This is a genomic window from Pseudomonadota bacterium, assembly GCA_039193195.1.
Lineage (GTDB): Bacteria > Pseudomonadota > Gammaproteobacteria > Steroidobacterales > JBCBZW01 > JBCBZW01.
Genome location: JBCCWS010000010.1, coordinates 57,011 through 148,933, shown reverse-complemented (window position 1 = coordinate 148,933; position 91,923 = coordinate 57,011). Strand labels below are relative to the sequence as shown.

General features: G+C 63.9%; 72 protein-coding genes and 1 pseudogene (1 of these 73 running past the window's edge). 47 read left to right on the top strand and 26 right to left on the bottom strand.

Going from position 1 to position 91,923, the window contains the following annotated elements; genetic code table 11:
* Positions 1 to 162: 162 nt before the first annotated feature.
* Positions 163 to 1,647 carry a LytTR family DNA-binding domain-containing protein gene (locus AAGA68_11345; GenBank protein ID MEM9385647.1) on the bottom strand — a complete coding sequence of 495 codons (1,485 nt, stop codon included), beginning with the start codon at positions 1,645 to 1,647 and terminating at the stop codon, positions 163 to 165.
* A gap of 101 nt (positions 1,648 to 1,748) precedes the next feature.
* Between AAGA68_11345 and AAGA68_11340 the strand changes: the two genes are divergently transcribed.
* From AAGA68_11340 to AAGA68_11290, 11 genes are all read left to right on the top strand, one after another.
* Entirely contained in the window at positions 1,749 to 3,050 is a 1,302-nt protein-coding gene (locus AAGA68_11340) for a serine hydrolase domain-containing protein (GenBank protein ID MEM9385646.1), read from the top strand.
* Positions 3,051 to 3,145: 95 nt separating this feature from the next.
* Positions 3,146 to 3,397: a hypothetical protein gene (locus AAGA68_11335; protein MEM9385645.1), complete on the top strand. Its 252-nt coding sequence runs from the start codon at positions 3,146 to 3,148 to the stop codon at positions 3,395 to 3,397.
* Entirely contained in the window at positions 3,394 to 3,786 is a 393-nt protein-coding gene (locus AAGA68_11330) for a hypothetical protein (GenBank protein MEM9385644.1), read from the top strand. Before AAGA68_11335 ends, AAGA68_11330 begins: the two co-directional genes overlap by 4 nt.
* A 53-nt stretch (positions 3,787 to 3,839) precedes the next feature.
* Entirely contained in the window at positions 3,840 to 4,298 is a 459-nt protein-coding gene (locus AAGA68_11325) for a hypothetical protein (protein ID MEM9385643.1), read from the top strand.
* A 94-nt stretch (positions 4,299 to 4,392) separates the two neighbouring features.
* The gene (locus AAGA68_11320) at positions 4,393 to 6,597 is read left to right on the top strand and encodes a TonB-dependent receptor (protein MEM9385642.1); all 2,205 of its coding nucleotides are present in this window, start codon (positions 4,393 to 4,395) and stop codon (positions 6,595 to 6,597) included.
* A 10-nt stretch (positions 6,598 to 6,607) separates the two neighbouring features.
* Entirely contained in the window at positions 6,608 to 6,889 is a 282-nt protein-coding gene (locus AAGA68_11315) for a DUF427 domain-containing protein (protein MEM9385641.1), read from the top strand.
* Positions 6,890 to 6,978: 89 nt separating this feature from the next.
* A complete protein-coding gene (locus AAGA68_11310; protein MEM9385640.1) occupies positions 6,979 to 7,803 on the top strand; it encodes a hypothetical protein in 825 nt (274 codons plus the stop codon).
* 484 nt (positions 7,804 to 8,287) lie between these two features.
* The gene (locus tag AAGA68_11305) at positions 8,288 to 10,030 is read left to right on the top strand and encodes a vanadium-dependent haloperoxidase (protein MEM9385639.1); all 1,743 of its coding nucleotides are present in this window, start codon (positions 8,288 to 8,290) and stop codon (positions 10,028 to 10,030) included.
* 175 nt (positions 10,031 to 10,205) lie between these two features.
* Positions 10,206 to 10,625 carry a secondary thiamine-phosphate synthase enzyme YjbQ gene (locus tag AAGA68_11300; protein MEM9385638.1) on the top strand — a complete coding sequence of 140 codons (420 nt, stop codon included), beginning with the start codon at positions 10,206 to 10,208 and terminating at the stop codon, positions 10,623 to 10,625.
* Between the two features lie 198 nt (positions 10,626 to 10,823).
* On the top strand, positions 10,824 to 11,297 hold the full coding sequence (locus AAGA68_11295) for a pilin (protein ID MEM9385637.1): 474 nt from the start codon (positions 10,824 to 10,826) through the stop codon (positions 11,295 to 11,297).
* 110 nt (positions 11,298 to 11,407) lie between these two features.
* A complete protein-coding gene (locus tag AAGA68_11290) occupies positions 11,408 to 12,448 on the top strand; it encodes a DnaJ domain-containing protein (GenBank protein MEM9385636.1) in 1,041 nt (346 codons plus the stop codon).
* A gap of 75 nt (positions 12,449 to 12,523) precedes the next feature.
* On the opposite strand, the gene AAGA68_11285 is transcribed toward AAGA68_11290, so the two are convergent.
* On the bottom strand, positions 12,524 to 13,987 hold the full coding sequence (locus AAGA68_11285) for an MFS transporter (GenBank protein ID MEM9385635.1): 1,464 nt from the start codon (positions 13,985 to 13,987) through the stop codon (positions 12,524 to 12,526).
* Between the two features lie 291 nt (positions 13,988 to 14,278).
* Here AAGA68_11285 and AAGA68_11280 point away from each other — a divergent pair, with 291 nt between their 5' ends.
* From AAGA68_11280 to AAGA68_11245, 8 genes are all read left to right on the top strand, one after another.
* Positions 14,279 to 16,495 carry a glycoside hydrolase family 3 N-terminal domain-containing protein gene (locus AAGA68_11280; protein MEM9385634.1) on the top strand — a complete coding sequence of 739 codons (2,217 nt, stop codon included), beginning with the start codon at positions 14,279 to 14,281 and terminating at the stop codon, positions 16,493 to 16,495.
* Positions 16,496 to 16,992: 497 nt separating this feature from the next.
* Entirely contained in the window at positions 16,993 to 17,949 is a 957-nt protein-coding gene (locus tag AAGA68_11275; GenBank protein MEM9385633.1) for a glycoside hydrolase family 16 protein, read from the top strand.
* Between the two features lie 157 nt (positions 17,950 to 18,106).
* A complete protein-coding gene (locus tag AAGA68_11270; GenBank protein MEM9385632.1) occupies positions 18,107 to 26,431 on the top strand; it encodes a hypothetical protein in 8,325 nt (2,774 codons plus the stop codon).
* A gap of 83 nt (positions 26,432 to 26,514) precedes the next feature.
* Entirely contained in the window at positions 26,515 to 29,715 is a 3,201-nt protein-coding gene (locus tag AAGA68_11265; protein ID MEM9385631.1) for a hypothetical protein, read from the top strand.
* Between the two features lie 33 nt (positions 29,716 to 29,748).
* Entirely contained in the window at positions 29,749 to 30,480 is a 732-nt protein-coding gene (locus AAGA68_11260; protein ID MEM9385630.1) for a hypothetical protein, read from the top strand.
* 40 nt (positions 30,481 to 30,520) lie between these two features.
* On the top strand, positions 30,521 to 32,305 hold the full coding sequence (locus AAGA68_11255) for a glycoside hydrolase family 2 TIM barrel-domain containing protein (protein MEM9385629.1): 1,785 nt from the start codon (positions 30,521 to 30,523) through the stop codon (positions 32,303 to 32,305).
* A 138-nt stretch (positions 32,306 to 32,443) separates the two neighbouring features.
* Positions 32,444 to 34,357: a S8 family peptidase gene (locus AAGA68_11250; protein ID MEM9385628.1), complete on the top strand. Its 1,914-nt coding sequence runs from the start codon at positions 32,444 to 32,446 to the stop codon at positions 34,355 to 34,357.
* Between the two features lie 497 nt (positions 34,358 to 34,854).
* Positions 34,855 to 35,235: a VOC family protein gene (locus AAGA68_11245; GenBank protein MEM9385627.1), complete on the top strand. Its 381-nt coding sequence runs from the start codon at positions 34,855 to 34,857 to the stop codon at positions 35,233 to 35,235.
* A 2-nt stretch (positions 35,236 to 35,237) separates the two neighbouring features.
* Here AAGA68_11245 and AAGA68_11240 read toward each other — a convergent pair whose 3' ends face one another.
* Positions 35,238 to 35,717 (bottom strand): four-helix bundle copper-binding protein, encoded by a 480-nt coding sequence (locus AAGA68_11240; GenBank protein MEM9385626.1) that lies wholly within the window; start codon positions 35,715 to 35,717, stop codon positions 35,238 to 35,240.
* Positions 35,718 to 35,793: 76 nt separating this feature from the next.
* Positions 35,794 to 36,561: a hypothetical protein gene (locus AAGA68_11235; GenBank protein ID MEM9385625.1), complete on the bottom strand. Its 768-nt coding sequence runs from the start codon at positions 36,559 to 36,561 to the stop codon at positions 35,794 to 35,796.
* Positions 36,562 to 36,639: 78 nt separating this feature from the next.
* Between AAGA68_11235 and AAGA68_11230 the strand changes: the two genes are divergently transcribed.
* The gene (locus AAGA68_11230; protein MEM9385624.1) at positions 36,640 to 37,206 is read left to right on the top strand and encodes a DUF2239 family protein; all 567 of its coding nucleotides are present in this window, start codon (positions 36,640 to 36,642) and stop codon (positions 37,204 to 37,206) included.
* A 22-nt stretch (positions 37,207 to 37,228) separates the two neighbouring features.
* Here AAGA68_11230 and AAGA68_11225 read toward each other — a convergent pair whose 3' ends face one another.
* Genes AAGA68_11225 through AAGA68_11210 form a run of 4 tightly spaced genes read right to left on the bottom strand, consistent with a single transcriptional unit; the run spans position 37,229 to position 44,129 of the window.
* Positions 37,229 to 38,731, bottom strand: coding sequence for an amidohydrolase family protein (locus AAGA68_11225; GenBank protein ID MEM9385623.1), 1,503 nt, complete (start codon positions 38,729 to 38,731; stop codon positions 37,229 to 37,231).
* A 54-nt stretch (positions 38,732 to 38,785) separates the two neighbouring features.
* Positions 38,786 to 39,742 carry a glycosyl hydrolase gene (locus tag AAGA68_11220; protein MEM9385622.1) on the bottom strand — a complete coding sequence of 319 codons (957 nt, stop codon included), beginning with the start codon at positions 39,740 to 39,742 and terminating at the stop codon, positions 38,786 to 38,788.
* Positions 39,735 to 40,625: a glycosyl hydrolase family 17 protein gene (locus tag AAGA68_11215; protein MEM9385621.1), complete on the bottom strand. Its 891-nt coding sequence runs from the start codon at positions 40,623 to 40,625 to the stop codon at positions 39,735 to 39,737. Before AAGA68_11215 ends, AAGA68_11220 begins: the two co-directional genes overlap by 8 nt.
* A gap of 24 nt (positions 40,626 to 40,649) precedes the next feature.
* A complete protein-coding gene (locus AAGA68_11210; GenBank protein MEM9385620.1) occupies positions 40,650 to 44,129 on the bottom strand; it encodes a hypothetical protein in 3,480 nt (1,159 codons plus the stop codon).
* Positions 44,130 to 44,273: 144 nt separating this feature from the next.
* Between AAGA68_11210 and AAGA68_11205 the strand changes: the two genes are divergently transcribed.
* The gene (locus AAGA68_11205) at positions 44,274 to 45,584 is read left to right on the top strand and encodes a family 16 glycosylhydrolase (protein MEM9385619.1); all 1,311 of its coding nucleotides are present in this window, start codon (positions 44,274 to 44,276) and stop codon (positions 45,582 to 45,584) included.
* 21 nt (positions 45,585 to 45,605) lie between these two features.
* Here the strand turns inward: AAGA68_11205 and AAGA68_11200 are convergent, their stop codons facing one another.
* Positions 45,606 to 46,091 (bottom strand): SHOCT domain-containing protein, encoded by a 486-nt coding sequence (locus tag AAGA68_11200; protein ID MEM9385618.1) that lies wholly within the window; start codon positions 46,089 to 46,091, stop codon positions 45,606 to 45,608.
* 158 nt (positions 46,092 to 46,249) lie between these two features.
* Here AAGA68_11200 and AAGA68_11195 point away from each other — a divergent pair, with 158 nt between their 5' ends.
* Positions 46,250 to 47,512, top strand: a complete 1,263-nt coding sequence (locus AAGA68_11195; GenBank protein MEM9385617.1) for a VCBS repeat-containing protein — start codon at positions 46,250 to 46,252, stop codon at positions 47,510 to 47,512.
* Positions 47,513 to 47,688: 176 nt separating this feature from the next.
* Here the strand turns inward: AAGA68_11195 and AAGA68_11190 are convergent, their stop codons facing one another.
* The 5 genes from AAGA68_11190 to AAGA68_11170 form a co-directional block, all read right to left on the bottom strand.
* Positions 47,689 to 48,771: a LacI family DNA-binding transcriptional regulator gene (locus AAGA68_11190; protein ID MEM9385616.1), complete on the bottom strand. Its 1,083-nt coding sequence runs from the start codon at positions 48,769 to 48,771 to the stop codon at positions 47,689 to 47,691.
* A 116-nt stretch (positions 48,772 to 48,887) separates the two neighbouring features.
* Entirely contained in the window at positions 48,888 to 49,625 is a 738-nt protein-coding gene (locus AAGA68_11185; protein ID MEM9385615.1) for a pseudouridine synthase, read from the bottom strand.
* A 19-nt stretch (positions 49,626 to 49,644) separates the two neighbouring features.
* Entirely contained in the window at positions 49,645 to 49,992 is a 348-nt protein-coding gene (locus tag AAGA68_11180; GenBank protein MEM9385614.1) for an ArsC/Spx/MgsR family protein, read from the bottom strand.
* Positions 49,989 to 51,083 (bottom strand): hypothetical protein, encoded by a 1,095-nt coding sequence (locus tag AAGA68_11175; GenBank protein ID MEM9385613.1) that lies wholly within the window; start codon positions 51,081 to 51,083, stop codon positions 49,989 to 49,991. Before AAGA68_11175 ends, AAGA68_11180 begins: the two co-directional genes overlap by 4 nt.
* A gap of 56 nt (positions 51,084 to 51,139) precedes the next feature.
* The gene (locus AAGA68_11170) at positions 51,140 to 54,409 is read right to left on the bottom strand and encodes a glycosyl hydrolase (protein MEM9385612.1); all 3,270 of its coding nucleotides are present in this window, start codon (positions 54,407 to 54,409) and stop codon (positions 51,140 to 51,142) included.
* 227 nt (positions 54,410 to 54,636) lie between these two features.
* Between AAGA68_11170 and AAGA68_11165 the strand changes: the two genes are divergently transcribed.
* Entirely contained in the window at positions 54,637 to 55,554 is a 918-nt protein-coding gene (locus AAGA68_11165; GenBank protein ID MEM9385611.1) for a methyltransferase, read from the top strand.
* Positions 55,555 to 55,633: 79 nt separating this feature from the next.
* On the opposite strand, the gene AAGA68_11160 is transcribed toward AAGA68_11165, so the two are convergent.
* The gene (locus AAGA68_11160) at positions 55,634 to 55,798 is read right to left on the bottom strand and encodes a hypothetical protein (protein MEM9385610.1); all 165 of its coding nucleotides are present in this window, start codon (positions 55,796 to 55,798) and stop codon (positions 55,634 to 55,636) included.
* Between the two features lie 125 nt (positions 55,799 to 55,923).
* On the opposite strand from AAGA68_11160, the gene AAGA68_11155 reads away from it, so the two are divergent.
* The 5 genes from AAGA68_11155 (at position 55,924) to AAGA68_11135 (ending at position 59,931) form a co-directional block, all read left to right on the top strand.
* A complete protein-coding gene (locus tag AAGA68_11155; GenBank protein MEM9385609.1) occupies positions 55,924 to 56,250 on the top strand; it encodes a winged helix-turn-helix domain-containing protein in 327 nt (108 codons plus the stop codon).
* A gap of 22 nt (positions 56,251 to 56,272) precedes the next feature.
* Positions 56,273 to 56,719 carry a VOC family protein gene (locus tag AAGA68_11150; GenBank protein MEM9385608.1) on the top strand — a complete coding sequence of 149 codons (447 nt, stop codon included), beginning with the start codon at positions 56,273 to 56,275 and terminating at the stop codon, positions 56,717 to 56,719.
* A 72-nt stretch (positions 56,720 to 56,791) separates the two neighbouring features.
* Positions 56,792 to 57,160 (top strand): DUF952 domain-containing protein, encoded by a 369-nt coding sequence (locus AAGA68_11145; protein ID MEM9385607.1) that lies wholly within the window; start codon positions 56,792 to 56,794, stop codon positions 57,158 to 57,160.
* The gene (locus AAGA68_11140) at positions 57,157 to 58,197 is read left to right on the top strand and encodes a quinone-dependent dihydroorotate dehydrogenase (GenBank protein MEM9385606.1); all 1,041 of its coding nucleotides are present in this window, start codon (positions 57,157 to 57,159) and stop codon (positions 58,195 to 58,197) included. Before AAGA68_11145 ends, AAGA68_11140 begins: the two co-directional genes overlap by 4 nt.
* Positions 58,198 to 58,755: 558 nt before the next feature.
* Positions 58,756 to 59,931 (top strand): alpha/beta hydrolase, encoded by a 1,176-nt coding sequence (locus AAGA68_11135; GenBank protein ID MEM9385605.1) that lies wholly within the window; start codon positions 58,756 to 58,758, stop codon positions 59,929 to 59,931.
* 24 nt (positions 59,932 to 59,955) lie between these two features.
* Here AAGA68_11135 and AAGA68_11130 read toward each other — a convergent pair whose 3' ends face one another.
* Entirely contained in the window at positions 59,956 to 60,159 is a 204-nt protein-coding gene (locus AAGA68_11130; protein MEM9385604.1) for a cold-shock protein, read from the bottom strand.
* A 412-nt stretch (positions 60,160 to 60,571) separates the two neighbouring features.
* On the opposite strand from AAGA68_11130, the gene AAGA68_11125 reads away from it, so the two are divergent.
* Complete coding sequence (locus AAGA68_11125) at positions 60,572 to 61,138, top strand: sigma-70 family RNA polymerase sigma factor (GenBank protein ID MEM9385603.1); 567 nt, start codon at positions 60,572 to 60,574, stop codon at positions 61,136 to 61,138.
* 7 nt (positions 61,139 to 61,145) lie between these two features.
* On the opposite strand, the gene AAGA68_11120 is transcribed toward AAGA68_11125, so the two are convergent.
* On the bottom strand, positions 61,146 to 61,754 hold the full coding sequence (locus AAGA68_11120; GenBank protein ID MEM9385602.1) for a hypothetical protein: 609 nt from the start codon (positions 61,752 to 61,754) through the stop codon (positions 61,146 to 61,148).
* A gap of 232 nt (positions 61,755 to 61,986) precedes the next feature.
* On the opposite strand from AAGA68_11120, the gene AAGA68_11115 reads away from it, so the two are divergent.
* From AAGA68_11115 to AAGA68_11105, 3 genes are all read left to right on the top strand, one after another.
* Positions 61,987 to 63,240, top strand: coding sequence for an alginate export family protein (locus AAGA68_11115; GenBank protein MEM9385601.1), 1,254 nt, complete (start codon positions 61,987 to 61,989; stop codon positions 63,238 to 63,240).
* A 75-nt stretch (positions 63,241 to 63,315) separates the two neighbouring features.
* The gene (locus AAGA68_11110; protein ID MEM9385600.1) at positions 63,316 to 64,503 is read left to right on the top strand and encodes a S8 family serine peptidase; all 1,188 of its coding nucleotides are present in this window, start codon (positions 63,316 to 63,318) and stop codon (positions 64,501 to 64,503) included.
* A 150-nt stretch (positions 64,504 to 64,653) separates the two neighbouring features.
* Positions 64,654 to 65,814, top strand: a complete 1,161-nt coding sequence (locus tag AAGA68_11105) for a spondin domain-containing protein (protein ID MEM9385599.1) — start codon at positions 64,654 to 64,656, stop codon at positions 65,812 to 65,814.
* A 74-nt stretch (positions 65,815 to 65,888) separates the two neighbouring features.
* Here the strand turns inward: AAGA68_11105 and AAGA68_11100 are convergent, their stop codons facing one another.
* The 4 genes from AAGA68_11100 to AAGA68_11085 form a co-directional block, all read right to left on the bottom strand.
* Entirely contained in the window at positions 65,889 to 66,431 is a 543-nt protein-coding gene (locus AAGA68_11100) for a peroxidase-related enzyme (protein ID MEM9385598.1), read from the bottom strand.
* A gap of 191 nt (positions 66,432 to 66,622) precedes the next feature.
* Complete coding sequence (locus AAGA68_11095; GenBank protein MEM9385597.1) at positions 66,623 to 67,873, bottom strand: amidohydrolase family protein; 1,251 nt, start codon at positions 67,871 to 67,873, stop codon at positions 66,623 to 66,625.
* A 90-nt stretch (positions 67,874 to 67,963) separates the two neighbouring features.
* Positions 67,964 to 68,740: an alpha/beta hydrolase gene (locus tag AAGA68_11090; protein ID MEM9385596.1), complete on the bottom strand. Its 777-nt coding sequence runs from the start codon at positions 68,738 to 68,740 to the stop codon at positions 67,964 to 67,966.
* Between the two features lie 65 nt (positions 68,741 to 68,805).
* Positions 68,806 to 69,687 carry a fumarylacetoacetate hydrolase family protein gene (locus AAGA68_11085; protein ID MEM9385595.1) on the bottom strand — a complete coding sequence of 294 codons (882 nt, stop codon included), beginning with the start codon at positions 69,685 to 69,687 and terminating at the stop codon, positions 68,806 to 68,808.
* 204 nt (positions 69,688 to 69,891) lie between these two features.
* On the opposite strand from AAGA68_11085, the gene AAGA68_11080 reads away from it, so the two are divergent.
* From AAGA68_11080 to AAGA68_11070, 3 genes are all read left to right on the top strand, one after another.
* Positions 69,892 to 70,602: an FCD domain-containing protein gene (locus AAGA68_11080; protein ID MEM9385594.1), complete on the top strand. Its 711-nt coding sequence runs from the start codon at positions 69,892 to 69,894 to the stop codon at positions 70,600 to 70,602.
* Positions 70,603 to 70,899: 297 nt separating this feature from the next.
* The gene (locus AAGA68_11075; protein ID MEM9385593.1) at positions 70,900 to 73,236 is read left to right on the top strand and encodes a TonB-dependent receptor; all 2,337 of its coding nucleotides are present in this window, start codon (positions 70,900 to 70,902) and stop codon (positions 73,234 to 73,236) included.
* A gap of 66 nt (positions 73,237 to 73,302) precedes the next feature.
* On the top strand, positions 73,303 to 74,622 hold the full coding sequence (locus tag AAGA68_11070; GenBank protein MEM9385592.1) for a TAXI family TRAP transporter solute-binding subunit: 1,320 nt from the start codon (positions 73,303 to 73,305) through the stop codon (positions 74,620 to 74,622).
* Positions 74,623 to 74,768: 146 nt separating this feature from the next.
* Here the strand turns inward: AAGA68_11070 and AAGA68_11065 are convergent, their stop codons facing one another.
* Complete coding sequence (locus tag AAGA68_11065) at positions 74,769 to 75,386, bottom strand: DUF3667 domain-containing protein (GenBank protein ID MEM9385591.1); 618 nt, start codon at positions 75,384 to 75,386, stop codon at positions 74,769 to 74,771.
* Positions 75,387 to 75,711: 325 nt separating this feature from the next.
* Here AAGA68_11065 and AAGA68_11060 point away from each other — a divergent pair, with 325 nt between their 5' ends.
* Complete coding sequence (locus AAGA68_11060) at positions 75,712 to 76,560, top strand: MipA/OmpV family protein (protein ID MEM9385590.1); 849 nt, start codon at positions 75,712 to 75,714, stop codon at positions 76,558 to 76,560.
* A gap of 13 nt (positions 76,561 to 76,573) precedes the next feature.
* Here the strand turns inward: AAGA68_11060 and AAGA68_11055 are convergent, their stop codons facing one another.
* Together AAGA68_11055 and AAGA68_11050 are read right to left on the bottom strand one after the other, a co-directional pair.
* Positions 76,574 to 77,743: a methyl-accepting chemotaxis protein gene (locus AAGA68_11055; GenBank protein MEM9385589.1), complete on the bottom strand. Its 1,170-nt coding sequence runs from the start codon at positions 77,741 to 77,743 to the stop codon at positions 76,574 to 76,576.
* Positions 77,744 to 77,853: 110 nt separating this feature from the next.
* Positions 77,854 to 79,332: a PLP-dependent aminotransferase family protein gene (locus tag AAGA68_11050; GenBank protein ID MEM9385588.1), complete on the bottom strand. Its 1,479-nt coding sequence runs from the start codon at positions 79,330 to 79,332 to the stop codon at positions 77,854 to 77,856.
* Positions 79,333 to 79,474: 142 nt separating this feature from the next.
* Between AAGA68_11050 and AAGA68_11045 the strand changes: the two genes are divergently transcribed.
* The 11 genes and pseudogenes from AAGA68_11045 to AAGA68_10995 all read left to right on the top strand — a co-directional run bounded on the left by AAGA68_11045 (position 79,475) and on the right by AAGA68_10995 (position 91,111).
* Positions 79,475 to 80,176 carry a DinB family protein gene (locus tag AAGA68_11045; GenBank protein MEM9385587.1) on the top strand — a complete coding sequence of 234 codons (702 nt, stop codon included), beginning with the start codon at positions 79,475 to 79,477 and terminating at the stop codon, positions 80,174 to 80,176.
* A 3-nt stretch (positions 80,177 to 80,179) separates the two neighbouring features.
* Positions 80,180 to 80,647: a hypothetical protein gene (locus AAGA68_11040; protein MEM9385586.1), complete on the top strand. Its 468-nt coding sequence runs from the start codon at positions 80,180 to 80,182 to the stop codon at positions 80,645 to 80,647.
* The gene (locus AAGA68_11035) at positions 80,634 to 81,143 is read left to right on the top strand and encodes a GNAT family N-acetyltransferase (GenBank protein MEM9385585.1); all 510 of its coding nucleotides are present in this window, start codon (positions 80,634 to 80,636) and stop codon (positions 81,141 to 81,143) included. The genes AAGA68_11040 and AAGA68_11035 overlap by 14 nt, the downstream gene beginning before the upstream one ends.
* A gap of 295 nt (positions 81,144 to 81,438) precedes the next feature.
* On the top strand, positions 81,439 to 82,338 hold the full coding sequence (locus tag AAGA68_11030; GenBank protein MEM9385584.1) for a LysR family transcriptional regulator: 900 nt from the start codon (positions 81,439 to 81,441) through the stop codon (positions 82,336 to 82,338).
* Positions 82,339 to 82,591: 253 nt separating this feature from the next.
* Entirely contained in the window at positions 82,592 to 83,116 is a 525-nt protein-coding gene (locus AAGA68_11025) for a formate dehydrogenase subunit gamma (GenBank protein MEM9385583.1), read from the top strand.
* Positions 83,113 to 84,684, top strand: coding sequence for an NADH-ubiquinone oxidoreductase-F iron-sulfur binding region domain-containing protein (locus AAGA68_11020; GenBank protein ID MEM9385582.1), 1,572 nt, complete (start codon positions 83,113 to 83,115; stop codon positions 84,682 to 84,684). Before AAGA68_11025 ends, AAGA68_11020 begins: the two co-directional genes overlap by 4 nt.
* Positions 84,674 to 87,530, top strand: a pseudogene (gene fdhF / locus AAGA68_11015) (formate dehydrogenase subunit alpha). The gene AAGA68_11020 and the pseudogene fdhF overlap by 11 nt, the downstream one beginning before the upstream one ends.
* Positions 87,530 to 87,844, top strand: coding sequence for a formate dehydrogenase subunit delta (locus tag AAGA68_11010; GenBank protein ID MEM9385581.1), 315 nt, complete (start codon positions 87,530 to 87,532; stop codon positions 87,842 to 87,844). Before fdhF ends, AAGA68_11010 begins: the two are co-directional and overlap by 1 nt.
* Before the next feature lie 529 nt (positions 87,845 to 88,373).
* Entirely contained in the window at positions 88,374 to 88,940 is a 567-nt protein-coding gene (locus tag AAGA68_11005; protein MEM9385580.1) for an SRPBCC family protein, read from the top strand.
* 89 nt (positions 88,941 to 89,029) lie between these two features.
* The gene (locus AAGA68_11000; GenBank protein MEM9385579.1) at positions 89,030 to 89,950 is read left to right on the top strand and encodes a YncE family protein; all 921 of its coding nucleotides are present in this window, start codon (positions 89,030 to 89,032) and stop codon (positions 89,948 to 89,950) included.
* Positions 89,951 to 90,085: 135 nt separating this feature from the next.
* A complete protein-coding gene (locus tag AAGA68_10995) occupies positions 90,086 to 91,111 on the top strand; it encodes a LysR family transcriptional regulator (GenBank protein MEM9385578.1) in 1,026 nt (341 codons plus the stop codon).
* A gap of 87 nt (positions 91,112 to 91,198) precedes the next feature.
* Here AAGA68_10995 and ccoS read toward each other — a convergent pair whose 3' ends face one another.
* Complete coding sequence (gene ccoS, locus AAGA68_10990) at positions 91,199 to 91,372, bottom strand: cbb3-type cytochrome oxidase assembly protein CcoS (protein ID MEM9385577.1); 174 nt, start codon at positions 91,370 to 91,372, stop codon at positions 91,199 to 91,201.
* Positions 91,369 to 91,923: the 3' portion of a cation-translocating P-type ATPase gene (locus AAGA68_10985; GenBank protein MEM9385576.1), read on the bottom strand. It continues 1,758 nt past the right edge of the window; the window shows 555 of its 2,313 coding nt (coding positions 1,759–2,313); the start codon falls outside the window, past its right edge — the gene reads right to left on this strand; the stop codon is at positions 91,369 to 91,371. The genes ccoS and AAGA68_10985 overlap by 4 nt, the downstream gene beginning before the upstream one ends.

The following is a 91,923-nucleotide window of genomic DNA, read 5'->3' as shown; positions in this document are numbered from 1 at the left end:
CTGTGTTGAACAGTGCACCCTGCGCTGTGGTAACGTCGTCCATTGGAAGGTCTTTTTTGTGTCCGAAAGTGCTGTGTCGTAACACCTTTCTAACACATCGAGGGCCTTCTTCTCTTTTGGCTCATGAATAATCCAGGCTAGGGAGCCCTAGACGTCGTCCGCTCATTTACGCGAGGACAGTGAATGGCGTACGGCGGTCACGAAGCTGCGACCGACGGGGAGTTCGCTGCCGTCATCGAGTTCCAGGGCGTACCGGCTGCCCTTACGAGAGCGCAGACGTCGCGCGCGGTCCAGGTTTACGGCGTACGAGCGATGCACCCTAAGGAGGACGCTCGGGGCCTGTTCGATCGCACCGCTTAGCGATGCCCGGTACAACCCTCGCGCCCCATCGCATAGGCTCACTTCCACGTAGTTGCCGGCGGCTTGCAAACTGACCACATCGCGAAGGGCGAGGCGCTGTCCCTCGAGGGCGAGGGACGCGGGTTGCCGCTGAGCGGTTTGCTGCTCCCGTGTCGGCCCAGCTGCAGGACGGGAGACGCGGTTGTGCGTCTCTATGGCGAGTAGCGAGATTGCTAAGGAGATGAGTAGGTAGGCGGCGTTGTCGAGAAACGCCGGTGCGTTTGTGAGCGCGATGACAGGCCAGGGGAGCAGCAGCGCAGCGAAGCGCAGGGCTTCGTTGCGTTGCGCGCTCGGCGCTTGGCCCAGCAGAACCAGCGTCAGTGCCAGGCTGGCGGCGATACCTGAGGCGGTGCGCACGTCGGCGCCCGAGAGCGCGATGAAGGTGATGAGCACCAGCACGGCGCCGATCGCAATGGGGAGCACGGGCAGCTCGAATCGCCTGCGCACGTAGGCGGCGAGGGCGAGGCCGCACGCGGCCAGACCGGCCCAGACGACGCCCTGGCGCACGCCCTGCCAGGGGTAGGGGTAGTTGATCCAGATGCGGCAGCACTCGGCGCTCAAGGCGACCAGGGCCGCCGCCGCCGCTAGCGCTACCCAACGGGCGGGCGGGTCGCGCGGGGCCCAGCCGCCGAACAGCACCAGCAGGGCGAGGAGCAGGCCCGCCTGTGTCATGCCGAGCAGGTAGTTGTCGGGACGGCGGCGCGGATCGTCGGTGACGTTGCGCAGGCCCAGGGCATGGAACTGACGGGCCGGTTCGTATCGCGCATGGAAGGCGGAAAGCCGGATGTGGACTACCGCGCGCTCGGTCTTTGGGAGATCGAGGTTGATTGCCGCGTCGATGGGGCCAGGCTGTTCCGCTGCCGCCGAGCGTCCAGGCGTCCCCTTGCTGCCACGCAGCTGACCATCGACGAAGACCTGTGCCGAGAACGGACCTGACAACGCCAGGGCGGGTGCGGTCAGCCGCAGGTCCCGGCGATCGAGGGTAAAGCGCAGCCAGCGCGCCTGCGCGAGGTGGCTGAGCTCCCACCAACGTGCTCGCTCCCAAGCGGCACTGTGCTGGGGGGGTGGGTGAGCGCCTGTCGCCTGCGCCACCTCGACATCGAGCAAAGCAGGGTGCACGTAGCGCTCGGGGCCGAGATCCAACGTGAGCCAGGCCGTCGCTAGGCTCAGGGCCAACAACAGGATGGGCCACCCCCCACTTATCGTCGCCCATCGCGTGTGTTCCGGTGAGTCGTTGGTGTCATCCATCGTGTCGTTCGCCCCAGAAGCCGGCGGATCGGTAGCGCGCGGTGTCGCCGCGCCAGATTATCGCGGGTGAAGCAGGCGCATGGGGTGCCGATGGAGAGCGCATGATGCAGAGATGGTCGGTGGCAGTCGTCGCGTGTGGGGTGGCGTTGCTCGAGTCGGCAGGCGCGGTGCCCGCCGAAGAGGCTGTGGCGGCTATCGAGGCGTACGTTCAGCCCTACCTGGATGCGGCAGCCTTCGATGGGGTCGTGCTGATCGCCGAGGGCGAGGGGATCACGTACCGAGGCGCGTTCGGCAAGGCGAGCTACGAGTTGGACGTGGCGATGCATGCCGAGCAGCGCTTTCGTATCGCTTCCCTGTCGAAGCAGATTACGCAGGTGCTCATCGCCCGCCTCGTCGACCGGGGGGGACTCGACCTCGACGCGCCGGTGGCCGAGGTTTTGCCCGAGTTCGCGCACGGGCAGCGCATCAGCACGGCGCAGCTCATCGAGCACCAGGCGGGCGTTCCCCACACGAACTCGCTCGCGTGGATGGACACCACCAAAACGATGATGCTAGAGGCGATCGTTGAGCGCCTGTCGGCCATGCCGCTCGACTTCGAGCCCGGTACGCAGCGGCGCTACTCGAACGGCGGCTACGCACTCCTCGCCGCGATCTTGGAGCGGCGCTCGGGTGTGCCTTACGGCGTGTTGCTAAGCGAGGAGCTGGCCGACTACCCCTCGCTTGGACACGAAGGGCCGTTTGCCCTCGTGCCGCGGATGGCTTCGCGCTACGCGCCTGGCGAACAGTTCGGCAAACGCGCGCGGGCGACGACGTACCACGTCTGGAACCGAATCGGCGGCGGATCCTTATACGGCGCCGCCGACGACGTGTTCCGATTGTTCTTCGATGCCTATCACGGCCGCTTGGTTTCGCCACAAGTCAGCGAGCGGCTGTTTCCGCCGCCGACTGCGCCGGTGCTGGTGACGGGTCGGTCACCGGGGGCGCTGGCGCAGGTTTTCTTCGATCCGGACCTGGAGCTCACGGTCCTAACCCTGTCATCGAACTCCGGCTGGCCCGCGTCCTTTACGCCAGACATTGCCCGCCTCTACGCGGGCGATGCCGCGCAGCTGGTGCCGGCCGACCTGGCGGACACAGTCGACGCAGGAGCCGCGCAACGCCTCGCCGGGGCGTACCTCGGCGAGCAGTTCGCATGGCGCGTTGCGCTGGTCCCGTCGAGCGATGGCCATCTCGTGTGGGTGCACGATGAGCTGCGCACGGCCTTCGCACCAACCCGGGCCGGGGCGTGGTACTTACCGATCTACGACTGGCTGTGTGAGTTCACCGGCGAGGGCGGTGCCACGATGGCCTGCCGCCAGCGAGATCCACGTAGCGAGGTGCGATTCACCTTCGCCAGGCAGCCCTAGGCCACGTCCTGACTCCACGGTATCGATGCCAGTTGATGTTATCAATGTACCAAGATAACATCGACCCTATTGCTGGATGCCGAGGAAGACTAGCGATGAAACGCGTCGAGCGAGTGCAAACGGGCGTACGCATCGAGAAGCGCTTGTTGAAGGTCTTGAAGGGGTTGGCTGAGCATTTGGACATCAGTCTGGGCGATCTGCTGGAGGGCATGACCCTGCACTGCTTCGAAGGCAAGGCGCCGTTCAGCGACGTCACGCTGGGCAAGATCGCGCAGCTGCGCGAGGTCTATGACCTCGATCTCACGGCGGACGATAGTCATCGGCTGCACGAGGGTGAGGCACCATGAGGGGCGACGGCCGCTCGCTGTGTGCGCGCTTCGAGGCAGGCACCCTAGCGCCCGACGAGTTCAGCCACGAGGACCATGTTCGGGTGGCCTTCGACCTTTTGCAGCGACACGAGTTTCTCGAGGCCACCGCCCGCTTTGGTCGCGGCGCACGCGCCTTGGCGGCGCGCTCAGGTGTGCCCGAGAGATTCAACGCCACCATCACCTTGGCGTTTTTGGCGCTGATCCGCGAATGCATGGTGCAGGAAGTGCCGGCGAGCGCGGAAGCACTTCTCCAGCAGTATCCGCAGCTTACCCATAGGGGGCTGTTGTCGCGTTGGTATTCGTCCGCTCGCCTCGCGAGCCCGCTTGCCCGTCAGGCCTTCGTGCTGCCGGATCGCGCTCCCGGGTAGGCCTTGAGTTGAGAGGGGCAGCGGGCTCGGCATCGACGCGTTCGAGCGGTACCATGGACGCCATGAATCGCGCTCGCTCCCTTGGCTGCCGCACGATGCAGGCCCTGGCGGTCCTCGCCATGTGCCTGCGCGTGGCCGTACCGGCAGGCTACATGCCCGGGAGCGTGGCGGACGACGGCTGGTACCTTCAGTGGTGCCCCGACGGCGTCGCCGTCGAAGTGTTGGAGATTCTCTTCGACGGCGCGGGCGCGGGCGATAGCGGTGCCCACGCTCACCATCATGGGGGCGGGATCTCATCCGCCTCCGCGGTCGACGACCCGGCGGACGCAGACGCCTCCTACGCGCAGTGCGACCTGTCGGGGTTCTCTGCGGACGCCCACCACGCGCAACGTCTCGCGTTCGGTCCCGCTCCCGCGTCGACCCCCTTTTTGCACGCGTTGCGCGTCACGCGACCCAGCGTCGCACGCCTGCGCACCTACCACTCCCGAGCGCCCCCGGTCGGACTCATCTGAGTTCGACAAGTTGGCGTGATCTCGTCTTCGACGAGATCGATTCGTGCACTGGCGGCCGTGCAGCTGCCATGTGCCTATCGGGAGTAATAAACGCATGATGAACTTTGCACCTTCGCGCGGCGCTACGGCGCGCCCGCGCGCGGTTAGCCCTGCGTGGCTCGTAAGCCTTGCGGTGCTCACCCTCGGCGTCAGCGCCGCTGCCCAGAGCCAGCGGATCCCTGAGATCACCGTATTCGATCGCGCCCAGGGGGACGACCGCTACGACGTGACGGACGCCGTCGCCTTCTCGGGCGCTGACCCTACCTTCCTGTTGCGCCAGGTGCCGGGCGCAACGGCCAACAACAATGGCCCGCTGAGTATGCAGGCCCAATACCGCGGCATGTTCGGGCCGCGGGTCAACGTGGCGATCGACGGCCTCGGCATCGTCAGTGGCGGTCCGAACTGGATGGACCCGCCGCTGCACTACCTGCCTTCGGGCCTGGTGGACTCGCTGGTGGTCCAGCGGGGCATCGCGCCCGTGGACGCCGGCACCAGCATCGGGGGCTCGGTGGAGGCACGTACCGTGACCAGCACCTTTACGGAGTCTGCGGACTTCCGTCTGCAGGGGCGCTTCGGCGCGGGCGGTGCAACGGCCAACGAGTCGACGGATCTCTCCGGCTTCATCGCCGCGGGCAACAATCGCCATCGCCTGCACGTACTTGGGGCGATGGAGGATGCCAACGACGCGCGGTCCGGGCGCGGTGACCTGGCGGCGACGTCCTACGAGCGTGACACGGTGGGTATCGGCTACGGGCTGCGCCTGAACGACGATGATTTCATCGCTATCGATTACCTGCGCACGGACACGGGCAACTCGGGCAACCCGGTGCTGCCCCTCGACATCGAGTTCTTCGAGACGGACCGCTTCACCCTCAGCGTCGAGTTCTCGCCCGGCGCGGTGACCCTGCAGGCGCGGGTGCGCGTGATCGATGTCGACCACCGTATGAATAACTTCGAACTGCGCAATCCGCCGGACTTCAGTCAGCTCACCCTGCCGCCCTTCCAGGACGAGGACCGACGCTTCGTGGCCGCCACCGCGAGTGGCGTCAACTGGCGCCTGGCGGCGCTGATGGACGCGGCGGGCGGCACGCTCACGATTGGTACGGACGGCGGGCTCGAGGAGCACGATGCGCAGGTGGGCGATCCGGATGTGCCACCGTTCTTCGTGACCAACTTCAACAACGCGCGCAGCGACACGGTAGCCGTATTCGCCCAATGGCAGGGCTTGGTGGCGCCACGCGTCGGCATCGAGGCGGGCGTGCGCTACGCCAACGTGTCGATGGAGGCGGGCGAGGTGGACGCACAGCCCGCGCAGCTCGTGGATGCAGGCATGTTCGGTCCTGGCACGCCGCCCTTCGCTGTGTTCACCTTGCGCAACCGATTCAACGAAGGCTCGCGCTCGGCAACAGATAACAACGTGGATGTGGTGTTCAAGGCAGACTACGAGGTGTCCGCAGACCTGTCGATAGGTTGGGGCCTCGCGCGCAAGGTGCGCTCGCCGTCGTACATCGAGCGCTTCCTGTGGATTCCCCTGGAGATCAACTCAGGGCTCGGCGATCTGAACAACTACGTCGGCGATGTCGACCTGTCGCCCGAGGTGTCCTACGAAGCGGAGTTCGGCCTGGCCTGGCAGAGCGAGCGTGCCTACGCATCGCCACGCGTGTTCGTACGACGGGTGGATGACTTCATCCAGGGTGTCGCCACGACGGACATGCCGGTGGTCGCCGTCAGCGGCAATGCCAATGGCGACCCGACGCCGTTGCAGTTCGCCAACGTTGACGCGGAGTTTTACGGCGCGGATATGGCCTTCGGCATGCGCCTCGCGCAGCACTGGCGCATCGATGGCAACCTGAGCTACGTGCGCGGTGAGCGTCGGGATATCGCGGATGACCTGTTCCGGATCATGCCCCTGAACGGCCACCTGCGGCTCGCATGGGAGCGCTCCGCCTGGTCCTTGGGCCTCGACATGACGGCGGCGGCCACCCAGGAGCGGATCTCCGAGGTGATCGTGGGTAACGAGCCGCGCAGCGACAACGACGCGGTGCCGGGCTACGCGGTCTTCGGTCTGAGCGGTCGTTGGCAGGGACGGTCGGGCATCACCGTGATGGGGGGCGTTGATAACCTACTAGACCACTTCTATGCCTCTGCGGCCTCGGGCTTCAACCGCGTAGGCGGCGGCGCAGCCACTGTCGGGAATCGACTGCCGGCGTTGGGCCGCAACGGCTGGCTACGGGTACAGTGGGCCTTTGGTGATCGCTGAGGAGTGGTGAATGAAGGCAGTGTGGAACGGCCAGGTCATCGCCGAGTCAGATGACACGGTGGTGGTGGAGGGGAATCACTACTTTCCCCTGAGCACGCTACGGCAGGAGTACGTGCGCGAGAGTACGCACAGCTCCTACTGCCCGTGGAAGGGCGAGGCCAGCTACTACACGCTGGAGGTAAGCGGGCAGACCAATCCGAATGCGGCGTGGTACTACCCGGCGCCCAAGCCGAAGGCCGAGCAGATTCGCGATCGGGTCGCCTTCTGGGCGGGCGTGCAGGTCAGCGAGTAGACTAGGAGCCTGCATGGGACGGGTGCGGTCAACGCGGCCGCATCCGTGCCGTTACGTCAAAACACAGGTAAGTCGAGGGACGAGAGTCGATGAGCGCATGGATTGGGCGGGCGTGCGGTCGCAGGATCGCAGGGCCATGGCGAAGGATTTCGCTGCTTGCGCTCCTGCTCAGCCTGGCGTTGCCGGCCCTGGCGGCGCCCCACTCGGTGAGCCAGTTCCAGCGGCGTGGCTTCGAGCCGCTTGCGGGCGAGGCGCTCGCAGAACTCGTGGTGGGCAACGCGCTGCTTTGGGAGGAGTTGACCTCGAGGCAGCGCTTCGATTCCGTCTTCCTGCCCTCGGGTGTGCGCCTGCTGCGCCCAAGGGGCGCGATCAGGGCCGGGGTTGCCACCTTGCGTGAGCAGCATATCGCCACGACGGCCCGCTACAAGGTGCACCACGACCGCGTGAGCACGACCTTCGAAGACGAGCGCTTCGATTTCCAGATCTATCAGGTGGGCAAGGCCACCTACGCACACCGCCTGCGCGACGGTGATGAGGTGCGCTGGCGCTTGATTCCCCGCGATCGAGGAGCGCTGCCGTTGATACTCACAACGGACCTTGATGCACGTGGGATCAAGCCTGTCTCCGGTAGGCGACTTCGCGACCTCGTCGCCGGTCACAAGCTCACGCTGCTGCAGCGTAGTACGGGCACGCTGACGGAAATGACGTTCAACACTGACGGCACGAGCAGCGTGCTTGACCCCGAGGGCAAGCGCACGAACGGCGTGCGCTACAGCATCTTCCAGGACCAACTTGTCACCACCATCGATGAGCGTCCGGTTTACGTCACGATCTACAACACGGCGCAGGGGTTTCTCGGTGCCCTGAACACGGATCGAGGCGTAGTCGACTGGGAGATTGTGTACCGCGAGTGATGCCCCGGCATCGCGACCCGCTCGTGCGCACTTCGACACGTTCTAACCGGCTCAAGTCTGCGGGGGCACCTCTCGTAGGCCTCCGATGTGCATTCGGATTACGTCGTATATGAGCCGGCCTCCCGCGGCCGAGCTCCTGGATTCCGTTCGTCGGAAAGGCCCATGAGCACTTGGGGTCTTCGCTGATAACGTGAACGATCTCATGGGTATGTGTCGCTCTTCTAAGTGTGCCGTCGCGGTTGGAGGACTTGCGGCGGCGCAATCCGCCTATCGCGCCACGGGTACACGGTGTTGACACGTCTCAGCGTTCTGCGAATAGTCAGAGAACGCTCAATAACTGCGAACTTATACACACGGCTCGGAAGAAGCCGAGATTCTATTAAATCGCAGCCGGCGACCAACACAGGAAGTCACCCGAGGCGACCCAGGAAGAAAAGGCGCCCGGATGAGCGTGCATATCACACAACGAGAGGGAACTACTCCAATGACCGACTCTAAGAAGCCGGACACGACGACGGCCCCGGAAGACCACACCGACAACCCCCGCCGACAGTTTTTGAAGCTCAGCGCCAGCTCCGGCGTTGCGCTAGCGTCCGGCGCTTTGGCAGTAGGCGCCTCTGGCACTGCTGCTGCTGATGACTTCAATCCCGGCGACATCGACCCGTCGATCGACGCGGATTTGCTGTCCACCCGTCGTGCCGGCGCGGCTGCCAACCTGCGCATTCAGGCGGCCAACCAGCAACGGCAGAAGACCTTCTTCGCGGGCACGCAGTTCGACAACGACGACGAAACTCGCTACGAGAACGACAACTACTACGCCAGCTTCACCAAGTGCCTACCGCACGACAACTTCGGTGAAGTCGACCCGGCGGCCTTCGAGGCCCTGGTGGCCGCCATGCGCAGCGGTGCCCAAGCGGACTTCGATGCGATCCCCCTCGACCCGACCGCCGGCCGCAAGCTCGCCAACCCCCAAGGTGCCTTCAAGTACGAGCTTGAGGGTATCGACAGCCACGCGACCCGCATGGAGCCGTCGCACACGTTCCGCGGCACGGCCATCGCCGGTGAACAGGCGGAGGTGTATTGGCAGGCGCTCACCCGTGACGTGCCCTTCAGCGAGTACGGCGTGAGCATGAACATCGCCAACGCCGTTGCTGACCTCAACAACCTCACCTCGAGCCCTGGTCCGACAGACGGCGGTTTGATCACGCCGGACACGTTGTTCCGCGGCGAAACCCCGGGTGACCTGATCGGTCCGTACATCAGCCAGTTCCTTTGGCAGCCGTTCAGCTTCGGTCCCGTCGACGTGGTTCAGCAGTATGCGGCGGGCCTGTCGGGCGTCGACTTCATGATCGACGAGGCCAACTGGCTCAACGTGCAGCGCGGCGGCTCCCCGTTGGAGACCATCAACTTCGGCGCCAAGCGTTACATCAACGACAACCGTGCGCTGTCCGAGTACGTGCACCGTGACGTGACCTACCAGGCCTACCTCCACGCCTGCCTGATTCTGCTGAGCTACGGCCCCAGCGCGTTGGACCCGGGCAACCCCTACCGTTCGGCGATCGCCAACCAGGGTAACTTCACCGCGCTCGGTGGACCGCACGTGATCGACATGGTGGGCAAGGCCGGTAACCTGTCCCTTACCGGAGCCTGGTTCCAGAAGTGGCGCGTGCACCGCTTCCTGCGTCCGGAAGCGCTCGGCGGTCGCGTGCACATGCAGCTTACCGGTCAGCGCACCTACGAGCTGAACCATGAGCTGCTGAACTCGGCGGCCGTGGCCGAGACCTTCTCGCGTAACGGTACGTACTTCTGCCCGCAGGCCTACACGGAAGGCTCACCCACCCACCCGTCCTACCCAGCCGGCCATGCCACCATCGCCGGTGCATGCGTGACTGTCCTGAAGGCGTTCTTCGACGAGAGCTTCGTGATTCCGAACCCCGTCGTCTCCACCGCCGACGGCAGCACGCTCGATACCTGGACAGGCGACACCCTTACCGTGGGCAATGAGCTGAACAAGCTCGCCAACAACGTGGCCATCGGCCGCGACGCGGCGGGCGTGCACTACCGTCAGGACGGCATCGAGGGTCTCGCGACTGGTGAACAGCAGGCGATCGCGCTGCTGCAGGATCAGTCGCGCACGCTGAACGAAGACAACTTCGACGGCTTCACCCTGACCCGCTTCGACGGCGTGACCATCAATATCAAGAACGGTGTGATCGGTCCCGGCTAGGAAGCAGCCAAGCGTCGTCTCAGTACCTGAGTCCGGCGACACTTCGCTCATCACGAGAGGCCGCCGGCGTTCGCGCCGGTGGCCTTTTTCGTATTGCAAATGCTGCGCCCAACTCTTGCTTGGTGCATGAGGGAGTCTCAAACTGCATTTTGGAAAGAAGACTGGCGTTGGTGCGATGGGCGTGACGCAACATACGGTGATGGTGAGCACGCGGGGGCGCGGTACCACAGACGTTACCGAGCAGATCGCAGAGCTGGTGTGCGCGCAGGGAGAGGGCCCTGGCTTGTGTCACGTGTTCGTTCAGCACACCAGCGCATCGCTCATGGTCTGCGAGAACGCCGACCCGCAAGTGCGGCGAGATCTCGAGGCGTTCATGCAACGGCTGACGCCGGACGGTGATCCTCTGTATCTGCATACGGAGGAGGGTCCAGACGATATGCCTGCCCACGTGCGTAGCGTGCTCACACACACGGAGCTCACGATTCCGCTCGACCTGCAAGGCCGCTTGGTGCTCGGCACTTGGCAGGGGCTCTACCTTTGGGAGCATCGCACCAGCGCCCACGAGCGCCGTTTGACCGTAACCATCTATCGTTGATAGTTGGGGCAGCGGAGCGTACCGAGGGGTGTAGCCTGATCCAAGGTGCTTTGTGATACACGTGGCTCGCTTGCTCGAGCCCGTGTGATGAACCTCTCAGAATGCCATGTGTTAACTGTCTTCAGATGGGTACGTTTGCGCCTGAAGAATCCTGTAAGCTAACTTTTGCATCAGGTGTTCATTGGTAAGGCATCCCCGATGCAAACGCAGATTTCGCGCGGAGCGCAGACCGGATTCACTTTGATCGAGTTGATGATCGTGGTGGCGATCGTTGGCATCCTTTCTTCGATCGCGACCAGCTTCGTACAGACCTATGCGATCCGTGCCAAGGTGACCGAAGGGGTAGTGATCGCTGCAGCGGCGAAGGTGGCCGTGTCGGAATATGTCGCTATGTATGGCGAGTTACCGCCGAGCAACGGGCAAGAGACCTTCGAGGGATTCGTTCAGGATGTGCAAAGCCCCTACGTCGAGTCTCTCGACTGGCACGTGGGCCAGCGTATCGAGATCGAGTTCGATGAGGACGCGCTCGGCATCGACGGTGAGATCGAGATCGGCCTAGAGCCGGTGATCGTCGGAGGTGTGGTGAACTGGCGGTGTGGGCAAGATCAGATGTCCGAGCGCAACCTAAAGTATGTGCCCAGCAACTGTCGGGAGCGGCTGTTCGATCAATGACCGGTCTGATGGCCTGGCGTGTGAACCGCGTCGGCCCGCTACGGCGGAGGGCGAGGCACCATTAGGGGATAAGTCTCGACGAACCGCGACGGCAGTACCAGGCACTCATTATGCAAGAGCGACGCAACTATTACCGCCTGCTTCAGGTGCAGCCTGATGCGCCCGTTGATGTCATCCGCACCAACTACCGCACGCTGCTGCAGAAGTGCGCAATGCACCCAGACCTCGGCGGCAGCGACCGCGGCGCGGCCGCCCTAAACCTCGCCTGGCAGACCCTACGCGATCCTCAGCAACGCGCCGAGTACGACCGGGAGCTCTTGGCGCGCTACAGCGTGCAGGTGGTCGGCCAGGGCGGAGCGGATCGTCTCGGGCAAGCGCCCCCCGCTAGCGAGGGGGAGAATCGGCGCAACCTCTACCGAGTGCTACAGGTTCAGCGTGATGCCAGCGCTCCCATCATCGAAGCCAGTTACCGAGCCTTGCTCGATCAGGCGACCGCTGATGAGTTGGCGCAATTGGAGGCGGCGTACGCGGTGTTGGGCGATCCGGGAAGGCGCCGAGCCTACGATACGGCGACGCGGTTGTCAGAGCCACTACCGCGGGATGAGGGCAGCACCTACGCGCCGCCCTCGGTGACTCGCCGGCGGCCAGAACACGAATCCTGGTCGCTGGACGATCAGCTACCGGCACGCGCCTGCTCGGGCTACGCGCCATTGATCGTGCGCTACTGCGCGTTCTGCAAGACGCCCCATGCCCAAGGCCTGTCGGACACTCAATGCGAACACCGCTGTGTCGTATGCGAGAGTCCGCTGAGCGCGCCGCCCGGTGCGGCGGACTCACCGGCGACGGGGCGCGATGCGGTCCGTCTCGACTGGGACTCCCAGGTGAGCCTGCGGCTGGATTGGCCCGGGCCCGCGGTTCCAGCAACGGTGTGTGACTTCTCACCGCACGGTGCCCTGGTCGCCTGCGATGCTCCCCTCGACGTGGGTGCCGTGGTGCGCCTTGAAGGGGCGAGCGTGTGCGCGGTCAGCGAGGTCGTTCACCGACGTGATGCGGATGCAGTGCCGGATGATGGGCCGGCGCGAGCAGGCCTAAAGTTCCTGACGGCTCGCTTCGAGCACACCCGTGGCACCTTCGTCTGCGCCGAGGCCTAAGGCTAAGGTAAGGCTAAGGCACGCGACCAAATCTGCCGCTCAGCCCGCGGCTACGGCGGGCCATCGCCTTGCGGCTCACGCCGGGGATGGGGCTGGCGCCGCCGGACCCGGGCTCGCCTGCGCCTTCTGGGCTGCCAATTCCGTTCGTACTTCTTGGGCACTCGCTTCGGTCACCTCGTGCTTGAGCATGACCAGAATGGCGATACTGGTGCCGATGATGGGCATACCCGAGTAGAAGGCGCGCAGCCCGATGATCGCTTCCTCCGTTTGCACTGCGGCGCTAGAGTCGAAGCCCACCAGGGATAGAATCGCTCCACTAAGTCCACCCGCGAAGGCGAAGCCCAGCTTCACCATCCACCAATAAATCGCTCCGAAGACGCCTTCGCGTCGTTTGCCCGTCTTCAACTCGTCTAGGTCGATGACGTCGCATGTCATCGACATCATGAGCGTGAAGAGGCTGCCAATGCCAAAGGAGAAGAAGGGAAGGGCAAACAGGAACATGTAGGGCTTGCCAGGTATGAAGAGGAACCACAGCAAGATGTAGCCGAAGATCGAGATTATTTGCGACAGGATAAAGGCTCGCTTCTTCCCCATCTGCTTCGACATCCAGGTGACCGTGGGGATGACGACGAACGTAGTGACTAGGGCGCCGATGCTCCCGAACAGGGTTGGCCACACGCCCGCGGCCTCCGCGTCGCCGCTGAACAGGTACCAAACCACGATGAAGAAGGAGAAGGCGGCAACCGTATTGAACGCATTGAAGATCAAGAACGTAGCGATGCAGAGTTGGCGAAACGGCTTGGAGGTAAACGCCTCCTTGAAGCCGTCGAAGATCTCCTTGAGGCTTCCGCTGACGTTGGCCATCGAGAGGGGTAGGTAGTCGGTTCGATCGACCGTTGACTCGCTCTTGAGGAACAGCGCCGGCACCATAGCGAAGAGCATGCAGATCACCCCAACCCAAATCGATAGGGTCCGCACGGCGGCATCGCCCGATGAGAAGAAGGCGGGGTCGTACATAATCACCCAGAACCAGGGCGCGATTACCCAAGCCCACTGACCAATCCACTGCGCCACCGCCATGATGTTTGTGCGCTCGTGGAAGTCCGTGCTCATCTCGTAGCCCATGGCAACGTAGGGCACGCTGAAGATGGTCAGTCCAAGGTAGAAGAGGATCGACCAAGAGAGAAAGTAGGTGAAGTTATAGCTTAGGGAGTTATCGCGATAGAGCTGCCACATGATGATGAAGGTGACGCCCATGATGAGGGCCCCCACGAACACGTAGTGGCGTCGTCGACCGTACTTCGAGCGCGTGTTGTCCGAGATGAACCCCATGATCGGATCGGTGATGGAATCGAACACGCGCGGAAGGAAGAAGATGATTCCCCACATCCACCCGGGGAACCCAAGGTCCTGCACCAGGGCGACCATGAAGATGCTCATTACCGCTGGGAACATCTGATTGGCGAGCATGCCCACGCCGAAGGCCACCTTCGAGCCGAAGGGGACTTTGCCCGCCGTTGCTACGTCTGATCCCGTCATGTCGCGTGCACTCTATTGTGGTTGTGATTTGAGAGGTGGAAGAGCGGGACAGAAAGGGCGGTCCCGACGGCCGCTCATTGACTGGCAAGCAGCCCTGGTTTGGGTTTGGGGGCGGCTTGGTCCTGGGCCTTAAGCGTCCACCCGGTTTCATTCCACGCAATTTATCGACGCAGTTTTCCTCGAAATTGACAGCGTTGTCAATCATTGCTAGAAGGACCAGACGGGGCGCTCACGACACAATAGGCATGGTGCGTTGCCGTATCCGCCATCCGGCACGCTCTCGAGTAACTCATGGACCGCTTCAGCTCCCTGCCCTCCCGGGTCGAGGTCGACGACCCGCGCGTTCAATCGCTCCTCGCCAAGATGACCCTGGGGGAGAAGATTGGGCAGCTGCATCAGATCAACGCCGGCGAGGCGCATCTGCACGACTATCTCGCTTGGGCCCTGCCCGAGGGGCGAGTGGGGTCTGTCCTCAACGAAGTAGACGTTGATATAGTCAACGAAATGCAGCGTCGGGCCGTGGAGGAGAGTCGCCTCGGGATTCCCCTGCTCATGGGCCGCGATGTGATCCACGGCTTCAAGACCGTGATGCCGATTCCCTTGGCGCAAGCGTCTACCTGGGATCCGCAGCTGGTGGAGGAGGCGGCGCGGATCGCCGCTCGGGAGGCCGCGGCAAGTGGCGTGAACTGGACCTTCTCGCCGATGCTCGATGTCTCTCGCGATCCACGCTGGGGGCGTATCGCGGAGAGCTTCGGAGAGGATCCTACGCTCGCAGCGACGCTCGGCGCGGCGATGGTGCGGGGCTATCAGGGGGAGGCGTTGGGGACGCCTGGCAGCGTGGCCGCCTGCGCTAAGCACTTCGCTGGCTACGGGGCGGTGGAGGGAGGGCGAGACTACGCCGCCACCAACGTGCCCGAGAACGAGCTGCGCAATGTCTACCTCCCGCCCTTCCGCGCCGCTGTCAAGGCAGGCGTGACGTCACTGATGAGCTCCTTCAGCGATATCGATGGGGTACCGGCGAGTGCCAACGTGTGGTTGCTACGCACCGTACTGCGCGAGGAATGGGGCAGCGAAGCCCTGGTCGTGAGCGACTGGGATTCGGTCCGCCAGCTCGCCATTCATGGGCTCACCGTCAACGATCGCGAGAGCGCGCGGGAGGCAATGACGGCCGGCGTGGACATGGAGATGCACGGCGATGCCTACGTCAAGCATCTCGAGGAGTTGATCGCGCAAGGTGATGTCCCCCTGTCACTAATCGATCAGGCGGTCGCCCGTATCCTCGCTCTGAAGTTCTCCCTGAATCTCTTTGAGCAACCTTACACAGACGTTAGTAAGTTCCCGCCGCCAGGTGCGCCAGACGCACTCGACGTGGCGAAACGTGCGGCGCTTGCGAGCGCCGTGTTGCTGCGTAACGAAGGCGGCGTGTTGCCCCTGGACGCGCAGAGCCTCGAGCGCCTCGCGGTGATCGGGCCGCTCGCCGATGCCGTACACGATCAGTTAGGCACGTGGATCTTCGATGGAGATCCCTCCATGAGCGTTACGCCACTGCGGGCGCTTCGCGAGCTCTTGGGCGATGAGGTGGAGGTCACCTACGAGGCGGCGCTAGCCACCTCACGGGAGCGAGATGTGAGCGGCATCGAGACCGCCGTCGACCTTGCACAGCGGGCTGATGCGGTGGTCGTGTGCATTGGTGAAGAGGCGATCCTTAGCGGCGAGGCTCACTGCCGCGCGCAGATCGATCTGCCCGGCGCCCAGGCCACCCTCGTGCAGCGCCTGGCGGCGCTCGAGCGACCGGTGATCGGGGTGGTCATGGCCGGGCGGCCGCTGACCTTGGGCGCTGTGGTCGAGCATCTGGATGCGTTGTTGATCGCGTGGCACGGCGGCGCCATGGCGGGGCCGGCGATTGCAGAGCTGCTGTTTGGCCACGCGGTGCCGAGTGGCAAGCTACCGGCGAGCTTCCCGCGCATGGTGGGCCAGGTGCCCATCTACCACTCGCAGAAGAACACAGGTAAGCCGCCAACGCCGCAGAGTATCGTGCATATCGACGACATCGACCCTCACGCGCCGCAGCTATCCTTGGGGATGACGTCCTTTCACCTCGATGCGGGCTACACCCCGCTGTTTCCCTTCGGCTACGGGCTCTCGTACACGCGCTTCGTCTACCGCGATCTGCATTTGGAGCAAGACCGAGTTCGTCTGGGAGATGACGTGGTGGCGAGCGTTGAGCTCGAAAATGCAGGCGCTCACGAGGGCGTGGAGGTGGTGCAGTGGTACGTGCGCGATCTGGTGGGTAGCGTGACGCGGCCGATGCGTGAGCTCAAAGCCTTCGAGCGCGTGCGCCTCGCGCCGGGCGAGCGCCGCCGCATCACCTGCCGTTTGGCGCCGGAGGATCTCGCCTTCTACGGTCGCGATCAGCAACGACGGACCGAGGCCGGCGAGTTTCATCTTTGGGTTGGCGGCGACGCCCAGGCATCCCTGCAGGCGGGCTTCTGGCTCGAGGAGCACTAGGCGCCCGACGCCGAGCGAATGTGGCTCTACACGAGGGCCAGCGTCCTTCGAGTGGGCGCCTGTATCGCTAAGCAACACGCGCCCTGCGCACCCAGCAAGCTATTGAATTCAGTAATCGGAATACCCCCATTGGTGCCGCGACTTCACAGAACGCTCGCTTATTGCGCGCGAAGGAAGTGTGAAACTGTTCTCCCTCCGCGCCGCGTGGATGCGCCATTTGTCGGCCCAGGTCGGCCGCGTCTCATTGGGTGCGCCAGGTGCCAGGTTGTTTTGAGATTGCGTTAGGAAACAGCCGGTTCCGGGGATTGCGGACAGGAGCCCTAGCGCTGTGCCGGTGGCGAAGTACGCGAATTGTGTATCGCGCCTTTCCCCGTGTGGAATCGACGAACACTGGATAAATTGACAACGTTGTCAGCTCTTGCTACTTCTTGCGCACACAACAAATCAATGCCGCGTAGCATCGAGCGCCGGCGAAATTGCGAACTCCCGGGGGGGACATGACGCGAGCTTCATCTGCATTGCTGCAGCGAGTCATCTTGCTGTCGCTGATCGCCGGCGTCGCCGCTTGCAACGGAGACCGTGAGGCGCCGCTGTCCCAGGTCGATCGCCTGGAGGTAGTCGCCGAGGTCGACGACAGCGCGATCGACAACGAGAACATTAACAGCCCCACGCTCAAGCTATTCGACAACGCTCAGGTGTCCATGGGCGGGGCGATGACTCTCATCTTCAGCGACGAGTTCGACGGCGACCGTGTAGATCCCGAGACCTGGTTCTTCGAGACCGGCGACGGCTCGCAGTACGGCTTGGTCGGCTGGGGCAACAACGAGCTGCAGTGGTACCTGCCCAACAGTGCCCAGGTAAGCGATGGCACGCTCAAGATTACGGCGCGCCGCGAGTCCAGCAACGGCTACAACTACACCTCGGCACGCATCAACACGCGCGATCGTGTGGCCGTACGCTACGGGCGCATCGAAGCGCGCATGAAGTTGCCGGCTGGCCAAGGCATCTGGCCGGCCTTTTGGCTCCTCGGCCAGGACAGCCCTTACGGCGACTGGGCGGCCAGCGGCGAGATCGACGTCATGGAGGCGGTCAATCTCGACGGCACGGGCGGCAACGAGATTTTCGGCACGATCCACTTCGGCGGTGAGTTTCCGAGCAACCTAAGCACCTCAGAGACCTACACGCCGTCTACGGATGTGTCTGAGGAGTTCCACGTCTACGCAGTGGAGTGGGATGAGACGGAGATCCGCTGGTACGTCGATGACGTGCTCTATGCCACGCAGAATGCCTGGTCGTCGACGGCCGCACCTTTCCCCGCGCCCTTCGATCAGCCGTTCTACATTCTGCTTAACGTCGCCGTCGGCGGCAGCTTCCCCGGACCGCCGACAATCGACACGGCCTTTCCGGTGACCATGGAAGTGGACTACGTGCGGGTGTACTCCGGCGAGTCTTGAACGTTGCGGCGGGCGCTCGCCTTGACAGTTTATTGTCATGATTGTCTGACAGCGCTGTCATTCCGGGCCGGCCTACGGATTAGGCAGGCGTGACTTACTGGTCACGCCCATAACTAACAAAAATAATAAAAAAGTAAGTACGACTAGGGATTAGACTATGAAGGCTCCGGCGAACGCGCGGCTCTCCCGCGGTATCTATCTTCTACCCTTTGCTTACGCGCTGCTAGCTGGGTGCTTCGGCACCGGTGAGGGCCAGCAGTCCATCCCGGGGACGCCCGCCGCGGAAGGGCCCGGTGACGACGTGGTCGTCGACTGCGACAGCGCCATCAACTTCGAGGACGCTTGCGGCGCTGCGATGTTCATGGACTTCGCCGGTGGCTCAACGGCCATTGTCGACAACCCGGGGCCCGACGCGGTCAATGGCAGTGAGAAGGTAGCGCGGGCACAAAAGTTCGCTGCGGAGCCCTTCGGCGGCACCACCTTAGCGCTCAACGAGGACATCGACCTCGCGGACGGCACGGCCATCCGCGTCGCAGTCTGGGCTGAGCGCCCCGTGCCCATGCTGTTCAAGTTCGAAGGGCTCAACGTCGAACTAACGGAAAATCACAGCGGCAGCGCGAGCTGGGAGTTCCTGTGCTTCGACTTTGCCGGGACGACGGGCACCGAAGACACGGGCATCACCGTCATCTTCGACAACGGTGTCGTCGGTGACGCTGCCAACGATCCCAGCGCGTGGACCTTCTACTTCGATGAGATCGAGCAGCTCTCCAGCTGTGATGACGTCGGCGGCGGCGGTGGCGCCGGCGGTGCGCTCAGTGTCGACTTCGAGGGTGACGCGGCGAACTTCGACTTCGGCGAAGGTGCCGGCTTTGCGGGCGGCGTTACCATCGTCACGGCCAACCCCGATACCAGTGGCATCAACGCCAGCCCGCAGGCCGCGCGCTCGCAAAAGTTCGCCGGCGAGCCCTTCGGTGGCAGCACGCTCAGCCTCGGCAGCAACGTCGACTTCAGCGAAGGCGAGGTGTTCAAGGTCCAAGTGCGCGCAGACCGGCGCGTTCCCCTGCTGTTCAAGTTCGAAGGCCTCGACCAGGAGCGCACGCTGGAGCACAGCGGCAGCGGCGTCTGGGAGGAGCTTTGCTACGACTTCCGCGGCAGCACCGCCGGTCCTGCGAGCAACGCCATCACCTTCATCTTCGATAACGGCGTGCTCGGTGATGCAGACAACGATTCCGCCAACTGGACCTTCTTCATCGACAACATCCAACAGGACACCTCCTGTGGCGATGAGCCGGATGATGGCGACGACGGTCCCAGCTTCACCACCATCACCTTCGATGACCCCAACATCGCCTACGCGTTGCGGGGCTTCGGCGGTGCTGAGGATTCCACACTAGTCGCCGACCCAGGCGATGCGGGCAGCCAGGTCGCGCAGGTCAACCGCTCCGACGCCGCCGAGACCTTCGCGGGCACCGTTGTGAGCACTGGTGAGAACGAGACTGTTGGTGCGCTTCCCTTGAACGCTATGGCACCGCAGATGACGGTGCGAGTACGTTCCCCGGGCGTGGGTATCCCAGTGCGTTTGAAGGTCGAGAACTCAGGCGATCCGGCGATCTCCGTCGAGACGGAGGTGATGACCACCGTCGCCAACGAGTTCGAGACGCTCACCTTCAACTTCCTGAACCAGGCTGAGGGCACCTCCGCCTTCAACCCCGCCGCGGTTTACGACCGGGTGGCGATCTTCTTCAACTTTGGCGCCACCGGCGGAGAGGCTGGCGCGCAGACTTTCCTCTTCGACGACGTGGCCGTGGTCGGTGCCGAGGATGACGGCGGCGATGGCGGCGGTAGCAACTTCGACGCCATCACCTTCGACGATCCGGCGCTGACTTACGCCACCCGTGGCTTCGGCGGCGCCGAGGACTCGGTGATAGCGGCAGACCCGGCTGACGGCGCCAACATGGTGCTCCAGGTCAACCGCTCCGATGCCGCAGAGACCTTCGCTGGCACCGTGATCTCCACCAGTGATAACGAAACGGTCGGCACGATTCCCCTCGACGCGATGGCGCCGCAGATGACCGTCCGGGTGAACGGCCCCCAGGCCGGGGCGCAGATTCGACTGAAGGTCGAGAACTCAGCCGACGCGACGATCTCCGTAGAGACTGAGGCAACTACCACCGTTGCTAACGGCTGGGAGACCCTGACCTTCAACTTCCTCGACCAGGCCGAAGGCACAGCCGCGTTTGATCCTGCCGCCACCTACGACCGCGTGGTGTTGTTCTTCAACTTCGGTGCCTCTGGCGCCGACGTGGGCGCGCAGACCTGGTTTGCTGACGACATCGACGTGGTCGGCAGCGGCGCTGACGACGGCGGCGACGACGCTATGGACGATGGCGGTGCAGACGATGGCACCAGCCTTGACTTCGAGGGTGATCCGGCCGGCTTCGTCTTCGACAACTTCGCTGGCGGCGTGTCGACGGTGGTCGACAACCCTGCGATGGAGGGCATCAACACCAGCGCTCAAGTGGTGCAGATGCAGAAGTTTGCAGGTGACGTGTTCGGCGGCAGCACTCTGGCGCTGCCCGAGGGTATCGACTTCGCCAACGGTCCGGCCTTCACGATGAAGGTGTGGTCGCGGCGCGTGGTGCCGGTCCTGTTCAAGCTGGAGGGCCTCAACCAGGAGCGCTCGGCCGATCACGACGGCGGTGCCATGTGGCAGGACCTATGCTACGACTTCACTGGGGCCACCAGCGGCGACCCAGTGACCGGTGTCACGGTGATCTTCGATCTTGGCAATGCCGGCGATGCTGAGAACGACCCCGACAACTGGACCTTCTTCTACGACGACATTCAGCAAACGACCTCGTGCTCGGCCGACGATGGAGATGACGGCGGCGCGGACGATCGACCGGCCTTCGAGACGATCACCTTCGATGATCCCGATATCGCCTACGCGTTGCGTGGCTTTGAGGGTGCTGAGGACTCCTCCCTCGTGGTGGACCCGGTCGACGCCTCGAGCATGGTGCTTCGGGTGAACCGCAGCGAGGCGGCTCAGCTGTTCGCGGGCACGGTCATCTCCACCGGCGACAATGAATCCTCCGGTGCGATCAACCTCGACCCCATGGCGCCGCAGATGACGGTGCGCGTGAACGGACCACAGGTGGGCGCACAGATCCGCCTGAAGATCGAGGATTCGACCGACGAGACCGTGTCGGTGGAGACGGAGGCGACCACGACCGTCGCCAACGGCTGGGAGACGCTCACCTTCGATTTCCTCAATCAGGTATCGGGCACGGCAGCCTTCGATCCGAGTGCGACCTACGACAAGATCGTGCTGTTCTTCAACTTTGGCGCGGAAGGCGGCGATGTAGGTGCGCAAACGTGGTTTGCGGACGACATCGCCGTGGCCCTCGACGAGGGTGAGGACGATGGCGAACTGGGGGCCGGCTTCGAGACCGTCACCTTCGATGATGCTGCCGTCGAGTACACCTTGCGCGGGTTTGAAGGCGCAGAGGACTCGAGCCTAGCGGTCGACCCCCTCGACGGCGCCAACATGGTGCTACAGGTCAACCGATCGGCAGAGGCGCAGCTGTTCGCGGGTACGGTAATCTCAACCTTGCCTAACGAATCAGTTGGTGAGATCGAACTCGATCCCGCTGCCCCTGTGATGAGCGTGCGCGTCAACGGCCCCGCTGCGGGCGCACAGATTCGCCTGAAGATCGAGGACTCGACGGACGAGACCGTGTCCGTGGAGACGGAGGCGACCACGTCCATCGTTGACGGCTGGGAATCCCTCAACTTCAACTTCTCTAACCCAGTGGCGAACACGGCCGCCTTCGACCCGAATGCGACGTATGACAAGATCGTGCTGTTCTTCAACTTCGGCGCTGAAGGCGCCGGCGTCGGCGCGCAAACCTGGTACGCCGATGACATCGCGGTGGGTGCAGCCAGCGATGGCGGAGACGATGGCGACGACGGCGTCGTCGGCCCCACCAACGTCGACTTCGAAGGAGACCCCGCCGCCTTCGACTTTGGCCCCGATGGCGGCTTCGATGGCGGCGTCTCGACGGTGATCGAGAACCCCGTTTCCGGTGGCATCAATACCAGCGCCCAGGTGGCGCAGATGCAGAAGTTCGCCGGCGCGGACTTCGGCGGCAGCACCCTGCAGCTGCCCGAGGGCATCGACTTCGCCAACGGTGAGGCCTTCACGGTAAGGGTGTGGTCGACGCGCGAGGTGCCCCTGCTGTTCAAGCTCGAGGGCCTCAACCAGGAGCGGTCGGCTGCTCACGCTGGTGGCTCGCAGTGGCAGGAACTCTGCTACGACTTCGCCGGCGCCACGGCAGGTGATCCGGTCTCTGGTATCACCTTCATCTTCGATCTCGGCGCCGTCGGTGACGCCGCAAATGATCCTGATTTCTGGACCTTCTACTACGACGATGTTCGGCAGACCACCTCATGCCCCATCGAGGACGATGACGGCGGTGACGACGGCGACGACGGCGGTGTAGAAGGTCCGACCACCCTCGACTTCGAGGGCGACCCCGCAAACTTCGAATTCGAGGACTTCGAAGGGGGCGTCGCGACGGTGATCGACAACCCCGTGGCGAGCGGCCTGAACACGAGCGCTCAGGTCGTGCAGATGCAGAAGTTCGCCGGCGAGGACTTCGGGGGCAGCACGCTGCCGCTTCCCGCAGGCGTCGACTTCACGCAAGGCGAGGCCTTCACCATGACGGTGTGGTCGCCGCGCACCGTACCGGTGCTGTTCAAGTTGGAGGGGCTCAACCAGGAGCGCCCCGACGACCACGATGGCGGTGCCGTGTGGCAGGAGCTCTGCTACGACTTCTCGGGGATGACCAATGGCGAGGCGGTCACAGGCATCACTGTGATCTTCGATCTGGGGATGGTCGGTGACGCAGCGAACAACCCCGATGACTGGACTTTCTACTACGACGACATCCAACAAACCACTTCGTGCCCGGCGGAGGAAGACGAGGATGACGTCGCTGATCGAGGGGTCTTTGAGACCATCACCTTCGATAATCCCGATCTGGCCTACGCCCTGCGCGGCTTCGAGGGCGCGGAGGATTCTGCGCTCGTAGTGGACCCGGTAGACGCCTCGAGCATGGTGCTGCGCGTGAACCGTAGCAACATGGCTCAGTCGTTCGCTGGCACCGTGATCTTCACGGGTGACAACGAGTCCGTTGGCGTGATCGACCTCGATCCGGTGGCACCGCAGATGACCGTTCGCGTGAACGGTCCGCAGGCGGGTGCGCAGATTCGTCTGAAGATCGAGGATTCGACCAATGAGATGGTCTCGGTGGAGACGGAGGCGACCACGACTCTCGCCGATGGGTGGGAGACGCTGACCTTCGACTTCCTGAACCCCGTGGCGAATACCGCGGCCTTCGATTCGAACGCCACGTACGACAAGGTCGTGCTGTTCTTCAACTTCGGTATCGAGGGTACGGACGCTGGCCTGCAAACCTGGTTCGCGGACGATATCGCCATCGCGACGCAGATGGGTGAGCCGGGCCTGTTCCCGGTGGACTTCGAGGCCGCGGCGGACACCTACGACTTCGGGCCGGAAGCCGGCTTCGAAGGCGGTGTATCCACGGTGATTCCCAACCCCGTGGCCGGCGGATTGAACGGCAGTGCCCAGGTAGCGCAAATGCAGAAGTTCGAAGGCGAGGACTTCGCCGGCAGCACGCTCAGCCTGGGTGAGGACGTGGACTTCACCCGTGGGGAAGCATTCCGGATGAAGGTCTGGGCATCGCGCTCGGTTCCGGTGCTGTTCAAGTTCGAAGGCTTGGACCAGGAGCGCGCACTCAACCACAGTGGCAGCGGGATGTGGGAGGAGCTCTGCTTCGACTTCACCAATACAGCCCTCGGCGGTGCTCCGTCCAACGCGATTACCTTCATCTTCGACCTTGGCACCGTAGGCGATGCCATGGGCAGCCCGGATGACTGGACGTTCTTCTTCGACGACATCGAACAGGTCGACAATTGCGGTCCCCCGGCAGAGTTCCCCATCGACTTCGAGGCCGCACCGGACAGCTACGACTTCGGTCCTGAGGCGGGCTTCGCCGGCGGCGTATCCCTGGTGGTGCCGAACCCTGATCAGAGCGGGCTGAACACAACCGCGCAGACGGTGCGGATGCAGAAGTTTGGCGGTGAGACCTTTGCAGGCAGCACCCTTTCTCTAGGCGCCTCGGTCGACTTCGACGCGGGCGAGTCCTTCAGGATGAAGGTTTGGTCTGCGCGCCCGGTCCCGGTGCTGTTCAAGTTCGAGACGCTCAACCAGGAACGCACGGTCAACCACCCTGGCGGCGGCACCTGGGAGGAGCTGTGTTTTGACTTTGGCGGCACCACGATCGGTCCGCGCAGCAACGCTATCACTTTCATCTTCGACAATGGCGTGCTGGGTGACGCCGACGGCGACGCGGAAAACTGGACTTTTTACTACGACGAGATCGAGCAGATCGAGTCCTGCCCGCTAGCGCAGTTCCCGATTACCTTCGAAGATGCGCCCGATAGCTACGACTTTGGTCCGGATGCAGGCTTCGGTGGCGGTGTATCGGAAGTTGTGGGTAATCCGGATGCATCGGGCTTGAACACCACGCCGCAGGTGGCGCAGATGCGCAAGTTTGCTGGCGAACCCTTCGGTGGTAGCACCCTGAGCGCCGGCTCTGTGGACTTCTCGGACGGTGAGATCTTCACCATGAAGGTATGGTCGGCGCGCCCGGTGCCCGTGCTGTTCAAGTTCGAGACGCTCAATCGCGAGCGAGAGGTCCTACACCCCGGCGGCAGCGCCTGGCAGGAACTGTGCTTCGACTTCACCGGTGACACGGCAGGCCCTCGGCCGAACGCGATCACTTTCATCTTCGACAACGGTGTGCCGGGCAACGCGGGAGGCGATGCGAACAGCTGGACCTTCTTCTACGACGAGATTACCCGGGTCGACGAGTGTGGCGAGCCGCCGCCCGATCCGGAGCCGTTGCCGATGGTCGAGCCCGTCGACTTCGAGAGTGGCGAGGCGAACTTCGCAGACTTCGAGGGTGGCGTCGCCACAGTCATTTCCAACCCGGACGCGAGCGGTATCAACCCCAGTGACTTCGTCGGCGAGATGCAGAAATTCGCCGGGGCGACCTTCGCAGGCAGCACATACCTGCTCGGGGACGCGTTCTCCTTCGCTAGCGGAGACTCGTACCTGATGAAAGTGCGCGCCCAGCGCGAGGTCGAGGTGACCCTGAAGCTAGAGCCGCTCAATATGGAGCGGACCGCGCTCTACAGCGGCAGCGGCACGTGGGAGGAGCTGTGCTTCGACTTCGCCGATGTGGGTGGCAACATCACCGGGCTCACCCTGATCTTTGACAACGGCGTCGCGGGCGACGCGGCGGGCGATCCTGACAGCTGGACCTTCCAGTTCGATGACATCGCGCCGACCTCCGCAGGCTGTGGTGCGGACGATGTGCCGCCGCCGGCAGAGGTCTTCGCCGCGATCACCTTCGATGATCCTGAGGTGAACTACACGCTAGCCGACTTCAACGGCAGTGCCTCGGTGATCACCAACGATCCGGCCGGCGGCATGAACATGGTCGCCCTGTCGGTGCGCACGGACACGGCGCTCGAGGCCGCGGGCACTACGGTAGGCGTCCTGGAGGGCAACTCGGTGCCCCGCCTGCCGCTCAATGTGCTCAGGACCACCATGACGGTGCGGGTCTTCGCGCCGGCAGCGGGTATTCCGGTGCGAATGAAGATCGAGAATGCGGAAGATGGCAACGTCTCTGTCGAGGCTGAGGCGTCCACCACCGTGGCCAATGATTGGGAAACGCTGGTATTTGACTTTGCTAACCAGGTACCGGGAACGGCTCAGTTCGATCCAGCTGCCACCTACTCGAAGATCTCCATCTTCTTCAACTTCGGTGCGCTCGGCGCTGACGTTGGCGAGCAGATGTACTACTTCGACGATATCGACGTGGGCGAAGCGACTGACGACAACGCAGACCCCGACGAGCTGACGCTCAACGGGAACTTCGAGACAGGCACCCTCGACGGCTGGACGCTCTTCGACAACGGTGGTCAGCTGCGTATCGAGGATATGGACGCGAGCGAGGGGAGTTTCTCGGGCAATCTCATCGCAGGCCCTGGGCAGAACCCGGTGATCAAGCAGGAGTTCCTCGCCGTCGGCACGGTGATGGCCGGCGACACGGTGAGCATCTCCCTCGACATGAAGGCGACCTTCGCTGGGGCTGGCCCCAAGTTCGTGGTCGAGTTCTTCACCGAGCAGTCTGGGGACGGGGTGTTTCCCCAGACCATCGACGACATTCAGACAGCGCCTGCTGACTGGACCAACTTCAGCTACACGGCAACGGTAGGGGATGATCCGGCCCGCGGTATCACGCTGCAGCTCGTGGCGATTTGCAGTGGGGATCAGGGCTGCCTGGCGGATGTGCTGATCGACAACGTCAGCGTGAAGCTGGTGCCATGAGCTGGGCGCACAAGAAAGCCCGGCCGAGCGCACTGGGAGGGGAACCAGGCGATATGAACGATACGAAACACAGGGAATTCACTATGACCGCGATCCGCCTGCTGCGGCGCATGAGGACCGCCCTATGGGTGTTGCCGCTGCTCCTGGCGCTCGGCGCACCGGTGCACGTGGCAAACGCCCAGGTTGACCGGGTCGAGACCTACAAGGACGCGAACGGCTGGAAGCTGAAGGTCAACGGCTCGGACTACTACATCAAGGGTGTGGTTTGGGGCTACTCACCGCGCGGCCAGAACTACACCTACAACCTGTGGGGCCAGCCAGACGACTCCATCCGCAAGGTGCTCGACTACGAGATGGGCCTGATGAGGGGGGCGGGGATCAACACGATCCGCACCTTCTCCATGATCCCGCCGAAGTGGATCACCTACATCTACCGCGAGCACGGTATCATGTCCGTGGTAAACCCCCTGATGGGGCGCTACGGTTATAACGTCGGCGGCAAGTGGATTCCCTTCACCGACTACTCTGATCCGCTCACGCGCGAAACGCTCAAGCGCGACATGCAGAACTGGGTTCAGCAGTACAAGGACACGCCGGGCGTGCTCATGTTCGCTTTCGGTAACGAGAGCAACTACGGCTTGTCATGGTCCAGTTTCGAGATCGAGAACCTCCCCGCAGGAGAACAACAGACGGCGAAAGCCCGCTTCCTGTACTCCCTGTGGAACGAGGTGGTGAAGGCGGGTAAGTCGATAGACCCCAATCACCCGTTTACGATCGTCAACGGTGACATTCAGTACATCGACCTGATTCAAGAGCTGTGCCCCGACCTCGACCTTCTCGGCTCCAACGTCTATCGCGGCAAGAGCTTCACCAACCTGTGGAGCGAGGTGGAAGCGAAGCTCGACCTGCCGGTGGTGTTCTTCGAGTTTGGTAGCGACGCCTTCAACGCTCGTCGTCTCGAAGAGGATCAGCTGTCTCAGGCCCTGATACTGCGGGATCAATGGGCGGAGATGTATCGCAAGGCCTACGGTAAGGGCGAGGAGGGCAACTCCATCGGCGCCTTCGTCTTCGAATGGCGCGATGAGTGGTGGAAGTATCTGCAGATCGAGAACCTGGAGATTCACGACACCAACGCCTCTTGGTCCAATCAAGCCTACCCCTTCGACTGGGCCGAAGGCCTCAACAATATGAACGAGGAGTGGTTCGGCATCATGGCCTTGGGCCTGCCGAACTCCGAGGGCGTCTACACGGCGCGCCCGCGTATGGCCTACGACGTGCTGGCTGAGATCTTCCAGATCGACCCCTACACGGCGAACGTCGGCGAGATCAATTCGCGCGTGGCCAACGTCGATCTCGACGTGCTCGAACTGAAGGGTGAGGTGCGCGCCCTGAAGTCGCGCGCGAACGAGGAGCGGCGGCTGCTGAAGTTCACCGGGGGTGACATTCGCGGTGAGTTCGCCGTGCGTGCCCTGGAGCAGGACATCACCGAGCTCGGCGAAAACGGGGTGGAGTTCCTCACGGGCCAGCAGCTGAATGTCGACTTTGCCTTCAATCCGAGCGAGCAGGTCGAGGGTCAGTTCTCCCTCAACGTGCTCGGTGACGTGGCGGATAAGCAGCCCCTGGAGTTCGAGTACGGCCAACGGGGCCTGCCGCTGACGATTCGCGTGCCTACTCTGAACGAGAATCCGGGCCTGGTCATTCGCGACCAGACCCTCGATCAGTTCACGGAGCGACAGGTAGTCTTGTCAGATCGTGAGCGCGTGGAGATTTACGACTTCAACGCCAAGTACACGGGCAGGAACTTCGATCTCGAAGCCTTCTACCACACGCCGCGTTTCCACTGGGCCTACGAAGGGGACTTCTTTGGTCTAATCCAGGAAGCGACTGATATTCCCGGCATCGATGTGTTCAACGGCAAGGCGCCGGAGGGCATCGAGTTCACGGGCAAAGGCCCCCTCGAGGGCCTGAAGATCGTGGCTGGCCCGGAGATCTTCTGGGGCGCCAACCCGAAGGCGGTGATCAAGTACGAGTTCGCCACCCGAGGTATCGATTGGGCGATCATCCACTCGGAGGACTTCTCGCGCCTAGGTACGGGCGCTAACGCCACCCAGGCCACGCAGCGTCAGACGCGAGCGACCTCGATCTTCGCCTCCACTCAACTGCCCGGCGGTATCAAGGTGGAAGCGGGCGGTCTGCTGTCCGCGCCTGAGCGTATCGATGAGCAGTTCGACCGGGTCGATGAGGATGGCAACATCGTCACGGACCAAATCGAGTTCGAAGACACCTTGGGTTTCAAGCTGAAGACTAGCTTCCGCCTGTTTGGCGCCGAGACCTATCTCTCCGCCCACCACGCGGGCCTGGTGTCGGAAGGTGGCCGGCCCGTGCCGACCTTCGGCGTGCTGGACCCCACCCGCCTGCCGCTCACGGGTCTGGGTAACCGCCGCGAGTACGAGGCGGGCACGATCATTCGCTTCGGCAACCTGATGATCTACCCGCGCTTCCTCTACCGCGACAATCTGGTGGACGCGAACCCGTTCATCGATCCGGTCATCACGCCGGACGGCATCCTGAACCCGGGACTCCTGCCGCGAGATCGTGACAACGATGCCTTCGCCGTGCTGGGCAACCGTGAGGCCCGCTCCGGTGAGATCTTCTTCACCTGGGATCCGACCGGCGCCACACCGTTCTACGACTGGGACAACGAGTGGCGCGAGGATGCGAAGTTTGCGTTCAACATCGGCGCCAACTACACCGAGTACCCGACGGCGACGGACGCCAACCTGTTCTTCTTGGATCTGGGCAACGGCGGCAGCAACGCCTCCTTCGGTCAGGGGCTTCCCGCCGAGGATGTGTGGAGTGTCACCAGTCGCATGGTCTGGAACCCGAGCCCGAATCAGAATTACATCCTGACCCTGGTCCGCGGCTTCGATCAGTCTACCGGTGATCCAACCGGAGGAACCCGTGATTTCTACGAGGCATACTGGAAGGCTGTGATAAACCGGCGCCATCTGGTACGCGGCTACTTTAAGAAGGACTCGTGGGGGCCGGAAGACTTCTTCCGCCAGTTCAACTTCACCTATCCCGAGCAGGTGGAATTCGACTACTCGTTCTTGCTGGGTACCGGAATGTCCTTTGGTAACCTCATCGATGAGATCCGCGCGACGCGTATCGGCGTGCGCACGATCTTCCGCACTACCGATGAGAACTCCCTGCCGGAGGAGTTCCTGGACGGCGAGAACGACTACGCCTTCCTGACCACTTTCTACTTCACCTATCGCTTCTGATCGGCTCGTAGGCAGAGCACGAGGATTGTGAGAATGAACAACAAGACGCTTAAGGCCAGCAGCTTTGCGCGATGGATGACGATTGCCTCCCTCGCTGTGGTGGGCGGTCTCGGCCTTACGGCCTGCAACGACGGCACGGACGGCGGCATGGTGATAAACGCCATCGTGCTGCCGAGCGATACGCTGTTGAACCTCGCCTGCATCAACGTAGGTATCGGCTCTGAGCGATGCGTGCTGGACGACCCGGAGAACCCCTTTATCGGCACGCCGATCGTCGAGTTCGACGCCAACAACCCGGATGCGGCGAACAAGTTCGAGCTGTTCAACGCGATCCCCTTGGGCCCTGAGGGCGCGAAATCCCGCTTTTATTTCTGGGCGACGGCCTTGGCCAATCGCCAGTCCGGCGAGAACCAGTACTTTACGGCGCTTGCCTTGCATGAGCTGTGGGACATCAACGGCGATTCCTTGATTCAAGAGCAAGCGCTCAAGGCCTACCGCTCTGTGCTCGATAACTTCTTTGGCCAAGTCACCGTATTCACTTGCTGCCCAGGCCTCAGCCCGGACGGTGAGCCGGTGCCATTCCCCGTCGGCACCAACGAGCTGGCCGCGGATGCCTTGTATCGCACGGATGCCACCGGCTTCGATCGCCTGATCCCGGGCGACCCGCTGCTGGTGATCTCTCAGCTGCTCGAATGGGGCTTCACTTACCAACCGGCGAACCCACCCAATTTCGATGATGGGGTGGTCAGCGTCATCGGTGGTTAGGCCCGTGCGGCACCCGAATGCTGCTAACGGACCGCGTCGCTTGGCCGCAACGGTTGCCGCTGTCGCAAGCGCGGTATTCGCCGTGGCTGGCAGCGCCGGCACGGAGCCGGCGAAGGGCCCCGTGCCTGTCGAGCTGCGAGAGACCGCAGAGGGCTGGCAGCTCTACCGCGGGGGCGAGCCTTACTTCATTCGCGGCGCCGGTGGAGACGCCTCCCTCGACGCCTTGGCCGCCGCCGGTGCCAATTCCGTACGCACCTGGGGCGGTGAGGTCGACGAGGTGCTCGATCAGGCCCACGCCTTGGGGCTGACGGTCACGGTGGGCATCTGGCTCGGTCATGCACGGCATGGCTTCGACTACAGCAACGCGAGCCAGCTCGAGAAGCAGCTCGAACGCGTGCGGGAGATGGTGCTTCGCTATCGCGATCATCCGGCCTTGCTGCTCTGGGGCGTGGGTAACGAGGCCGAGGGCTTTGATGAGGCGACGGACCCTGCTGTGTGGAAAGCCATCAATGAGGCCGCCGCAATGGTGAAGTCCTTGGACCCCAACCACCCCACGATGACGGTCACGACTTTCGTTCACGGCGAGCGGATCGAGTACATCCACGAACGCTCGCCGGCCATCGACATACACGGCATAAACGCCTATGGCGGCGCCCGGGTCGTGCCGGAGCGTCTGCAGGAGAAGAGGGCCAGCAAACCCTTCGTGCTTACGGAGTTCGGTCCCCTGGGGCCGTGGGAGACGGGCGCGACCGCTTGGGGGGCGCCCTACGAGCAGACTAGCGAGGAAAAAGCCGCCTTCTATCGCGGCACCTACCAGCAGGTGATACTCGGCACACCGGGCGTATCACTGGGGTCCTACGCGTTCCTCTGGGGCCACAAGATGGAGGGCACGGACACCTGGTTCGGTATGTTCTTGCCAGATGGCGCCGGCACCGCTGCCGTGGATACGATGACCGCCCTATGGTCTGGTGAGGCGCCGGGCGATCGGGCACCTGCCATCGATGGGTTGTCCGTGTCGGGGGCGACGGCGGTCGATCCCGGTGCGGTCATCGATGTCGCCGCACGGATGCGCGATCCGGAAGGCGGTGACTTGCGCGCACGCTGGGTGCTAATGGCCGAGACCGGTGACTATGCCACCGGCGGCGACTACCGCGCGACGCCCCTGCCGATCGAGGACGCCATCCTCGAAGCCGGCGTAACGGGTGCGCAGGTGCGCATGCCCGAGGCACCGGGACCCTACCGACTGTTCGCTTATGTCTACGATGGCAACGGAAAGGCGGGCACGGCAAACGTGCCCCTCCTGGTGAAGGGCGAGCGCCGCACACCGCTGCCCTTCCCCGTTTACGAGGACAGCTTAGAGCAAATGGCTTGGGTGCCCTCGGGGTGGATGGGCGGCGTCGAGCATCTGGCGCTCGATGGCGACGACGCCAGTAGCCCACGCGAAGGCAAGGCAGCTATCCGTATTCGCTACGAGGGCAAGTTCGGCTGGGCGGGCATCGCCTGGCAACATCCCCCGAACAACTGGGGCGATCAGGAAGGGGGCATCGACCTCACCGGGGCTAACAGGTTGGAGTTCTGGGCGCGAGGCGCCTATGGCGGGGAAAAGGTGAGCTTCGGTGTCGGCTTACTCGAATCGGATAACAAACATCCGGACTCAAGCATCTCCAAATCCGGTGACATCGTGCTGACAGATGCATGGAAGCGCTACGAGATTAGGTTGAAGGGCAAGGACCTCAGCAGCTTGAAGACAGGCTTCGTCGTCACACTCGTAGGCCGCACTTCGCCCGTCACCATCTATCTGGACAGCATTCGCTTCGTGCGCTGAGTATCGCGCTCCTTACCGGCGCTTATTCGACGTGTCTCACACTTTCGCTCGCCCCATCTCACTTGCTTAGGCGGCTTGCAGCCGCTCCATCGGCTGAAATATCCCCATCGATATTTCTGCGTTCGGAGCGCCTACGCCATGAGCATCAAAACACCCCTGATCGTCCTCGCAAGCGCCATCGCCGCCTCTTACGTGTGGTCCCTTGCCGATCGCGATGCACCCATGGGGAGCATCGACGTTTCAGTGCCGTCTGCGCCCCTTGCCACGGCGCTAGACACGCCTGCGCCAGCACTCGACGAAGCCGCCTACAGGGAGACGACTGTCGACACACCGCGCGCGGGCGTGGAGGCGGGGCGCGCGCGCATGAGCGCCTCCGTGGTTGCCCTGGCGGAGGCCGGCGGGGCGCAGCCGGTCGAGCTCGTTTTGAACGCGCAGCGGGGCGGGGAGCTGTTGAGAGCCGCAGGGAAAGCTGGCATCAACATCAGTGCGTCACGCGCCTTCGATTCCTTACCCTACGTGGCCTTGACGGTGCCGGCTGGGGAACTGGATCGCCTTGCCGCTACCGAAGGCATGGACTACATGACCCTCGACGGCACGGTCGAAGCGGCGTCGCGCCGCTGGCGTAGGGCTTCGCGCCGCGGCGGTGGCTGGGGCTGGTCCGGCGGCGGTGACTGGAGTAGCGGGGGTAGTTGGGGCGGGCATCGCGCCATGACTGCGATCGAGCGCCCGGTGGGGCTGCAGACAGCGAACGCCCCGGCGTCCGACATGATTGCCATGAACGTGCAGGTCGCCGTACTCGATTCCGGCGTGACCGAAGCCGCTTACGATCTCCTTGGCTACGTGCATTCGGTGGTGGACTTCACCGGTGGGCGGAGCGTCGACGACTACGGCCACGGCACGCACGTCGCCGGTATCATCTCGGGCGACGGCCTTGACTCGGCGGGCTTCTTCCAGGGCATGGCCCCACGGGCGGGAATCCACTCCGTGCGTGTGCTCGACGACCGGGGGCGTGGCCGCATCTCCCAAGTGCTCGCCGGTATCGACTGGGTCATCGCCAACGCGACCGCCAAGAACATTCGCGTCGTTAACATGTCTCTCGGCAAGGGGATCGAGGAGTCGGCGGCGGAGGATCCCCTCGTGCAGGCTGTCGAGGCCATGTGGGATGCGGGCTTGGTCGTGGTGGCTTCAGCCGGCAACTATGGCCGCGACGGTGCCATGACCATCACCAGCCCGGGCAACGCGCCGAAGATCATCACCGTCGGCTCGCTCACCTACGCGGGCACGGCGCGCACGGACGATGACTTCGTCTCCACCTACTCGTCGCGCGGACCTACCATGATCGACCACTACGTGAAGCCCGATCTGGTGGCGCCTGGCAACCGGATCCCCTCGACGGTCGCCCCCGGTTCGATCCTGGATCGCGATCTGCCCAACTGGGTGCGTGAACGCCCGACCAACTACTACTACTCCAGTACGGCCAGCGGCTACGACACGGCGGACTACGTGGAGATGTCGGGCACTAGTATGGCTGCCGCCATGGTATCCGGGGCCGTCGTGCTGATGCTCTCCGACGATCCCAACCTCTCGCCTGCGACCATCAAGGCCCGACTGATGCGTTCGGCACGCAAAATGGACGACGGCACGCTCGTCGCCGGGGCGGGTGTGCTCGATGTGCAAGCAGCCCTCGCAGAGCGGGGCTACGTAGCCGGTGAGGCCCTGTCGCCGAAGCTCCAGCGCACGCAGGATGGCGACATCTACCTGGTCGAGGACACGGCCAAGCTCTGGGGCAACCCTGCCTTCGGGGCGGGCTACCTGTGGAGCGATGGCTACCTCTGGTCCGACGGTTACCTGTGGAGCGATGGTTACCTCTGGTCCGACGCGTACCTGTGGAGCGACGGCTATCTGTGGAGTGATGCCTACCTCTGGAGCGACGCATACCTGTGGTCCGATGCTTACCTGTGGAGCGACGGCTACCTCTGGTCTGACCACGTGAAGAATGCAGACCCGCTGCTCAACCTGCAGAGCAACGGCCTCCGGCACCGGCCGGACTAGCGGCTTGATGAGGATTGGAGAGGACGGCGTGGCCACGTTGGCTTCCTCCAGAATGGTGGAATCAGCAAGCGCAGGCCGATTGCCGCGTTCCTCATTACGGTAAAGAAGCGTCCCTTATGAGACAATGTCGCATCTCGGTGGTGTGGCTCGATGCGGCAAACGACGAGTGGCCGTGGCGCGGGCAGTTTGCCGACCCCTTGCCGGTCAGGGTACTGAGCCTCTGTGCGTGTGGTCGCCAACCGTTGGGTGCTTCGGCTGCTCGATGGGCAAGCAGTCTTACGGCTACTAGTAAAAAAGCTAGGTAAGTGCTGGCCGATGTGCGCTCGGTGAGAAGTGGGACGCTCGAGAGCGGTGCGAGCGCTATGGAGACTCGACGTTTCGCGAACTGGCCGTGAGTCGGGTGACTGCGTGTGAGTATCGCGCGTGCGCAGATCGTGGCAGCATCCCCAGTAGCGTGACCAGCACGCGCGACGCCACTGCGACATAGGAGCCGCTAGATGTTTACCCACGTGATGATCGGTACCAACGACATGGACGCGGCTCGACGCTTTTACGATGCCGTGCTCGGCGCGCTCGGCGTGCCGAGCGGCGTGATGGACGAGAAGGGCCGCTGCTTTTACAACAGTAAGTACGGGGTGTTTTGCCTCACCGCCCCAATCGATGGCAAGCCCGCCACCTGTAACAACGGCGGGACCATCGGCTTTCGCGCCGCCAGTCCCGAGGACGCGGACGCCTTCCATGCTGCGGGCCTAGCCAATGGCGGTGTCACCTGCGAGGACCCGCCTGGCGTGCGCGAGGGATCGGGCATGAAGATGTACCTGGCCTACCTGCGTGACCCCGATGGCCACAAGATCTGCGCCTTGCACTCCATGACCTGATTCTAGGCGGCGATCCGCTCACACTCTTCGATGCAGTGTTCGCAGGCCTTGGCGCAGGCTCGACACACCTCGTGGTGCTTCGCGTGCTTGCGACACTCCTCTTCGCAGGCCTTGCACACGCCCGAGGTCGCCTCGGCGAAGGCGGCCAAGTGGGGCGATCGATGGGCTGCGAGTTGGGCTAGGGCCCGGCAGGCGATTACCAACTCCTGCACGCGCACGGCGCAGTCGGCGAGGGTGGTGTCGTCTGACTGAAACTCGCTCAGGCAGTGGGCGATGCAGTCATCGCCAGTGGTGACGCACTGGAGGGCGCTGTCGCGGAGCTTGTTGTCCACCGCGTGCATCGCGTGATGGCCGGACTGCTCGTGATGGGCTGCACGGCTGGCCTTGGCGAAGGCCAAGCCGGCAAGGGCTGCCGTGGCCCCGCTCAATACGTCACGGCGCGCCCAAGCGCGTGCTCCTTCGGATCGATCATCCTTAGCCACGGTGTGTTCTCCTCGTTGCAGAGCTCAAAGCAAAAGCGTACTGGAAATCGACCGCGAGATCCCAGAAGCGGCGCCTCTAGCTCGGCAGGAGCCCCAACCCCGTGTAGGTAATGGCCAAGACGATCGTACTGACCACGCCGAAAGCCAGCGCGCAAGCTATCGCCGGTCGGTGAAACATGGGCAACAGGTAGGCGGCCGGTGCGATCAGGGCCTGACACCACCGCTGCGTAGCGAGGGTGGGAAGGAATCCCAGGGCGAACACGGGGAAGGCGCCGAGGCCGACGGCGTACAAGTACACACCGGTCAGGCTCTCGAAGCGGATGCCGAAGCGAAAGGAACCGCCGACGGCCTTGAGCGCTGACGCGGGGCTGCCCGCGAAAGCGCCCGTCAGGGCTGTCCACAGGAGGAAGGAGAGGGAGGTGAGCAGTATCGTGAGCGCCAGGCGAGCAGCCGCGTCACCTAGCAGAAAAAATAGGTTATGTGGGGCGCTGCTTGAGAGGAGTCCGTCTAGGTGTCTGGTGTAGACTCGCGCCATCGCTAGGTTGACCAGAAAAACGACCGGGAATCCATGCAACGCCACCTGAGTCCACATTGCTCCTTGCAGGGCGGATGGTCGCCGCAACAAGAAGATGGTCAAGCAGGGGAGTAGGGTGCCTGCGCTCACCAGTGCTATGTTGCGAAGCAAGCGTGGCCAGGCCGTGGGCGCGCCGTGAACGTAGAGCCGTAGGAGGCCGTTGCGCACGGTGCGATAGAGCGTCGCCTCGTCAAAGGTGAGGAGCCTAGAGAAGAGCGCCATGGGGCCTAGCCTGCCATGGGAGGTGCCCGAGCGCCCGTGCCCGCTCATCGGGATCAATCGCTTGGTCGTTGCAGATTATTTTAATCCGGGTAATATTCGACGCCCTTACCCAACTGGCGGCGAGCTATGACATCCGATACCCGTCACTACTGCGCCTTTCGTGCGGGCCACGAGGTCGCACGGGGGCGACTGTTCGAGGTAGCGCTCAGGGTGCGCGACCTGGGCTCGGAAGTTCCATCGCAGATCTTCGATCTGGGAGATGGGCGCCTTGTCGACGTATTACTCGAGGGCACGGACGAGTCCATTTCGCAGTGGATTGCAGAGCACCACCCACACCGGGTGCAAGGAGCTTCCCAAAGATCTCGGGGGCGCCCAAGGCTCGGGGTCGTTGGGCGTGAGATCACCCTGTTGCCACGCCAATGGGATTGGCTCAACTCGCAGCCCGGTGGGGCTTCCGCGAACTTGCGCAGGTTAGTAGATGAAGCGGCCAAGCGACCGGCAGCGCTTCGCGATGCGGCGCGCGATGCTACCTTCCGCTTCCTGAACGCGCTTGCCGGGGACTACCCGGGCTTTGAGGAGTCCCTGCGGGCCCTGTACGGGGGCGATCGTGAGGCCTTCTCGGCCCACGCGGCCGCCTGGCCGGATGATGTTCGCCGTCAGGCAGCAGCCTTCGCGGACGCCGCCTGGTCGTGACTCCCCTTGGCTTCACAAGGCCTCACGGGCCTGCGCTCCAGCGCTGCAGGTTGAGGAACTCGCGGCGGGTCTTGGGGCCGTAGGTCTCGAAGTGCGGATCTGGCCGGTTGCGGTAGCCCTCGCGCCATGCGGCCACCTGATCATTCCCCAGGTGTGCCGCGCGCACGTCCAGTGGAACCTGATAGATACGTAAGGCGTTCAAGCCAAAGATCTTTGCGCGGATGGCTGGGGTCATCTGGGGGTAGGCGAAGCGCTCGCGTAGCGGCTCGCTAATCTGAAAGGTGCGCATCGCTTGGATCTGATCCTGTGGTGAGCCATACCAGATGGAGTCCGTACCCCAGAGGATGTTGTCCTCGCCGAGGTGTAGCAGGAGTTTGCCCAGCGCGTGGGCCGCCTGATCCGGGTCGCGCATGAGGAAGCGCCAGGTAGAGCCTAGCTCGGCAAACACGTTGTGCCGCTTGCGCAGGCCAGCCGCGCGTACGGAGCTGATGAGCTGGTCGATGCCGTCCGTACGCTTCGGGTCGTACGGCCCTTCGGGACGGCTGGTCGTGAAGCCTGAGTGGTAGATGAGGAAATTGACATCCGGGTACTGCTTCGCCACCCGGCCGACATCGATACAGGTGGAGTGCTCGTAAGAGCGCGCGCCGAAGGGCAAGCCCTTATGCACGGCGATGTTCCTTACGCCCAAGCGGCGAGCTTGCTCGATCATAGCGAGGCCGACATCGTCGTCGAGAAAGAAGCCCGTGCCGGAAGGTCCCCATTGCGTATAGGTCTTCCACGCGGCGATACCGAATTGCTGCGATAGGCGCTCCATGTCCTCCAGGTCACCGGCCTGGTTTGGGTTGACGCGGCCGTGCAGGTAGAGACGTCTCGTGCCGCCCAATTTGGCGACGATCTCCTGCGTGGCTGCCGCCTCTTCTATCGTGAGCGGTTCGCCATCGCGTGTGGAGGGCACAAAGGACAGCACGGCGAGGTCTGTGTCCGAGTCCAGGAAGAGATGACGAATAAAGGCGTCAGGGCCGAGGCACTGCAAGTGGTCGCGCGGGCCTCCCATGGCGGCGGCGGCGCAATTGTCCGTCTGGGCGAAGCGCAAGGGGCTGGCCTCGTCCGGCAGTGCGCGAAGCCATGCACCTGTGGGGTTCACGAAGTGCCCCTGCACGTCGAAGATGAACTCATCCCCGGTGACTGCCGCGACGGCAGTATCGTCGTCGAGGGCCGCTGTGCCAGGGAGCTCGTAGTAACCCCCTCGGCGGCCGATGGCGCCAAAGGCCTCGTTCATGGCCAGGAGGGTACTGGCGGCACCGCAGGCGCTGACGAGGAAGTCCCTGCGGGAGCGACCCTGGCGTCGGGCATGTTCGGTAGCGCGGGCCAGGGCGTGGTCGCAGGCGTAGCGGTGAATCGGGGCGAGGGGCACCGGTTCGAACTCGCCGTTGCTGGTGCTGTCCAGCTTTATGGGCAATCGCTGCCCGTTTGGATCGACCGACTTATCCACCATCTGATCCCCCAAGCGCGTGCCTAAAGGCACGATGCGCGGGGCTGCCCTTGGGTCGCGCCGGTCCGAGGCAGCGGGTGGGTGGTCTCAGCCGGCCGTCGCCGGGTGGGCGAGCATCGCCAGCTTCGGCGTCCGGTCCACCCTGTACAAGCCCCAGTGCTTCTCTGGTTCGAGCGGATCCGCCGAGCCCTTCCAGGGCTCGTCAAAGGCCTCGAAGATGAAGGTGAGGATTTGCTCGCGATCGGTCCAGTTGAGCAACTGCTCGTAGTAGCCTGCCTGCAGTTCCTCGGACGCGTTGTGGGGCTCGATGCCCCGACCATTGGCCGCCGTGGTCCAGCCCGCCTCGGTGATGATCACCGACTTATCTGGATAGTGCTCGGCCACGGAGCGGTAGTTTTCCTGCGTGTATGCGAGCGCCTGGTCCAGGGAGCGGTACTCCCATACCGGGTAGGTGTGGATCGCGATAACGTCGAGGGTCTCGGCCAGCGGTTGTAGCTTCTGTGTCCAGGGCACGTAGTTCTCGCAGAAGGTCACCGGCTGTGGAATGCCTGCGCGCATCTGCCGCGCGTAGTACACCAGGCGCTCGACGGGCACGAGATGATCGGTCCAATCGACGCTCGCCTCGTTGCCTATCGACATAGCCATCACCGCGTGCGGGTGTGCGCTGGCTAGGGCGATGGCGCGGATAACGCGGGACTCGTTGGAGGCGCGATTTTCCCGCAGGGTCTCTTCGCTGAAGTCGGCGCCCCAGGGACAGTTGGGATTGCTTACCTCGGCCGCTAGGTCGACGCCTAGCATGACTCGCAAGGGCAGATCTTCCTGTTCGATCACCTCGAGCACAGTCTGCGCGTGGCGGCTGCAGTCGTACAGGCGCAGGTACTGCCAGTGGGGCGCTAGGATGTGTAAGTCCTCACGGATCTCATCGTACGATGGGTACAAGCCGTGTCCTGGATGCTGGCCTTCGCGATAGCCGGAGTAGCAGATGGCGCGCCCGTAGGTCGGTAGGGAACGGGCGATGAACGGATGGGCGAGGATGTCAGACATACTTCGGCGTCCCGTGTTGATCCCACAGGCCCCAGTAGGCGCCCACATCGCCCTCGGCCGCGACCTTCCAGGTCTCGTCGAAGGAAGAGAACCAGAACACCTCCACGGCGTCTTCCTCAGCCCATTGGTAGGTGTCGAGGAAGTACTTAATGGCGTGTTCGAAGGACGGCACGGCGCCGCCCACGGGCGTGCCGATGTTTGGCCAGCCGGTCTCGCTCACGATTACCCGCTTGCCCGGCGCGACGCGCTGTGCACGGCGGTACATGTCCTTCATGTATAGGCAGGCGAACTCGGCCGGGCAGCTCTCCCAGAACGGGTAGCAGTTGGCGAGGATCACGTCGCAGGCTTCGGTGATGCGCGGGTGCACTTCGAATTCGAAGTACGCGTCGACGTAGCCCACCGGCACCTCACTAGGCACGGCGGCCTGTGCGCGATGGAGGTACTCGAGCAAGTGATCTTCGGTGAGGTCACCGCGCAGAAGCACTTCGTTGCCTACGCCCAGCACGTCGACTAGGCCCGCCTTGGCCAGCTCGATGCCCGTGGCCAGTTCCTGCTCGTTCTTTTCGTGATCGTTGCCGAGCCAGACGCCGACCATGGTACTGAGCCCTTCACCCTTTGCGATGGCCGGGATCAGCTCGTTGCCGTCGCTGCACGAGAAGGTGCGGATCCAGCGCACGAAGGGTTGGATCACAGCGAGGCGTTCGCGGATCTGGCCCTCGCTCACCTTGACCACCTTGGGGTCTTGGCCCTCGATGTAGGGGCTGAAGGAGATGCCGTGGAGGCCACGTTCGAGAAGCTCGCGCACTAAGAGGCGTAGGTCTTCTACGCTGCGGTTGCGGATATCGACCCCGGCGAGGGAGAGCTTGCGTTGGTAGGGCGACATCGACATGAGCCTTGCCTCCTGTAGTTAGGGTTTGAACAAAAGTGCGGTGCTGAGGCGTACGATGACTTCGCGTACATGACCCTCGCGGCGGAACAGAGATTCGCTATCCGCGCTGGTCAGGGTGAGTTCGGCTTGCGAGTGATCCGTGCCGTCCGTGTAGTGCACGGTGATGCCTGCAGCATCCTCTACCTCGACTAGCGTGTAGCGCACGGGCACCTGACACCATGTGAAGCCCAGGCTGTGCGGCGACAGCGCGAGCTCGTGCCACGTGCCGTCGAGGGCCAGGTAGCGAAGGGCGGCAGGGGCGGCGAGAAACTCCTGGCCACGCAGCAGCTGTGGGCGGAAGCTGACGCGCCCGTCGCGCACCCGAACGCCGAGTTCGCCAAAGCGCGTTAGCACCTCTTCTTTGACTTGCCCAGTCATTCCCGGTTGGCGTGCGCCGGCGTGGCCTGGCGTGTGCGAGTAGGCATCCATGGGGAATGCGCCGAACTCTGCGGGGGACTTGTTGAAGCCGATGCCTGCACGCACTTGGTAGTAGTGTTCGCCAAGGCGATGGCAGGTGAGCTCATCGGTTCCCGCCTCGAGAGCGGCGAAGAACGTCTCTTGCACGGCGAGTAGCAGCTTGGACACCATATGCCAATAGATGCACCCGAGGCCTTCGAAGCCAAACATGGTGCCCGACCTGCCGGTGAAGGCCTGGTGGTCGAACACCTGCTCGAACAAGGTGAGAACGCCGTCTCGCGCCGTGGCCACGATGCCCTGGAAGGGCTCAGGCAGGTCGTTGAGCGCTGCCTGCAGATCATCGGCATTGGTGAAATTCGCGTTGAAGCGGTAGGCGCCGTCGGCGTCGCGGTAGAGGACATCGTCGTTGCCTTCGGCGAGCAGGCGCGAGAGCAGCGGGTTGGCCTGTACCTGCGTTTGCGTCAGGCGGTTCTTGTCCAGAAAGCTCGCTAGCTTGCGATCCGGGTACAGCATGAAGCTGTGTTGGTCCACGCGGTAAATGGAGCTCGCAAATAGGCCGTCCAGTACGGCGACGGCCTCCTTTGGTGCCAAGCTACCCGCGCTGAGGGCCGCCACCTGACCCTCGAGCATCGGATACAGGTGACCGAGCTCGAGTCGCTCCTCGCCCACCCCCAACAGGTTGTAGGCGTGGTAGAGGCCGTCATCGCGGCGGTTGCTTTGAATGCTGTGGTCCACTACCACTCGGGTGTCCTCGAGAAGATCTGTGATCTTGCTCATGGGCAGCGCCTGCGGCGTACCATCGCCTGCGCCCTCGGCGTAGACCTTCGCGCGGTAGGTGCTCGCTGCCTCACCAAGTTGAACGAGCAGCGCGTAGCGATCGTGATCGTTAGCGACCGTGCCCGCGCTCAGCCTGCCGCGGAACGCGTGCAGGGCCGCTGCGGTCCCTCGCAGCCAATCCGCAAGGGGCGCGCTGAGCGTTGCTGGCGCCTGCTCGGTGCTGAGCAGAACGTGGAGAAACCTCACGTAGCGGCGAAGGTAGTACAGGGTGACCATCGACAGTCCCTGGCCGACCAGGGCATTGTTGGCGTCGTTCCACTCCGGACGCTGCGTGTTCATCCAGATGCCGCCGTCCACCACCAGGTTGCCCAGCTTGGCCAGCAGCGGCACGAGCAGTTTCTCAAGCAGGGTAACCTGTAGGACCTCGCCCTCACGAGTGAGGATCAGCTTTGCATCGCCGCCCATGTCTTCAAGGCGCTGCTCGATCGCCAGGGCTTGCTCATCGGCGTAGTCGACCGTGGTCTTCGGGTCCTCGAGCAGGGCGCGGAACGGCCGAATGCGATAGGGCACGTTGGCGTAGGCGAACAGAGGCGCGTGCAGAAGCGCCTGCAGGCGCTGAGGATGGAACTGGCGCGAGAGCTCCAGGAGTTTTTGCAGGTAGATGATCTGATGATCGCCCCAATAGCCGATGTAGCTCCAGGGGTCGTCGGGCTCTTCGACCTCCCAGTCGATCCCCTCCTTGGTGATCCGGTACGGGTTGTAGCCGTCCATGGTCGAGGCGTTGACGAACTTGGCGACCATGTGCTCGACGTACTCGGGGATGCTGAAGGCGAGCGCTTCCCAGTTCTGGAAGACGTCGCGCCAGTTGCCCTCGTACCAGTAGACCGGCTGGCCCTCGGCGTCTTGGGTGCGGATGGAAAACTGATTCCACGGTCGGCTGGGGTCGCCGTGGCGCCGGCCAAAGGCGATCGGTAGGTACTCCTGCGCAAGGCGCTCCAATTGGCGATCGCCAGCGGCCGCCACGCGTTCGCGCAGCTCCCACACCTTGAGGTTCGCAGGGAGGGCGAGTAGGAGGGATTCATGGCGCTCGTAGACCGGGCGGTTGAAGGCGCGCACGGTGGCCGCGAAGTCACCCGCGGGCACCTCGTACTGGGAGGGGAAGTAGCCGCCGCGCAGCACATTCCACATCACGTTTGCGTAGTGGTGAGCGGCGACGTTCTCCTCTGCGGTCCCCTGATAGCCGTCGCAGGAGGCGATGATTCGAGCCAGCGCATCGCCGCCCACAGCCACGCTCTGATCTACAGCCTCGGCGAGTGCCCCGGGGGCGCGCAAAGCATGGCTTAGGTTGACCACATCGCCTTGGGACAGCTCTAGGTCGGTGATCAGGCACCATGGGTTACTTGCCCCTGGCTCGAGGCTCAGGCGTTGATGCACGAAGTAGGCGCCGCGGATTCCACGCTCACGGTCTTCCTCACGTAGCGGTTCGCCGTGACGAAACGCCTCGAGTTGCTTGGAGGAGACTAGGCGCGTGGGGGCGTCGACGCCGAGGCAGTAGGCGACGTTGGCCTTGAGCGACTCGCACGGCGCGGCGCGGTCGGTGATTCCCGAGTACAGGGTAAACAGGGCCAGGCCTGAAGATGAATCCAGTTCGGTCCACTTGTACGCATCGACGAGATTGCTGGAGTTGGTCTGGGTGAACCTCGGCGTCCCGGCGGGAAGCAGGTTGGCGAGACCGTCGAGAAGCTCGAGTTCGGCCGTGCTCTCGCCTAGGTTGAGTAGCTCACAGCGACGCACGAAACCGTACTCGGCGCTCGTCTCCCAGGTATAGCGGAAGGCGAGTTGGAGGTCGTGGTTGACTTCTTCGAAGCGCAGCTTGTGCCCAACTAAACTCTTCGCCAGCTGTCGACTGGTGGAGTAGCGTCCGTCGTGCTCTCGGTTGAAGGGTTCCCAGCGCTGAGGCGTTTGGCCGCTGCGGTGCACTCGGATGATCGTCTTCGGTCCCGTGTGCGGCAGACTTTCGTGGATTCGGTCAACGGTTACGTAGGGGAACAGGGCCGTGTCGGGCGACACCCGTCCCGCCGTGAGACCGCCCGTCGATGAGACGAAGAGCCAGTGGTCTGTGCTGGAGATGACGCTGACGAAGAAGGGTGCCATATGGTCGACGTCGGTGATCGCGTAGTAGCGTTCGCCGGTGATCTCGACGAAGGCCCCTGCGGGCACAGGGCGGCCGCTCGCGGCCTGCGGGTAGTGGTGTTCGACGGACATAAGCAACGTACTCTTGTCGTTGTCTTCTGGGCCGGTGCCCCGGGCGCGCGCTGCGCCGGATACCGAAAATCTGACTACAGTTTAATTGTGTCTGACAGCGCTGTCATTCAGAATCCTGGATCTGCGAGGCAGGGAGCGGTCACCGTGAGGAAAGCAATCGTCGTCAGCGCTGCGGTAGTCTGTTTACTTGCCACCGCGCTCGATGCTGCGCCGCCACCTGCAGTGTGGGCAGTAAACGTCAACGGGGCCGCCTACGAGGCGCTGGATGGCACCCGCTTCGTCTCCGAGAGCGATGTAACTGGCGGCACGCCAGCGACCCTCGAGCGGGTCAAAGGCAGCCAGGATCCGGCGCTCTACGCGGGCTATCGAGTGGGTGATGTCCGCGTGTCCCACCCCCTGGCATCGGGCACCTACGATGTGACCTTCTACTTCGCCGAACCGTTGGCTGCACCGGCGGGGAGAAGAACCTTCGATGCCTACCTCGAGCAGGTGCGGGTGATCGAGGGCATTAACGTGATGGGTTGGCGCGATGGCAAGGCTCAGTCAGCTCTCACAGTGACGGTGCCGGGAGTGTCGGTTAGCGATGAGCGCCTCGATGCGCACTTCGTGGCCCGCCAGGGCGAGCCTGTGTTGAGCGCTCTGTCCGTTCGCCAGGCCGCGGGGCCTACTGGATGGAAGCTCGCCTGGCGCGATGAGTTCGACGGCGGCCACGTCGACCACACCCGCTGGACCGCCGATCTGTGGCCGGCGCGCAAGGTCAACGATGAAGATCAGGTGTACACGGCCCGAGCGCGCAATCTGCGCGTGGCGAACGGTCAGCTGATCATCGAGGCGCACCGCGAGAGTTACGGAAACGGCCAGTACACCTCTGCGCGCATCCACTCGAAAGACAAGGGTGATGTGCTGTACGGTCGCATTGAAGTCCGCGCAAAGCTGCCGCAAGGGCAGGGCACTTGGCCGGCCATATGGATGCTGCCTAGTGACCCCTTTCGCTACGCAACTCGGTGCAGCGCCGGCGAGTGGCAGGGCAACGATGCGTGTGATGCGTGGCCGAACTCCGGAGAGATCGACATTATGGAGCACGTGGGCTACCAGATGGGGCATGTACACGGCACGGTCCACAACGAGGCCTACTATTGGGCCAAGTGGGAGCAGCGCAAGGGCCGCATTATGCTCGATCAGGTGGACGATCGCTTTCGCATCTACGCCCTGGAGTGGACACCCGAGCGCATCGATGCTTACGTCGATGACACCCACTACTTCTCCTACGTCAACGAGCACGATGGTTGGCGCTCTTGGCCCTACGATCAACCCTTCCACCTGATCTTGAACCTCGCCGTAGGCGGGGCGTGGGGTAGGGCCGGTGGGCCGATCGACGAGACGGTATTCCCGCAGCAGCTCGTCGTCGACTACGTGCGAGTATACGAGCCGGCGGGCGAAGCTACGCCGCGCTGAAGGTGCTTCGCAAGGCCGGCCCTAGAAGACGCTGGAGATGATGCGCGTCTTGATGCGGGAGAACTCATCATCCGTTAGGTAACCCGCATCTCGTAACTCACCTAGCACGCGCAGCTGGGACAGGGTGCGGGTGTACTCACCTTCCTCCGTCGTCGCGCTATCGCTCGTACTAGTCAGCGCCGAAGCAGCAGGCGCGCTTGGCGCGTACGCAGCGATAGGTGCGGGTGCTTGCCGTGGCGCCGGTCGCGTAGCCGCGTAGGGCACCCCGCTGCTCGGCCCGCCAGGGATCGCGCTGGTGGCCCCGCCGCTGCCATCCTCGCCCGATTCCTGGTCCGATTGTCGGCGCCGCATGTCGCGCTGGATACGTTCGTTGGCGATACGCGCCCGCTCAGCGGCCGTGTCGACGCCCTGTGCGGCGGCACCGGCGCTGGCGAGTACCACGGTGCAGACGGTGAGGCTCGCGAGGAGTGTGTTCAAGGCCGCGGCGCGGCGGGATGTTCCTTTCATGCTCCGTAGGATAAACCGCTTCTTCGCGCGCCCGCCACGGCTTCAGCTGACGGTCCGCGCTCAGGAATGTTGTATTTTTCATGAAACACTGGTGTTTGAGCACGCAGGTGTCTAGGCTTTGCAACACAGTTGTTCGCCGCCGCGATGAGGAACTCGTGATGGATGCTCGCTCTACGTCTGCCGCCCTGTTGACCGTTGCCGCCGCACTCGTGCTCACGGCCTGTGGCGGTGGCGGTGGAGGCGGTGGCGGTGGTGGAGGCGGCGGTGGAGGCGGCGGCGGAGGCGGCGGCGGCGCAGGGGGTGGCGGCGCAGGAGGTGGCGTCACGGTCCGCTTTGCAGACGCGACCGCGACCAATATTCCCTCTCTGTCCGGGATGTGCATGGATGCCGGCGCTGCGGATGTGGACGGCGATGGGGATCTGGATCTCGTCCTCGCGCAGGAGTTTGCAATAAATCTCCTGCTACGCAACGACGGCAACGGTGTGTTCGAGCAGATCCCCGGCGTGATTCTGGGCGGCAGCGGCGACAACGAGGACCTGCGCCTTGCCGACTTCGACAACGATGGCGATCCGGACATGATCTCCGTGCACGAGGACGACGCCGAGCACGCCTTCTACCTGAACGACGGTACGGGCCGTTTCACGGAAGTGGCTGGGGCTATTCCCCTGGACAGCATCGCCAATGCCGTGGAGGTGCTCGATCTCAACGGTGACGGGCTGCTGGATATCATCCTCGGCAACCGAGGCGACAACATCACCTTGCTGCAACAGCCCGGCACCACCTTCGTGGACGACACGGCCAACCTATCGTTCGGCGACGTGGGCACCACCCAGGATCTGTTGTTCTTCGACGCGGATGGTGACGGGGACCTGGACCTCTTCGTAGCAAACGAGAACGTTAACTTTCTCTACATCAATAACGCAGACGGCACCTTCACTGAGGCGAATGACCGGCTGCCGAGTGGGGATGCGCGAGAGACGCGCGAGGTGGATGCGGCTGACGTGGACAACGACGGGGATCTAGATCTGGTCCTAGGCAACATCACATTTGTCAACAACTTCGACCAATCCAATCAGCTGCTGCTCAATGATGGAAACGGGAACTTCACAGACGTCAGTGCAACCGCGCTGGCGGGCGTCTCTTTAGGGGCGAGCAGCTTCACCATCCAGTTCGTCGACCTGGACAGCGATGGTGACATGGACGTGGTGGCACCGGCCAATCGCCTTAGCCTCGGCGGCACCGTGGCGTTTTGGCTCAACGACGGCAACGGCAACTTCACCGACGACGGTCTTGCGCTGTTCGACGTGCAGCCCATCGGCAGCTTGTTCGACGTCGAGGTGTTCGATGCCAATGGCGACGGTATCGACGACCTTTACTTCTGCAATCGCACGGGTACCGACACCTTCTACTTGGGCCAGTAGATAGCCACTGCCCTCCTAGTGTCCGGTCCCGCAAGTTCGTTGAAGAAGTCGCACGGTGCTTTCTGTTCCTAGGCGCGGCGCGAGGACGAGCGTGGCAGGCCCCACGGGAAAAGGAGCAACGTGCCTAGGGGCAAAAAGTATCCGCGAATTCTTCAACGAATTTGCGGGACAGTACACTAGGCGTTCGCCAGGCGGTTGCGTCGGCGGGCGGTGGCGTTGTCGTCTTCGGCCACCGCCCCGGTAGAATCGCGAATCTTCAGTTCCCCGAGTACCGTGCGCGGCAGGCGACGCGTGTCATGGCCCTTCAGGCGCGCCAGCAACAGGTCGGCTGCGGCGCTCGCAAGTTCGAAGATCGGCTGGCGCACGGTGGTGAGCGACGGCCAGAGGTGGCGCGCCAGCGGCGCGTCGTCGAAACCCGTAACGGACAGCCCGTGCGGCACGCTGAGGCCCATCTCATGGGCGACATAGAGCACGCCGGCGGCCATATCGTCGTTGCTGGCCAAGATTGCCGTTGGGCGTTGGTGGGTGCCGCTAAGCAACTTACGGGCAGCGACTTGCCCGGACTCGAAGCTGTTCAATCCCTGCTGCACGAGGTGCCGTTGAAAGGTAAGGCCGCAGCTTTCGAGACCTTCCTTATAGCCCACGTAGCGGCTCTGGACGGCGCGATGGTCCGGGTGGCCGATGATGAAGCCGATACGTTCGTGGCCAAGAGAGGCGACGTATCGCGTCATCTCCGCGCAGAGTTCGCGGTCGTTCGTGCGCACGGATTCATCTGCGCGGGTGCGAACGCCGGGGGAGATGCGCACGCAGGGCATGTGTTGGGCCTGCAGCATGTCGTTGAGGGCGGTCATCTCGGCGAAGGGCGGCGCGATGATGCAGCCGTCCAAGCGCGTCTCCTTCACCAGGCGCGCAACGATGCTCGGCGCATTTTCGGCGGTGGCCTCGAAGGGGTAGACGAGCAGCTCGTAGCCCTCGGCCTGCGTGCGGGCGAGCACGCCGCCCTGAAGGTCCGTGACGTAGCTGGCGCTCGGGCTCGCGTACGGCCCCGGGTCCTCGTATAGCAGCGCGATGCGGAAGGAGCGCTTGCCGGCCAGACGCCGAGCTGAGGTGTCCGGGCGATAGCCGAGCTCCTCGATTGCCGCCAACACGGCCTCGCGGGTAGACGGGCGCACGTTCGGTTCGTCGTTGATCACGCGCGACACGGTCTTGATGGATACACCCGCCCGCGCGGCGACATGGTGCACATTCACTTTCTGCATCTGGCGCCGGGCTCCTCCTGGCGTCTCGCTCGGGGTCGCTCACCGACCCCACTTCTGGTCCTGAGTATACGCGGACAACATATCGTCCAATCAAATTTTGCCGCTTCGGAAATCCCCTATACGGCCATCCATGGGGCAAAACGGAGGGGCCAAGCGAAGGCGTGGATCACGCGTTCGAAGTCTGCGCCGGGCTTGGCTTGGATCTGAAGCGGGCGGCCCGTTTGGGGGTGAAGCAGGCGCAGGCCCACGCATGCTAGCAGCAGGCGATCGCAGGCGAATTCCTGGCGAAAGAAGCGGTTGTGGCTGCCTTTGCCGTAGGTCGTGTCGCCGATGAGGGGGTGACCGATGTGTTTCATGTGGCGCCGCAACTGGTGGCGCCGTCCCGTCAGCGGGCGCAGGGCCACGAGGGAGTAGCGGCTGGTGGGGTAGCGGTCGACCCGGGCGTCAATCTCTCCGTGGTGCAAGCACCGGTAGGCCGTTTGGGCCGCGCGTGGCGCAGTGCTGGCGCTCGTGCCGGGTTCCTCGACCAGGGGCTGATCGACCGTGCCCTGCGCCGGGCATTGGCCGCGCACGACCGCCAGATAGTCTTTGACCACCGTGCGGTCTTCGAATTGCCTGGTCACCGCCCGTGCCGCGGCGGGGCTCAGGGCGAAGAGCAGGACGCCGGAGGTGGGCTTGTCCAGGCGGTGGATTGGGAATACCCGCCTCGCTAGCTGGTCGCGCAGCAGCTGCAGGGCGAAGCGGGTCTCTTGACGATCTAGGTTGGAGCGGTGCACGAGCAGCCCCGGCGGCTTGTCGATGGCCACCAGGTGGTCATCCCGGTAGAGCACGGTCAGGGCTTGCCTATCGCCCACAATCGGTGCCGCCGCGCCCCTAGAGGATCTCTAACAGCTGTGCGATCGGGCGCCCGAGTGCTGCGCGCTCGCCGTGGATGCCGATCGGGCGTTGGATCAGCTTCGGGTGCTCTACCATGGCGGCGAACAGGGCCTCATCGCTCGTGTTTTCGTCAACGCCGAAGCTCGGGCCGTCCTTCACACGCATGAACTCGCGCGGACTCACCCCGCCCATCCGCCGCGCGATATCGCGCAGCTCTGCCTCGCTGAGCCGCTCGGAGACGTTCATGTACTTGCGCAGCGTGGGCGTGACGCCATGTTCCTCTAGCAAGGCGAGGCCCTTGCGACTGGTGCTGCAGGCGGGGTTGTGGATGAGCACGTAGGTCATGATCGCACTTCCTTCGAGGAGTCTTGGCGCGGGAGCGCAGTGGGGTTCGGGGCTCTCGGTGGGGGCGACGCAGGCGGCGGGTTGGCGCGCTCCGCCGCCTGGCGCCAGCGTTGAACTAGCACTTGGGATTTGACTAGATCGATCGCGTCGATGAGCATCTGGTTGGTGACCTCATCGAACTGCTCGTCGTGCTGAAGCAGCTGATCGAGGGTCGATGAGAGTAGGTCCTCGACGAAGGCACGGTTGCGCTCGGACTGCAGGTCTGCAGCAGCCCCGTCGATTACGGCGAACACGATCTGGGCGACCGTGCGCTCGAGGAGACGGGTGCCGTAGGCGCCGAATACTGGGATTAGCTGGAGTCGCTTGACGTCCTGACTCTCTTCGACAGCCTTGGTGATCAAGTTGTCGACGTAGAGACTCACGTCTGCTCGGTGGTCGCCGTAGGCCTCGTTCACGAGGAGCTCTAGCCGTCTGCCGAGGGCCTCAACTAGCTCTCCCCGTCGCCTTAGCACGACGTCGTTGACGATGCGGCGTATCACGGGCTGATCGGCACGCAGTTCCGCCTGCACGCCGTCGAGCACATTCACTACCACCCGGTCTGCCACCTCCTCCACCAGGATCGCGTAGTAGCGCCCCACCAGGCGCGCTGGGGCCGTATCGGTCAGATCGATGACCCCGAGCTTTTGCAAGCGGTAGATCATGGAGAGGATGCGCAGAAAGCGCAGCGCGCGAAACCCCGCCAGCGGCAGGCAGCCGAGCACTTCGTACCAGTGCAGGAACGGGTAGTGGTACCAGCGGTCGTAGATCTTGCGCCGCACGGCGATCGCCCAGCGCAGCGCAAACTCGCCGAGGAACACGGCGACGAAGCCGAGGTCGATCAGCCAGAAGATGGGATCGATGTGTTCGGCGTAGTAGTCGCCGATCACAGGCAATAGGCGAGAGATCAGCGACGGGAACCACGTGCTCGCATAAAGCCAGTCGAGGATCAACCAAGCGAGGTTGATGACGAGTAGGCCAAGCATGAGCAGGTCGAGCACCAACCAGGTGGTCTCCTGGTTGTGTAGGAAGTTGCGCGGTCTAAACTTGATCATCGTGTAGCGACGTGACGGAGGGCGTTCGCCAAGGGCGAGGCCTGTCGTCGATCGACTTAGCCCTCAGGTCCAACCCTCTGTCCTGGTGTCCACGGCGCGCCTGCCTCGCGCAGGGCCTCTTCAACGGCGGCGAGGGGACCGGACCGCACGCGTGCGATCCGCGCCTCTACGTCTTCCAGGCCGATACGGGCGAGGCTCATGCTCTGGCGCTGGGTGGCCGTGGGGGCCATGCGCGTGGCGAGGGCACCCCCGGCGGCGTAGAGCCTCGAGGCGACGCCGGGGCGATCTGCCTCATTGAGCTTGGCGCGAGCCGGGTTGCCGCGTAGCGTTTCCTGGATGCCGGCCACGGTGCGGTGAACGTCGTCTATCGCCCGGTACAGCGCGACGTCGGCGCTCGCCGCACGCGCCAGCGCGGCGCGCAGGTAGGGGAGGCGGTCGCCGATCTCCTTCAGTGCGCCGCTGGCCGCATCCAACCGTCGGCTTAGGTCGAGCAACTCGAGGCGAAAGGCAACGGTGGCGGCGGGGTCTGCATCCTCAGGTAGGTTGTCGAGCTTGCGTAGGGCGAAGGGCTGAGCCTCACCCAAGGCGCGAACACCCGCTGCGCCGATCTCGATGAGCTGTGCTCGGTAGCTGCCGGGCCCCACTAGCGCACCTTCTGGGTCCCTAAACCACGGCGGCGAGAAGCCGGGCGGGGAGAGGTCGATAGCTTCCCCCGGTGCCGTGCGCATGTTCCAAGCGATTCGATGCAAGCCCTCCTTGGCAGGCACGGACAGGCGGCGAAGAGGGGTCCCGTCCTGCGAACTGATCGCGATGACGTAGCGCGTCTCGCCGGCCAGCGACTCATCGCGTAAGGCGTCGAAGCCCGGGAAGGGAATGTCCGCGTCGTTCCTAGCCAACGCTTGCTCCCGCTCACGCCTAGCCTTCTTGGCCGGCAGGGGAACCTCGGCGAGGAACACGTTGAACACGGCGCCGTGGGGGGGGTTGGGCGTTCGCCAGGCGCTGCTGCCCTGGGTCGGTAGGCCGATCGCCTGACCCGGCTGGGCCGGCAGGAACCACCAGGCATCGCGCACGGGGAACAGGGCGCCCGAACCCTCTCCTGGTATCCCATCGCCGCCCTGGCGCAGGTCGGCGGCGACTCGGCGCAGGGGGCGGTAGTCATCGAGCACGTACAGGCCGCGGCCGAAGGTGGCGCCCACCACGTCGTCGTTGCGACGCTGGAGTTTGAGGTCGCGGAAGGAGGCAGTTGGTACGCCAGCAGTGAAGCGGCGCCAGTGCTTACCGCCGTCGAGGGTTACGTAGAGTCCGTTCTCTGCGCCCAGGAACAGCAGGTTGGGCTCCACGTGGTCTTGTTGGATTGCCCAGACGATCACGCCCTCGGGCAGATCTCCTGAGATATCTCGCCAGCTCTGCCCAGCATCATCGGTGGCGTAGAGGTACGCGCGGAAATCACCGCTTTTGTGATTGTCGGCCGCGATGAAGGCGCCGTCCACGTCATGCTGGGATGCCTCTACGTCGTTGACGAACACCTGCGCCGGTAGGGGAGGCGGCGTTACCTGACGCCAGCGTTGGCCGCCGTCGTCGCTCGTGTGTACCAGGCCGTCGTCGCTGCCTGTCCACAGGCGAGTGTCCTGGAAGGGCGACTCACTGATGGCAGTCAAGGTGGCGTAGCGCGACATGGCGCGCAGGTCCCACAGGGCATCGGCGCTGCGTACCCGTCCGCCAACGGGGAGCTCGAGGCGGTTGGCGTTGGTCGTGAGGTCACCGCTGATCGGCGTCCAGCTGTCGCCGCGGTCGTCACTGCGCCACAAGCGTTGGGAGCCAAAGTACAGGCGCGCGGCGGAACGGGTGCTCACCAGCAGCGGTGAGTCCCAATTCCACCGCTCCGGGGGATCGCCGGGCGCGGGTTGGGGCCGGATGTAGACGTCCTCCTCGCTCGGACGGTGGTGGCGTACAAGGTTGCCGTTCTGGCTCATCTGGTAGAAGACGTTTGGATCCGTGGGGTCGAAAGCGACGCCGTAGCCGTCGGCGCCGTAGGACACGTACCAGTCTTGGTTGCGGATGCCCTCCGTGTGCAGAGTTCGCGAAGGGCCGTGGAGGGTGCCGAGGTCCTGGGCGCCGGCGAGTACATCGTAGAAGGGCTTACGATTGCTCAAGGCCACCTTGTAGAATTGGCTGATAGGCAGGTTAGGGAAATGGCGCCATTTGGTGCCGTCGTCGAAGCTCTCGTAGAGGCCCCCATCCGTTCCGGCGATCAGGTGCGTCGGGTCGCCTGGGTCAATCCACAGGGCGTGGTTGTCGCTGTGCTTTTCTCGGCCCGTGCCCAGCTCCGAAAACGTGCGTCCGCCGTCGCGGCTCACGTGCAGGAACACGTCCATCTGGTAGAGGTGATTCGCATCCGCGGGCGAGGCCTCCAACTCCTGATAGTAGTGGGGCCCCGTGCCACCGGAGATGTACTCGGCCCGGCGCTGCCAGCGTTCGCCGGCGTCGTCGCTGGCGTAGAGTCCGAGATGGTCAGCGTCGGCTTCGATCGTGGCGTACACCCGATCAGGCGCGGCTGGGGTCACGGCGATGCCGATCTTGCCGAGAGGGACATCGGCGGGCGGCAGGCCTGCGCTCAGCCGCCGCCAGTTCACGCCGCCGTCCATTGACTTCCACAGGCCGGAGCCCGTGCCGCCAGCGAGCAGGGACCAGACCGTACGGCGGCGATCGTAGGTCGCGGCGTATACGACCGAGGGATCGGTGGGATGGAACTCCAGGTCCGTGGCGCCGGTGCGTTCGTCCACGTGCAGAACGCGTGTCCAGGTCTCGCCAGCGTCGGCGCTGCGGTAGACGCCACGCTCCCCGCCGTCCGCCCAGAGCGGCCCCTCCGCCGCCACCAGGATCACCCTGGAGTCCTGCGGATGCACCAGGATGCGCCCGATGTGTTCGCTGTGCGCGAGCCCCATCGCCTGCCAGGAGTGGCCACCGTCGAGGCTGCGGTACACGCCGTCACCCCAGGCCACGTGACGGCCGCTAACGTTCTCGCCCGTGCCCACCCACACCGTGTCCGGTCGTTGGGGGTCGAGGGTGATCTCACCGATCGAGTATGTCGGTTGCGCATCGAACAGGGCAGACCAGGTGATTCCGGCGTTAATCGTCTTCCAGACGCCGCCGGAACCGGCGGCTACGTACCAGGTGCTGCGGCGAGTGGGGTGCACCGCGATATCGGCGATGCGTCCGCCGGATACGGACGGACCGATGGCGCGCAGGGCGAGTCCGTCGATCAGCTGGTCGCTGGGTGTGTCGTCGCCGTCGGCAGTGGCGGCGGCTGCGGTCGCTAAGGTCACAAAGATACTGCATGCACAAAGGGTTGTTACCCTGCTGACGGTCGCCATCGTCATCTCAAGCTGCCTCCATTGTTCGCGGACGGGCAGTCTGACCAGGCCACGGGGGCTGACGCAACTGCGCAGGCCAACACGCGCGCCACGTGCTCGCTTGTACCAGCCTCGTCAGCGTGTACGCTTAGGAGCCCGCGTGCGGCCCTGCACGACGCAACCGATGAAGCGAGAGACACATGAAGGACTGGACTTGGTGGATTGCCTTGCTACCGCTGACCCTCGTCGGCTGCGCCGACACCGGTGAGGATATGACCGAGCCGTTAGCCTCCCCTGCGGCCGAAGCCTCCGCCACGCCGAACGACGAACCGGTGGATCGACTGTCGCAAGTACTGGCCGCTCAGTCCGAGGACATGCAGGCACGCTACGCGTGGCGCCATCCGGAGGAGACCTTGCGCCTGTTTCGTATCGAGCCTGGCCAAACGGTCGTGGAAGCGCTGCCTGGCGGCGGCTGGTACAGCAAGATCCTGCTCCCCTACCTCGGCAGCGACGGCACCCTGGTCGGGGCGACCTACGAGGATAGTCTGTGGCCCCTGTTCGGATTCTTCGACGAGGAGGCAATTGCCGAGCGCATGCAGTTCCCCACCCAATGGCCCGACCAGGTGGCGGGCTGGAGTATCGACGGCGCCGCCTCGGTGGAGGCCTACACGCTCGGCACCATGCCCGACCACCTCACGGGCACGGTGGATCGCGTGCTCTTCGTCCGGGCTCTGCACAACCTAGCGCGCTTCGAAGGCGATGGCGACTACATGACGCGAGCGATCGAAGAATCATTGCGCGTGCTTAAGCCCGGCGGCCTCGTGGGCGTGGTTCAGCACCGTGCGCCGAACGACGCCCCCGATGAGTGGGCTACGGGCGCCGCCGGTTACCTCAAGGAAGCTGACGTGAAGCGGGCATTCATCTCCGCAGGGTTCGAGTTGATGACCGAGTCCGGTATCAACCGCAATCGCGCGGACCAGCCGACGCCGGACGATATCGTATGGCGCCTGCCGCCTAGCTTGAGCACTAGCCAAGAGGATCCGGAACTGCGCGCTTCCCTGGAGGCGATCGGCGAGTCAGACCGTATGACAGTCGTGTTCCGCAAGCCAGAGGCTTAGTCTCGGCAGGGGGTGTTTAGCGCGACGGGGTACCAACCCAACCGAGGGTTGGTACCCGCTGGGGGTGTCACCGCAGCAGTCAGCGCCGACCGAAGCGGTACTCGATGCCGAGGGAGAACACGGTGCTGTCGGCATCCTCAAGGGCGTAGTGCGAGATGTCGGCGCTGAGCGAAACGTCAGCTGGCGTGCCGTCGATGGGTGTCTCCTGCTCGAAGTCGCCGAAGTCGTGGTAGCCGACCTCCATTCCGTTCTAGTCGCCGAATCGATAGCCGATCGCTAGCTGAGCGCTGGGAGCCTGGCCGTTTCGCGGCGGGTCTTAAATAACTATATATCTAGATATATAGTTATTTAGTGATCGAACCTACCGACATGAATGACCTGAGCGCCGCAAACGCCTTCGCTGCCCTGGGCAGCGCCAGCCGCGTGGCCCTGCTGCGCCTGCTGGTCAGGGCGGGTACCCACGGCATGAACGTCAGTCAGCTGCGAGAGGCGACTGGCACGCCTGCCACCACCCTGACACATCACCTTGGCAAGCTGGTGCAGGCAGGACTTGTGAGGCAGGAACGGGCAGGGCGCGAACGTCGTTGTCGCGCTGACTACTGCACGATCCGCGCGATCGGGGCGTTCCTGATGGAGGATTGCTGTGCCGGCGCATTCGAGCCGCGCGGTGAGCCCTGTTGCTCAACCACCGATTAACGCCTTCTTTCGCAGAGCACGGATGAAACGCTTCCACGTACACCTGCGGACGGAGAACCTAGCGAGAGCACGGGCTTTCTACAGCGCCCTACAAGGCCAAGAGCGGGGCGTCATCGAGCACGATTACTTGAAGTGGATGGTGGACGATCCCCGCATCAACGTGGCGGTCTCCACCCACGGTGACGGCTCGAGAGGGGTGGATCACGTGGGGATTGAGGCCCAGAGCGACGCTGAACTGGAGGAGATCGCCAAACGCTTGGCCAAGGCACAGATCAGCACCTTGGAGGAGCGCGACGCCAACTGCTGCTACGCCAACTCGAACAAGCATTGGGTGAACGACCCGGACGGCGTCGTGTGGGAGACCTTCCACACGCACGGCGCTCGTCGCACCTACGGCGAGGACGCGACGCCGCGCGTAGAAGCGCCGCTGCCGCGCGCCACGAAGGCTTCATGCTGTGGGAGCGACTGAGCCCGTTTCGCGTAAGCTACGCGCTCGTTAGGGCTCCTCACAGGAGCGGCTTGTCAGGGTAACGGAGCGACGATGACAGGGAACGACCGGCTTCCGAAGCTGATCTTCAAGATCGAACATGCCCAGGCGTGGCGTGAGGCGAAACGGGCCGGCGTCTACGCGGGGGCGCCTATCGACCGCCGAGATGGCTTTATCCACTTTTCGGCCGCAACTCAGGTATCGGGCACGCTCGAGAGGTACTTCGCAGACCGAAGCGACTTGCTATTGATCGCGGTTGATACGAGCCGGTGCGGGGATGCGCTCCTATGGGAAGTGTCTCGCGGTGGTGAGCGCTTCCCCCACTTGTACGCGACCCTATCGATGGAAGCGGTGGTCGGCGTTGAGCCGATCGGGGCGGACGGCACGCTGCCTAACGCCAAGGCGTGGGGGCTCACCGCATGAGCGTCGCGTGGCTGCCTTGGCCACTCATGCGTTTGGCCGTGTTTCAGCTCTCTCCTGAGCAAGCCCACGAGCTTTCCCTCAAAGCTCTGGAAAGTGGCTTGCTACGGCCCAGCACGGCGGCCTTGCGTTCGCGCCCCGCCCTCGCACGCACCGTTGCCGGCCTGCGCTTCGCCAACCCGATTGGCGTCGCCGCCGGATTCGACAAGGACGGTCGCGTTCCTATGGAGGTGCTTGGCCAGGGCTTTGGCTTTGCCGAGGTGGGCACGAGTACGCCTCGCCCGCAAGCGGGCAACCCGCGCCCGCGCGTTTTCCGGTTGGTGGCCGACGGTGCGCTTATCAATCGCCTCGGCTTCAATAATGAGGGGCACGATGCCCTGGCCCTGCGCCTCGAGCGACTGCCGGCGAAGGGCGCACGCCCCGGTGTGATTGGAGTTAACATCGGAGCTAACAAGGATGCTGACGATCGCATTGATGACTACGTCCTAGGCGTGCGCCGCTTCGCCCGCCTGGGCGACTACCTCACGATCAACATCTCCTCACCCAACACCCCTGGCCTACGCGATTTGCAAGGCAAGGAAGCGTTGACGCGCTTGCTGGGCGAGTGTCTCGAGTCGCGTGGTCAGGTACTCGGTTCAGGAGAGGCGTGCCCCGTGTTCGTCAAGATCGCGCCGGACCTCGATGCGCAAGGCTTGGAGGACAGTCTCGCGGTGATCGAAGCCAGCGGCGTGGAGGGTGTCATCGTCTCCAACACCACCAATGCAAGGCCTACCAGCTTGCGCGCAACAGGGACCGAGCGGCAGGAGACGGGCGGCCTCTCGGGAAGGCCGCTGTTCGAGGCCTCGACGGCCATGCTGCGAGCGGTGCGGTCGCGCCTCGGTCCGGGCGTTGCGTTGATCGGAGTCGGCGGTGTCGACAGCGCGCAGACAGCGGAGATCAAACTGAAGGCCGGAGCGGATCTGGTGCAACTGTATACGGGCTACGTCTACCAGGGGCCGGCCTTGATTGGGCAGATGCTCGAAGGTCTCGATCCGCGCTAGGCGCGCACGCGTGTTGGTCTCCCCAAAATCCCGACTGCACATTACACCAAGTCTAAAACTTGCCCTCTCGCCGTACACTGTACGGGCGGACTCAGCACTCCCGTATGGTAGGACTGTTTTCGGCGACTGACGGACGAGGCGCGATCTTCAATGGGCAGCGCAAGCTGGCCGATGCCAGTGAACTCGACGCGCAGTTGCGAACCGGCAGTCATCAGCTTTCAGGAGGTGAGTGAGGTGACCGGCTTGTCTTCCAGCACGGTCGATCGCGAGCTGAGGTGGGCGCGGCTTGGCTCTAGGACTGTCTCCCTGGAGGGGCCAGCCTGACGCGGCTTGCGCTAGGAGACGCCAGCCAAAGCGCTTCGAACGCAGAAGAGTAGGGAGCGCAGCTGAGTCAACGCAGGGTCTGCAATTTGGCTTGGGGCATGACCCACGCGCCTTAGCCAAGTACGATCCCGAGGTGCCAGCCGCGCCTCTACAACACGCTTGCACGCCACGCGCTGGTGGCACCAAAGCGCGAGAAGCGATTTCCCGTGACCTTGCAGCCAGCGGAAGAAACGTATGCTCCCTGCCCGCTCATTTCCCTCGAGACTCCGCGGCATCGCCCGTCTGCTCGTCGATGGCACAAGCGGTATCACCGACGTGGTAGAGCGCGTGCACGGTACCATCCAGGGGTTGGCGCCCCCCGTCGGGCGCAAGGGTGCGCAGCGCACTCGTGGCCCGACCGCCTTCGTATACCGCAATGTGCGTAGCATGATCCGCTTGGTCGGCGAGGTCGCTGATTCGAGCCTTGGCGCCGCCGCCTCAGCCGCCACCACCCCAGCTACGACGCCCGCGACCTATCAGGTCGTCCTCAACGGCATCTTCGGCGATTACCTGGCACAGACCGCGAGCCCCCTAGCGATCCCGATTGGATTACGTGGGCCAACCGGTGACGTAGTCCTCCAGCATCCGCAGCGCAACCTCGATGCGCATCGGTGGATGCATGAGTGCGATACCGGCCGCGTCGTATTGCTCATTCATGGATTGTGCATGAGCGACTCGGGATGGAACCGCAAGGGATACGACCTTGGCGTTGCCATCGCCCAAGACGACGCCTTCCTGCCCCTCTACCTGCGCTACAACAGCGGCCTCGCCGTTGCGAACAACGGCGCACAGCTAGCAGCCCTGCTCGACGCACTCATGGCCCAGTGGCCAACGAGTATTCGGGAGCTAGCGATCGTCGGCTATAGCATGGGCGGCTTGGTGGCGCGAAGTGCAGTACACCAGGCGCTAGCGGCCAACATGCGCTGGACCAAGAAAGTGAGCCAGATGATCTTCTTGGGGACGCCTCATCACGGCTCGCCGCTGGAGCTTGCGGGGAGCTTTGTCGACCGAGCCCTTGGGATCAGCGCCTATTCCCGACCTTTCGCCCGGATAACGCAGGCCCGAAGCGCAGGCATCCACGACCTGCGCCGTGGCAGAGTCTGTCGCGATGATGGACACGTGGCCCTTCCACAGGGCATCGACAGCTACGCGATTGCCGCCACCACGACAACCGACGCCAGCCGGGCGCGGCTACGGGGCGATGGCCTCGTGCCCGTCGACAGCGCGCTCGGGCGCCACCGGGATCCCCTTCGTGATCTTGCGATACCCGACAATCGCCAGTGGATCGCTTACGGACTAGGGCACTTTGACCTACTGAGTCACCCTCGAGTGGGTGCGAAGGTGAGGGAATGGCTGGGCGGGAGCTGCTGAGCGCAGCTCCAACCCGGCAGGGCCTTAGGCGGCTTGCAAGTTACCGGCGGCAGGTCGGCCACGCTCGGTCACAATGTCGAAGGAGACGCGCTGACCCTCTGCGAGCGTATCCATGCCGGCATTCTGCACAGCGCTGATATGCACGAACACATCGCTATCGCCGTCTTCCGGCGCAATGAACCCAAAACCCTTGTTATGATTGAAAAACTTAACCGTTCCGATAGCCATCTAAAGGCCTCCAGACTAGCAAGCGCGGAATCGTGCGCTCTGACCGAACAACCTGATTGCTTTGCGTGACTTGACTGTAGCGCCCCAGGACGGGGCGAGATGAGAAAGGCAGGCGAGACACCGAGGTCGCGGCGGGAGCTTGCGCTCGAATGCAGTGAAACGCAAGCAGTTTCATGCCTCTTTAGTCGATTGACCGCCTTGGCCAGAGGTACAGCCACCTAGCGCGGCGGCCCGTATCGCCGGTAACGACTCGGTGGGGGCACTACTGGCAGCTCGTGGGGGTGGATACGCTTTGCGCGTACACCCACAACAGCGGCGGCGGCGGGCGCTCGGCAGACCGGCTCGCCTTGCGACCGAGGCCTCGGTACGATCTTCACGTGCTGACCACGCCGATAGACCCGGCCCGATTGCCGTGAACCAATCCCCAAACAATCCGCAGGAAGATGTCGCGCTGCTGGCTCGCATCGCCGCGGGAGACGAAGCGGCAATGAAGGCGATCTACGATCGCTACGCAGGGCCGTTGCGCTACTTCGTGAGGACTTGGCTGTCAGATGAGCACGAGGCGGGCGATGTGATTCACGAGGCGATGCTGGCTGTTTGGACCCAGGCGACCCGCTTCGAGGGGCGCTCTTCGGCCAAGTCGTGGATCTTTGGCATCGCACGCAACAAGGCGATCGACCGGGTCCGCTCAACCTCACGTATGGTGCCGACGGAACCTGAGCACTTCGACGACGCGGATGAATCGCAAGACCTGCAGCGAGACCTCGAGGCGATGCAGGATGCGCAGGTGCTGCGCGCCTGCGTCCAGGCGCTTGGCGAGGCGCACCGTCGGGCGGTGCATCTGGCGTTCTTTGAGGACATGGCCTATCGGGACATCGCGCAGGTCGAAGGATGCCCCGTGGGGACGGTCAAGACGCGCATCCTGCACGCGAAGCGCCTGATCCTACGCTGCGTGAACCTGAAGCGCAGCGGCGCCTAAGGTAGGGCTACGGTACGGTGGCGCTTGCGACCAGATCGGCCCGATCGCGAAAGAGCACGAGGGCAGCGTCCCGCGCTGCCCCGTCGGCAAACTGCACCTCGTAGAGGCCCAAGGCGGAAGGGCCGGCCACGATCTGACCCTGTGCGTCGAGCAGCAGTGCGCGTAGGGCTTGTTCCGACACGTCCGCCTGAAACGCCAGCTGTAGAGTGAAGCTGGCGCTCTCGACCGCGGTCGTTTCGCCGGCGGTGACGTAGCGCTCGCCGGTGGCGTTCGACAGCATGATGGCTTGGCCGAGCACCACGGCGGCGAGCACTGCCGCGGCCGCACGCCAAAGGGGCGACGACGGACGCTGCTCCGTCGTCTCGGTGGGGAGCGCCTCGCGTGGCGGCAGGGCCCGTTGCAAGCGGCGCCATCCGAGTTCATCAGCCGTGTCCGCGTCGCCGCTCTCGCGCACCGCGTGACGGATGCGGCGAAATACCTCGATCTGTGCGGCGACATGTGGGTCGCGAGCCGCCGCCTGCTGCACCCGTTGGCGATCTTCCTTGCCGAGCTGTTCGTTGACGAACTCGGGGATCAGCGCGATCAACGTGTCTTGCTCAGAGGTCGTTTCGTTCAAGCGCTTTCTCCGGTCGGGTCGATACCGCAGCGAGCGGGCATCGTAGCGTAGATACGTGTGCAGCGCCGGCTTTCGAGCGGTGCGCAAATTGAGGTTCTAGGAGTTCGTCGTGACAAAAACGAAGGGGGTTCAAAATTTTTTGTGGGTTCCCCTCGCGCCGCCTGCTCGGCATCCTATACGGCTCTGAGACCCTGGGTTCGCAGTGGTCGGGCCCTACCCGAGGAACCACGCCTTGCCACGATTGCGCACGGAATTGTCGGCGATGCTGCTCGCCTTGGTGAGCGTCACCGCGGTTGCCGCGCCGGCGCGCAATGCGGTCGCGCAGGCCGACACCAGCGGCGGTCCGCGTCTGCTTGGCAATGGGCGGGTGCGCTACGAGACCGCAAGCGACACGCTGAACCCTAAGGACGCGGCGGCACTCACCGTACGCTATCGCGGCGCCATCGAAGCGCCCCTAGGCAAGCGCCTGACCTTCTTAGGGGAAGTCGAAGGGAACGAGGATCTCATCGCCCGCTTCAACGATGGTCGGGAGAATTGGTCGAACCGCCTCGAGCGCCCCGTCATCCTCGATCCCGACGGCCGTGAGCTCAACCGCCTGCAACTGCAGGCGGAGCTCGTCCCTGGCAAGTTGCTCACCATCGGTCGCCAACGGATCGTGCTCGACGACGAGCGCTTCCTAGGGGTGTCGGCCTTTCGCCAGAACGATCGCACCTTCGACGCCGTACGTCTCGGCGCGGATTTGGGCGGCACGGTGCTGTTGGATGCGGCTTATGTGCGGCGCACCCAACGCGTGCTCGGCGACGACTCCCCGTTTGGGAGCTTCCTTGGCGACAGCCTGGCGCTGAACCTCAACCTGCCGAGCCCGGCCGGGCGAATCTCCTTGTTCCACTACGCGCTGGATTTGCGCACGGGACCGGAGGATGCGCGCAGCGACAAGGCGTCATCGCGGACTACCGGCATCCGCGTGAGCGGACGGCGCCACATCGAAGGCCACGGCGTGCGCTGGGAGTTGTCCTACGCCACCCAGCGTGACTTCGCGCGCAATCCAAGGCGCTATCGCGCTGAGTATGGGCTGCTCGCTGTCACTTATGAACGCGCGCGCTTCTCGGCCGCCGTACGCGCAGAGGTTCTCGGCGGCAGCGAGCAGGGCATGGGCTTTCAGACACCGCTTGCCACACTGCGCAAGTTTCAGGGCAATGCTGATGTGTTCTTCAACACGCCTGGCGACGGCGTGCGCGATCTCTCCCTGGCACTGCAATGGCGTTTTCAGCCTGCGGTTGCCATCGTGGATGAGGTGCAGGTGTTCGCCCGCCAACACGGCTTCTGGGCCGATCGCGGGGGACGACGCTACGGCACGGAGATCGATCTTGGGTTGACCGCGCGCCGGGGGCGGACCAGCGTGGCGGCGGGCCTTGCCGCTTATCGCGCGGACACTTTCGCCGGCGATGTGGATCGGATCTTCTTCTCCCTCAGTCGCATCTTCTGAGGTGAGCCGTTGAACCGCTCGGTCGCTCGCGACGACTGAATGCCTGATGCCTGAAGGTCGGACGGAGAGCCACTCATGCGCGCGATACCCAGGTTGACGCTTTGCGTCGCGCTCACGCTGGTCAGTGCGTGCGAGAGCTTCCACCTCAAACCCCCGCCACTCTCGGCGGACTCCTCCACCGTGAGCGCCGAAGTGGCGGAGGACGGTGTGTCGGTGATCGCACTGATTAACAATGTCGACCTCGCGCTGCTGCTCGAACGCAAGGCGCGTCGCGAGGGCTATCGGCTGCTGCGCCGTGAGCGCCTGCCAGGGCTCGGCGTGGTGCTGCTCACCTTCGCCGTGCCAACGGGCCTCGACGTGACGCAGGCCGCAGCAGAGCTCGAGCGACTCGAACCCCACGCGACGGCTGATCGCGATCATCGCTATCGCTTGAGCACGCAGGCGACGGGCCCCCGCATGGCTCAGCCCCAAGGGTTCGCTCATGCGATGATTCGGTGGCCGGCTCAGGGCTGTGCCAGCTTGCGTCGCCTCGGCATGATCGACAGCGCTGTGGACCTCGCAACCCCGTCGCTTGCGAGCGAGCGCATCGTGACCGAGTCCTTCGTCGGCGAGGTCACTGCACACGCGCGATCCCACGGCACCGCGGTCGCCCAGACGCTCGTCGGCGACGGGCGCTTGCGCGAGGCCACGCTGCATGCCGCGGTGGTGTTCGATGAGCGACGCCCAAACGCTGGACCGAGCGCGAGTACGTTGATACGAGCGCTCGATTGGCTGGCCCAGTCCCGTGTGGAATTGGTGAACATCTCGCTTGCGGGTCCTTACAACCGCGCCCTCGATCGGGCCGTCCAGCGTGCCGCCGATACGGGCCTACTGTTGGTGGCTGCCGTCGGCAACGAGGGGCCGGACTCGCCGCCGCGCTATCCCGCTGCCTTTGCGGATGTGATCGCCGTGACTGCCGTGGATGCAGCCCTGCGCATCTACGACGGTGCAGTGATGGGTGCCCATGTGGACTTCTCGGCACCGGGGGTCGATATCTACGTGCAAGCCGACGGCGGAGGGCGCTACGTCACGGGAACCTCCTTCGCGAGCCCCTTCGTGGTCGCCATTATCGCTAGCGACCCGCGCCTGCAAGAGACGGTTAGTGCTAAGCGCGTACGCCAGTCGCTCGCGGGCGAGGCCCGGGACTTGGGCTCCCCGGGCCGCGATGAAACCTTTGGATTCGGCTTGCCCACCCTGTCTGCCCAGTGCTTGGCGAGCCGCTGATCAAATCTTCAAAATTTCTTTGAACCGTTCCTCAAGCTCCTTCGACCTAGGGACACGTGCGACGCATTAAGTGCACGAGTCAACGATCACCGAGCGAAAAAGTTAGCTTTTGCTTGTTGATCTCCAACACCAAATTGAAGGAGTCACATCATGTCCCGCACCCTCACCCTCGCTGCCGTCATCGGCGCCATGTTCTCTTCCACCGCCGCCCCCGTGCTGGCCGAATCTGTCCCCGCGGTGGTGGTCACGGTCGAAAACGCCCAACCTTCACGCGGCGTGTTCCTGACCCCGCCTTGGCTTGGCATCCACGACGGTAGCTTCGATAGCTACGACGGAGGTCAGCCGGCAAACGTGCCCCTGGGCGGTGATGAAGTCGAGCGCCTTGCCGAGGACGGTGACAACAGCTCGATCACCGCGACCTTCGAAACGCTGTTGCCTAACGCCCCGCAAGTAGGTGCCCTCGCAGGCCCCGGCGGCCCCCTCGCTCCCGGCGATCGTGCAGCGACCGTGATGCGCGTGAACCCCTTCCAGGATCGCTACTTCAGCTATGCCTCGATGATCATTCCGAGCAACGACTTCTTCATTGCCAACGGCAATCCCCTCGCGCACCAGCTGTTCGACGATAGCGGTGAATTCGTCGGTACGAACTTCATCGTCGACGGTGGCGAGACCAACGATGCCGGCACGGAGGTGAACGACGAGATTGCCTCCAACGTGGCATTCCTGGCCCAGGCAGCGCCGGACGTGGGCGTGACGGAGAACTTGCCGGTCACCACCCCGGCCCCCGGCTTCGCCGCTCCTGGCGCCCTGTCGTTCCCCAACGGTGTGCTGAACCACCCGGTGTTCGGCAACGGTGATTTCAACGACGCAGACGACGCGATCTTCCGGGTGTCCTTCCGCTACCTCGATCTCGCCGCAGACCAGACCTTCGTGACCCTGCTGTCGACGGATCAGGAAGTCACTGCCGAGGCTATCGATTCCGAAGGTACCGGTCGCTCCCGTGCTATCGCTCTCGGCGGTGAGACCCTGCGCGTCGTGGTCGGCACGCAGAACCTTACCGGACCCATCACCATGGCTCACCTGCACTTGGCCCAGGCCGGTGTGAACGGTCCGGTGGTCGCCGATCTCGGCGCCGGCATTAACGGCGACACGGTAAACGCCACGATCACGCAAGCGGATCTGGTGGACGCGCTCGCGGGTGCAGACCTCGAGACCCTGATTGGTGAGATGGCTGCTGGCAACGTCTACGTCAACATTCACACCGACGCGAACCCCGCAGGTGAGATCCGCGGTCAGCTGAGACTGCGTTAAGCAACGCGATGAGTGGCGGGTGCGCAAGCGTATCCGCGAGAGGCCCACCCCGTAATGCGGGGTGGGCCTTTCCTTTAACCGTCGGTTGGAAGCCTGTAACCGTTGGCGTGCAGAGTACGGCCATGTTGGACGCGGTAGTCGAGAACGTTCTCCACTCCGTAGCCCTCGATTAGGCGGTTGAAGAAGTTGAACAGTGCGCAGATCATTACCACGTAGTGAAAGTCGTTGTCGTCCCACCCAGCGGCAATGATCGCGTCCACGTCGCTCTGGACGACGGTGGACGGCGCCCGCGTAAGCTTCTCCGTGTAGCGCAAGAGGGGTTTGAGGCGGTCTTCGATCGGCGCCGTGTCGATGTCCCGCTGCAAGGCGCTGAGCAGATCGGCTTCCACGCCGAAGGACTGTGCCGTGGATTCGTGCACGCCGAAGCAGTAGGTGCATCGGTTCAAGCTGGAGGTGAAGGCAGCCAACAGCTCGCGCTGGCCGCTGCTCAAGCTGCAGTCGCCGCTGCGCATGACGATCTGAGTAAGCGCGAAGAGGGGCTTGGTTTGATCCATGTAGCGGCTCATGACCGCCCACTCGCTCTCCTGTGCGCTAGAGATGGAAGGGATAAAGGCCATTCGCTTGGCTCCGACGTCAGCTAATGAGTATTAGAGTGCCCCATGACTGGGTAGGGGTCGGGAGTAGTTGGAGAGGTCCAATCGCCAAGCTAGCGAGTGGACCTCCCCGTCTCGAGGCCGCGGTTGGCGAGGCAGGCGAGGGGGGCGCCGCGATCAACTCGACGCCTGGGGAACCTGCCCGCGCAGCGGACTCAAGCCGTAGACGTGTCCTTGGCAAGCACACCATCTTTCATAATGACCTGGAGACGCTCGTGATCCTGCAGCACGGAGATGTCGTCGAGGGGATCGCCGTCTACCAGCAACAGATCGGCCAGGTATCCCTCGCGTATGAGACCGAGCTCATTCGGATTTCCCATGATCTCTCCGCCGAGCTTGGTCGCGGAGACGATCGCCTCCATCGGTGTCATGCCTACGAGTTCCACGAAGTACTGTAGATCCTTGGCATTGGTGCCGTGGGGGGTCCAGGCGAAGCCGTAGTCGCCGCCGGGCAACACGCGAATGCCGCGACGATGCATCTCACGCATACCCTCGATCGCGTACTCCAACTCTCGCGCGTACACCCGGGCCAGCTCGCTTTCCGGCGAGATGCCGAACTCACCGGCATGAGCTGAGGTGCGCACCAGCCAGGCGAGGCCGGGGCCGACGAAGAACTCGTCCTTGCGCTTCTCGAGCTCATCCATGCATTGCTCATCTGCATAGGAGGCGTGGTAGATGATCTTTACACCGTACTTGAGGCACTGCTTGACCGAGTGGGCGGAACGGGCGTGGGCGCAGGCGCGCAAGCCGTAGGGTTCGATCGAGGCCATGGCCATCGCCACCTCTTCATCGCTCATTGGCGAGCACTGCGCGGGGACAGGTGTGATCTCCTCGCCGGATAGATTGAGCTTGATCAAATCCACGCCGTACTTGATGTACATGCGCACCACCTTACGCATATCTTCGGGGCCGCAGACGCGCCAGCCGAAGGACAGTTCCTGCAGGTCTACGTGTGGCGGTGAGGTATCGCCAAGACCCCCGGCCACGGTGATCTCCTGCCCGTTCGCGAGGTAGCGCGGACCGACGATGTGACCGTCGTTGATGGCGTTGCGCAGGACGCAGTCGACGCGCGGCCGCGCGGCCGCGGCGCCAACGCCGGAGGTGAAGCCCGCCATCAGGGTTTTCTTGGCCACGTTGATCGAGTGAATCAGATGCTCCTCTGGCGGCATCATGGTGATGTACTCGAGCGTGGGCTGGTCGTTCCAAGTCAGGTGCAGGTGCGCATCACACAGGCCCGGCATGAGCGTGCGTCCGTGACCGTCGATCGTATGATCCGCCGCGGGCAGGGCGCCGTCGCCGATTTTCGTGATGCGATTGCCGCTCACCAGCACGTTGCCGCGTACCGGATCGCTGCCGCTGCCGTCGATGATGTTCACATCCGTGAACAAGGTGCTCGGTGCTTGCATTGTCGTTTACCCCCCCAGGTAAGGCGCGCGTGGGTGCGCCAGGCCATGTGCTCGGGGAGGTGGGCACCTCCCCGAAGCTCCTTGCATGGGTTAGCCGTAGAAGGCCTGGATAGCCGCTATGACCTCCGTGGGCTTCTCATTCAATGTCCAGTGGCCACAGCCGTCGAGTACCAGCACGCGCGCGCTGGGCAACGCGCTGCCGAGGGCTTCGACGTTGGCAGGTGGCGCCACCTTATCCTCATCGCCGGTGATGAGCAGGCAGGGACAGGTAATCGCGCTGGCATCGGCCGCCTGCGCGCGGGAGAGCGCTTCACAGCTCTGAGCGTAGCCCTGCGGATCCTGCCGGATGACCATCTCGCGCACGAAGCCTTGAATGTCCGGCAGCGTGCTTTTGGTCGCGGTGGAGAGGGCGACATCGGCGATCGTGTCCGCGATACCGGTCATTCCCTCGCGCCGGGCGAGGCCGGCGCGGTCCATGAGGGCACCGCGCGCCGGTTCCGGTGGCTGTGCCAGCGGACCGAGGAGAACCAGATCCTGGACACGCTCGGGCGCCATTACCGTGAGGTGCTGGCAGACGATGGTGCCCATCGAATGACCCATCACCCGAGCCTTGTCTACGCCGAGAGCGTCCAGAACGGCCAGCATGTCTCCCGCCAAGCTCTCGATCGAGAGTGAGGGATCGTTGGCCGAGCGGGCCGCGCTCGGCAAGTCGGGCACGATTAGCCGGTAGCCGTCGCCGAGGCCGTTGACCACCGCGCGCCAGAAGTTCGACGACCCGCCGAGACCGTGGACACAGAGCACGGGTGTACCTTCTCCGAAGTCGTCGACGGCTACGGCGCGACCGTTGATCTGCAGCAGATGACCCACGTTGAATCCTCCAGGTGAGTGTTACGAGTTTAGTGAACGAAAAAGTTAGCTTGCGTGTGGAGCCGCTAGACGATGCGGTTCTCCAAGGTGCCGATGTCGCTGATGGACACCTTCACCACATCTCCCGTGCTGAGAAAACGTGGGGGCTCGAAGCCGATGCCGACGCCAGCGGGCGTGCCCGTGGCGATGATATCGCCCGGCTCCAGCGTCATGCTGGCGGACACGGTGGCGATGATCGAGGGGATGTCGAAAATCAGGTGCTCCGTGCTGGCGTGTTGGCGGCGCTCTCCGTTTACCCAACAGCTCACCTGCAGGTTCTCCGGCGCGACTTGATCAGCGGAGACGATCCACGGTCCGATCGGGCAGAAGCCGTCGATCGACTTGCCGAGCAGCCATTGGCGGTGTTTGGCCTGAAGGTCCCGGGCCGTGACGTCGTTGATCACCGTGTAGCCCCACACGTGCGCGTAGGCATCCGCCGGAGCGATGTGGCGGCCGGCTTTGCCGATCACCACGCCGAGTTCCGCTTCGTAGTCCACCTCCGAGGTGATCTGCCAAGGCACGGGCACATCGTCGTGTGCGCCGGTGAGGCTGCACGCAGCCTTGCTGAAGATGATCACGGAGCTCGGCACGCTGTCGCCGCCGGGGGCGGCGGAGGAGTCGTAGCCGCTGCGTGTGAACTCCTCCGCATGCGCTCGGTAGTTCTTACCGACGCAGATGACGTTCTTGCTCGGCCGCAGGATAGGGGGCATGAAGCGTGCCTGAGAGAAGGGGACCTGAGCCCCCACCTCGCGAAGCGCGTTGGCATCGAGCTCGCCAGCGATCAGCGCTACCGCCGGATCGGGACCGTTCGGTACTGTCACTTGCAGGAGCAAGGTGAGCGTTTGCGACTCAGGATCTGCATCCGCGATCCAGGTACCGCCATCGAATTCAACCCTCGCCAGTCGCACGTCCTTGCCTCCTTAGGGCCCGCTACTTTCGTGGCGGTGATTTGCGCGTGCTGCATCGCATGGCGCACAATATCCATATCAATATGGCTTCGAGCCTAAAATGATCTGCTATTGATTGCAACCAATAGCAGTGCCGCGTGTTAGGCAATCTGGTACGGTCCCCATCCGGCAGCAGTGTTCGGTCGCCGAGGAGGTTGGCGAAGCGTGGTGGCGAAACTCAATGTGCGCGAAACGTCGCAACGCAAAGCGGAAGAGATCGTAGCGTTCGTACGTGCGCGCATCGACGAAGGCGAGTGGTTACCCGGCAGCAGGATTCCCACCGAGAAGGCGCTCATTGAGCAGTTCTCTGCAGCGCGCAACACGGTTCGCAAAGCCTTAGCTCAGCTGGAGTCCTCTGGGGTCATCGAGCGCTACGTTGGGCGCGGCACGTTCGTGCGCGCCGCGTCCGAGACGTTATCGGCGGCGCTGGGGCCGCGCGTGGACCTGGCCGACGTCAGCCCCGCAGAGGTCAACGAGATTCGAGTCGTCCTGGAGCCCTCCGTGGCCGAGCTCGTGGTGGCCCGTGCGACCCAGTCGGAGATCGCCCGAGCGCGCGAATGCTACGAGAAAACCCTGCAATCAGGCAGCCTTGAGGAATACGAGCATTGGGATGCGGAGCTGCACGCGGTGATCATCCGCGCCGCGCGCAACAGCGTCTTGGGGCGTATCTACGAGGTCATCAATGACGTTCGCCAGCAGCCCGAGTGGCATGAGATCAAGCGCCGATCGCTGACCGACGACAGGCGCGAGATCTACAACCAGCATCATCTCGCCATCGTGACCGCGCTATCGCAACGTGATGCGCAGGCCCTGCGCCGAGCCCTGCGCGAGCACCTGCTCGCCGTGAGCAGCAATATGCTGCACCCAGCCCTGTAGGTGCCTCGGGGCGCTCGCGCCCGCGACGTCTCACCTCCTCACGATCACAACCCGTGTCCTCATCGCGCGTCGCGGCGTCGGCGTGGGTCCGCGCCTACTTGCCTTGCTAGTTTGCGCGCAAGCCAGCGGGGTTGCTTATCGCGATGCAGCGCAAACGATTGTTGACAGCTCGCCTTTCTCGTCATTAGGCTGCACCAATTCCAGATCAAAACAATATTGATATGGAAATGGTTCAATGCAGTAGAGCCGCGACCGCTTTGATGGTCGATGCTCGCGAACTCCAGGGGTGGGAAAGCGATGGCAAGACGGACCTTTACGCGCAGCGCGGGGGCGGGCGCCAGCCTGAGTACAGCAGTGGTGGCGGCCGGGGGAGTACTTCTGGTGGCACCGGGGGCGAATGCGGAGATTGAGGAGGTCACCGTCACCGCCGAACGACGCGAGGAGTCGGTTCAAGATGTACCCGTGGCCGTCACGGCCTTCTCCGCCGAAGCGGTGGAACGACTGCAGATCGACGACTTCGAAGATCTCTCCTTGCAGATCCCCAACTTCAGCGTCAATACGTTCTCCAAGACCCGGATCAACCCAGCCCTACGCGGTGGCTCCTCCTCCCTCGTCTCCGCCGGCGCGGAGCAAGCCGTTGGCCTATTCATCGACGATGTCTACTACGGCGGCCCCGCAGATTTCGCCATAGAGCTGTTCGATGTGGAGCGCATCGAGGTGCTGCGTGGGCCTCAGGGCACCCTGTTTGGCCGCAATACCACCGGTGGTTTGATCAACGTGGTCACCCAAGACCCTGGTGACTCCTTGGAGGGTCGCGTGCAGGCTCAGCTCGGCAACTACGGCCTCAACCAGCTGGGTGCGTACATCTCCTTCCCCATCGCGGACGAGCTCGCGGGCTCGATAGCTTTCCAGTCGCGCCAGCGCGATGGCACCTCATTCAACTCGGTCACGGGCAACGATGTGGACAACATCAACCGCTCTGCGGTGCGCGCGAAGCTGCTCTGGACCCCCGCCGACGACCTAGAGTTCGAGTTCGCACTCTCGCGCAGTCGCGCGGACGAGACGGGAATTGCCCGCGACGCGGTCTCCGCCGAGGCCTTCGTCGATCTTGATGTGCTGGCCGATCAGAACTTCCTGATCGATGACGACCCGCGCACGGTGCAGCAGTTCAGCGACGGTCGCTACGTCAGCGAGCAGTGGGTTGGCAGCCTGCACGTCACCAAGGACTTCGACTCGGTCACCTTCCAGTCGATCACCTCCTTCCGAAGCTTCGATGCTGAGCAGGAGCCGATCTCCCTTGGAGGTGTTCCGACGCCCATCTTCGCGATTGCCGATGGGCGCGACAACGAGGTGCTCACGCAGGAGTTTCGGGTGCTATCCAATTCCGGCGGGCGCTTCAACTGGCAAGCGGGCACCTTTCTCCTGCGAGCGGACGAGACGCGCTTTCTCGATGTGATCACCCGCTGGGACGAGTCGGTCGCCGGTGGCGCCTTCTCTGCCATCTTCGGCTGTCCGGACCAGACCCTAGAGGACTTCGAGTCCTTCATCGTCACCCCCAGCTGCATCACGGACTTCCCAGAGCTCTTCGATGAGAACCCTTTCTCCATTCGTGAGAACGTTGTGACCACGAGTTACTCCTTCTACGCGGAGGGGGGCTACCAACTGTCGGATAAGGTGCATTTGACGGCTGGTGCGCGCTACACCCGGGACAATAAGGAACTCAATGGCGAGACCATGGGAGAGTTCGATTGGTTTTGGAACCCTACACCGGGCCGCGTCGTGACCGATGCTGAGGACACCTGGGACGCGGTGACCTGGCGCGCCGTACTGGACGTTACGCCGACCGACGACCTGCTGTTCTACGCGTCGGCAGCTACCGGCTTTCGTAGTGGAGCCTTCGACATGGCCCAGAGTGACCCGGCCCTGATCGATCTCGCCGTGGCACCGGAGGATGTGCTGAGCTACGAGATAGGCGCTAAGACTCGCCTGTTCGGCAACCGCGTTCAGCTGAACGTCGCCCTGTTCGATGCCACCTACGAGAACCTTCAGTTCTTCGTCAACGCGGTCGGTGCTGGTGGTGTCGCCACCACGACCAACGCCGGTGAGGCCAACGTGCAGGGCGTGGAGGCTGACCTAATCTGGGCGATGACCGACGAGCTGACTGCCACGGTCGGCTTCAGCGCGCAGGACGGGACCTCGAAAGACATCCTGCCGGAGGCAGAGATTCCCGAGGGCACCCCGCCCCAGGGCACGATCCCCCTGTCCTACACGATCGCCCTGGACTACCGGCGCGAGACCCCCCGAGGCGCGTTCTACGTGCACGCCGACTTGCTGCATCGAGACGAGTACTCGCTGGAGTTCATCGACAACAGCATTCCCCAGTTCCGCGCCGACGTGGACGGCCGCTTGAACGCGAACATTGGCTATCAATCGGCCAAGGGCTGGGGCGTGGAGCTATGGGCCACCAACATCACCAACGAGAACATCGTGATCTACGGCCAAGACTTCTGGTTCAGCCTCTACGGTGCGTCGCTCAACGACAACCCGGAGCTGTTCAACGCGTCCTTCGGCCCGCGTTACGCCGAGCCGCGCCTGTGGGGACTGTCCGCGTCCTACAGCTTCGGGGGTCGCTGAACAGCGCGCCGGCCGCATCGGGGGTGATGACAAGGGGCAACGCTTGGCATAGGGTGTGGGCACTGCGTGATTCGCAGCGCCCTTGCACTGCCGACAGACCCCAGCGTGAGCGATCAGCCCGACCCAACCCCGCAACAGCGCTACGCCCTGGCGCTCCCCTTGTTCGGCGCCTTCGCGGTGCTCCTCGTGTTCGGCGCGGCTCTAGCTTGGCAGTTGGGGCTGTTCTCCGTGCAGCGCGATTGGGTGATCGCCGGCGGCCAAGAGGGGGGCACCTACCAGCTCCTTGCTGAGCAGCTTTCGCGCCACCTAGCCTCCGTAGAAAGCAACGATCGCCTGGCGGTCCGGGCCACGGACGGCAGCGCGATGAACCTGGCGTTGCTCAATGATGGCGAGGTGCAATTCGCCCTAGGCCAGGGCGACGGGCCAATGCCGCCGACTGTGCGCCTGTTAGCGGCCGTTTACGCCGAGTGGGTTCATGTGCTTCAAGCGCTGCCTCCGTCCTCGCAAGCGCCACCTACGGTCGACGGCCTTGCCTCGGCGACGTCCCTGTGGCTGGGTGCGTCTGGAAGCGGCACGCGATACACGGCGCAGCGCGTGCTGGCACACGTCGGTGTGCCCATCGATCCCGCTCGGGTGGTGGAGGCACCGCTGGCGGAACTTGCCCAGCGCTTCGCTAGCGGCGAGGTGACAGCGGCGGTAGTGCTCGCCCCGCCAGGAGCGGCGGTGGTGCGAGAGATTCTGGCCAGCGGCGAGGTGCGCCTCGTGCCCGTGGCAGGGGCAGCCCTTTCCTTGTTGGATGCGGCGTACCAGCCTGTTGAGATCCCCGTTCACCTGTACGGTTCGTCTCCTGAGGCATCGGTGGCCACCGTCGCCGTGGACGCAATGATCCTCGCGCACCGCGACGTGCAAGCCGATGCGGTGCGCAGCATTTTGCAAGAGATAGCCGAGGCGCGTGCAGAGCTGAGCGACGCGGTAGGCTTTCGCTTGCCCCTAGCGCGCTATGCCCCTGAGCGCGTCTCCTTGCCCTACCACGCGGGGGCTACGGCGTTCTTCCTGCGGGAAGAGCCTTCTTGGTTCGTCCGTAACGCCGAGGCGATTAGCCTGACACTTACCCTGGTGGTGGGCGCGTGGTCCGTGGGATCGTTGTTGTTGCGCTGGAGTGCGAGTCGGCGCAAGGAGCGTATCGATGCCTTCTACTGGCGCGTGCGCGAGTGCGGAAAGCTGCCGCGCCACGCGCGTCTGGCGGCCCTCGAGGAGATTGAGCGCGAGGCCATGCAACAGCTCATGGACGAGCAGCTGTCTGCCGACCAGGCATTCCTGATTTTCCAGAACTACCTTCGCAACATGATCGAGGAAGCCAAGCCCGATTCGGGAAACTCCTCGTAGGACACTAGGAGGCCGCTTGGTAAATAAGGTAACGCTCAGTCTGCGTAGGGGCAGCGTCAGCAAGGCGCGTGGCGCAGCCAATGGCATCGCCATTGGCAAGCGATGCAACGCCGCGATGGCGCCTGTGCTACTCGCTGCGCGTCACCTTATTTACCAAGCGCCATGGCCCAGGCGATGAGCCACCCGGTGCTCATCGACACTCGCGCACTGATCACCAGCATTAGCCCCGCGACGGGCAGCGCGCAAGCATGGAAGTATAGGGCGTGAACGATGTGCTCGATGAGACGGCGTCGTGGGTGGAGCACGAGGCAGAGCAGGGTGAAGATCACGACCATCAGGATCTGCGCTTGACTCGCCGACGCATTGGCCGCTTGTTCGAGCATCAGTGGATCTTCGAGCGCCGCGCGCACCAAGGTCCTAAAGGGCGCAATGGGGGCTTGAGCGGGTAGGCGAGCGAGAGACTCCTCGCGCTGCGCATCGCTTATCCGTGGCACCCGCTGCGGTTCGCCCGATTGCCACATCGTCATGACTGTCGTGACATCGCCATCCTCGTCCAGAGATGTGTTTAGGGCGATGACGCGCATGGAGGCCAGGCCCATTGTGGCGAAGAAGATCACGCTGATTACGACGTACAGGCGCATCGGTGGTGTGTAGCTTGCACGTCGACCGTCGACGTAGTCGCGGGCCACCTGGCCAGGTCTCAGGAACAGCCCGCGTAGGGTGCGCAGCAGCCGTCCGTCCCAGTCGAACAACCCGTCGAGCACGTCACGGGCTAGTGCGAGAAACGACTGCTGAAGGGCCAGATCCGACTGGCCGCACTGGTGGCAGAAATCGCCCGCGAGCTCGCTGGCGCAGTTTGCGCAGCGAAGGGGTGTTGAGGGCGTAGGGCCTAAGGGCTCCGCAGCCTAGCAGATCGCCGCGTGCGTATCGTACGAATCGCCGCGTTTAGCAGGGCGAGTGACCGTGTCCCTACCCGCCGAATCCGCTCGTCTGCAAAGTGCCCTGCACCGAGCCAGCGCATGAATCCACAGTGGGGCGGGAGAGCGAACTCCCTCACGCGCTTTCCTTGCCGCAAAGGTGCCTTTTCCGATGTCACATGCTGCACTCCGCCACTCCCGCCTGGTGAAGGCGACGCTCTCGTGGGCGTTGTTCACCGGTGCGTCTCTCGCACTGGCGCAAGCGCCGGCCGACCGCCCGGCGGGGGCATCCCCGGGTCGCCCGCCCGTCCAGACCGGCTGGCAGACAGACCTCGGTGCCGCGATCATAGCCAATCCCCGCTTCCAGGGCAGCGATGATTACCAGCTGCTGCCGGTTCCCTATTTCGATGTCAGGTACAACGATCGAAAGGGCAACCTGCTGTTTGCGAACGTGCCCCAGGGCCTCGGTGGCTACTTCCTTCGCGTTGTCGATAGCGGCGGACGGCGCCTCGCCGCTTCGGCATCGATCGCGCCTGGCTTCGCCAACCGCGACCCCGACGACTTGGAAGGCTTGGAGACCTTCGGCACGGCGATCGAAGCGCGCATGCAGCTGGAGTACGGTACCCGCCGCTTTGGCATCCAGGCCTCCGTAGCGCAAGCTCTCGGCACGGGTCACGAGGGCTTCTATGCCGATCTAGGAGCGAGCTGGCGTACGCGTGTCGGTCAGCGCGGCTTCCTGAGCCTCGGGCCGAACATCCGCTGGGGCAACGATCAGTTCTTGGGGGCGCTCTACGGCGTATCTGAGGCGGAAGCCACCGCCACGGGCCTCGGCGCCTTCGACGCAGGATCCGGCGTCGAACGCATTGGGCTGCAGGGGGTTCTCAGCCTGCCCGTAAACGACCGCTGGCGCTGGACCACGGTGGCGCAGGTGGGCAGGCTGCTAGGCGATGCTGGCGACTCGTCACTCACCGACAGCAAAACACAGGCCTTCGTGTTGATGGCCCTGACCCGTCGCTTCTAGCGGGGGCAAGCTACTAGGAGGCCTCTCTCAGGTCGTCCTTATCGCTGCGCGTGCTCTCGGCGTTCTCGGTGCTCTTGGGCGCAGTGCTCTTGCGCTGGGCCGCCTCGAGCTTCTCGCGGATCTGCGATTCGTCCTCGATCGCCTGGATGACCAATCCCCACCACCCCAGGCCATCGTATTCCTCGTAGCCGATGGTCTTGGCGTAGGCGATAATGTGACCATCGTCGTCGTAGTAGCTCCCGCGCACCGCATCCTGGTTCTGCAGCGGATAGTGTTGCCAGAGCATCGACGGATCGGTGCTCGCGATCACGCGGTGCTTGGCGTCGAGGAGGGCCACGGTGCTGCGCTTCTTGTCGCCATCGCTCAGAGTGGGCTCGTCCTCGACGACGCTTCGCCCCTGCTCTTGCCAGTCGAAGTAAACACCCAGGGTGCCGAGCATCTCTCCATTAGGTTCGCCGCCGCGACGCACGCTCGCGCCGTAGGCCAGCACCTGATGGCCGTCGTGGCGTGGGTCGGCTTTCGGGTCGCCCACAACGTATTCGTCGCCACTGCTGGTGGCGCGGGCCCGCTGGAACCAGCGCTCGCCGGAGAAGTCTGCGCCGACCAGCTTGCGGTAGTTGGCGTTCGACACGGCGACGACGCGACCTGCCGTATCCGTGAGCACTAGGTTCTCGTATACCGTGTAGAAGCGGTTGATCATTCCAAGGCGCTTGCCGGCAAAGTCGATCCGTTCGGCCGATGGGTCCGCCAGGGCTTCCCACAGCGAAGGATCCGTCGCCCACCAGCGCACATCGGCTGTGCGCTCGAATAGGTTGCGAACGATCAGTTGCACCAAGACCTGGGCCAGGTCGTGCAGTTTCTCCCCTTCCATCTGTTCGACCAAGCGTTCGGACATGTTCTGACCGAGGCTGATGCGGGCCATCACCTCTTCTTGAAAGCGCTCGTTGGCGGTTGCGGCGTTTCCGGCGAGCTTTTGCACCTCTTCGGCGACCACGCTGAAGCCGCGACCCACCTCGCCGGCGCGGGCGGCCTCGATGGCGGCGTTGAGCGAGAGTAGTTTAGTTTGATTCGCGATGCTCAGGTTGACCTTGGAGAAGGTCTCCACGTCCATCACGACCGATTCCATCACCATGCGCATCGTGCGGGGGGAAGCCTGAAGGGAGGTGACCGATTTCTTCGCCATGCTCGCTCTCGATTGAAAAATCAACGATTTTGAGGTGCGCCTGGAGTGCGCACTAAGCGAGGATTCTGACAGGCGCTGGGGCGGAGCAACGTGAACCAGTCTAGGGTATGTCAGTTCGCCCTGGGTCGATGGCGCTGCTGCCGCTGGCAATCCGCCAACGCCTTCGTGAGGCTGGTCACGAGGGAGGTGATCTGTGCGGTGCTGAGGGCGCTGAAGCCCGCCACCAGGCCGTCGCGGGTTGAGGCGCGGGCGCCATCGTAATGACACAGGGTGGGGAGCAGTACGCCCTGCCCGTGCAGCGCGGCGGAAACATCCGCTGCCGCATGGGGCTGCGGGGGCTCGATGATGGCGTGTAGGCCGGCGTCCAAACCGGTGACTGAACAAGCGGGGGCCGTCTGCGCAAGCGTGTCGGCTAGGGCTCGGCCGAGCTTCGCGTAGTGTTGGCGCATCCGCTCTACGTGCCGCTCGAAGGCGCCGTTGGCGATGAACTCGGCGAGCGCAGCGGTGGTTGGCGTGGGTGGGCTGTACTCGCTGATCGCACGCCAATCGGCCATCGCCTCAATCAACGCCTCGTGGCCGGCGGCGAAGCCGATACGCAATCCGGGAAACATCGTTTTTGAGAAGGTGCCGCAGTAGAGCACCGGTGCATCCGGCCAGGCGGCGAGGGGGGAGAGCGGCGGGACGTCATAGCGGAACTCGCCGTCGTAATCGTCCTCGACGATCAAGGCGCCGTGTTCTCGGCACCAGGTGACTAGCGCGTGGCGTCGGCGCAGGGAGAGTCGCTCGCCGGTGGGAAACTGATGCGAAGGGGTCACGTACACCACGGTGGGTATTGGTCCGTTCGCCAAGGTGTGGACCTGTAAGCCTTCGTCGTCTACCGGTACTTCCTCAATCGTCGCACCGGTGGTGGAGAACACCTGCCTGGCTAATGGATAGCCTGGGTTTTCCACGGCGACGGTGGTGCCCGGTCCCAGCAGCACGCGGCTGGCGAGGTGCATCGCATGGACCGCGCCATTGGTGATGATGATCTGCTGCGGCGTGTAGCGTAGCCCCCGCCGCCTGCGCAGGTAGTGGCAGAGCTGTTCTCGCAGGGAGAGATCACCACGACCGCAGCCGTAGTCTGGCGACGGGGGTGCGTTGGCGGCGAGGGTCAGGCAACGGCGCCAATCCGAGCGCGGGAACAAGGTGGTGGCTGGCCGACAGGGACGCAGATCGAGGATGTTGGCGGCAGGAGGGAGGTCCATGGCGGGGGGTGGCGCGCGGTGGCTGAGGGCCGGTCCGACGTAGGCGTCGCTCGGGGCGACCGGCTGGCGCAGCAATTCGGCGGTGTGGCTGATACGCGTGCCGTCGCCCACGCGCGACTCGATTAGGCCCTCGGCGCGCAACATGTCCCAGGCGGTCTCCACCGTGCCGCGGGCGACCTCCAGGGCACCGGCCAACACGCGTGCCGACGGCAAGCGATCGCCGCCCCGCAGGTGGCCGTCGATCAATAGCTCGCGTATCCGCTCCGCCAAATGCCTCGAGAGGGTCACGTCCTGTGGTCGTGCGTGCCAGTTGAGCTGCGCGAGCAGCGTCTCGTCGGCGCCCATAGCGGGTGGCGTGCTCCCTCGTCGATTGCCGAAGCTGATCACTATAACGCCGCCGGTGAGGATCGGAGTGTGCCGATTGGCCCAACTGGCCCAGTCCGCATTGGCCCAAGTTTGGGCCAGTGCAAATCGGTAGAGTGACCCGATGCAACAAGTGACCGCGATCAATACGCACTGCCCCTGGTCGGGCGATCCCGTGAGCGCGGATTCGATCACTCTGTACCGCCAGCGGGCCGTGGGCTTCTGCAACCCGGGGTGTCGAGATCGTTTCGAGCGGGCCACCCTGCACTTCGACAACCTGCTAGCGCACCCTGAGGGCGGCCCGCCACCTTTCCGCAGTCGGGCAGCGTACAACCGCTGGATGAACGAACGCCTTCTCGGCGTCATCGACGAGCTCACGGACGCGGACTACAGGCGAGACTTGGGCGCATTTTTCCGGTCGATCCACCTCACGATGAACCACCTATTGGTGTGGGACCTGGTGTGGCTGAAGCGCCTGGCAGATCGTTTCCCCGGAGAGTTCGCGCTGGAGCAGCTTCGGTCCCGAGCAATGCCCACGGCGCACGATCAGCAGCTTTGCGCGGATCGGGAGGCGCTTCGCCACGAGCGTACGGCGATGGATGCGGTGCTAATCACCTACGTCGAGGGAGTCAGTGAGGCGAAGGGCGCGCAGATTCTCGAGTACGCCACGCGCGACGGCGATCGCGTGCGTAAACGCGTGGATGGGGTGCTGACCCACCTGTTCAACCATCAGACCCACCACCGCGGTCAGATCACCGCCTTGTTGAGTCAGCTAGGCGTCGACCCCGGCGACACGGATCTTTTGCTCACCCTAGAGGAATATTAGGCGATGACCCCCTATCGCGTGCGTTCCTTTCGCTTCGATCGCCTCCGCTACATCGGTGATCTGCGGCTCAAGTGCTACCGCATCGGTACGTCGGCCGCTGCGCTCAAGGACGCTGGAGCAGAATGCTACGAGCGTGCCCTTGCTTACGTGGGTGATCAACTCCCTACGATCCTGAGAGTCGATGCGTACCCGCACCATGGGCTGGGCTACCTGATCGTTCACATCGGTGCCCAGCGCGTGTGGCTGCTGCTCCACTGGTGGCACGGGGAGGACATCGTGCTTGCCCACCTTGCGAGCGCTCCGCTCGGATCCGGCCAGTTTCGCAGCGAGCGAGGGCAGCCGTTTCATGCCTGCGTGTGGGAGCACGTGGTGATTCACCATGAGCGAGAGGTCTGGGTGCGGCACATGCTGACAACGCAGCCTGATCCCACCGGTTACCTGGAGGATCAGCTCGCCGATGGAGACTACTGATGGGCTGCCGCTCGTGCGCGCCATGGAGCGCGAAGATGTGGGCGAGGCGCTGCTGCTCATGCGCGAGCTGGCTCGCATTGAGGGCTACCTGGCACAGCTGGCCGTGACTGAGCGCGATTTGCTCACCCATGGCTTTGGGCCCACTGCGTGCTTTCAGGCCTTTGTCGCCCAGCGTGAGGCGGGCGCGCCGTTGGACGGGCTCGCGGTGACCTACTTGATTCCCTGGACGTACGATCTACGCCCAACGGTCGTGCTCAAGGAACTGGTCGTCGCCGAGCACGCACGCGGCATAAGGGTTGGCGCCGCACTTCTGGCGCAGGTCGCGCGTTACGCCCTGGCGCGAAGCGCCGCGAGGGTCGCCTGGACCGTTCTGACCGACAACACGCGTGCTCAGCGCTTCTATGGCCGGTGCGGTGCCAAGGCAGATGAGCGATGGCAGAACTGGAGCTTGGACGAAGAGGCGATACGCCAACTGAGTGAATCGGAGCACAGGTAGGCCCGCGTGGGTCAGGCTCGAGTGCGTAGGCGGCGCGCGGCGCGTGCCAGTGCGTGGTCCACGGGTGGAGTACGAGGGGATGTGCCTGCGCATCGCTTTGCGCGATATGGAAATTGCCCCGGTGCGGGATAAGCCGTGGGAGGGTGGGTGAGCGGTTGACAGCTGAGGGGCGTCCATATGTAAGAATGCCCAGCCGATGGCTCGCGTATTCTGACGGTCGAGCTCCGTGAGTCCCTCAGCTAGTGCCCAGCGGTTGCGGTTGTTGCTCGATGTGCCTGCCCGGGAGTGCCACTTAGTGCTGCTTCGTCATCTGCAATACCTCGTGGCGCTTGCGCGCGCCCAGCACTTTGCGCGGGCAGCTGCTTCCTGCGCGGTCACTCAGCCCACCCTGTCTTCTGGCATCAAGCAGTTAGAAGAGGAGATGGGGGTTTTGCTGGTGTTCCGCGGCCAACGATTCGAAGGGTTCACGCCCGAGGGTGAGCGGGTGCTTGGGTGGGCGCAGCGGATCGTCGATGAGTGCGACGGCTTGAAGCAAGAGGCGGCGCGCTTGCGCGGGGAGCTGCAAGGGCAGCTGAGGATGGGCGCCGTGCCCACGGCAATCCCACTGTTGCCGATCCTGCTCAACGCCTACTCGGATGCGCATCCGCGTGTGCGCTTGATCCTGCGTTCGTCCTCGTCGTCGCAAATTCTGAGCGGTATCGAGGCCCACACGCTGGATGCCGGCATCAACTACCTCGGTCTCACGGGAGCATCTAGCGTTCGCGAATTCCCGCTCTTCAGGGAGCGCTACGTGCTGCTCGTCGGAAAGCAGCATGCGATCGCCGAGGCCGGCAAGTTGCCTTGGCGCGATGTGCCCGATCTTCGCTACTGTCTGCTGGCGGCCGAGATGCAGAATCGGCGGATAATCGACGAGACTCTGGCCGCCGCGGGAGTCACCCTAGAGCCGGCCATCGAGACAGACTCTGCCGCGGCCTTGGTGCCTCTCATCAATTCTGGCGAGTGGGCCAGCATCGTGCCGCGCTCCTTGCTTGGCATGTTGCCCGTGGACGGTCAGGTGGTGGCCTTGGACTTGGTGGATCCTGTCGTCGAGCCCGCCATCGGCCTGCTGGTGGCTGCGCGCGACCCGCTCGCACCGGTGGCTGCCGCGCTGGCGGAGCTTGCGCAAGCCCTGGTCACCTTCCCGGCCGACGAGTAGCGATATCGTCTCAAAGCGTGCGCCAGCGCACGCGCTTTTAGCACTCTCGCATGCCGCCGGTCACACGGCGCAGCGCACCATTGAAGCGGCCTATCGCGTGGTTTGATCTTTCACTTAGCCCTACGCGCAGGGAGCCCCTATCGTCACCAGTGCAAAGTCCTAATCGGCATTAGCGGCTCTAGGTGCTCCAGCGCACCGAGAGGCTGCGGCCGCTGCGGCGATGCAATGCAACAATGCTACCGGGGGGGCGGCAGTGAAAAACGACCGAGCGGGACGACGCCAACGCCAGGCGGCGAGCGTGCCCACCACCTACGACTACGCCAAAGTGGCCGCCATCCTCGAGCGTTGGCAGGACGTGCCCGGCAACCTCTTGCCGATCCTGCATGATGTGCAGGAGGCGCTTGGGTTCGTGCCTGCCGACAGCGTGGCGCAGCTCGCACGCGGTCTTAACCTCTCGCGCGCAGAGGTGCACGGCGTGATCACCTTCTACCACGACTTCCGCCAGCAACCTGGCGGTGGACGTACCCTAAAGATCTGCCAAGCTGAGTCTTGCCAAGCCATGGGTAGCCGGCGCCTGACGGCGGACCTCGAAGCTGAGCTGGATTGTAAGCTGGGGGAAACCACGGGTGACGGAGCCGTCACCCTCGACGCCGTGTACTGCCTCGGTATGTGTGCCTGTTCTCCGGCAGTGATGATCGACGAGGAGCTGATCGGCCGGGCGACACCTGGCGACGTCCTCGCCCGCTTGTTCGACGCCTCGACGGGGGAGGACTCGTGAGCACGCCGAGCATCACCGTCTACGTGCCCGGCGATGCGGGCGCCCTCGCCCTGGGCGCCGACGCCACCGCCAAGGCGCTCGCGGCAGAGGCGGACCGTCGCGGGCAGTCGATGCGGGTGGTGCGCAACGGCAGCCGAGGTATGTTCTGGCTGGAGCCGATGGTGGAGGTAGCCACCGCCCGAGGACGCCAGGCCTACGGTCCGGTTCGCGCCGCGGATGTAGCTGGCCTGTTCGATGCGGGCTTCCTGGACGGTGGCGACCATAGGCTTGCCCTCGGTCTCACCGAAGAGATTTCTTGGCTTAAGCAACAGGAGCGCCTGACCTACGCGCGCGTAGGTATCACGGACCCCCTATCGCTTGAGGACTACGTGGCCAATGACGGCTACAAGGGCCTCGAGCGCGCCTTGACCCTCTCGCCCGAGGAGATTGTCGATGAGGTGACGCGCTCGGGACTGCGCGGTCGCGGTGGCGCCGCGTTCCCCACGGGAATCAAGTGGAACACGGTGCGCGGCGCCGAGGCCGAACGCAAGTACATCGCCTGCAATGCTGACGAGGGAGATTCGGGCACCTACAGCGACCGCATGATCATGGAGGGTGACCCGCTCGCGCTCATCGAGGGCATGACCATCGCCGCACGGGCCGTGGGCGCTGACTACGGCTACGTCTACCTACGCTCCGAGTACCCGCACGCCATTCGCACCCTACGGGCGGCGATCGAGATTGCCCGCGAGGCCGGTTGGCTGGGAGAGAAGATTCAAGGATCGAGCACGAGCTTCGACGTGGAGGTGCGGGTCGGCGCCGGCGCCTACATCTGCGGCGAGGAGACCTCGATGCTCGACTCCCTAGAGGGCAAGCGCGGCATGATTCGACCGAAGCCGCCGCTGCCCGCACTGAAGGGCTTGTTCGGCATGCCCACGGTCGTCAACAACGTCATCTCCCTTGCCAGCGTACCGATCATTCTCGATAGGGGCGCCAAGTACTACGAGGACTACGGCGTCGGCCGGTCGCGCGGCACGCTACCGATCCAGCTCGCCGGCAACCTGCGCACGCCGGGTCTGGTAGAGAAGGCCTTCGGAGTAACGCTGCGCGAGCTCATCGATGACTTCGGCGGCGGCACGGCGAGCGGTCGACCAGCGCGGGCAGTGCAGGTGGGCGGCCCCCTCGGTGCCTACTTCGACGAAAGCCACTTCGATCTGCCCCTCGACTACGAGGAGTTCCAGAAGCACTTCGGCATCCTAGGTCACGGCGGCGTGGTGGTCTTCGACGACACCGTGGACATGGCTGAGCAGGCGCGCTTCGCCATGGAGTTCTGTGCCATTGAGAGCTGCGGCAAGTGCACGCCCTGTCGGGTGGGGTCGACGCGCGGCCGCGAGCTGATCGAGAAAATCATGCGCAGCGAGGACGTCGATGCGAACCACGCCCAGCTGCTCAAGCTCTGCGACGTGATGGAGAACGCGAGCCTGTGCGCCCTGGGCGGGATGGCGCCCCTGCCGGTGCTGTCGGCCCTGCGCCAGTTCCCGCAAGACTTTGGCATTGCCCCGAGCGAGGAGCCTGCTCATGTGGAATGAAGTTAGAAACCTTCGCGAGGGCGTTGACTACGGCACACCGCCGCGCGAGGGAAAGCCCGTCACCCTCACGGTGGACGGCGTGGAGGTGACGGTGCCCGAGGGTAGTTCCGTGATGCTCGCGGCAACCGAGGCCCAGCGCGAAGTGCCGAAGCTGTGTGCGACGGATATGCTCGAGTCCTTCGGTAGCTGTCGCGTATGCCTAGTGCAGATCGAAGGGCGTCGCGGCACGCCGGCCAGCTGTACGACCTTGGTGGAAGAGGGCATGGTGGTCAGCACGCAGTCCGAGCGCCTGACAGAGCTGCGCCAAGGCGTGATGGAGCTCTATCTATCGGACTTTCCGGAAGCGGAGATCCCAGACGGGTGGAGCGAATTCCACAGGTCCCTCGAGCAGATTGGCGTGGAGTCACACAGATACGGCGAGGGGCAAACGCACGTTGACCTCACCGTAGACCAGTCCAACCCCTACTTCTTGTTCGACCCTGCCAAGTGCATTGTCTGCAGCCGCTGCGTGCGCGCATGCGAGGAGGTGCAGGGCACCTTCGCCCTGACGATTCAGGGCCGCGGCTTCGATTCGAAGGTGGCGGCGAGCCAGGACCAACCGTTCATGGAATCCGAGTGTGTGAGCTGCGGCGCCTGCGTGCAGGCCTGTCCTAGCCATGCCCTGGTCGAGAAGAGTCTGTTCCCCGGAGGATACGAGCGTGCCTAATCCGCGCAAGCCGGAGCGAGAAGTCGTCACTACCTGCGCCTACTGCGGCGTAGGCTGCGGTTTCAAGGCCGAGACCATCGGTCACGAGATCGTGCGCATGACACCCTGGAAGGAAGGCAAAGCCAATCACGGCCATAGCTGTGTCAAGGGCCGCTTCGCCTATGACTACTGGCAGCACCCCGACCGCATAATCTCGCCGATGATCCGCCAGAGCATCGACGATCCCTGGCAAGAGGTGAGCTGGGAGGAGGCCTTCACCTACGCTGCCTCGGAGCTCAAGCGCATCCAGGCAAAGTACGGCCGCAAGTCTGTGGGTGCGGTCTCCAGTTCGCGCTGCACGAATGAGGAGATCTTCCTCATGCAGAAGTTTGCGCGTGCCGTCATGGGCAACAACAATATCGACAACTGTGCGCGAATCTGCCATTCGCCAACGCAGTTCGGCATGTCCGCCACGGTGGGGTGGGGTGCCGCCAGTCAGCACTTCGACTCCGTGCTGCAGGCCGATGTGATCATGGTCGTAGGCGCCAACCCCACGGAAGGCCATCCGGTGTTCGGTTCGGCCATGAAGCGTCGTATCCGCCAGGGGGCCAAGCTGATCGTGATCGACCCGCGGCGCACGGAGACCGTCGACAGCCCCCACTGTCGCGCCGACGTGCATCTGCCCTTACGGCCGGGCACGAACGTGGCGGTCTTGAACAGTATCGCTCACGTGATTGTGCGAGAGAATCTCCACGATCCCGAGTTCATTCGTTCGCGCTGTGAGTGGGAGGAGTTCGAGCACTGGGCCGAGTTTGTGGCGAGCGATGAGTACGCGCCTGAGAAGGTGGCGCAGATCGCCAACATCGATGCTGAAGACATCCGTCGCGCTGCTCGGATCTACGCGGGCGGCCCGCGCAGCACCATCTACTACGGCCTGGGCGTCACGGAACACTCCCAGGGCTCCACCGGCGTGATGTGCCTAGGCAACCTTGCTTTGGCCTGCGGCATGTTCGGACGCGACGGGGTGGGCGTGAACCCCCTGCGCGGCCAGGGCAACGTGCAGGGTGGCAGCTGCCTCGGCAGCTGGCCGCACGTGTTCAGTGGCTATCGCTTCGTCACCGACGACGCTACGCGCGAGAGCTTTGAGGCGGAGTGGGGCGTGAAGCTCGACGGCGAGCCCGGCCTGCGCCTGCCCAACATGTTCGATTCGGCCCTCGCCGGCCACTTCAAGGGTATGTACATAATGGGTGAGGACCCGGTGCAGTCCGATCCGAACCAGAACCACATCATCGCCGCCATGCGCAACATGGAGTGCGTGATCCTGCAGGACCTGTTCCTGAACGAAACCTCCAAATACGCTCACGTCTTCCTGCCCGGCTCCTCCTCCCTAGAGAAGGACGGCACCTTCACTAACGCCGAGCGTCGTATCAGTCGCGTCCGCAAGGTGACCGAACCTCTAGCGGGCTATCAGGATTGGGAGGTGACGGTAGAACTCATGCACGCCATGGGTTACGAGGTGGAGTACACCCACTCGGGAGAGGTGCTCGATGAGTTAGCCCGGCTGTCACCGGCCTACAGCGGCGCCAGCTTCGATCTGATCGAACGGGTTGGCTCGGCCCAATGGCCCGTGGACGTGAATGCTCCGGAAGGCACCCCTGTGTTGCACAGAGAGAAGTTTCCGCGCGCCAACGGCCGCGGCACCTTCATGCTCACGGGCTTTGTGCCTACGCGTGAGCGGGTGAGCGAGCTATACCCATTGCTGCTCACCACGGGGCGCATCCTCAGCCAGTACAACGTGGGCACCCAGACCCGGCGCACGGCCAACTCCCATTGGCATCCGGAGGACGTGCTGGAGATGGCGCGCGACGACATGGATGCGCGCGGTCTGCAGGACGGCGATTGGACCCAGGTCAGCAGCCGCTTCGGCGCCACCCGCCTTCGCGTCAAGGAGTCGACGCGGGTGAACCCGGGCGTGGTCTACACCACCTTCCACCACGCGGTGACCAAGGCCAACGCGCTCACGGGAGATCAGTCTGATTGGGCGACCAATTGCCCGGAGTACAAGGTGACCGCGGTAGATGTGTGGCCGGTCGAGATTGGCGAGACGCCGTCGCCGAACAAGCAGGGCGAAGGTGAGCGAGCGTTGGAGGAGGTGTCCTGATGGCGAGGGTCGAGGAAGGTGTGGCTGCTGCGTTGACCAACGCTGCGCCCAAGGATGAGGTGATCGAGATGGGGCAGCTAGTCGCTATGGCGAACCAGATCGGGGACTTCTTCTCCCCCTACCCCGCGGAGCGCGCGCTGGAGGGCCTTCGCAACCATTTCCGCTGCTACTGGGATCCTCGCATGCGCGACGCCCTGCTCCAGCACATCGATGGCGGGGCTGAAGGGCTGCAGGAGCGCGTGATAGAAGGCGCCCTAATGCTGCGCGAAAGCGACGCGGAGAAGGCCGGCTATTACGGTCCGCCGAAGGCCTGAGCGACGCGGTCATTCAATCGCCCGAAGGCTCTTTCTGCGATGGGGCGGGCACCGGCCAGGCCCCTCGGGGCCGCCCCTCGCGCTTGCGTTCCAAGCTGATGAGATCCCACGGGGACCATCCGATCAAGATGCCGAAGGTATGTGCTAACCTGTCAAGAATTAAGATCTGCCCACCGTCCACCTAGGGTCCCTCTGCCTACTGACGCGGGGACAATCGCGCGATCGAAGCACGCTTTGCTCTTTACCCCGGGGTACCGGTGGTGCGAGCAAGGCACGCAGATGCGATGGCCGAAGAAGGCCTTCGGCCTCATCAACCTGGCAGCAGACGAGGCGTTGCTCGCGAGGGTACACGCCTTCGGGTCTGCCCGGGGGAAGCGTCCGCGGCGTTGCATCGCCTGCCAATGGCGATGCTATTGGCTGCGCGGCGCGCCTTGCTGACGCTGCCCCTACGCAGACTGAGCGTTACCTCATTTACCAAGCGGCCCACTAGCGCCACCAGATCTCAAGGTTTAACGGAAGTATCTACAGTATGCCTAACTCCATGATCTCCACCGCTCATCGTCTGCTCACCTTACTCGCCCTCGCGACACTCGCTCACGGCGTGGCCCAGGCCCACGGACCCACTCGCCAGAAAGTTAGCGAGTCCGTCGAGATCGACGCGCCACCCGCCGAGGTTTGGGCCGTGGCAGGCGACTTCCAGTCCGCGGATACGTGGTTGCCCATGGTCGATAGCAGCACGGGCGAGGGTGGCAATGACGAGGGCGCCACCCGCACGCTCGTGGTCGGCGGCGGCGCCGGTGAAGTCAACGAAGTCCTCAAGCGCTACGATGACGAGCGGATGATCCTAAGCTATCGAATCCCGCAAGCTACTCATGACATTAGTGTGCTACCGGTGAGCAACTACTCCTCCACGATTTCCGTCCGCGCCAACGACTCGGGCGGCAGCACGGTGACCTGGCGAGGAGCGTTCTACCGCGGCTACATGAACAACGATCCACCTGAGAACCTCAACGATGAAGCGGCGGTGAATGCGGTCTCGGGTCTGTACAAGGCAGGGCTTGCCGGCCTGAAGGAGTACGTAGAATCGCAGCGCTGATCACCCTGCGCTCAAGGCCGGCGCCCGCCGCCCGCGGCGCCGGCCTCGCCTGCGGACTCGCCCTCGCATGCTTCGTCAACGATGCGACGATGGCGGCGCAGGGCAACGCCCGCGCGTTCATCACCAACCAGAGCGGTGACAGCGTCAGCGTCATCGACACGGCGACCGGAATCACGCTGCAGACCCTGACCATCCGAGGCAAGCCAGCCGGCGTCGCCGCCAACCACAGCGGCACCTCCGTCTATGTCACCAGCACTGAGGGCGTCGCCCTCACGCGAATCGATGCCCAGGAGCTCACCATCGCAAAGCGGACCACGCTTGGCAGCGGCCCACTTGCCGTTGCGACCCATCCGAAGCGCGATGAGGTGTACGTGGCGGACTGGTACGACGACGTGATCACGATAGTTGACGGCGCGACGCTGACGCCCCGAAGCCGTCTGCGCGCAGGTCGCTCCCCCTCGGGACTGATCACCAACCTTGCGGGTACGCGCCTGTACGTGACCAATCGAGACGGCGACAGCGTATGGGCCTACGATCTGGCGACCCGTATTCGCACTGCGACCTACCCCACGGGCGAACGCCCCTTCGGCCTGACCATCGATCAGGCAGACCGCACCTTGTACACGGCCAACGTCGCCAGCAACGACGTGACCGTGATCGACCTGCAGACAGGTCGCGTTCGCGCGACGATCCCGGTGGGTGAGCGCCCCTACGCAGTCGCGTTAGCGGGTCAGGACACACGTCTTTTCGTCACCAACCAGTACGAGGATACGGTGAGCGCGATCGATACGACCACCCTCGACACCCTCGCTGTGATCGAGGTTGGCGAATACCCAGAGGGCATCGCCACCCACCCGGATGATCGACGAGTGCTGGTCGCCAATTGGTTTTCCAACACGGTATCCGTGATCGACGCGCAGACGCTCGAGGTGGTCGACACCTGGGATGCGGGTGACGGTGCGCGGGCCTACGGCGAGTTCATCACTCCCCTCTTGCCCCCTAGCGACTGAATTTCCTCCCAATTCTCGCCGCCTAGGTCGGACTCTCCACTCTCGACAGGTCGAAATCGATTCGATTAGACTCAGGTGCCTTTCTGATGCGTGCAATCGCATCATCAATTTCCCTGATGAAAGGCAGACGGCCTGATGCACGTAACGTTGCGACAACTGAGCATCTTTGCCTCCGCGGCCAAGCACGCGAGCCTCACCCGAGCGGCCGAGGAACTACACCTCACGCAACCTGCCATCTCGATGCAGGTGAAGCAGCTGGAAGACTCGGTTGGCATGCCGCTCTTCACGCGTAACGGCAAGCACATCAAGCTCACGGAAGCCGGCGAGGAGATGAATCGCTACGCGCTGGCGATCACCCGCAAGGTGCGCGAGATCGGCCAGGTCATGGACGATCTCAAGGGCCTGCGCCGTGGCACCCTGCGCGTGGGCACGACCACCACCGTCGGCATGTTTGCCACCCGCGCCGTCGCCAGCTTCTACAACCGTTACCCCGGCGTAGCGGTCAACCTGGAGGTCACCAATCGACGCGCTCTGCTGGAGTTGCTGGAAAACCGAGAGATCGACGTCGTGCTCATGGGCTACCCGCCTGAGGACCGCAACCTCGATGCGACGAGCTTTCTCGACAACCCCCTCGCCGTGGTCGCCCCCTACGAGCATCCCTTGCGCGACCGCAAGGCCGTGAACCTGCGCGAGCTCGCCGATGAACCTTTCCTGCTGCGCGAGCCCGGATCCGGCACGCGCACCACCATCGAGGGCCTGATGGAGGCGAAGGACGTAAAGCTCAAGAGCGCGCTCACGATGACCAGCAACGAGGCGATCAAGCAGGCGGTCGAGGCAGGCCTTGGCATCGCCATCGTTTCCGAACACACGATTGGCCTGGAACTCGAGGCCAGTCGCCTGTGCAAATTGCCCGTCCGAGGCTTCCCCGTGTTGCGCAGCTGGTTCGTTGTACACCCGGCGGACACGCGCTTATCCGCGGCGGCATCGGCCTTTAAGGCGATGGTGCTGGAGAATCCCGAGCTCCTGAACTCCCAGTCGAGCCCAATCACGAGGGTGGCAGGCACCGGCTCCCAAGCGCCGAGACTCCCCGCTGGCGAGCCAGAGTCCATCGATGTGCTCAGCACCCCTGCGCCCGCCGCGGCGAGCGCCCGCCCTCGCTAGTGTCCTGAGTTAGAAGTTCGTTAATGAATTCGCGTTACCCGCGTACTTTTCAACGAACTTCTGGGACAGCACACGAGGCCACCTTTCTCAAGGATCTCGTTCGCTGAGCGGACGCGGCGCGCTATCGTCCTCGAGCAGCAACCGCTGCGCCGGCGCCTCCAGATCATCGTACTGGCCACTCGTGAGCGCCCACACTAGCACTGCTATGGCCGCTGCGCCGAGCACTACTGCCAGAGGGATCAGGAGAAAGAGGATGCTCATGATGCGGGCAAGCGCCGTAAGCGCAGTGCATTGCCCACCACCACGAGGGAACTGAGCGACATCCCGATGGCGGCGAGCCACGGTGGCACCAGTCCCATCGCTGCCAGCGGCAAGGCGGTGAGGTTGTAGAGGATCGCCCACCCGAGGTTCTGGCGAATCAACCTCACGGTGCGCCGTGCGTGATCGACGGCCTGGGCCAAGGGCGACAAGGCATCTCCAAGCAGCACCATATCGGCGCTCACCTGTGCCAGATCGGTACCGCTCGCCAAAGCGACGGAAACATCAGCGCCAGCGAGCACGGGCGCATCATTGATGCCATCGCCAACCATCAGGGTTCGCTTACGCGCGTCCTGCAGTCGCTGCACGAGATTCAACTTATCCTGAGGGCTCATTCGGGAGCGGACCTGAGTGACCGCCAGCTGACGCGCGACGCTCTCTACCGCCCCGGCACCATCACCGCTGGCGATCACCGACGTTAGGCCACGCTGGTCAAGCTCTCCCACCAGCGCGGAGGCATCCTCGCGCACGGCATCGACCAGGACGAAGCAAGC

Coding starts and splice junctions, on each gene's coding strand:
- ccoS (MEM9385577.1), bottom strand. CDS start 91,372: ATGAGCATCCTCTTTCTCCTGATCCCTCTGGCAGTAGTGCTCGGCGCA.
- AAGA68_11265 (MEM9385631.1), top strand. CDS start 26,515: ATGACCGCGATCCGCCTGCTGCGGCGCATGAGGACCGCCCTATGGGTG.
- AAGA68_11200 (MEM9385618.1), bottom strand. CDS start 46,091: ATGAAAGGAACATCCCGCCGCGCCGCGGCCTTGAACACACTCCTCGCG.
- AAGA68_11180 (MEM9385614.1), bottom strand. CDS start 49,992: ATGACCTACGTGCTCATCCACAACCCCGCCTGCAGCACCAGTCGCAAG.
- AAGA68_11160 (MEM9385610.1), bottom strand. CDS start 55,798: ATGGAGGTCGGCTACCACGACTTCGGCGACTTCGAGCAGGAGACACCC.
- AAGA68_11105 (MEM9385599.1), top strand. CDS start 64,654: ATGTCCCGCACCCTCACCCTCGCTGCCGTCATCGGCGCCATGTTCTCT.
- AAGA68_11280 (MEM9385634.1), top strand. CDS start 14,279: ATGGACCGCTTCAGCTCCCTGCCCTCCCGGGTCGAGGTCGACGACCCG.
- AAGA68_11045 (MEM9385587.1), top strand. CDS start 79,475: ATGCAACAAGTGACCGCGATCAATACGCACTGCCCCTGGTCGGGCGAT.
- AAGA68_11110 (MEM9385600.1), top strand. CDS start 63,316: ATGCGCGCGATACCCAGGTTGACGCTTTGCGTCGCGCTCACGCTGGTC.
- AAGA68_11320 (MEM9385642.1), top strand. CDS start 4,393: ATGATGAACTTTGCACCTTCGCGCGGCGCTACGGCGCGCCCGCGCGCG.
- AAGA68_11220 (MEM9385622.1), bottom strand. CDS start 39,742: ATGTCTGACATCCTCGCCCATCCGTTCATCGCCCGTTCCCTACCGACC.
- AAGA68_11145 (MEM9385607.1), top strand. CDS start 56,792: ATGACAGGGAACGACCGGCTTCCGAAGCTGATCTTCAAGATCGAACAT.
- AAGA68_11230 (MEM9385624.1), top strand. CDS start 36,640: ATGACATCCGATACCCGTCACTACTGCGCCTTTCGTGCGGGCCACGAG.
- AAGA68_11300 (MEM9385638.1), top strand. CDS start 10,206: ATGGGCGTGACGCAACATACGGTGATGGTGAGCACGCGGGGGCGCGGT.
- AAGA68_11340 (MEM9385646.1), top strand. CDS start 1,749: ATGATGCAGAGATGGTCGGTGGCAGTCGTCGCGTGTGGGGTGGCGTTG.
- AAGA68_11195 (MEM9385617.1), top strand. CDS start 46,250: ATGGATGCTCGCTCTACGTCTGCCGCCCTGTTGACCGTTGCCGCCGCA.
- AAGA68_11010 (MEM9385581.1), top strand. CDS start 87,530: ATGGCGAGGGTCGAGGAAGGTGTGGCTGCTGCGTTGACCAACGCTGCG.
- AAGA68_11040 (MEM9385586.1), top strand. CDS start 80,180: ATGACCCCCTATCGCGTGCGTTCCTTTCGCTTCGATCGCCTCCGCTAC.
- AAGA68_11245 (MEM9385627.1), top strand. CDS start 34,855: ATGTTTACCCACGTGATGATCGGTACCAACGACATGGACGCGGCTCGA.
- AAGA68_11325 (MEM9385643.1), top strand. CDS start 3,840: ATGGACGCCATGAATCGCGCTCGCTCCCTTGGCTGCCGCACGATGCAG.
- AAGA68_11275 (MEM9385633.1), top strand. CDS start 16,993: ATGACGCGAGCTTCATCTGCATTGCTGCAGCGAGTCATCTTGCTGTCG.
- AAGA68_11055 (MEM9385589.1), bottom strand. CDS start 77,743: ATGGCGAAGAAATCGGTCACCTCCCTTCAGGCTTCCCCCCGCACGATG.
- AAGA68_11190 (MEM9385616.1), bottom strand. CDS start 48,771: ATGCAGAAAGTGAATGTGCACCATGTCGCCGCGCGGGCGGGTGTATCC.
- AAGA68_11000 (MEM9385579.1), top strand. CDS start 89,030: ATGGCGGCGCAGGGCAACGCCCGCGCGTTCATCACCAACCAGAGCGGT.
- AAGA68_11175 (MEM9385613.1), bottom strand. CDS start 51,083: ATGATCAAGTTTAGACCGCGCAACTTCCTACACAACCAGGAGACCACC.
- AAGA68_11260 (MEM9385630.1), top strand. CDS start 29,749: ATGAACAACAAGACGCTTAAGGCCAGCAGCTTTGCGCGATGGATGACG.
- AAGA68_11050 (MEM9385588.1), bottom strand. CDS start 79,332: ATGGGCGCCGACGAGACGCTGCTCGCGCAGCTCAACTGGCACGCACGA.
- AAGA68_11250 (MEM9385628.1), top strand. CDS start 32,444: ATGAGCATCAAAACACCCCTGATCGTCCTCGCAAGCGCCATCGCCGCC.
- AAGA68_11155 (MEM9385609.1), top strand. CDS start 55,924: ATGAATGACCTGAGCGCCGCAAACGCCTTCGCTGCCCTGGGCAGCGCC.
- AAGA68_11290 (MEM9385636.1), top strand. CDS start 11,408: ATGCAAGAGCGACGCAACTATTACCGCCTGCTTCAGGTGCAGCCTGAT.
- AAGA68_11075 (MEM9385593.1), top strand. CDS start 70,900: ATGGCAAGACGGACCTTTACGCGCAGCGCGGGGGCGGGCGCCAGCCTG.
- AAGA68_11150 (MEM9385608.1), top strand. CDS start 56,273: ATGAAACGCTTCCACGTACACCTGCGGACGGAGAACCTAGCGAGAGCA.
- AAGA68_11295 (MEM9385637.1), top strand. CDS start 10,824: ATGCAAACGCAGATTTCGCGCGGAGCGCAGACCGGATTCACTTTGATC.
- AAGA68_11005 (MEM9385580.1), top strand. CDS start 88,374: ATGCCTAACTCCATGATCTCCACCGCTCATCGTCTGCTCACCTTACTC.
- AAGA68_11305 (MEM9385639.1), top strand. CDS start 8,288: ATGACCGACTCTAAGAAGCCGGACACGACGACGGCCCCGGAAGACCAC.
- AAGA68_11330 (MEM9385644.1), top strand. CDS start 3,394: ATGAGGGGCGACGGCCGCTCGCTGTGTGCGCGCTTCGAGGCAGGCACC.
- AAGA68_11335 (MEM9385645.1), top strand. CDS start 3,146: ATGAAACGCGTCGAGCGAGTGCAAACGGGCGTACGCATCGAGAAGCGC.
- AAGA68_10995 (MEM9385578.1), top strand. CDS start 90,086: ATGCACGTAACGTTGCGACAACTGAGCATCTTTGCCTCCGCGGCCAAG.
- AAGA68_11285 (MEM9385635.1), bottom strand. CDS start 13,987: ATGACGGGATCAGACGTAGCAACGGCGGGCAAAGTCCCCTTCGGCTCG.
- AAGA68_11060 (MEM9385590.1), top strand. CDS start 75,712: ATGTCACATGCTGCACTCCGCCACTCCCGCCTGGTGAAGGCGACGCTC.
- AAGA68_11100 (MEM9385598.1), bottom strand. CDS start 66,431: ATGGCCTTTATCCCTTCCATCTCTAGCGCACAGGAGAGCGAGTGGGCG.
- AAGA68_11035 (MEM9385585.1), top strand. CDS start 80,634: ATGGAGACTACTGATGGGCTGCCGCTCGTGCGCGCCATGGAGCGCGAA.
- AAGA68_11270 (MEM9385632.1), top strand. CDS start 18,107: ATGAAGGCTCCGGCGAACGCGCGGCTCTCCCGCGGTATCTATCTTCTA.
- AAGA68_11130 (MEM9385604.1), bottom strand. CDS start 60,159: ATGGCTATCGGAACGGTTAAGTTTTTCAATCATAACAAGGGTTTTGGG.
- AAGA68_11210 (MEM9385620.1), bottom strand. CDS start 44,129: ATGTCCGTCGAACACCACTACCCGCAGGCCGCGAGCGGCCGCCCTGTG.
- AAGA68_11215 (MEM9385621.1), bottom strand. CDS start 40,625: ATGTCGCCCTACCAACGCAAGCTCTCCCTCGCCGGGGTCGATATCCGC.
- AAGA68_11345 (MEM9385647.1), bottom strand. CDS start 1,647: ATGGATGACACCAACGACTCACCGGAACACACGCGATGGGCGACGATA.
- AAGA68_11165 (MEM9385611.1), top strand. CDS start 54,637: ATGAAGGACTGGACTTGGTGGATTGCCTTGCTACCGCTGACCCTCGTC.
- AAGA68_11135 (MEM9385605.1), top strand. CDS start 58,756: ATGCTCCCTGCCCGCTCATTTCCCTCGAGACTCCGCGGCATCGCCCGT.
- AAGA68_11315 (MEM9385641.1), top strand. CDS start 6,608: ATGAAGGCAGTGTGGAACGGCCAGGTCATCGCCGAGTCAGATGACACG.
- AAGA68_11235 (MEM9385625.1), bottom strand. CDS start 36,561: ATGAGCGGGCACGGGCGCTCGGGCACCTCCCATGGCAGGCTAGGCCCC.
- AAGA68_11140 (MEM9385606.1), top strand. CDS start 57,157: ATGAGCGTCGCGTGGCTGCCTTGGCCACTCATGCGTTTGGCCGTGTTT.
- AAGA68_11310 (MEM9385640.1), top strand. CDS start 6,979: ATGAGCGCATGGATTGGGCGGGCGTGCGGTCGCAGGATCGCAGGGCCA.
- AAGA68_11095 (MEM9385597.1), bottom strand. CDS start 67,873: ATGCAAGCACCGAGCACCTTGTTCACGGATGTGAACATCATCGACGGC.